This window comes from Bacillus sp. FSL H8-0534 (assembly GCF_038005885.1).
Taxonomy (GTDB): domain Bacteria; phylum Bacillota; class Bacilli; order Bacillales; family Bacillaceae_G; genus Bacillus_A; species Bacillus_A pseudomycoides.
The window spans coordinates 4,768,284-4,883,626 of record NZ_JBBOUC010000001.1; the positions used below are offsets into that span (position 1 = coordinate 4,768,284).

General features: G+C 36.2%; 112 protein-coding genes, 5 pseudogenes and 1 riboswitch (2 of these 118 cut by a window edge). Of the genes and pseudogenes, 105 read left to right on the forward strand and 12 right to left on the reverse strand.

Features of this window, described 5'->3' with window-relative positions; genetic code table 11:
- The 38 genes and pseudogenes from lepB to dpaB form a co-directional block, all read left to right on the forward strand.
- Nucleotides 1–355, forward strand: partial view of a signal peptidase I gene (gene lepB / locus MHH71_RS24420; RefSeq protein ID WP_016115968.1) — the 3' portion only. 197 nt of this gene lie to the left of the window's left edge; only the last 355 of its 552 coding nucleotides appear in the window; the start codon falls outside the window, past its left edge; its stop codon occupies nt 353–355.
- A 21-nt stretch (nt 356–376) separates the two neighbouring features.
- Entirely contained in the window at nt 377–1,249 is an 873-nt protein-coding gene (ylqF, locus tag MHH71_RS24425) for a ribosome biogenesis GTPase YlqF (RefSeq protein ID WP_003199468.1), read from the forward strand.
- A gap of 56 nt (nt 1,250–1,305) precedes the next feature.
- Nucleotides 1,306–2,079: a ribonuclease HII gene (locus tag MHH71_RS24430; protein ID WP_018780927.1), complete on the forward strand. Its 774-nt coding sequence runs from the start codon at nt 1,306–1,308 to the stop codon at nt 2,077–2,079.
- A 193-nt stretch (nt 2,080–2,272) separates the two neighbouring features.
- Nucleotides 2,273–3,433 carry an ADP-forming succinate--CoA ligase subunit beta gene (sucC, locus tag MHH71_RS24435; RefSeq protein WP_003199470.1) on the forward strand — a complete coding sequence of 387 codons (1,161 nt, stop codon included), beginning with the start codon at nt 2,273–2,275 and terminating at the stop codon, nt 3,431–3,433.
- A gap of 19 nt (nt 3,434–3,452) precedes the next feature.
- On the forward strand, nt 3,453–4,355 hold the full coding sequence (gene sucD, locus MHH71_RS24440) for a succinate--CoA ligase subunit alpha (RefSeq protein ID WP_003199472.1): 903 nt from the start codon (nt 3,453–3,455) through the stop codon (nt 4,353–4,355).
- Nucleotides 4,356–4,445: 90 nt separating this feature from the next.
- Complete coding sequence (dprA, locus tag MHH71_RS24445) at nt 4,446–5,315, forward strand: DNA-processing protein DprA (protein ID WP_018780928.1); 870 nt, start codon at nt 4,446–4,448, stop codon at nt 5,313–5,315.
- 144 nt (nt 5,316–5,459) lie between these two features.
- Complete coding sequence (gene topA / locus MHH71_RS24450; protein ID WP_018780929.1) at nt 5,460–7,538, forward strand: type I DNA topoisomerase; 2,079 nt, start codon at nt 5,460–5,462, stop codon at nt 7,536–7,538.
- Nucleotides 7,539–7,589: 51 nt separating this feature from the next.
- Nucleotides 7,590–8,894 carry an FADH(2)-oxidizing methylenetetrahydrofolate--tRNA-(uracil(54)-C(5))-methyltransferase TrmFO gene (gene trmFO, locus MHH71_RS24455; protein WP_006095738.1) on the forward strand — a complete coding sequence of 435 codons (1,305 nt, stop codon included), beginning with the start codon at nt 7,590–7,592 and terminating at the stop codon, nt 8,892–8,894.
- Nucleotides 8,895–8,959: 65 nt separating this feature from the next.
- Nucleotides 8,960–9,859, forward strand: coding sequence for a tyrosine recombinase XerC (gene xerC / locus MHH71_RS24460; RefSeq protein WP_016133222.1), 900 nt, complete (start codon nt 8,960–8,962; stop codon nt 9,857–9,859).
- A 42-nt stretch (nt 9,860–9,901) separates the two neighbouring features.
- Nucleotides 9,902–10,444, forward strand: a complete 543-nt coding sequence (gene hslV, locus MHH71_RS24465) for an ATP-dependent protease proteolytic subunit HslV (RefSeq protein WP_003199482.1) — start codon at nt 9,902–9,904, stop codon at nt 10,442–10,444.
- Between the two features lie 22 nt (nt 10,445–10,466).
- Entirely contained in the window at nt 10,467–11,858 is a 1,392-nt protein-coding gene (gene hslU / locus MHH71_RS24470; RefSeq protein WP_003199484.1) for an ATP-dependent protease ATPase subunit HslU, read from the forward strand.
- A 77-nt stretch (nt 11,859–11,935) separates the two neighbouring features.
- Entirely contained in the window at nt 11,936–12,715 is a 780-nt protein-coding gene (gene codY / locus MHH71_RS24475) for a GTP-sensing pleiotropic transcriptional regulator CodY (RefSeq protein WP_000421292.1), read from the forward strand.
- Between the two features lie 361 nt (nt 12,716–13,076).
- The gene (rpsB, locus tag MHH71_RS24480; RefSeq protein WP_018764712.1) at nt 13,077–13,778 is read left to right on the forward strand and encodes a 30S ribosomal protein S2; all 702 of its coding nucleotides are present in this window, start codon (nt 13,077–13,079) and stop codon (nt 13,776–13,778) included.
- Between the two features lie 102 nt (nt 13,779–13,880).
- Nucleotides 13,881–14,768 (forward strand): translation elongation factor Ts, encoded by an 888-nt coding sequence (tsf, locus tag MHH71_RS24485; protein ID WP_018764711.1) that lies wholly within the window; start codon nt 13,881–13,883, stop codon nt 14,766–14,768.
- A gap of 66 nt (nt 14,769–14,834) precedes the next feature.
- Nucleotides 14,835–15,557, forward strand: a complete 723-nt coding sequence (pyrH, locus tag MHH71_RS24490; RefSeq protein WP_003199491.1) for a UMP kinase — start codon at nt 14,835–14,837, stop codon at nt 15,555–15,557.
- Between the two features lie 2 nt (nt 15,558–15,559).
- Entirely contained in the window at nt 15,560–16,117 is a 558-nt protein-coding gene (gene frr / locus MHH71_RS24495) for a ribosome recycling factor (protein WP_006095736.1), read from the forward strand.
- Between the two features lie 85 nt (nt 16,118–16,202).
- Entirely contained in the window at nt 16,203–16,979 is a 777-nt protein-coding gene (uppS, locus tag MHH71_RS24500; RefSeq protein ID WP_006095735.1) for an isoprenyl transferase, read from the forward strand.
- 17 nt (nt 16,980–16,996) lie between these two features.
- Complete coding sequence (locus tag MHH71_RS24505) at nt 16,997–17,788, forward strand: phosphatidate cytidylyltransferase (RefSeq protein WP_006095734.1); 792 nt, start codon at nt 16,997–16,999, stop codon at nt 17,786–17,788.
- A 20-nt stretch (nt 17,789–17,808) separates the two neighbouring features.
- Nucleotides 17,809–18,951, forward strand: a complete 1,143-nt coding sequence (gene dxr, locus MHH71_RS24510; protein WP_006095733.1) for a 1-deoxy-D-xylulose-5-phosphate reductoisomerase — start codon at nt 17,809–17,811, stop codon at nt 18,949–18,951.
- A 17-nt stretch (nt 18,952–18,968) separates the two neighbouring features.
- Nucleotides 18,969–20,225 (forward strand): RIP metalloprotease RseP, encoded by a 1,257-nt coding sequence (gene rseP / locus MHH71_RS24515; RefSeq protein ID WP_018764708.1) that lies wholly within the window; start codon nt 18,969–18,971, stop codon nt 20,223–20,225.
- Nucleotides 20,226–20,377: 152 nt separating this feature from the next.
- A complete protein-coding gene (locus MHH71_RS24520; RefSeq protein ID WP_003208159.1) occupies nt 20,378–22,078 on the forward strand; it encodes a proline--tRNA ligase in 1,701 nt (566 codons plus the stop codon).
- A gap of 125 nt (nt 22,079–22,203) precedes the next feature.
- Complete coding sequence (locus tag MHH71_RS24525; RefSeq protein ID WP_006095731.1) at nt 22,204–26,505, forward strand: PolC-type DNA polymerase III; 4,302 nt, start codon at nt 22,204–22,206, stop codon at nt 26,503–26,505.
- Nucleotides 26,506–26,839: 334 nt separating this feature from the next.
- A complete protein-coding gene (rimP, locus tag MHH71_RS24530; protein WP_018764706.1) occupies nt 26,840–27,310 on the forward strand; it encodes a ribosome maturation factor RimP in 471 nt (156 codons plus the stop codon).
- 17 nt (nt 27,311–27,327) lie between these two features.
- Nucleotides 27,328–28,428 carry a transcription termination factor NusA gene (gene nusA / locus MHH71_RS24535; protein ID WP_003199512.1) on the forward strand — a complete coding sequence of 367 codons (1,101 nt, stop codon included), beginning with the start codon at nt 27,328–27,330 and terminating at the stop codon, nt 28,426–28,428.
- A gap of 11 nt (nt 28,429–28,439) precedes the next feature.
- Nucleotides 28,440–28,712 (forward strand): RNase P modulator RnpM, encoded by a 273-nt coding sequence (gene rnpM / locus MHH71_RS24540; protein WP_017151265.1) that lies wholly within the window; start codon nt 28,440–28,442, stop codon nt 28,710–28,712.
- Complete coding sequence (locus MHH71_RS24545; protein ID WP_006095729.1) at nt 28,713–29,024, forward strand: YlxQ family RNA-binding protein; 312 nt, start codon at nt 28,713–28,715, stop codon at nt 29,022–29,024.
- A 4-nt stretch (nt 29,025–29,028) separates the two neighbouring features.
- Nucleotides 29,029–31,095: a translation initiation factor IF-2 gene (gene infB, locus MHH71_RS24550; RefSeq protein ID WP_003199518.1), complete on the forward strand. Its 2,067-nt coding sequence runs from the start codon at nt 29,029–29,031 to the stop codon at nt 31,093–31,095.
- Nucleotides 31,092–31,373: a DUF503 domain-containing protein gene (locus MHH71_RS24555; protein WP_033799062.1), complete on the forward strand. Its 282-nt coding sequence runs from the start codon at nt 31,092–31,094 to the stop codon at nt 31,371–31,373. Before infB ends, MHH71_RS24555 begins: the two co-directional genes overlap by 4 nt.
- 15 nt (nt 31,374–31,388) lie before the next feature.
- Nucleotides 31,389–31,742 (forward strand): 30S ribosome-binding factor RbfA, encoded by a 354-nt coding sequence (gene rbfA / locus MHH71_RS24560; RefSeq protein ID WP_006095727.1) that lies wholly within the window; start codon nt 31,389–31,391, stop codon nt 31,740–31,742.
- Nucleotides 31,743–31,965: 223 nt separating this feature from the next.
- Nucleotides 31,966–32,889 (forward strand): tRNA pseudouridine(55) synthase TruB, encoded by a 924-nt coding sequence (gene truB, locus MHH71_RS24565; protein ID WP_006095726.1) that lies wholly within the window; start codon nt 31,966–31,968, stop codon nt 32,887–32,889.
- A 43-nt stretch (nt 32,890–32,932) separates the two neighbouring features.
- Nucleotides 32,933–33,904: a bifunctional riboflavin kinase/FAD synthetase gene (gene ribF / locus MHH71_RS24570; RefSeq protein ID WP_018764701.1), complete on the forward strand. Its 972-nt coding sequence runs from the start codon at nt 32,933–32,935 to the stop codon at nt 33,902–33,904.
- Between the two features lie 100 nt (nt 33,905–34,004).
- Complete coding sequence (gene rpsO / locus MHH71_RS24575) at nt 34,005–34,274, forward strand: 30S ribosomal protein S15 (RefSeq protein WP_001229392.1); 270 nt, start codon at nt 34,005–34,007, stop codon at nt 34,272–34,274.
- A gap of 160 nt (nt 34,275–34,434) precedes the next feature.
- The gene (pnp, locus tag MHH71_RS24580; RefSeq protein ID WP_003199530.1) at nt 34,435–36,588 is read left to right on the forward strand and encodes a polyribonucleotide nucleotidyltransferase; all 2,154 of its coding nucleotides are present in this window, start codon (nt 34,435–34,437) and stop codon (nt 36,586–36,588) included.
- Nucleotides 36,589–36,750: 162 nt separating this feature from the next.
- Nucleotides 36,751–37,650 (forward strand): polysaccharide deacetylase family protein, encoded by a 900-nt coding sequence (locus tag MHH71_RS24585; protein ID WP_033796363.1) that lies wholly within the window; start codon nt 36,751–36,753, stop codon nt 37,648–37,650.
- A gap of 86 nt (nt 37,651–37,736) precedes the next feature.
- Nucleotides 37,737–38,975: a M16 family metallopeptidase gene (locus MHH71_RS24590; protein ID WP_033799061.1), complete on the forward strand. Its 1,239-nt coding sequence runs from the start codon at nt 37,737–37,739 to the stop codon at nt 38,973–38,975.
- Nucleotides 38,976–39,172: 197 nt separating this feature from the next.
- A complete protein-coding gene (locus MHH71_RS24595; RefSeq protein WP_029426914.1) occupies nt 39,173–39,424 on the forward strand; it encodes a YlmC/YmxH family sporulation protein in 252 nt (83 codons plus the stop codon).
- Nucleotides 39,425–39,834: 410 nt separating this feature from the next.
- Complete coding sequence (gene dpaA / locus MHH71_RS24600; protein WP_018780935.1) at nt 39,835–40,737, forward strand: dipicolinic acid synthetase subunit A; 903 nt, start codon at nt 39,835–39,837, stop codon at nt 40,735–40,737.
- Nucleotides 40,734–41,159, forward strand: a pseudogene (gene dpaB / locus MHH71_RS24605) (dipicolinate synthase subunit B); the annotation flags it as partial. The gene dpaA and the pseudogene dpaB, both read left to right, overlap by 4 nt.
- A gap of 32 nt (nt 41,160–41,191) precedes the next feature.
- On the opposite strand, the gene MHH71_RS24610 reads toward dpaB, so the two are convergent.
- The 3 genes from MHH71_RS24610 to MHH71_RS24620 all read right to left on the reverse strand — a co-directional run bounded on the left by MHH71_RS24610 (nt 41,192) and on the right by MHH71_RS24620 (nt 43,897).
- The gene (locus tag MHH71_RS24610) at nt 41,192–42,739 is read right to left on the reverse strand and encodes a recombinase family protein (RefSeq protein ID WP_006095722.1); all 1,548 of its coding nucleotides are present in this window, start codon (nt 42,737–42,739) and stop codon (nt 41,192–41,194) included.
- Between the two features lie 94 nt (nt 42,740–42,833).
- Entirely contained in the window at nt 42,834–43,358 is a 525-nt protein-coding gene (locus MHH71_RS24615) for an ImmA/IrrE family metallo-endopeptidase (protein WP_003199544.1), read from the reverse strand.
- A gap of 167 nt (nt 43,359–43,525) precedes the next feature.
- Nucleotides 43,526–43,897: a helix-turn-helix domain-containing protein gene (locus MHH71_RS24620; RefSeq protein ID WP_003199546.1), complete on the reverse strand. Its 372-nt coding sequence runs from the start codon at nt 43,895–43,897 to the stop codon at nt 43,526–43,528.
- Nucleotides 43,898–44,059: 162 nt separating this feature from the next.
- Here MHH71_RS24620 and MHH71_RS24625 point away from each other — a divergent pair, with 162 nt between their 5' ends.
- The 10 genes from MHH71_RS24625 (at nt 44,060) to MHH71_RS24670 (ending at nt 49,284) form a co-directional block, all read left to right on the forward strand.
- On the forward strand, nt 44,060–44,275 hold the full coding sequence (locus MHH71_RS24625) for a helix-turn-helix domain-containing protein (protein WP_006095721.1): 216 nt from the start codon (nt 44,060–44,062) through the stop codon (nt 44,273–44,275).
- Nucleotides 44,276–44,340: 65 nt separating this feature from the next.
- On the forward strand, nt 44,341–44,589 hold the full coding sequence (locus MHH71_RS24630) for a hypothetical protein (protein WP_033799699.1): 249 nt from the start codon (nt 44,341–44,343) through the stop codon (nt 44,587–44,589).
- Between the two features lie 89 nt (nt 44,590–44,678).
- Nucleotides 44,679–45,266, forward strand: coding sequence for a helix-turn-helix domain-containing protein (locus tag MHH71_RS24635; protein ID WP_006095720.1), 588 nt, complete (start codon nt 44,679–44,681; stop codon nt 45,264–45,266).
- A 14-nt stretch (nt 45,267–45,280) separates the two neighbouring features.
- On the forward strand, nt 45,281–45,502 hold the full coding sequence (locus tag MHH71_RS24640; RefSeq protein WP_003199552.1) for a hypothetical protein: 222 nt from the start codon (nt 45,281–45,283) through the stop codon (nt 45,500–45,502).
- Nucleotides 45,503–45,683: 181 nt separating this feature from the next.
- Nucleotides 45,684–45,968: a hypothetical protein gene (locus tag MHH71_RS24645; RefSeq protein ID WP_033799060.1), complete on the forward strand. Its 285-nt coding sequence runs from the start codon at nt 45,684–45,686 to the stop codon at nt 45,966–45,968.
- Between the two features lie 280 nt (nt 45,969–46,248).
- On the forward strand, nt 46,249–47,169 hold the full coding sequence (locus tag MHH71_RS24650; RefSeq protein WP_078211741.1) for a DnaD domain-containing protein: 921 nt from the start codon (nt 46,249–46,251) through the stop codon (nt 47,167–47,169).
- A complete protein-coding gene (gene dnaB / locus MHH71_RS24655) occupies nt 47,169–48,491 on the forward strand; it encodes a replicative DNA helicase (RefSeq protein ID WP_006095718.1) in 1,323 nt (440 codons plus the stop codon). The genes MHH71_RS24650 and dnaB overlap by 1 nt, the downstream gene beginning before the upstream one ends.
- Nucleotides 48,491–48,679 (forward strand): hypothetical protein, encoded by a 189-nt coding sequence (locus MHH71_RS24660; protein WP_003199559.1) that lies wholly within the window; start codon nt 48,491–48,493, stop codon nt 48,677–48,679. The genes dnaB and MHH71_RS24660 overlap by 1 nt, the downstream gene beginning before the upstream one ends.
- The gene (locus MHH71_RS24665) at nt 48,654–49,016 is read left to right on the forward strand and encodes a hypothetical protein (protein WP_033799059.1); all 363 of its coding nucleotides are present in this window, start codon (nt 48,654–48,656) and stop codon (nt 49,014–49,016) included. The genes MHH71_RS24660 and MHH71_RS24665 overlap by 26 nt, the downstream gene beginning before the upstream one ends.
- Before the next feature lie 76 nt (nt 49,017–49,092).
- Nucleotides 49,093–49,284: a DUF3954 domain-containing protein gene (locus MHH71_RS24670; RefSeq protein ID WP_006095717.1), complete on the forward strand. Its 192-nt coding sequence runs from the start codon at nt 49,093–49,095 to the stop codon at nt 49,282–49,284.
- Nucleotides 49,285–49,336: 52 nt separating this feature from the next.
- On the opposite strand, the gene MHH71_RS24675 is transcribed toward MHH71_RS24670, so the two are convergent.
- Complete coding sequence (locus MHH71_RS24675) at nt 49,337–49,810, reverse strand: CDI toxin immunity protein (protein WP_003208136.1); 474 nt, start codon at nt 49,808–49,810, stop codon at nt 49,337–49,339.
- Between the two features lie 157 nt (nt 49,811–49,967).
- Nucleotides 49,968–50,162: a hypothetical protein gene (locus MHH71_RS24680; protein WP_003208133.1), complete on the reverse strand. Its 195-nt coding sequence runs from the start codon at nt 50,160–50,162 to the stop codon at nt 49,968–49,970.
- 1,324 nt (nt 50,163–51,486) lie between these two features.
- Here MHH71_RS24680 and MHH71_RS24685 point away from each other — a divergent pair.
- The 3 genes and pseudogenes from MHH71_RS24685 (at nt 51,487) to MHH71_RS24695 (ending at nt 53,357) form a co-directional block, all read left to right on the forward strand.
- Nucleotides 51,487–51,956: pseudogene (locus MHH71_RS24685) on the forward strand (ArpU family phage packaging/lysis transcriptional regulator).
- A 41-nt stretch (nt 51,957–51,997) separates the two neighbouring features.
- Entirely contained in the window at nt 51,998–52,495 is a 498-nt protein-coding gene (locus tag MHH71_RS24690) for a site-specific integrase (protein WP_240516974.1), read from the forward strand.
- Nucleotides 52,496–52,862: 367 nt separating this feature from the next.
- Nucleotides 52,863–53,357, forward strand: coding sequence for a hypothetical protein (locus MHH71_RS24695; RefSeq protein ID WP_006095714.1), 495 nt, complete (start codon nt 52,863–52,865; stop codon nt 53,355–53,357).
- A gap of 288 nt (nt 53,358–53,645) precedes the next feature.
- On the opposite strand, the gene MHH71_RS24700 is transcribed toward MHH71_RS24695, so the two are convergent.
- Entirely contained in the window at nt 53,646–53,948 is a 303-nt protein-coding gene (locus MHH71_RS24700) for a WGxxGxxG family protein (protein ID WP_033799058.1), read from the reverse strand.
- Nucleotides 53,949–54,293: 345 nt separating this feature from the next.
- On the opposite strand from MHH71_RS24700, the gene MHH71_RS24705 reads away from it, so the two are divergent.
- From MHH71_RS24705 to MHH71_RS24780, 16 genes are all read left to right on the forward strand, one after another.
- Nucleotides 54,294–54,809 (forward strand): DUF3231 family protein, encoded by a 516-nt coding sequence (locus MHH71_RS24705; RefSeq protein ID WP_018780953.1) that lies wholly within the window; start codon nt 54,294–54,296, stop codon nt 54,807–54,809.
- Between the two features lie 637 nt (nt 54,810–55,446).
- A complete protein-coding gene (locus MHH71_RS24710) occupies nt 55,447–55,635 on the forward strand; it encodes a hypothetical protein (RefSeq protein WP_231398641.1) in 189 nt (62 codons plus the stop codon).
- 208 nt (nt 55,636–55,843) lie between these two features.
- Nucleotides 55,844–56,086: a hypothetical protein gene (locus tag MHH71_RS24715; protein ID WP_033796356.1), complete on the forward strand. Its 243-nt coding sequence runs from the start codon at nt 55,844–55,846 to the stop codon at nt 56,084–56,086.
- Between the two features lie 38 nt (nt 56,087–56,124).
- On the forward strand, nt 56,125–56,394 hold the full coding sequence (locus MHH71_RS24720) for an HNH endonuclease (RefSeq protein WP_180229605.1): 270 nt from the start codon (nt 56,125–56,127) through the stop codon (nt 56,392–56,394).
- A 2-nt stretch (nt 56,395–56,396) separates the two neighbouring features.
- Entirely contained in the window at nt 56,397–56,711 is a 315-nt protein-coding gene (locus MHH71_RS24725; protein ID WP_033796355.1) for a hypothetical protein, read from the forward strand.
- Nucleotides 56,712–56,900: 189 nt separating this feature from the next.
- Nucleotides 56,901–57,428, forward strand: coding sequence for a P27 family phage terminase small subunit (locus MHH71_RS24730; RefSeq protein ID WP_006095710.1), 528 nt, complete (start codon nt 56,901–56,903; stop codon nt 57,426–57,428).
- A complete protein-coding gene (locus MHH71_RS24735; RefSeq protein WP_033799697.1) occupies nt 57,400–59,064 on the forward strand; it encodes a terminase large subunit domain-containing protein in 1,665 nt (554 codons plus the stop codon). Before MHH71_RS24730 ends, MHH71_RS24735 begins: the two co-directional genes overlap by 29 nt.
- A 16-nt stretch (nt 59,065–59,080) precedes the next feature.
- Complete coding sequence (locus tag MHH71_RS24740; protein ID WP_006095708.1) at nt 59,081–60,427, forward strand: phage portal protein; 1,347 nt, start codon at nt 59,081–59,083, stop codon at nt 60,425–60,427.
- Nucleotides 60,428–60,443: 16 nt separating this feature from the next.
- Complete coding sequence (locus tag MHH71_RS24745) at nt 60,444–61,409, forward strand: tail fiber domain-containing protein (protein ID WP_006095707.1); 966 nt, start codon at nt 60,444–60,446, stop codon at nt 61,407–61,409.
- Nucleotides 61,406–62,800 (forward strand): BppU family phage baseplate upper protein, encoded by a 1,395-nt coding sequence (locus tag MHH71_RS24750; RefSeq protein WP_033799057.1) that lies wholly within the window; start codon nt 61,406–61,408, stop codon nt 62,798–62,800. The genes MHH71_RS24745 and MHH71_RS24750 overlap by 4 nt, the downstream gene beginning before the upstream one ends.
- A 145-nt stretch (nt 62,801–62,945) precedes the next feature.
- Entirely contained in the window at nt 62,946–63,170 is a 225-nt protein-coding gene (locus MHH71_RS24755) for a hemolysin XhlA family protein (protein ID WP_003210100.1), read from the forward strand.
- Nucleotides 63,171–63,339: 169 nt separating this feature from the next.
- Nucleotides 63,340–63,828, forward strand: a complete 489-nt coding sequence (locus MHH71_RS24760; protein WP_006095704.1) for a hypothetical protein — start codon at nt 63,340–63,342, stop codon at nt 63,826–63,828.
- A gap of 35 nt (nt 63,829–63,863) precedes the next feature.
- A complete protein-coding gene (locus MHH71_RS24765; protein WP_003204293.1) occupies nt 63,864–64,133 on the forward strand; it encodes a BhlA/UviB family holin-like peptide in 270 nt (89 codons plus the stop codon).
- Nucleotide 64,134: 1 nt separating this feature from the next.
- Nucleotides 64,135–65,193 carry an N-acetylmuramoyl-L-alanine amidase gene (locus MHH71_RS24770; RefSeq protein ID WP_006095702.1) on the forward strand — a complete coding sequence of 353 codons (1,059 nt, stop codon included), beginning with the start codon at nt 64,135–64,137 and terminating at the stop codon, nt 65,191–65,193.
- A gap of 158 nt (nt 65,194–65,351) precedes the next feature.
- Nucleotides 65,352–66,446, forward strand: a complete 1,095-nt coding sequence (locus MHH71_RS24775; protein ID WP_033799056.1) for a response regulator aspartate phosphatase — start codon at nt 65,352–65,354, stop codon at nt 66,444–66,446.
- Complete coding sequence (locus tag MHH71_RS24780) at nt 66,446–66,652, forward strand: hypothetical protein (RefSeq protein WP_006095700.1); 207 nt, start codon at nt 66,446–66,448, stop codon at nt 66,650–66,652. Before MHH71_RS24775 ends, MHH71_RS24780 begins: the two co-directional genes overlap by 1 nt.
- Before the next feature lie 84 nt (nt 66,653–66,736).
- Here MHH71_RS24780 and MHH71_RS24785 read toward each other — a convergent pair whose 3' ends face one another.
- Genes MHH71_RS24785 through MHH71_RS24795 form a run of 3 tightly spaced genes read right to left on the reverse strand, consistent with a single transcriptional unit; the run spans nt 66,737 to nt 67,852 of the window.
- A complete protein-coding gene (locus tag MHH71_RS24785; protein WP_033799055.1) occupies nt 66,737–67,309 on the reverse strand; it encodes an imm11 family protein in 573 nt (190 codons plus the stop codon).
- Between the two features lie 17 nt (nt 67,310–67,326).
- Entirely contained in the window at nt 67,327–67,734 is a 408-nt protein-coding gene (locus MHH71_RS24790) for an AHH domain-containing protein (protein ID WP_240516973.1), read from the reverse strand.
- The gene (locus tag MHH71_RS24795; RefSeq protein ID WP_157753625.1) at nt 67,703–67,852 is read right to left on the reverse strand and encodes a hypothetical protein; all 150 of its coding nucleotides are present in this window, start codon (nt 67,850–67,852) and stop codon (nt 67,703–67,705) included. The genes MHH71_RS24790 and MHH71_RS24795 overlap by 32 nt, the downstream gene beginning before the upstream one ends.
- A 199-nt stretch (nt 67,853–68,051) precedes the next feature.
- Between MHH71_RS24795 and spoVFB the strand changes: the two are divergent.
- The 36 genes and pseudogenes from spoVFB to MHH71_RS24975 form a co-directional block, all read left to right on the forward strand.
- A pseudogene (gene spoVFB / locus MHH71_RS24800) lies at nt 68,052–68,240 on the forward strand (dipicolinate synthase subunit B); the annotation flags it as partial.
- 149 nt (nt 68,241–68,389) lie between these two features.
- Nucleotides 68,390–69,436 carry an aspartate-semialdehyde dehydrogenase gene (gene asd / locus MHH71_RS24805; protein WP_003203711.1) on the forward strand — a complete coding sequence of 349 codons (1,047 nt, stop codon included), beginning with the start codon at nt 68,390–68,392 and terminating at the stop codon, nt 69,434–69,436.
- A 23-nt stretch (nt 69,437–69,459) separates the two neighbouring features.
- Nucleotides 69,460–70,692 carry an aspartate kinase gene (gene dapG / locus MHH71_RS24810; RefSeq protein ID WP_018782290.1) on the forward strand — a complete coding sequence of 411 codons (1,233 nt, stop codon included), beginning with the start codon at nt 69,460–69,462 and terminating at the stop codon, nt 70,690–70,692.
- 11 nt (nt 70,693–70,703) lie between these two features.
- Nucleotides 70,704–71,582, forward strand: coding sequence for a 4-hydroxy-tetrahydrodipicolinate synthase (dapA, locus tag MHH71_RS24815; protein WP_003203717.1), 879 nt, complete (start codon nt 70,704–70,706; stop codon nt 71,580–71,582).
- Between the two features lie 444 nt (nt 71,583–72,026).
- Entirely contained in the window at nt 72,027–73,697 is a 1,671-nt protein-coding gene (locus tag MHH71_RS24820) for a ribonuclease J (protein ID WP_006095695.1), read from the forward strand.
- 101 nt (nt 73,698–73,798) lie between these two features.
- Nucleotides 73,799–74,548, forward strand: coding sequence for a ClpP family protease (locus MHH71_RS24825; protein WP_003203721.1), 750 nt, complete (start codon nt 73,799–73,801; stop codon nt 74,546–74,548).
- Complete coding sequence (locus MHH71_RS24830) at nt 74,545–74,748, forward strand: YlzJ-like family protein (RefSeq protein ID WP_018782288.1); 204 nt, start codon at nt 74,545–74,547, stop codon at nt 74,746–74,748. Before MHH71_RS24825 ends, MHH71_RS24830 begins: the two co-directional genes overlap by 4 nt.
- A gap of 213 nt (nt 74,749–74,961) precedes the next feature.
- Nucleotides 74,962–77,361, forward strand: coding sequence for a DNA translocase FtsK (locus MHH71_RS24835; protein WP_033799694.1), 2,400 nt, complete (start codon nt 74,962–74,964; stop codon nt 77,359–77,361).
- Between the two features lie 204 nt (nt 77,362–77,565).
- Nucleotides 77,566–77,667, forward strand: a riboswitch (purine riboswitch).
- 232 nt (nt 77,668–77,899) lie between these two features.
- Nucleotides 77,900–78,625: a GntR family transcriptional regulator gene (locus MHH71_RS24840; protein ID WP_000114183.1), complete on the forward strand. Its 726-nt coding sequence runs from the start codon at nt 77,900–77,902 to the stop codon at nt 78,623–78,625.
- 88 nt (nt 78,626–78,713) lie between these two features.
- Nucleotides 78,714–79,790 (forward strand): BMP family lipoprotein, encoded by a 1,077-nt coding sequence (locus tag MHH71_RS24845; RefSeq protein WP_003199386.1) that lies wholly within the window; start codon nt 78,714–78,716, stop codon nt 79,788–79,790.
- A 105-nt stretch (nt 79,791–79,895) separates the two neighbouring features.
- Nucleotides 79,896–81,428 carry an ABC transporter ATP-binding protein gene (locus MHH71_RS24850; RefSeq protein ID WP_003199388.1) on the forward strand — a complete coding sequence of 511 codons (1,533 nt, stop codon included), beginning with the start codon at nt 79,896–79,898 and terminating at the stop codon, nt 81,426–81,428.
- The gene (locus tag MHH71_RS24855; protein ID WP_018764690.1) at nt 81,421–82,479 is read left to right on the forward strand and encodes an ABC transporter permease; all 1,059 of its coding nucleotides are present in this window, start codon (nt 81,421–81,423) and stop codon (nt 82,477–82,479) included. The genes MHH71_RS24850 and MHH71_RS24855 overlap by 8 nt, the downstream gene beginning before the upstream one ends.
- Nucleotides 82,480–83,439 carry an ABC transporter permease gene (locus MHH71_RS24860; protein ID WP_006095664.1) on the forward strand — a complete coding sequence of 320 codons (960 nt, stop codon included), beginning with the start codon at nt 82,480–82,482 and terminating at the stop codon, nt 83,437–83,439.
- A gap of 202 nt (nt 83,440–83,641) precedes the next feature.
- Nucleotides 83,642–84,916, forward strand: a complete 1,275-nt coding sequence (gene yfmF / locus MHH71_RS24865) for an EF-P 5-aminopentanol modification-associated protein YfmF (protein ID WP_018782286.1) — start codon at nt 83,642–83,644, stop codon at nt 84,914–84,916.
- The gene (gene yfmH, locus MHH71_RS24870) at nt 84,917–86,203 is read left to right on the forward strand and encodes an EF-P 5-aminopentanol modification-associated protein YfmH (RefSeq protein WP_003209671.1); all 1,287 of its coding nucleotides are present in this window, start codon (nt 84,917–84,919) and stop codon (nt 86,201–86,203) included.
- A 184-nt stretch (nt 86,204–86,387) separates the two neighbouring features.
- Nucleotides 86,388–87,101 (forward strand): elongation factor P 5-aminopentanone reductase, encoded by a 714-nt coding sequence (ymfI, locus tag MHH71_RS24875; RefSeq protein WP_006095666.1) that lies wholly within the window; start codon nt 86,388–86,390, stop codon nt 87,099–87,101.
- A gap of 79 nt (nt 87,102–87,180) precedes the next feature.
- Nucleotides 87,181–87,429 carry a DUF3243 domain-containing protein gene (locus MHH71_RS24880; protein ID WP_003199403.1) on the forward strand — a complete coding sequence of 83 codons (249 nt, stop codon included), beginning with the start codon at nt 87,181–87,183 and terminating at the stop codon, nt 87,427–87,429.
- 136 nt (nt 87,430–87,565) lie between these two features.
- On the forward strand, nt 87,566–88,351 hold the full coding sequence (locus tag MHH71_RS24885) for a DUF3388 domain-containing protein (protein ID WP_016115921.1): 786 nt from the start codon (nt 87,566–87,568) through the stop codon (nt 88,349–88,351).
- A 12-nt stretch (nt 88,352–88,363) separates the two neighbouring features.
- Complete coding sequence (locus tag MHH71_RS24890) at nt 88,364–89,290, forward strand: helix-turn-helix domain-containing protein (protein ID WP_003199408.1); 927 nt, start codon at nt 88,364–88,366, stop codon at nt 89,288–89,290.
- Nucleotides 89,291–89,354: 64 nt separating this feature from the next.
- Nucleotides 89,355–89,933, forward strand: a complete 579-nt coding sequence (gene pgsA / locus MHH71_RS24895) for a CDP-diacylglycerol--glycerol-3-phosphate 3-phosphatidyltransferase (RefSeq protein WP_033799052.1) — start codon at nt 89,355–89,357, stop codon at nt 89,931–89,933.
- A gap of 20 nt (nt 89,934–89,953) precedes the next feature.
- Nucleotides 89,954–91,192 (forward strand): competence/damage-inducible protein A, encoded by a 1,239-nt coding sequence (locus MHH71_RS24900; RefSeq protein ID WP_006095668.1) that lies wholly within the window; start codon nt 89,954–89,956, stop codon nt 91,190–91,192.
- A gap of 142 nt (nt 91,193–91,334) precedes the next feature.
- A complete protein-coding gene (gene recA / locus MHH71_RS24905) occupies nt 91,335–92,360 on the forward strand; it encodes a recombinase RecA (RefSeq protein WP_006095669.1) in 1,026 nt (341 codons plus the stop codon).
- Nucleotides 92,361–92,791: 431 nt separating this feature from the next.
- The gene (gene rny, locus MHH71_RS24910) at nt 92,792–94,360 is read left to right on the forward strand and encodes a ribonuclease Y (protein WP_016115916.1); all 1,569 of its coding nucleotides are present in this window, start codon (nt 92,792–92,794) and stop codon (nt 94,358–94,360) included.
- 182 nt (nt 94,361–94,542) lie between these two features.
- Nucleotides 94,543–95,337 carry a TIGR00282 family metallophosphoesterase gene (locus MHH71_RS24915; protein ID WP_003199419.1) on the forward strand — a complete coding sequence of 265 codons (795 nt, stop codon included), beginning with the start codon at nt 94,543–94,545 and terminating at the stop codon, nt 95,335–95,337.
- Between the two features lie 149 nt (nt 95,338–95,486).
- Nucleotides 95,487–95,747 (forward strand): stage V sporulation protein SpoVS, encoded by a 261-nt coding sequence (gene spoVS / locus MHH71_RS24920; protein WP_000404341.1) that lies wholly within the window; start codon nt 95,487–95,489, stop codon nt 95,745–95,747.
- Between the two features lie 23 nt (nt 95,748–95,770).
- Nucleotides 95,771–96,733, forward strand: a complete 963-nt coding sequence (locus MHH71_RS24925) for a dipeptidase (protein ID WP_003199421.1) — start codon at nt 95,771–95,773, stop codon at nt 96,731–96,733.
- A gap of 258 nt (nt 96,734–96,991) precedes the next feature.
- A complete protein-coding gene (locus MHH71_RS24930; RefSeq protein ID WP_003199424.1) occupies nt 96,992–98,749 on the forward strand; it encodes a 2-oxoacid:acceptor oxidoreductase subunit alpha in 1,758 nt (585 codons plus the stop codon).
- The gene (locus tag MHH71_RS24935) at nt 98,736–99,602 is read left to right on the forward strand and encodes a 2-oxoacid:ferredoxin oxidoreductase subunit beta (protein ID WP_018764680.1); all 867 of its coding nucleotides are present in this window, start codon (nt 98,736–98,738) and stop codon (nt 99,600–99,602) included. The genes MHH71_RS24930 and MHH71_RS24935 overlap by 14 nt, the downstream gene beginning before the upstream one ends.
- A gap of 449 nt (nt 99,603–100,051) precedes the next feature.
- Nucleotides 100,052–101,581 (forward strand): tRNA (N6-isopentenyl adenosine(37)-C2)-methylthiotransferase MiaB, encoded by a 1,530-nt coding sequence (miaB, locus tag MHH71_RS24940; protein WP_003199427.1) that lies wholly within the window; start codon nt 100,052–100,054, stop codon nt 101,579–101,581.
- A gap of 3 nt (nt 101,582–101,584) precedes the next feature.
- On the forward strand, nt 101,585–102,016 hold the full coding sequence (locus MHH71_RS24945; RefSeq protein ID WP_006095670.1) for a RicAFT regulatory complex protein RicA family protein: 432 nt from the start codon (nt 101,585–101,587) through the stop codon (nt 102,014–102,016).
- Between the two features lie 129 nt (nt 102,017–102,145).
- Entirely contained in the window at nt 102,146–102,688 is a 543-nt protein-coding gene (cotE, locus tag MHH71_RS24950; protein ID WP_003199431.1) for an outer spore coat protein CotE, read from the forward strand.
- A gap of 178 nt (nt 102,689–102,866) precedes the next feature.
- Entirely contained in the window at nt 102,867–105,539 is a 2,673-nt protein-coding gene (mutS, locus tag MHH71_RS24955; protein WP_018764678.1) for a DNA mismatch repair protein MutS, read from the forward strand.
- Nucleotides 105,540–105,547: 8 nt separating this feature from the next.
- Nucleotides 105,548–107,479, forward strand: coding sequence for a DNA mismatch repair endonuclease MutL (gene mutL / locus MHH71_RS24960; protein ID WP_006095672.1), 1,932 nt, complete (start codon nt 105,548–105,550; stop codon nt 107,477–107,479).
- A 785-nt stretch (nt 107,480–108,264) separates the two neighbouring features.
- Nucleotides 108,265–110,880, forward strand: coding sequence for a phosphoenolpyruvate synthase (ppsA, locus tag MHH71_RS24965; protein ID WP_033799053.1), 2,616 nt, complete (start codon nt 108,265–108,267; stop codon nt 110,878–110,880).
- Between the two features lie 645 nt (nt 110,881–111,525).
- A complete protein-coding gene (locus MHH71_RS24970; RefSeq protein ID WP_006095674.1) occupies nt 111,526–111,717 on the forward strand; it encodes a DUF5105 domain-containing protein in 192 nt (63 codons plus the stop codon).
- A 391-nt stretch (nt 111,718–112,108) separates the two neighbouring features.
- Nucleotides 112,109–112,360 (forward strand): SunI/YnzG family protein, encoded by a 252-nt coding sequence (locus MHH71_RS24975; RefSeq protein ID WP_003203088.1) that lies wholly within the window; start codon nt 112,109–112,111, stop codon nt 112,358–112,360.
- Nucleotides 112,361–112,608: 248 nt separating this feature from the next.
- On the opposite strand, the gene MHH71_RS24980 is transcribed toward MHH71_RS24975, so the two are convergent.
- Nucleotides 112,609–112,806 carry an aspartyl-phosphate phosphatase Spo0E family protein gene (locus MHH71_RS24980; RefSeq protein ID WP_006095675.1) on the reverse strand — a complete coding sequence of 66 codons (198 nt, stop codon included), beginning with the start codon at nt 112,804–112,806 and terminating at the stop codon, nt 112,609–112,611.
- 293 nt (nt 112,807–113,099) lie between these two features.
- Here MHH71_RS24980 and MHH71_RS24985 point away from each other — a divergent pair.
- Nucleotides 113,100–113,297 (forward strand): annotated as a pseudogene (locus tag MHH71_RS24985) (IS6 family transposase); the annotation flags it as partial.
- Nucleotides 113,298–113,348: 51 nt separating this feature from the next.
- Here MHH71_RS24985 and MHH71_RS24990 read toward each other — a convergent pair.
- Nucleotides 113,349–113,906, reverse strand: a pseudogene (locus MHH71_RS24990) (transposase); the annotation flags it as partial.
- A gap of 210 nt (nt 113,907–114,116) precedes the next feature.
- Nucleotides 114,117–115,022, reverse strand: coding sequence for a DMT family transporter (locus MHH71_RS24995; RefSeq protein ID WP_006095678.1), 906 nt, complete (start codon nt 115,020–115,022; stop codon nt 114,117–114,119).
- Between the two features lie 110 nt (nt 115,023–115,132).
- Between MHH71_RS24995 and pdxR the strand changes: the two genes are divergently transcribed.
- Nucleotides 115,133–115,343, forward strand: partial view of a MocR-like pyridoxine biosynthesis transcription factor PdxR gene (gene pdxR, locus MHH71_RS25000; RefSeq protein ID WP_029427436.1) — the 5' end (the start) only. Its footprint extends 1,181 nt past the window's final position; only the first 211 of its 1,392 coding nucleotides appear in the window; the start codon lies at nt 115,133–115,135; its stop codon lies off the right edge, out of view.

Consider the following 115,343-nt stretch of genomic DNA (forward strand, 5'->3'; position numbering starts at 1 on the left):
CATAATCGTATTCCAAGCAACAGAAGAAAAAGATTATATTAAACGTGTTATCGGCTTGCCAGGCGATGAAATTGAGTATCGAAATGATAAACTCTATATTAACGGAAAACCTTATGAGGAACCGTATTTAGACAAGCAGAAAAAACAACTTGCTGATGGACCACTTACATATGATTTCAAGCTTGAAGAAATTACAGGTAAGAAAACAGTTCCAAAAGGTCAATTATTTGTACTAGGTGACAATCGTCGTTTTAGTAAAGATAGTCGTACTATTGGAACGATTTCGATGGACCAAGTAATTGGAGAAGCGAATATGTTATATTGGCCATTAAAAGACGCACGTATTGTGAAATAAACGAAAAAAGAAGGTGGCAACATGGTAATTCAATGGTTCCCAGGGCATATGGCAAAAGCTAGGCGCCAAGTAACAGAGAAATTAAAGTTAATTGATGTTGTAATCGAACTTGTAGATGCTCGATTACCTTTATCTTCTCGAAACCCGATGATTGATGAAATTATTACACATAAGCCGAGGCTTGTTGTTTTAAATAAAGCGGATATGGCAGATGATCGCTTAACTAAGCAATGGATCGCCTATTTTGAGGAAAAAGGGCATAAAGCAATTTCAATTAATGCGCAGGCTGGACAAGGTATGAAAGAAATTGCAGCTGCATGTAAAGTGCTTGTAAAAGAAAAATTTGACAAAATGGTTGCAAAAGGCATTCGTCCAAGAGCAATTCGCGCTTTAATTGTAGGTATTCCCAATGTCGGTAAATCTACATTGATTAATAAATTAGCAAAGAAAAATATTGCAAAAACAGGCGATCGTCCAGGTGTTACAACAGCCCAACAATGGATTAAGGTTGGTAAGGAAATGGAACTACTGGATACACCAGGTATTTTATGGCCTAAATTTGAAGATGAATTAGTTGGACTTCGCCTTGCGACAACGGGTGCAATTAAAGATTCTATTTTAAATTTACAGGATGTAGCAGTATATGCACTTCGTTTTATGGAAAAGCATTATCCAGAACGTATACAAGAACGTTATAAAATAAGTGAAATTCCAGAAGACATTGTAGAATTCTTTGATGTGATTGGAAGAAATAGAGGTTGCTTAATGGGCGGCGGAATGATTGATTATGATAAAACATCTGAGCTTATTCTTCGCGAGCTTCGCGGTGGTAAACTTGGAAAAATGACATTTGAAACACCGGAAGAATTTGCAGAGGAAGTAGAAGAAGTATAAGACGTGCGTTTGTGCGTCTTTTCTTTTTGGTTATTTTTAAAAGGGAGTGTACATTGATGCAAAAAATCACAATTCAAGAGGCAGAATGTGTATTGCAAGAAATTAAGAATGAAGAAGATGAAAGATTTCAAGTGTTATTGAAGGATGAGCGGAAAGGCGTTCAAAAGCTCATTTTAAAATGGTATAAACAAAAAGAGTTAGCGCAAAAGGAAAAAGAAAAGTTTTTAGAGATGTCAAAATATGAAAAAGCATTACGTGAAAAAGGGCTCACATATATTGCTGGTATCGATGAAGTGGGAAGGGGGCCGCTAGCTGGGCCCGTTGTTACGGCTGCTGTCGTCCTTCCAAAAGATTTCTATATCCCAGGGTTAAATGACTCTAAAAAACTAAGTGAAGCGAAACGTGAGCGTTTTTATGATGAAATTAAAGAACAGGCAATCGCGATTGGGGTTGGAATTGTATCTCCGCAAGTTATTGATGAAATAAATATTTATCAAGCGACGAAGCGAGCAATGTTAGATGCAATTGCGAATTTAGCATGTACACCAGAGCATTTATTAATTGATGCAATGAAGCTTCCTACACCAATTCCGCAAACATCTATTATTAAAGGTGATGCAAAAAGTATTTCTATTTCAGCTGCGTCTATTATTGCGAAAGTAACGAGAGATCGCATGATGAAAGAACTTGGGAAAGAATATCCAGCATATGGATTTGAGCAACATATGGGCTATGGAACGAAACAACATTTACAAGCGATTGAAATGTATGGAGTATTAGAAGAGCATAGAAAAACATTTGCGCCGATTAAGGATATGATTCAAAAATAAGCTGTGACTCACAGCTTATTTTTTTATTTTGGTATATAAACATTACTATTTTCAAAAAAGAATAAAGCGATTTCAGTTTTCTGACACTTTATTGTAGACAGCGTGCCAATCATTTTATACAATGGCAATGTAGTGTTTTTTAAACATTAAAAAACTTTTTGAGTAAAACAGGAAAACAGGGGAGGATGGGACCATGAATATCCATGAGTACCAAGGTAAAGCAGTCCTTAGAAGCTATGGGGTTAGCGTTCCGAACGGGAAGGTTGCATTTACAGTAGAAGAAGCTGTAGAAGCAGCGAAAGAATTAGGAACAGATGTATGTGTAGTGAAAGCACAAATTCACGCTGGTGGACGCGGCAAAGCTGGCGGAGTAAAAGTTGCGAAAAATTTAGATGAAGTTCGTACATATGCGGAAAGTATTTTAGGTACTACGCTTGTTACGCATCAAACAGGTCCTGAAGGTAAGGAAGTAAAACGCTTACTTATCGAAGAAGGTTGCGATATTAAAAAAGAATATTATGTTGGTTTAGTTTTAGACCGTGCGACTTCTCAAGTTGTTTTAATGGCGTCTGAAGAAGGCGGAACAGAAATTGAAGAAGTAGCAGAAAAAACACCAGAAAAAATCTTTAAAGAATATATTGATCCAGCAGTAGGTCTGCAAGGTTTCCAAGCACGCCGCATTGCATTTAACATCAATATTCCAAAAGAGCTTGTAGGACAAGCTGTGAAGTTTATGATGGGCTTATATCGTGCTTATATCGAAAAAGATTGCTCTATTGCAGAAATCAACCCACTTGTTACAACAGGTGATGGAAAAGTTATGGCATTAGATGCAAAATTAAACTTTGATTCTAATGCATTATATCGTCATAAAGACATTCTAGAACTTCGTGATCTTGAAGAAGAAGATCCGAAAGAAATTGAAGCTTCTAAATACGACTTAAACTATATTCCTTTAGATGGAAATATTGGTTGTATGGTAAATGGTGCAGGATTAGCAATGGCAACAATGGATATCATTAAACATTACCATGGCGATCCAGCTAACTTTTTAGATGTTGGTGGCGGTGCTACAGCTGAAAAAGTTACAGAAGCTTTCAAAATTATTCTTTCTGACAAAAATGTAAAAGGTATTTTCGTTAACATTTTTGGTGGCATTATGAAATGTGATGTTATTGCAGAAGGTGTTATTGAAGCGACAAAACAAGTAGGCCTTGAATTACCACTTGTTGTTCGTCTTGAAGGTACAAATGTTGAGCTAGGTAAGAAAATTTTAAATGAATCTGGTTTAAATATTGTTGCAGCAGAATCTATGGCAGACGGTGCACAAAAAATTGTTTCACTAGTGGGCTAATAGAAAGCGGGGGAGAAAAATGAGCGTATTAGTTAATAAAGATACAAAAGTTATTGTACAAGGTATTACTGGTTCACAAGGTTTATTCCATACAAAACAAATGATTGAATATGGTACGAAAATTGTCGGTGGTGTAACACCTGGTAAAGGTGGCACTGAAATTGAAGGTGTACCTGTCTTTGATACGGTAGAAGATGCTGTAAAAGCAACGGGCGCAAATGCTTCAGTTGTGTACGTTCCACCCGCTTTTGCGGCTGATGCGATTATGGAAGCGGTTGATGCAGAGATTGACTTAGTAGTATGTATTACAGAAGGAATCCCTGTATTAGATATGGTTAAAGTTAAGAAGTATATGGCAGGTAAACAGACGCGTTTACTTGGACCAAACTGCCCAGGTGTTATTACACCAGATGAATGTAAGATTGGTATTATGCCAGGATATATTCATAAAAAAGGTCATGTAGGTATTGTATCTCGATCTGGTACATTAACATACGAAGCTGTACATCAATTAACACAAGAAGGCATTGGTCAATCTACTGCTGTAGGTATCGGTGGCGACCCTGTCAATGGTACAGACTTTATTGATGCGTTAAAAGCGTTTAATGAGGACGAAGAAACACATGCTGTTATTATGATTGGTGAAATCGGTGGAACAGCAGAAGAAGAAGCTGCTGAGTGGGTAAAAGCAAATATGACAAAACCTGTTGTTGGATTTATCGGTGGTCAAACAGCGCCTGCAGGAAAACGTATGGGCCATGCTGGTGCGATTATTTCTGGCGGTAAAGGTACAGCTGCTGAAAAAATCAAAACAATGGAAGCTTGTGGTATTAAAGTTGCTGAAACACCAGCTGTTATGGGCGAAACTTTAATCGCTGTTTTAAAAGAAAAAGGATTATTTGAAACTTGTAAAAACTATTAATCTTTTTTGAAAGACACCTTCGTGCTAGAGGGTGTCTTTTTACACTTTTTCCTGTTTACATAATAAAAATTATGGGTAAGGAGAATGATCATGAAAAGGGAACGATTGCTCCATCTTCATTATGTGTTAGCGGATCATTGGAAAGCGTTAACTCGCTTATTGCATATAGATCCAGAGATAAAGAAACTGTATAAATTTAGTTCAGTGGAATTTGAAAAGTATGCTGGGCTGACTCCGAAAAAATCTGCTGAATTAGTTAGCTTCTTACAAACATCTACCCCGGCACAATGTATACATCATTTAGAAGAAAAGCATATTTTTTATGTCACAATATGGGATGATGATTATCCAGAATTATTACGTGAAATATCAGATCCGCCTTTCATTTTATATGGAAAGGGAAAGAGAGAATTATTAGGAGAAATAAATAAATTTGCAGTAGTTGGAACAAGAAAACCTTCTTTATACGGGAAGGAAAGCATACAATCTATTTTACAACCGCTAATAGACAAAGAATGGCTAATTGTAAGTGGTTTTGCAAATGGAATTGATACTATTGCTCACCAAATCGCAGTGCAACAACATAGCCCTACTATTGCTGTCTTAGGGCATGGATTACAGTATATGTATCCAAAAGAGAATTGCTACTTTTATAAAATATGGAAGAATACTGTACTGTTATTAACAGAATATCCGCCACATTACGCGCCTAGAAAATGGTATTTCCCAAAGCGAAATCGAATTATCAGTGGTCTTTGTAAAGGGGTTCTAGTAGTGGAAGCGAAATCGAAAAGTGGCTCGCTTATTACTGCAGATCTCGCTTTAGAACAAAATAGGGAGGTGTTTGCTCTTCCAGGTCCTATTTTTACAGAAAGTGCAGCAGGAACAAATCAACTTATAAAGCAAGGGGCGAAACTTGTTCAAAAAGCAGAGGATATTCTCGAGGAATTTTTAAATTAACCGTATATTTTTATGTTTTTATTAAACAATTATTGACAAATGGTAGAGTGGCACTGTATGTTATACTCATTCTTGATTGACAAAAACAAGAGAAATCAATAAGATTAATGAAGACTTGAATCCACCTCTTAAGGAGGCACTAGCATGTCAGATTACCTCGTAATCGTGGAGTCGCCTTCTAAGGCGAAAACCATTGAGAAATATTTAGGGAAAAAATACAAAGTCGTCGCGTCTATGGGACATGTTCGCGATTTGCCTAAAAGTCAAATGGGGATAGAAGTAAAAAATAATTTCACCCCGAAGTATATTACCATCCGTGGTAAAGGTCCTGTTTTAAAAGATTTAAAATCAGCAGCAAAAAAAGCAAAAAAAGTCTATCTCGCGGCCGATCCAGACCGCGAAGGAGAAGCGATCGCTTGGCATTTAGCGAATACGCTAAATGTGGATGTTGAATCAGATTGCCGGGTTGTATTTAATGAAATTACAAAAGATGCGATTAAAGAGTCATTTAAGCATCCTCGTGCAATTAATATGGATTTAGTAGATGCACAGCAAGCAAGACGGATACTTGATCGCCTTGTTGGTTATAATATTAGTCCTTTATTATGGAAGAAAGTCAAAAAGGGATTAAGTGCAGGACGTGTACAATCTGTAGCGGTTCGCTTAATTATTGATCGTGAAAAAGAAATTCAAAGTTTTATTCCGGAAGAGTTCTGGACAATTAAAACAGAATTTGTCAAAGGAAAAGACACATTTGAAGCATCTTTTTATGGTGTGAATGGAGAAAAGGTTCAATTAACAAATGAAGCGCAAGTAAAAGACATAATTGAAACAATGAAAAACAATGCGTTTTCAGTTGAAAATGTAACGAAAAAAGAGCGGAAACGTAATCCTGCATTACCATTTACAACGTCTTCTTTACAACAAGAAGCTGCACGTAAATTAAATATGCGAGCAAAGAAGACAATGATGCTTGCGCAGCAGCTATACGAAGGGATAGATATTGGTAAACAGGGAACCGTAGGTCTTATTACGTATATGAGAACAGACTCAACGCGTATATCGGAAACTGCTCAAGAGGAAGCTCGCTCTTATATTACTGAGGCGTTTGGTTCAGAATACATAGGGACAGAGAAGAAGAAGGAAACGAAAAAAGCGAATGCACAAGATGCGCATGAAGCAATTCGTCCAACTTCGGTAATGAGGAAGCCAGAGGAACTAAAAAGTTTCTTAAGTCGTGATCAACATCGTTTGTACAAATTGATTTGGGAGCGATTTGTTGCAAGTCAAATGGCATCTGCTGTAATGGATACTGTTACAGCTAGACTCATTAATAATAACGTTCAATTCCGTGCAAGTGGCTCAGTAGTGAAATTTTCAGGGTTTATGAAAGTTTACGTAGAATCGAAAGATGATGGTGCGGAAGAAAAAGATAAAATGTTGCCTCCTTTAGAAATAGGAGAAACTGTATTTTCAAAAGATATGGATCCAAAGCAGCACTTTACGCAGCCCCCACCACGTTATACAGAGGCCCGTTTAGTTAGGATGCTTGAAGAGCTTGGAATCGGGAGACCGTCTACTTACGTACCAACACTTGAAACGATTCAGAAGCGAGGATATGTTGCATTAGACAATAAACGCTTTGTTCCGACTGAACTTGGAGAAATTGTAATTGAACTTATTTTAGAGTTTTTCCCAGAAATTATTAACATTGAATTTACGGCCAATATGGAGCAAAACCTTGATGAAGTAGAAGAGGGGAAAGCAAATTGGGTGAAAATTGTTGATGATTTCTACGTAGGCTTTGAACCCCGCTTAGAAAAAGCGGAAAAGGAGATGCGTGAAGTCGAAATTAAAGATGAACCTGCTGGGGAAGATTGTGAATTATGCGGTCACCCAATGGTCTTTAAAATGGGCAAATACGGGAAGTTTATGGCTTGTTCTAATTTCCCTGATTGTCGCAATACAAAACCGATTGTGAAAGAAATCGGTGTAACTTGTCCGAAATGTGATAAAGGACAAATTATTGAACGCCGAAGTAATAAAAAGAAACGTCTTTTCTATGGATGTGGCACATATCCAGAATGTGACTTTGTATCTTGGGATAAACCGATTGGCCGGAAATGCCCGAAATGTGAAGGTATGCTCGTAGAGAAGAAGCTGAAAAAAGGCGTTCAAGTACAATGTATTTCTTGTGATTATGAAGAAGAACAACAAATGTGAGCGTAACTGCTCACATTTTTTTCGGGATAGAAAAGGAAAGGTGATAAATACATGACAACACAAGTAGTAAACGTCATTGGCGCAGGTCTTGCAGGAAGTGAAGCAGCTTATCAAATTGCAAAACGTGGTGTTCAAGTAAAATTATATGAAATGAGACCAGTAAGACAAACGCCGGCTCATCACACAGATAAATTTGCTGAGTTAGTATGCAGTAACTCACTTCGTGCAAATACATTAACAAATGCTGTTGGGGTCATTAAAGAAGAAATGCGCAAAATGGACTCTGTTATTATCCGTGCGGCAGATGAGTGTTCTGTGCCAGCAGGAGGAGCATTAGCGGTTGATCGGCATGAATTTGCAGCAAAAGTAACGGAGTATGTGAAAAATCATCCAAACGTAACTGTGGTGAACGAAGAAATGACAGAAATTCCAGAAGGACCAACTGTTATTGCGACAGGTCCACTCACATCTCCAGAACTTTCTGCACAGTTAAAAGAGTTAACGGGTGAAGATTATTTTTATTTCTATGATGCAGCTGCACCAATCGTGGAAAAAGAAAGCATTGATATGAACAAAGTATATTTAAAATCTCGTTACGATAAGGGAGAAGCGGCTTATTTAAACTGCCCAATGACAGAAGAAGAGTTCGATCGTTTTTATGATGCTTTAATTGCTGCAGAGACAGTGCCATTAAAAGAATTTGAGAAAGAAGTATTCTTTGAAGGTTGTATGCCTGTAGAAGTAATGGCAAGCCGTGGTAGACAGACATTGTTATTTGGACCGATGAAACCAGTGGGGCTGGAAGATCCGAAAACAGGTAAAACGCCATATGCTGTTGTTCAATTACGTCAAGATGATGCAGCAGGAACGTTATACAATATTGTTGGGTTCCAAACACATTTAAAGTGGGGACCTCAAAAAGAAGTATTACAATTGATTCCTGGACTTGAAAATGCAGAAATTGTACGCTATGGTGTAATGCATCGTAATACGTTTATTAATTCACCAAGATTACTTCGTCCAACATACCAATATAAACATCGTGATGATTTATTCTTTGCTGGACAAATGACAGGTGTAGAAGGATATGTAGAATCGGCTGCTTCAGGGCTGTTAGCAGGTATTAATGCAGCTCGTCTTGTAAAGGGAGAAGAGCCTGTTGTATTACCTCCTGTAACAGCAATGGGCAGTATGGCGAATTATATTACTGCAACTAATGCGAAAAACTTCCAACCGATGAACGCAAACTTTGGTTTATTTGCGCCATTAGAAAAGAAAATTAAAAAGAAACAAGAGCGAAATGAAGCATACGCAACACGCGCTTTAGAGACGATTCAAAATTTTGTAAATATTTAGTTAAATTTCTTGCAAAGGCTACTGAGTTGTGATACGATTTAGTAGCCTTTATTGAGGTGAGTTATGTGAATGTGAAGAAATTGTTACAATTATTCGTTGGATATTTACAAATTGAAAGAAATTATTCAAAATATACAATTGCAAGTTATCAAAATGATTTAGAACATTTTGTGCAATTTATGGAGCGAGAAGGCATATCCTCTTTTTTAGACGTTACATACGTAGATGTTCGTTTGTACTTAACGACATTACACGATGAAAAGCTAGCCCGTAAATCTGTCGCAAGAAAAGTATCGAGCTTACGAAGTTTATATCGTTTTCTGATGCGTGAAGGATATCGAGAAGATAATCCGTTTGCACTTGCGTCACTCCCCAAAAAAGAACTGTCAATCCCCAAGTTTTTGTATGTTGAAGAATTGGAGAAATTGTTTGAAGTTTCTGATGTAAAAACACCACTTGGTCAAAGGGATCAAGCTTTATTAGAGCTTATGTATGCAACGGGAATCCGTGTGAGTGAATGTGTAAGTTTACAACTTACTGATATTGATTTCTCGGTAGGGACAATTCTAGTGACGGGAAAAGGCAAAAAACAAAGGTACGTTCCGTTTGGAAGTTATGCCCAAGATGCTTTAATTACTTATATAGAAAACGGTAGAAAACAGTTAGCTAAAAAAACAGAGGAACATTCTCAAATGGTGTTTTTAAATGCAAAGGGTAAGCCGTTAACGGATCGCGGTGTTCGTTATATTTTAAATGAGCTCATTAAGAAAGCTTCTCTTACAATGCGAATAAGTCCGCATATGTTAAGGCATACATTTGCTACACATATGTTAGATGAAGGTGCAGATTTACGAACTGTGCAGGAGTTATTGGGTCATGAAAATCTATCAACGACACAAATTTATACGCATGTTTCAAAAGAAAGATTGCGTTCTGTTTACATGAAGCATCACCCGCGGGCATAAATTGCTTTTAAAGCTATAAAAACATATAAAGGAGTTTTTTCTATGGGAAATTTCCACGCTACAACGATATTTGCCATTCACCATAATGGAGAGTGTGCTATGGCCGGCGACGGACAAGTGACATTTGGCAATGCTGTTGTGATGAAGCACACAGCACGAAAAGTTCGAAAGCTATTTCAAGGGAAGGTGTTAGCTGGATTTGCAGGTTCCGTTGCGGATGCGTTTACTCTTTTTGAAATGTTTGAGGGGAAATTAGAAGAGTATAATGGAAATTTACAACGTGCTGCAGTTGAAATGGCGAAACAATGGCGTGGTGATAAAATGCTGCGTCAATTGGAAGCGATGTTAATCGTTATGGATCAAACAACGTTACTTCTTGTTTCAGGAACAGGAGAAGTAATTGAACCGGATGATGGCATTTTAGCAATCGGTTCAGGTGGACATTATGCGCTTGCAGCTGGTCGCGCTTTAAAGCAACATGCGAGTGAACATTTAACAGCAAAAGCAATTGCGAAAGCAAGTTTAGAAATTGCTGGTGACATTTGTGTGTATACAAATCACAACATTATTGTGGAAGAATTGTAGAATCGTAAGGGAGGCATTTTATATGCATTTACATTTTACTCCGCGTCAAATTGTAGAAAAATTGGATCAATATATTATTGGTCAAAAAGATGCGAAAAAAGCGGTTGCAGTAGCGCTTAGAAATCGATATCGTCGTAGTAAATTAGCGGAAGATTTACGCGATGAAATTGCTCCGAAGAACATTTTAATGATTGGACCGACAGGGGTCGGAAAGACAGAGGTAGCACGACGAATGGCGAAGCTCGTTGGAGCACCTTTTATTAAGGTTGAAGCGACGAAATTCACAGAAGTTGGATATGTCGGTCGAGATGTAGAATCTATGGTGCGTGACCTTGTAGAAACTTCAGTTCGCATCGTAAAAGAAGAAATGGTCGTCAAGGTTAAAGATAAGGCTGAGGAGCAAGCAAATCAACGGCTTGTTGAAATTTTGGTGCCAAGTCCGCAAAAACAATCCGGATTCAAAAATCCGTTAGAGATGTTATTTGGTGGAAATCAAAATGCGAATCAGACATCTGAAACACAAGATGACACAGAAATTGAAAAGAAGCGCAGAGAAGTTGAAAAGAAACTTGCCGCAGGTTTACTTGAAGATGAAATTGTATCGATTGAAGTGACGGAACAACAGTCTTCTATGTTTGATATGTTGCAAGGTACTGGTATGGAGCAAATGGGGATGAATTTCCAAGATGCATTAGGAAGTTTTATGCCGAAAAAAACGAAAAAACGTAAACTTTCTGTAAAAGAAGCAAGAAAAGTCTTGACAAATGAGGAAGCACAGCGCTTAATTGATATGGATGAAGTTACACAAGAGGCTGTTTATCGTGCTGAACAGCTCGGGATTATTTTTATTGATGAAATTGACAAAATTGCTGGTAAGCAGTCGAATAGCGTGGATGTATCGCGTGAAGGTGTACAGCGTGACATTTTGCCAATTGTAGAAGGATCGAACGTTGCAACGAAATATGGATCGGTGAAAACAGATTATATTTTATTTATTGCGGCTGGTGCCTTCCATATGTCCAAACCGTCTGATTTAATTCCAGAACTGCAAGGAAGATTCCCGATTCGAGTGGAATTAACAAAATTATCGGTAGATGATTTTGTTAAAATTCTTGTAGAACCTGATAATGCTTTAGTGAAGCAATATATAGCATTATTAGCAACTGAGGGTATAGAAATTGAATTTTCTGACGAAGCTATTCGTAAGATTGCTGAGATTGCTTATCAAGTTAATCAAGATACGGATAATATTGGAGCGAGAAGACTTCATACCATTATGGAGAAACTTCTTGAAGATTTATCGTTTGAAGCATCTGAGATTACGTTAGAGAAAATAACGATAACACCTCAATATGTAGAGGAAAAATTAGCAACGATTGCTAAAAATAAAGATGTGAGCCAGTTTATTTTGTAATAGTGTCATCAGGTGACTCGCCCTAGTTTCCAAGTGATGAAAAAATATGTAAGTAACATGTAGGAGGAACTTTTGAAATGGAATTATTAGCAAAAACGAGAAAATTAAATGCGTTATTACAGAGCGCAGCAGGAAAGCCTGTAAACTTTAGAGAAATGTCAGATACAATGTGTGAAGTAATTGAAGCAAACGTATTCGTTGTAAGTCGTCGCGGTAAATTATTAGGATATGCAATTCACCAACAAATCGAGAATGAGCGCATGAAACAAATGCTTGCAGAGCGTCAATTCCCAGAAGAGTATACACAAAGCCTATTCAACGTTACAGAAACATCTTCAAACTTAGATGTAAACAGTCAATTTACAGCATTCCCTGTAGAAAACAAAGAATTATTCGGTCAAGGTTTAACTACAATTGTACCGATCGTTGGTGGCGGTGAGCGTCTAGGTACACTAGTGTTAGCGCGTCTTGGTCAAGAATTTTTAGATGATGATTTAATTCTTGCTGAATACAGCTCAACTGTAGTAGGTATGGAAATCTTACGCGAAAAAGCGGAAGAAATCGAAGAAGAAGCGCGTAGTAAAGCGGTCGTTCAAATGGCAATTAGCTCGTTATCATACAGTGAGTTAGAAGCAATTGAGCACATCTTCGAAGAATTAAATGGAACAGAAGGTTTACTTGTTGCAAGTAAAATTGCTGATCGTGTAGGAATTACTCGTTCTGTAATCGTAAACGCACTTCGTAAATTAGAAAGTGCAGGCGTTATTGAATCTCGTTCTTTAGGTATGAAAGGAACATACATTAAAGTATTGAACGACAAGTTTTTACATGAACTTGCTAAATTAAAAACAAACTAATTGTTAAGGGAAGCTCTCCTCATGTGAGGAGAGCTTTTTTATTTTCTAAAATATTCATTGCGTTCTGATGGGGAAAAAGCCGTAGTTTTGCTTTATTAGGTACGGCTGCTTAAAGTAAAGGAAGAGTGGTAATACTGAAGTTAGAATTGAGAAATAGATGAGTAAAATCATAATTAAAAAGAAAGTTTTACATTGTTCGCATTTTCGACTTGATTGTAATATTTCATTATGATATAGTAAGCAGTGGTGTCAGTACAAAGTACACACGTTTACCGATTTAAGTGTTGGTGCTACGCTTGTAGTTTCGCTTAAAGATGAAGTAAACGGAGGATATCAAAAACCATTTAGGAGGAACTAAATTATGTCAGTAATTTCTATGAAGCAATTGCTTGAAGCTGGTGTTCATTTCGGACATCAAACTCGTCGTTGGAACCCAAAAATGAAACGTTACATTTTCACAGAGCGTAACGGTATCTACATCATCGACTTACAAAAAACTGTGAAAAAAGTTGAAGAAGCTTTCAACGTAATGCGTAACATCGCTGCTGAAGGTGGCGACATTTTATTCGTAGGTACAAAAAAACAAGCACAAGAAGCTATTAAAGAAGAAGCAACTCGTGCAGGTATGTACTTCGTTAACCAACGTTGGTTAGGTGGAACGTTAACAAACTTCCAAACAATCCAAAAGCGTATCAAGCGTCTTAAAGACATCGAAAGAATGCAAGAAGATGGTACATTCGATGTACTTCCTAAGAAAGAAGTTGTTCAACTTAAAAAAGAGTTAGAGCGTCTTGAAAAATTCTTAGGCGGTATTAAAGATATGAAAGGTCTTCCAAGTGCATTATTCGTAGTAGACCCTCGTAAAGAGCGTATCGCAGTTGCTGAAGCACGCAAATTACACATTCCAATCATCGGTATCGTTGATACAAACTGTGATCCAGACGAAATCGATCACGTAATTCCAGCAAACGATGATGCAATTCGTGCTGTAAAACTTCTTACATCTAAAATGGCAGACGCGATCCTTGAAGCAAAACAAGGTGAAGAAACTGTTACTGCGTAACAAATTTGAAAGGTGATAAGGGGTTCGGCCTTTTATCACCTTTTTTAAGGTATAAACACCTTTTCAAAAGGTATAAATACATATTTTAGGAGGATGAAAAATATGGCAATCACTGCACAAATGGTAAAAGAACTTCGTGAAAAAACTGGCGCGGGTATGATGGACTGCAAAAAAGCTTTAACAGAAACTAACGGCGACATGGAGAAAGCAATTGACTTCTTACGTGAAAAAGGTATTGCGAAAGCTGCTAAAAAAGCAGACCGCATCGCTGCTGAAGGTTTAACTTTCATCGAAACAAACGGTAACGAAGGTTTAATCTTAGAATTAAACTCTGAAACTGATTTCGTTGCGAAAAACGAAGGTTTCCAAACATTAATTAAAGAATTAGCTGCTCATTTATTAGCTAACAAACCTGCTAACATTGAAGAAGCTATGGCTCAAACAATTGCAAACGGCAAAACAGTAGAAGAGTACATCAACGAAGCAATCGCTAAAATTGGTGAAAAACTTACACTTCGTCGTTTCGAAATCGTATCAAAAACTGATGCAGATGCATTCGGTGCTTACCTACACATGGGTGGACGCATTGGTGTATTAACAGTTCTTGAAGGTTCTACAGATGAAGCGGCTGCTAAAGATGTAGCAATGCACATTGCAGCAGTTAACCCTAAATACATCGACCGCGATGCTGTAACAGCTGAAGAAGTTGAGCACGAGCGTCAAGTATTAACACAACAAGCTTTAAACGAAGGCAAGCCTGAAAAAATCGTTGCTAAGATGGTTGAAGGCCGTCTAGGTAAATTCTTTGAAGAGATTTGCTTACTTGACCAAGCATTCGTTAAAAACCCTGATATGAAAGTTCGTCAGTTCGTTGAGTCTAAAGGCGGAACATTAAAAGGATTCGTTCGCTACGCTGTTGGTGAAGGTATCGAAAAACGCGAAGACAACTTTGCTGAAGAAGTAATGAACCAAGTAAAAGGTAACAACTAATACAGATTAGGGAACACATTGTGTTCCCTTTTTTAAAATAAAGATGTAAGCAATTGGAGGTTCATTATGAGTAAACCGAAATATGATCGTGTCGTTTTAAAACTAAGCGGAGAAGCTTTAGCTGGTGAACAAGGATTTGGAATTAACCCAGCTGTTATTAAGTCAGTTGCAGAACAAGTGAAAGAAATTGCAGAACTTGATGTAGAGGTTGCTGTTGTTGTTGGCGGCGGTAACATTTGGCGTGGGAAAATTGGAAGTGAAATGGGCATGGACCGTGCAGGAGCGGACTACATGGGCATGTTAGCGACAGTTATGAACTCATTAGCTCTTCAAGATAGCTTGGAGAACATTGGAATTCAAACACGCGTTCAAACTTCTATTGAAATGCGTCAAGTGGCAGAACCTTACATTCGCCGCAAAGCAGTTCGTCACTTAGAGAAGAAGCGTGTTGTTATCTTTGCAGCGGGTACAGGTAACCCGTACTTCTCTACAGATACAACTGCAGCATTACGTGCAGCAGAAATCGAAGCTGATGTTATTTTAATGGCGAAAAACAATGTAGATGGCGTATATAATGCAGATCCATCTATTGACCCAACAGCTACGAAATATGAAACACTTACCTACTTAGATGTATTAAAAGAAGGTTTAGGTGTAATGGATTCTACTGCTTCTTCTTTATGTATGGATAATGATATTCCATTAATTGTATTCTCGGTTATGGAAAAAGGTAATATTAAGCGTGCCGTTTTAGGCGAAAATATTGGAACAATTGTAAGGGGGAAATAAAAATGGGACAACAAGTATTAAAAGCTACAAATGAAAAAATGGAAAAAGCAGTTGCTGCTTATTCTCGCGAATTAGCTTCAGTTCGTGCTGGTCGTGCAAGCGCGTCTGCATTAGATAAAGTACAAGTTGATTATTATGGTGCACCAACACCTGTTGTGCAATTAGCGAACATTACAGTTCCTGAAGCACGTTTGCTTGTTATTCAGCCGTATGATAAAACTTCTATCGGTGATATTGAAAAAGCAATTTTAAAAGCTGATTTAGGTCTAAATCCTTCTAACGACGGATCAGTAATTCGTATTGCATTCCCTGCATTAACAGAAGAACGTCGTAGAGACCTAGTAAAAACTGTTAAGAAATATGCTGAAGAAGCAAAAGTAGCAGTTCGTAACGTACGTCGTGATGCTAATGATGATCTTAAAAAGCTTGAAAAAGCTGGAGATATTACAGAAGACGACTTAAGAGGATATACAGAAGATATCCAAAAAGAAACAGATAAATATATTGCAAAAGTTGACGAAATCACAAAAAACAAAGAAAAAGAAATCATGGAAGTGTAATAGCGATACCTTCGCAAATATGACCCTCTTCTTAAGGGGGTCTTTTTACACTTTTAGGCATACGTCTGCTTGTTGGAGGGTATGAATGATGTTTAAAAAGTTTCCTTTTTTTAAAGGTAAAAAGGTCACATCGTTTGATCATCTCATTGAAAAAGTGAAAAAGGGACATATCCCAGAGCACATTGCGATCATTATGGATGGTAATGGAAGATGGGCAAAGAGAAGAGCAATGCCCCGCATTGCCGGACATCATGAAGGAATGCAAGTAGTAAAAAAAATTACGAAATTTGCTAGTAAACTTGATGTGAAAGTGCTGACTCTTTATGCTTTTTCTACTGAGAATTGGAAAAGACCGAAAAAGGAAGTCGATTATTTAATGAAGCTTCCAGAAGAATTTTTAGGTGCATTTTTACCAGAATTAATTGAAGAAAATGTACAAGTTCGAGTAATTGGACAAAAAGATCGTCTTCCTACGCATACGCGCAGAGCGATGGAAAAAGCCATGGAAGATACAAAAGAGAACACGGGATTAATTCTCAATTTTGCGTTAAACTATGGAAGTCGCGATGAAATCGTTTCTGCTGTGCAACATATGATGAAAGATAGCGAAGAAGGGAAAGTTCGTTCAGAAGATGTAAATGAAGAAATGCTTTCTTCATACTTAATGACAAGCTCTTTACCTGACCCAGACTTGCTTATTCGTACAAGTGGGGAGCTACGTATTAGTAATTTCATGCTATGGCAAATTGCGTATTCGGAGCTTTGGTTTACAGATGTGTATTGGCCAGATTTTACCGAGGAACATTTGCTAAATGCGATTACAGACTTTCAACATAGAGGGCGCAGATTCGGAGGCGTGTAGAAAGAGAGGGTTTGGTAGTGAAACAGAGAATTATTACTGGAGTGATTGCTGCCGCGCTGTTCATTCCCATCGTAATTTACGGTGGCGTGCCTTTTACAGTTTTAGTGTATGCACTTGCTTCTATAGGATTATATGAATTAATTCGTATGAACAAGCTTACACTTATTTCGGTGCCAACAGTTTTAGCCGCATTATTATTGTGGAGTATTTTAGTTCCAAGTAATGCATCAGGAGTGTTCAATTGGATTGGATTAAATAAACTAGAAATCACATTTGTGATTGTTTTATTACTTTTATCATATACAGTCCTTTCAAAGAATACATTTACTTTTGACAATGCTTCTTTTTTACTTATGGCAACAACGTATGTTGCAATGGGATTCTTATATTTAAATGAAACGAGAATAGCGGGAATCCATTTTGTATTTTATGCGTTATTTGTCATTTGGGCAACTGATTCAGGTGCATATTTCATAGGGAAAGCAATCGGAAAAAGAAAATTGTGGCCAGAAATTAGTCCGAATAAAACGATAGAAGGTTCACTAGGTGGTATTGTTTGTGGGATTGTCGTTGCTTTTGTATACAATATGTTTTTCCAAGTTCAAGGGAACGTTGGGATGTTAATAATTGTTACAATTGCAATCTCCATTTTTGGACAACTTGGTGATTTAGTACAATCTGCTTTTAAACGCCATTATGGTGTGAAAGATTCAGGTACAATTTTACCTGGACATGGTGGAATCTTAGATCGAACAGATAGTTGGTTGTTCGTATTACCGATTTTACACTTCTTACATTTCATTTCATAATAAAACGAGGGGTTGGAGTCATGAAAAACATTAGTTTATTAGGGGCAAGCGGATCAATAGGGACGCAAACTTTAGATGTAGTACGCTCGCACCCAGACCAATTCCGTCTCGTTGCTTTTTCTGTAGGGAAAAATATTGACTACGCAGTAAAAGTTATTCAAGAATTTTCTCCTCAGCTTGTTTCTGTACAAAGAGAGGAAGATGTTGTAAGGTTACAATCAGTTTCTGGAAATACAAAAGTAGTATATGGTGACGAAGGACTATTAGAGGTAGCTCTTCACCCAAGTGCAGAAGTTGTAATAAATGCTGTTGTAGGTAGTGTAGGGTTGTTACCAACACTCCGTGCAATTGAGGCGAAAAAAACAATTGGAATTGCAAACAAAGAAACATTAGTAACTGCGGGACATATTGTAATGGAAGCTGCACGCAAACATAATGTGCCGTTACTTCCAGTAGATAGTGAGCATTCGGCTATTTTTCAATGTTTGAATGGAGAAAATGAAAAGCGAATTTCTCGCTTAATTATCACTGCTTCAGGTGGGAGTTTCCGCGATAAAACGAGAGATGAATTACATCATGTGACTGTGGAAGATGCGCTTCGTCATCCAAACTGGTCAATGGGTTCGAAAATTACAATTGATTCTGCTACAATGATGAATAAGGGGCTGGAAGTAATTGAAGCGCATTGGCTTTTCGGCATACCTTATGAGCAAATTGATGTTGTTTTACATAAAGAAAGCATTATTCATTCTATGGTTGAATTTGAAGATCGTAGTGTAATGGCACAGCTCGGCTCACCAGATATGCGTGTACCAATTCAATATGCACTTACATATCCAGATCGATTACCTCTCTCAGATACAAAACAGTTAAATTTATGGGAAATTGGAACACTGCATTTTGAACAAATGAATCCAGATCGTTTCCGTTGCCTACGTTTTGCATATGAAGCTGGAAAGATGGGTGGGAGCATGCCAGCTGTTATGAATGCAGCAAATGAAGTAGCTGTAGCAGCCTTTCTACAAAAGAAAATTAGTTTCTTAACAGTAGAAGACCTCATTGAAAAAGCAATGCACCATCACAATGTCATTGCACGTCCGAGCTTAGAAGAAATTCAGGAAATTGATGCGGCCACAAGACGGTTTGTGATGGAACAAATTTAGCAAAGGTGGTTATGGAATTGAATACAGCGATTGCCTTTATATTAATTTTCGGTGCACTCGTATTTTTCCATGAGCTAGGGCATCTATATTTCGCAAAAAGAGCGGGTATTTTATGTCGCGAGTTTGCAATTGGTTTTGGTCCAAAAATATTTTCATTTGAAAAGAATGAAACAGTTTATACAGTTCGGCTGCTACCTCTTGGAGGCTATGTTAGAATGGCTGGTGAGGATGCAGAAACGGTTGAATTAAAACCAGGAAAAAAAGTTGGACTCGTGTTAAATGAAAACGAAGAAGTTATGAAATTAGTTTTAGACGGGCGCGAAAAGTATCCGAATGTTCGCGTGATTGAAGTAGAGCAAGCTGATTTGGAACACAATCTCACAATTGCTGGTTACGAAGAATACGAGGAGGAATTGCAAACATTCCGTGTGAGTGAAAAAGCTCGTATTGTTTCAGCAGGAGAAGAAATACAAATCGCCCCGTTTAACAGACAATTTGGTTCTAAAACGCTAGGACAGCGAGCATTAACAATCTTTGCAGGTCCTGCTATGAACTTCATTCTTGCATTTGTTATTTTTGTTATCATTGGATTGGTACAAGGTATTCCTGTTGATAAGCCAATGGTTGGGAAAGTAATGAAGGATAGTGTTGCAGAACAAGCAGGATTGAAACAAGATGATACGATTCAAGCAATCGATGGGAAAGACACGAATACATGGAAAGATGTTGTCACGATTGTACGTGAACACCCAAATAAAGAAATTACGCTTCATGTAAAACGTGACAGCGAACAATTGAATGTAAAAGTAACGCCATCAGCTGATAAAGAGGGGAAAGAAGAGGTTGGTAGAATTGGTGTATACTCTCCTGTAGAGAAATCTATTTTTGGTTCTATTAAATCAGGTTTTGAGCAGACGTATACATGGACAAAATTAATTTTTGATTCCCTTGTAAAACTAGTGACGGGTCAGTTTTCTATTAATGATTTATCAGGTCCCGTAGGAATTTATAATTTAACAGACCAAGTAGTAGATTATGGCTTTATTCGTGTTCTTAGTTTGGCGGCTGTTTTAAGCATAAACCTTGGTCTATTCAACCTATTACCGGTTCCTGCTCTTGATGGAGGACGCTTGTTCTTCTTCTTAATTGAAGCTTTGCGTGGGAAACCAATTGATCGCCAAAAAGAAGGAATGGTTCATTTTATTGGCTTTGCGTTATTGATGTTACTTATGTTAGTTGTAACGTGGAATGACATTCGGAGATTTTTCTTGTAAAATAAAGTGAAACTTGTAGTAAGTATAAAATTCACGATGTTTTTTGTGAATAGTGAATGAAATGAATAAAACTCTTAGAGTCGTAATCCCTCACCTAATTTGAGGTGGGGGGTTTTACTGCGTATTAGAGTAAATTAAAGAGGTGCGAATAGATGAAACAAAGTATGGTATTTAGTCCTACATTACGTGAAGTACCAGCCGATGCTGAGATTAAAAGTCATCAATTGCTACTTCGTGCAGGATTCATGCGTCAAAATGCTTCTGGTATTTACAGCTTTTTACCACTGGGGCTAAAAGTATTGCATAAAGTGGAACGTATTGTTCGAGAAGAGATGGAACGAGCAGGAGCTGTAGAATTATTAATGCCAGCATTACAAGCAGCTGAATTGTGGCAAGAATCAGGTCGTTGGTATTCTTACGGTTCTGAGTTAATGCGTATGAAAGATCGTAATGATCGTGAGTTTGCACTAGGAGCAACGCATGAAGAAGTTATTACAGACCTTGTACGTGATGAAATTAAATCTTATAAAAAGCTACCGTTAACATTATATCAAATCCAAACAAAATTCCGTGACGAGCAAAGACCCCGTTTTGGTTTATTACGCGGAAGAGAATTTTTAATGAAAGATGCTTATTCTTTCCATGCGACACAAGAAAGTTTGGATGAAGTTTATAGTGGCCTATACCAAGCATATTCTAATATCTTCGCTCGCTGTGGATTGAATTTCCGTGCGGTTATTGCTGATTCTGGAGCAATGGGTGGTAAAGATACACATGAATTTATGGCATTATCTGATGTAGGAGAAGATACAATTGCGTATTCTGATACATCTGATTATGCAGCAAATATTGAAATGGCACCTGTTGTTGCTTCCTATGCAAAAAGCGATGAAGCAGAAAAAGCACTTGAAAAAGTAGCAACGCCAGATCAAAAAGCAATTGAAGAGGTTTCTGCATTCTTAAATATGGAAGCGTCAAATTGCATCAAATCTATGGTCTTTAAAGTCGATGAAAAGTTTGTTGTTGTACTTGTTCGCGGGGATCATGAAGTAAATGATGTAAAAGTGAAGAATGTCTATGGTGCTTCAGTTGTTGAACTTGCTTCACATGAAGAGGTAAGAGAACTGTTAAATTGCGAAGTTGGTTCTTTAGGACCAATTGGTGTAACAGGAGACATTGAAGTCATTGCTGACCATGCTGTAGCAGCAATTGTAAATGGTTGCTGTGGTGCAAACGAAGAAGGATTCCATTATATAAATGTAAATCCAGAGCGTGATTTCAAAGTGAGTCAATATACAGATTTACGTTTCATTCAAGAAGGAGATCAATCTCCAGATGGAAATGGGACAATCCGTTTTGCTCGTGGTATCGAAGTTGGACATGTGTTTAAATTAGGTACACGTTATAGCGAAGCAATGAATGCAACGTTCTTAGATGAGAATGGAAAAACGAAGCCACTTATCATGGGATGCTATGGTATCGGGGTATCTCGCACAGTTGCGGCAGTCGCTGAGCAATTTAACGATGAAAATGGTTTGGTTTGGCCAAAAGCTGTTGCACCATTCCATGTACATGTAATTCCAGTAAACATGAAGTCTGATGCACAGCGTGAAGTAGGTGAAACGATCTACAATTCATTACAAGAACAAGGTTATGAAGTATTGTTAGATGATCGTGCAGAGCGTGCAGGTGTTAAATTTGCTGATGCAGACTTATTTGGTCTTCCAGTTCGAGTAACAGTTGGTAAAAAAGCTGATGAAGGCATTGTTGAAGTAAAAGTGCGTGCTACAAATGAATCTGCAGAAGTAAAGGTAGAAGAACTTCATGCATACATTGCTAATATTTTGAAATAAGAAGAGGTACCTCCAGGTGAGGTACCTTCTATTTCTATGTAAAATGAAAAATAATTAGTTAAAAGGAAGAAATCTTTCTTTGCGGAACGTTTCAATTTATAATAGCAGATGGAAGGAGGTTGCTTATGTCATTAACAAACGAACAACAAGAGCGATTTCAAATTTTGCTCCAACAGCTGCAAATGCCTGAAGACCTTATCAATCAATATTTACAAGGTGGCGGTATTCAAAGGCTAGTTGTTGATAAAGCAAATAAGAGTTGGCATTTTGATTTACAAGTGCCACGTATTTTGCCAACAGAATTATATGAACTGTTAGAAACACAGCTCAATCAGTCATTTTCACATATTGCAAAAACGTCATTTGCATTAGAAACAGAGAATAAACAATTTACAGAAGAAGAGGTCAAAGCATATTGGCCACTTTGTACAGATCGAATTACTTTTTCACCTATGTTTGCGTATTTAAAAAAGCAACTTCCGCATGTAAACGGAGTGAAGTTGTTACTTGATGTGAATAATGAGTTAGAATCTACTGCGCTAAAGAAAAATCTTGCGAAGTCGGTAGGGGATCAATATGAAGTTTTCGGATTTCCACGTTTTCAGCTTGAAACAAATATAAAGCAAAACGAAGAGGAAGTTCAAAAATTTCGTGAACAAACACAGCAAGAAGATCGTCAGCGTGTTATACAAGCTATGGAAGAAATGGCCAAGAAGCAAGCTGAAGAAAGTGATGTTGTACATGAAGGGCCGATTGTACTCGGTTACCTTATTAAGCCTGATGAAGAGATTACACCGCTACGCGAAATTCAAGATGAAGAAAGAAGAAAAACTGTTCAAGGTTATGTCTTCAATGTGGAAACAAAAGAGCTGCGTAGTGGACGTACGTTATTAACGTTAAAAATAACGGATTATACGGATTCTATTATGATTAAAATGTTCTCACGTGATAAAGAAGATATTCCGATGCTGCAATCCTTAAAAAAAGGAATGTGGGTAAAAGCGCGAGGTTCGGTCCAAAACGATACGTTTGTTCGTGACTTAGTAATGATTGCGAACGATATTAACGAAATAACAGGGCCTTCTCGTAAAGATAAAGCACCTGAAGGAGAAAAACGGGTAGAGCTTCATTTGCATACCCCAATGAGTCAAATGGATGCTGTTACATCGGTATCTAAGCTTGTTTCTCAAGCTGGAAAATGGGGACATGAGGCTATCGCTGTTACAGACCATGCTGTTGCACAGTCTTTCCCAGAAGCGTATTCCGCTGGTAAAAAAGCCGGTGTAAAAGTCATTTATGGTGTAGAAGCCAATTTAGTAAATGACGGTGTTCCTATTGCTTATAATGAGACTCATCGACTACTTGCAGATGAAACATACGTTGTTTTCGACGTTGAAACGACAGGGCTATCAGCTGTATATGATACGGTTATTGAATTAGCCGCTGTAAAAGTGAAAGGCGGCGAAATTATCGATCGCTTTGAATCTTTTGCAAATCCGCATCAACCATTATCAGCAACAATTATTGAATTAACAGGTATCACAGATGATATGTTGACGGATGCACCAGAAGTAGGAGAAGTATTTAAAAAGTTCGAATCATGGATGGGTGACCATACACTTGTTGCCCATAACGCAAGTTTTGATATGGGATTCTTAAATGTTGGGTTTAAGAAATGTGGCTTAGACAAGCCGAAAAATCCAGTTATTGATACATTGGAGTTAGCTAGATTTTTATTCCCAGAGATGAAGAATCATCGTTTAAATACGATGTGTAAAAAGCTTGATATTGAATTAACGCAACATCACCGTGCAATTTATGATACAGAGGCAACAGGTTATTTACTTGTGAAAATGTTAAAAGATGTCATTGAAAAAGGTTTTGAATATCACGATCAATTAAATGACAGCATGGGGCAAGGGGATGCGTATAAACGTGGACGTCCAAGTCATATGACACTACTTGCAACATCAGATGTTGGTTTAAAAAATTTATATAAGCTTGTTTCATATTCTCATTTGAATTACTTTTACCGCGTACCACGGGTACCACGTTCTTTATTAAAAAAATATCGCGAAGGTATATTAGTTGGTACTGCTTGTGATAAGGGTGAAGTATTTGAAGCGATGATGCAAAAGGCTCCTGAAGAGGTAGAAGAGATTGCGCAGTTCTATGATTACATTGAGGTTATGCCTCCGGAAGTGTTGCGTCATTTAGTAGAACGTGAACTCGTTCGAGATGAAGGACAGTTAAAAACAATTATTTCTAACTTAGTAAAACTAGGTGAAACGTTAGATAAACCTGTTGTTGCTACAGGGAATGTGCATTATCTAGATCCAGAAGATGCAATGTATCGCAAAATCTTAGTAAGTTCGCAGGGCGGGGCAAATCCATTAAATCGTCATTCATTACCGCCTGTATATTTCCGTACAACAAATGAAATGTTAGATTGCTTCTCATTCTTAGGAGAAGAGAAAGCAAAAGAAATTGTTGTGACGAATACACAAAAGGTCGCATCGTTAATTGGTGATGTTCATCCAGTAAAAGATGACCTATATACACCGAAAATTGAAGGTGCTGATGATGAAACGCGTGACATGAGTTATACAATGGCACGCAGCATCTACGGTGAAGAATTGCCAGAAATCGTAGAAGCACGTTTGGAAAAAGAATTAAAAAGTATTATTGGGCATGGATTTGCCGTTATTTATTTAATTTCACATAAGCTTGTGAAAAAATCGCTGGTTGACGGCTATCTTGTAGGTTCACGTGGATCGGTAGGGTCATCATTCGTTGCGACGATGATGGAAATTACCGAAGTAAATCCATTGCCGCCACACTATGTATGTCCGAATTGTAAGCAATCAGAGTTCTTTAATGATGGTTCTGTAGGCTCTGGTTTTGACTTACCTGATAAAGAGTGTCCAACATGTAATATCCCGTATGTAAAAGATGGACATGATATTCCGTTCGAAACATTCCTTGGTTTTAAAGGGGATAAGGTTCCCGATATTGACTTGAACTTCTCCGGAGAGTACCAACCACGTGCCCATAACTATACGAAAGTACTGTTCGGTGAGGACTATGTATACCGTGCTGGAACAATCGGTACAGTTGCGGAGAAAACAGCTTATGGTTATGTAAAAGGGTATGCATCTGATCATAACTTAACCATTCGAAATGCAGAAATTGATCGTCTTGTTGCTGGTTGTACTGGTGTAAAACGCACAACAGGGCAGCATCCAGGCGGAATTATTGTTGTGCCCGATTACATGGATATTTTTGATTTTTCACCAATTCAATTCCCAGCCGATTCAGTAGGGGCAGAATGGAGAACAACACACTTTGACTTCCATTCTATTCATGATAATTTATTAAAACTGGATATTCTGGGACACGATGATCCGACCGTTATTCGTATGCTGCAAGATTTAAGCGGCGTGGATCCAAAAACAATACCAACAGATGATCCAGAAGTAATGAAGATTTTCTCTGGACCAGAATCTTTAGGTGTAACAGAAGAACAAATTAATTGTAAAACCGGTACACTAGGTATACCGGAGTTTGGTACAAAATTCGTAAGGCAGATGTTAGAGGAAACAAAGCCAACAACATTCTCAGAACTTGTCCAAATTTCTGGACTATCCCATGGTACAGACGTATGGCTTGGTAATGCTAACGAACTCATTTATAACGGTACATGTACACTGAGTGAAGTTATCGGTTGTCGTGATGATATTATGGTCTATCTGATTTATCAAGGATTAGATCCATCCTTAGCATTTAAAATCATGGAATCGGTGCGTAAAGGTAAAGGTGTACCAGAAGAGTGGGAAGAGGAAATGCGTAATAACAATGTGCCTAGTTGGTATATTGATTCTTGTAAAAAGATTAAGTACATGTTTCCTAAGGCCCATGCGGCTGCTTATGTACTTATGGCTGTACGTATCGCTTACTTCAAAGTACACTTTGCACTCTTGTTCTACGCAGCATATTTTACAGTACGTGCAGATGATTTTGATGTAGATGCGATGGTCAAAGGTTCGGCATCAATCCGTGCAAGAATTGATGAAATTGCGCAAAAAGGATTGGATGCAGCGCCGAAAGAGAAAAGTTTACTAACAGTGTTAGAAATGACACTTGAAATGTGTGAACGTGGTTATTCATTCCAAAAGGTTGATTTATATCGTTCACATGCAACTGACTTTATTATTGATGGAGATACGTTAATTCCTCCATTTAATGCGATACCTGGTCTTGGTACAAATGCGGCCTTAAGTATTGTGGAAGCACGTGGAAATGGTGAGTTTTTATCAAAAGAAGATTTGCAACAACGTAGTAAGCTTTCTAGAACAATCATTGAGTATTTAGATAGCCAAGGTTGTTTAGGAGATCTACCGGATAAAAACCAATTATCACTGTTCTAACAGGCAGGAAAAATCTTTGCAAATCGTTATTTGCTATGGTATACTATTAACCGAGATAACCATGTCATGTATATTTTGCGAAAAGAAGAGTGGGGAAACCCACTCTTTCGTGTTACTATCTATGTTTTATCTATGGATGTAGGTGAGACATTTCTGTCGTATATACATATTTTGTTACAAGTTTTACTTCTTAAATTTGGTAATACTAAGACAGATATTCCCTGCTTAATGGCAGGGGCTTTTGTTAGCTAACAAGAAAGAATAAGATAGACCGTTTTAAATAGGGCGGATTTTTTCTTTCAAATGGTACATGGCGGCAGAAAGGAGGCTGTTTATGGATAAGAAAGTCACAGAAGTTGTTGAAGCACTTGCGCAGCCGATTGTTGAAGAGTTAAATCTTGAACTTGTAGATGTAGAATATGTGAAAGAAGGAAAAGACTGGTTCCTACGCGTATCCATCGATTCAGAGACAGGAGTAGACATTGAAGAATGCGGAGCGGTAAGTGAACGTTTAAGCGAAGCTTTAGATAAAGAGGATCCAATTCCTCATCTTTACTTTTTGGATGTATCATCTCCTGGAGCGGAACGCCCATTAAAGAAAGAAAAAGACTTCCAGCAAGCGGTAGGAAAGCAAGTGGCAATTAAAACATATGAGCCGATCGATGGTGAAAAGATGTTTGAAGGAAAGCTACTATCCTACGATGGTACAACAATTACACTACTATTAACAATTAAAACACGTAAAAAAGAAATTCAAATTCCAATGGACAAAGTTGCGAATGCGCGACTTGCTGTTACGTTTTAGTAAGAAGGGGGATCTTCATGAGCACTGAGTTGTTAGATGCTTTGCTCGTATTAGAATCAGAAAAAGGTATTAGCAAAGATATTATTATTGATGCGATTGAAGCAGCTTTAATCTCTGCTTATAAACGCAATTTTAACCAAGCACAAAACGTTCGCGTTAGCTTTAATCCAGAAGTGGGAACAATTCAAGTTTTAGCACGTAAAGACGTTGTTGATAATGTGTTTGACCCACGTCTTGAAATTTCTGTAGAAGAAGCAAGACAAATCAATCCGAACTATCAAGATGGCGATGTATTAGAAATTGAAGTAACGCCAAAAGATTTTGGTCGTATTGCAGCACAAACTGCAAAACAAGTTGTAACACAACGTGTGCGTGAAGCGGAACGCGGTGTTATTTATTCAGAATTTAGTGATCGTGAAGAAGACATCATGGTTGGTATTGTACAACGTCAAGATGCTCGTTTTATTTATGTAAGCTTAGGAAAAGTAGAAGCACTACTACCAGTAAGTGAGCAAATGCCTAACGAACAATATAAACCACATGATCGCATTCGCGTGTTCATCACAAAAGTAGAAAAAACGACAAAAGGACCACAAATTTATGTATCACGTACACATCCAGGTCTTTTAAAACGTTTATTTGAAATTGAAGTGCCGGAAATTTACGATGGAACTGTAGAAATTCGTTCGGTAGCACGTGAAGCAGGCGACCGCTCTAAAATTTCTGTATATGCAGAGAATATCGATGTTGATCCAGTAGGTTCTTGCGTAGGTCCAAAAGGTCAACGTGTACAACGCATCGTAGATGAACTAAAAGGTGAAAAGATTGATATTGTTCGCTGGTCGAATGATCCAATTGAATATGTAGCAAATGCTTTAAGCCCATCACAAGTTGTAAAAGTACTTGTGAATGAAGAGGAAAAAGCAACAACTGTTGTTGTTCCAGACCATCAGCTTTCATTAGCAATTGGTAAACGTGGACAAAACGCACGTCTTGCAGCAAAATTAACAGGCTGGAAAATTGATATTAAGAGCGAGTCTGATGCGAAGCAACTTGGCATTGTAACAGAAGAAGACAACATGATCGCATTCGATTCAGTTGAAGATGAAATCGAATAGAGGTGATGAGTATGAGCAATCGAAAAGTTCCGTTACGAAAATGTATTGCAACGCAAGAAATGAAATCAAAACGCGAGCTCGTTCGCATTGTTCGTTCCAAAGAGGGCGAAGTGTCTATTGATTTAACTGGAAAGAAATCAGGACGTGGTGCATATTTGTCAAAAGACAAGGAATGCATCATCCAAGCGCAAAAGAAAAATATTTTGGAACATCATCTAAAAGCGAAGGTCGACAGTTCTCTTTATGAAGAGCTCCTTGAGCTTGTTGAGAAGGAGTCGAAATAAGTGTCCGATTGGAAATCGTTTTTAGGACTAGCAAACCGTGCTCGAAAAATAATTTCGGGTGAAGAACTCGTTTTAAAAGAGGTACGAAGTGGCAAAGCAAAGCTTGTATTGCTTTCTGAAGATGCGTCAGTGAACACAACAAAACGTATTACTGATAAAACAACGTACTACAACGTACCAATGAAAAAAGTCGAAAATCGACAACAATTAGGGCATGCGATTGGGAGAGATGAGCGAGTCGTTGTAGCCGTGTTAGATGAGGGCTTTGCGAAAAAGCTGCGTAGCATGCTCGATACAACTTACCGGGGGTGAAGGTATGAGTAAAATTCGAGTGTATGAATATGCGAAGAAACACAATGTCTCAAGTAAAGATATTATTACAAAACTAAAAGAAATGAATATTGAGGTCTCCAATCATATGACAATGTTAGACGATGAAGTAGTAAATAATTTAGATAATCAATATAATACTGGAGCAGAAAAACCTTCTGTTGCAGATGAGTTTGAAGTAGAAGAAAAAGTTGTTCGCAGCAAAAAGAACAGCAATAAGAAGAAGAAAAAAGGCAAAGGAAATGAAGACAAACGTCAAGAAAACTTTGCTGGAAGACAACCAACACAAACAGTAGAGACACCGGATAAAGTTACTTTCACCGGTTCTCTTACAGTAAGTGAACTTGCAAAAAAACTAGGAAAAGAGCCATCTGAACTTATTAAAAAGCTCTTTATGCTAGGTATTATGGCGACAATTAACCAAGATTTAGATAAAGATACAATTGAGCTAATTGCTAGTGATTACGGTATTGAAGTAGAAGAAGAAGTGATTGTTAGCGAAACAGAATTTGAAACTTTCATGGACGAGCAAGACGATGAAGAAAACTTAAAAGAACGTCCTGCCGTTGTTACAATTATGGGACACGTTGACCATGGTAAAACAACACTGCTTGATTCTATTCGTAATTCAAAAGTAACTGCTGGCGAAGCTGGTGGAATTACACAGCATATTGGTGCATACCAAGTTGAAGTAAATGACAAAAAAATTACGTTCTTAGATACACCAGGTCACGCAGCGTTTACAACAATGCGCGCACGTGGTGCACAAGTAACAGATATTACAATTCTTGTTGTTGCAGCTGATGACGGTGTTATGCCACAAACAGTTGAAGCAATTAACCATGCGAAAGCAGCTGGAGTACCAATTATCGTTGCTGTGAATAAGATGGATAAACCATCAGCAAATCCAGACCGCGTAATGCAAGAGTTAACAGAGTACGAATTAGTTCCAGAAGCTTGGGGCGGAGATACAATTTTCGTACCAATTTCTGCAATTCAAGGCGAAGGAATTGACAACCTGTTAGAAATGATTCTTCTTGTAAGTGAAGTAGAAGAATATAAGGCAAATCCAAATCGCTATGCAGCTGGTACTGTAATCGAAGCACAGCTTGATAAAGGTAAAGGAACAATCGCAACATTACTTGTGCAAAACGGTACACTTCGAGTAGGAGATCCAATTGTTGTTGGTACATCATTCGGACGTGTTCGTGCGATGGTAAATGATATTGGTCGTCGTGTGAAAGTTGCTGGTCCGTCTACTCCTGTTGAAATTACAGGTCTAAATGAAGTACCACAAGCAGGCGATCGCTTTATGGCATTTGCTGACGAGAAGAAAGCACGCCAAATCGGTGAATCACGTGCACAACAAGCATTGCTTGCACAACGTGGTGAAAAATCTAAATTAAGCCTTGAAGATTTATTCCAACAAATTCAAGAAGGCGAAATGAAAGAAATTAACTTAATTGTGAAAGCGGACGTACAAGGTTCTGTAGAAGCAATGGCAGCATCACTTCGCAAAATTGATGTTGAAGGCGTAAAAATAAAAATCATTCACACAGGCGTAGGTGCAATTACAGAATCTGATATTATTTTAGCTTCTGCATCAAATGCAATCGTGATTGGATTTAACGTACGTCCTGATGTAAACGCGAAACGTACAGCTGAATTAGAAAATGTTGATATTCGCTTACACCGCATTATTTACAAAGTAATCGAAGAAATTGAAGCAGCAATGCAAGGTATGCTGGATCCTGAATTCGAAGAAAAAGTAATTGGTCAAGCAGAAGTTCGTCAAACATTCAAAGTTACTAAAGTTGGAACAATTGCAGGCTGTTATGTAACTGATGGTAAAATCACACGTGATAGCGGCGTACGTATCATTCGTGATGGGGTAGTTATTTTCGAAGGACAGCTTGATACGTTAAAACGTTTCAAAGATGACGTAAAAGAAGTTGCACAAAACTATGAGTGTGGTATCACAATTGAAAGATATAATGATCTTAAAGAAGGGGACATCATTGAGGCGTACATTATGGAAGAAGTGAAGCGATGATTATCGCTTCACTCTCATTTGAGTGTATGATTTATGATGTGCATTCTTTAAAAGAGAAACGAGCAATTTTACAGCGTATTTTAACTCGTGTGAAACAAAGGTACAATGTATCTGTTTCAGAAGTTGGACACCAGGATGTATGGCAACGTACAGAAATTGCAATCGTTTCCGTATCCTCAAATCGTGTTGTCTGCGAAAAAGAAATGAATCGTGTACTTGCGTATGTTGACTCGTTTCCTGAGGTTGAACGTACGATAACACAATTGGAATGGTATTGAATGAGGTGATTAGTTATGAAGCTACGTGCAAATCGCGTGGGCGAGCAAATGAAAAAAGAACTAGGCGAAATTATCAGTCGCAAAATTAAAGATCCACGTATTGGTTTTGTGACGGTAACAGATGTGCAAGTAAGTGGGGATTTACAGATTGCCAAAGTATATATTTCTGTTTTAGGAGACGAACAACAGAAAGAAAATACATTAAAAGGCTTAGCGAAGGCAAAAGGATTTATTCGTGCTGAAATTGGGCAGCGTATTCGTCTTCGTAAAACACCTGAAATTACCTTTGAATTTGATGAGTCTATCGCTTATGGACATAGAATTGATACGCTTTTACATGAAATTAATAAAGACGGTAAACGTGAATAATAATGGATAGACATTTGTCTATCCATTTTTTCAATGGAAAGTAAGTTTGTCATACAAGTGCATGTTCAAAAAGGAGGATAAAGAGAGTCCACTATTTTGAGGAACAGAAGCTAGGGGGGCCTACATCAGTACCGGTCTGGCGACGCAGGCGAAGAAATGCGATAGCTACCTTTACCGGATTTTTTGAACATCATCTACAAAAGTATAACGATGAGGTGAACATATGGAAGGTGTATTATTGTTACATAAACCAAAAGGAATGACATCACACGATTGTGTATTTAAGTTAAGAAAGATATTGCGTGAAAAGCGAATTGGCCATACAGGGACATTAGACCCAGATGTAACAGGAGTATTACCAATTTGTGTAGGGCGCGCTACAAAGATTGCGCAATTTTTAACAAGTGAAACAAAAACATATGAAGGTGAAGTTACACTAGGATTTTCGACAACGACTGAAGATGCTTCTGGTGAAGTAGTGGGAAAACAGGATGTAAATCGTGTAATTACACGTGCGGAAGTGGAAACTGTATTAGCGGAACTAACGGGTACAATTGAGCAAGTACCTCCTATGTATTCAGCTGTAAAAGTAAACGGAAAGAAACTATACGAATACGCAAGAGCGGGGCAAGAAGTTGAACGTCCAGTTCGTGTAATAACAATTCATGAATTTGTGTTACTTGATGATCGTGAGGTATTTGAAGGGAAGAATATTTCATTTCGCTTCCGCGTTACATGTAGTAAAGGAACGTATGTGAGAACATTGGCGGTTATGATTGGAGAAAAGTTAGGATTCCCAGCACATATGTCACATCTTGTGAGAACAGCTTCAGGAGAATTTTTGTTAGAAGATTGCATATCATTTGAAGAAATTGAAGAAAACATGCAAAATGGAACAGTAGAGTCTATTTTTATCTCAATCGATGAAGCGTTAAGTAAATTTCCAAAAATGGTTGTAGATGAAAAACAAGCGGAAAAAATAAAAAATGGTATGTTTTTAAAGAATGAACTGCAAGTGACAGCGCCGTTTATTACAGTATTTGATAAAAATGAACGTTGCTTAGCAATTTACGAACATCATCCAAAACACCCTGGCATGTTAAAGCCAATGAAAGTACTTGTGAATAATCAGGAACTAAAGCTATAATGAATTATTGGAAGGATTATTACAGAAAAAGGTGAATTCAAGCGTGAAACTCATTCATTTAACTCATCCACATGAACAAAATAAAATAGAATTACCACCTACTGTAATGGCATTAGGATTTTTTGATGGCATTCATTTAGGGCATCAACGTGTGATTCGCACAGCAAAAAAAATAGCGGATGAAAGAGGATGTAAAAGTGCTGTCATAACGTTTCATCCACATCCATCTGTTGTCTTAGGGAAAAAGGAAGCGCATGTGGAGTATATTACACCGCTACGTATTAAAGAAAAAGTAATTGCAAGCCTAGGGATTGATATGTTATATGTGGTGAAATTCGATGAATCATTTGCTGGATTGTTACCACAACAGTTTGTAGATGAATATATTATTGGGCTAAATGTAAAGCATGTAGTAGCAGGATTTGATTATTCATATGGACGTTTAGGAAAAGGGACGATGGAGACTTTACCATTTCATGCAAGAGGGGAGTTTACACAGACCGTGATTGAAAAAGTTGAATTTCAAGAAGAAAAAGTAAGTTCCACAGCATTACGAAAATTGATTCGAAATGGAGAAATGGAACAAATCCCATCTATTTTAGGTAGAGCTTATACAGTAGAAGGAATGGTTGTTCACGGAGATAAACGTGGACGTCAAATTGGTTTTCCAACAGCTAATGTAGCTTTAAGTGAGGAGTATCTTCTGCCGCCTGTTGGTGTGTATGCAGTAAGATTAAAAGTTCATGGTGAGTGGCATGATGGTGTATGTAATATCGGTTATAAACCAACTTTTAAAGATGATGAGCGTAATCTGTCTATTGAAGTACATCTATTCCATTTTAATGAGGATATATATGATCAGGTTGTTACTGTTGAATGGCACATGCGTATTCGAGAAGAGAAAAAGTTTAATGGCATCGATGAGTTAGTTGCTCAAATTGCCAAAGATAAAAAAACAGCACAAGAATATTTTAGCACAACAAAGAATATACTTGCTTTTTCCAATGAAAAGTAGTATTCTATGTTATGTACTTTATGACAACCATTGCTTGGCATTGCGACTCACCGACGCTTGCTAGGTAATTGGGGGTTTAATTATTAGGAGGTGAAATAGGATGGCTTTAACACAAGAGCGTAAAAATGAAATCATTGCACAATTTAGAACTCATGAGACTGATACAGGTTCTCCAGAGGTTCAAATTGCTGTCCTAACGGAGCAAATTAACACTCTAAACGAGCACTTACGTACTCACAAGAAAGATCATCATTCACGTCGTGGTCTATTAAAGATGGTTGGTAAACGTCGTAACTTACTTACTTACCTTCGTAATAGCGATATCACACGTTACCGTGAATTAATCACAAAGCTTGGCTTACGTCGATAGTCAAAGAAGCGGGAATATTCCCGCTTTTTTGTTAGGTAAAAATATATCTTTTACTCTTAATAGCTTACTTAAATTTCGGTAATACTAGAGGAAGAATATTGTGATATATTATCCATTTACATAGAAGAATTGAATATTTTAAATTGAGAGGGGTACTTAAATGAGTCAAGAAAAGCAAGTCTTCTCGATAGATTTAGCTGGTCGTCAGCTAACAATTGAAACAGGCCAGCTTGCAAAACAAGCAAACGGGGCAGTATTAGTAAGATATGGCGACACAGCGGTTCTATCTACAGCAACTGCATCAAAAGAGCCAAAAAATGTAGATTTCTTCCCACTTACAGTAAACTATGAAGAACGTTTATATGCAGTCGGAAAAATCCCAGGCGGTTTTATTAAACGTGAAGGTCGTCCAAGTGAAAAAGCAATTTTAGCAAGTCGCTTAATTGACCGACCAATTCGTCCACTTTTCGCAGATGGCTTCCGTAATGAAGTGCAAGTTGTCAGCATCGTTATGAGTGTTGACCAAGATTGTTCTTCTGAGATGGCAGCTATGCTTGGTTCTTCATTAGCGTTATCGATTTCAGATGTTCCATTTGAAGGACCAATCGCTGGTGCAACAGTTGGTCGCATCGACGGCGAATTCATTATTAACCCAACGGTAGAACAACAAGAAAAAAGTGATATTCACCTTGTTGTAGCTGGGACAAAAGATGCAATTAACATGGTAGAAGCAGGGGCTGATCAAGTACCTGAAGAAATAATGTTAGAAGCGATTATGTTTGGTCATGATGAGATTAAACGTTTAGTTGCTTTCCAAGAAGAGATTGTACAAGCAGTTGGTAAAGAAAAAACAGAAGTGAAATTATATGAAGTAGATGCTACAATCAATCAAGATGTACGTGAAATGGCAGAGAAAGATATGCATGCTGCGATTCAAGTACATGAAAAACATGCACGTGAAGATGCAATTAACGAAGTGAAAAAGCGTGTGATTGAGCACTATGAAGCAAATGAAGCTGATGGAGAAACATTAGGACAAGTAAATGAGATTTTATATAAAATTGTAAAAGAAGAAGTACGTCGTCTTATTACAGTTGAAAAAATCCGCCCGGATGGACGTAAAGGTGATGAAATCCGTCCTTTAGCATCAGAGGTAGGTATTTTATCTCGTACGCACGGTTCTGGTTTATTTACACGTGGACAAACACAAGCGCTTAGTATTTGTACGTTAGGTGCATTAGGCGATGTGCAAATTTTAGACGGTCTTGGTGTAGAGGAATCAAAACGTTTTATGCATCACTATAACTTCCCATCCTTTAGTGTTGGAGAAACAAGACCAATGCGTGGACCTGGTCGTCGTGAAATCGGTCACGGTGCATTAGGTGAACGTGCGCTTGAACCAGTTATTCCATCTGAGCAAGACTTCCCGTATACAGTTCGTCTTGTATCAGAAGTATTAGAATCAAATGGTTCTACTTCACAGGCAAGTATTTGTGGAAGTACGTTAGCTATGATGGATGCAGGTGTTCCACTTAAAGCACCAGTTGCTGGTATTGCAATGGGACTTGTGAAGTCTGGTGAGCACTACACAATTTTAACTGATATCCAAGGTATGGAAGATCACTTAGGTGATATGGACTTTAAAGTAGCAGGTACAGCTCAAGGTGTAACAGCGCTACAAATGGATATTAAAATTGCTGGTTTATCTCGTGAAATTTTAGAGGAAGCATTACAACAAGCGAAAGTTGGCCGCATGCACATTCTAGATCATATGCTATCTGCTATTGCCGAGCCTCGTAAAGAGTTATCTGCGTATGCTCCGAAAATTATTACAATGACAATTAATCCGGACAAAATCCGTGATGTTATTGGACCGAGCGGTAAGCAAATTAACAAAATTATTGAAGAAACTGGCGTGAAAATTGATATTGAGCAAGATGGTACAGTCTTTATTTCTTCTATTGATCAAGAGATGAATGAAAAGGCGAAGAAAATCATCGAAGATATTGTTCGTGAAGTACAAGTAGGCGAAATTTACTTAGGAAAAGTAAAACGCGTTGAAAAATTCGGTGCTTTCGTTGGATTATTTAGTGGTAAAGATGGACTTGTTCATATTTCTGAGCTTGCACTTGAACGTGTAGGTAAAGTAGAAGACGTTGTGAAAATCGGTGACGAGATTTCAGTAAAAGTTATCGAGATTGACAAACAAGGCCGTGTAAACTTGTCTAGAAAAGTATTGCTAAAAGAAGAGCAAGAAAAAGAAGCGGCAAAAGAAGAAGCTTCAAAACAAGAAAATATACAAGAACAGAAGTAAGTAAAAAAGCCAGGGTTCCTGGCTTTTTTTGTTAAATAAAAATACATTCGATGCATAGATTTTTATTAGTGAAAAGGTATAGTTTTCATAATAACGCTCAAATTAACAAGGATAAGAAGAAAATGGATTTTTCTTATGTGTATAGTTAATGGGAGGGTTTATATGAGAACTCGTATATTTGTATTCATATCTATATTCTTTCTTTGTATGGGTTTATGCTCATATTCAGCGCTAGCAAATGATGATCTTTATGAAGAAATTCAGAAACAAGCGAAGCAATATTCAATTGCACCGCAAAATGCGATAATTGATAAGATTTGGAAAGCGACGCCAGGGTATAATGGTAAAGAGGTTGATATTGAAGCGTCATATAATAACATGAAGAAAATAGGGAGGTTTGATGAGAAGCAACTTGTATATCGGGAAGTGTCACCAAGCACGCATTTAGAAGATTTATCGTATTCTCCCATTTATCGTGGGCATCCACATAAAAAAATGGTAGGATTAACGATAAATGTGGCGTGGGGAAATGAGTATCTTCCGCGTATATTAGAAACATTGAAAAAGCATGATGTAAAGGCAACGTTCTTTTTGGAAGGACGCTGGGTAAAAGAAAATTTAAGATTTGCAAAAATGATTGTAGATGCAAAGCAAGAAGTAGGAAATCATTCTTATACGCATCCGGATATGAAAACGCTGTCTAGAAATCAAATACAAGAACAATTACAAAAAACGAATCAAATTATTGAGGCAGCTACAAGTCAAAAAGTACGATGGTTTGCACCACCAAGTGGAAGTTTCCGCGATGAAGTTGTAGAAGTGGCGGGCGGATTGAAGATGGGGACTATTATGTGGACAGTTGATACAATTGATTGGAAACGTCCAGAGCCTGAAGTGCTTCTTCAGCGTGTGATGCGGAAAGTACACCCAGGTGCAATTGTATTAATGCATCCGACACCTCCAACAGCTGAGGCGTTAGATACGATGATTTCACAGTTGAAAAAACAAGGGTATAAAGTAGGGAATATTACAGAATTATTAGATGAAAAACGCATTGATTAAATACATTTACATGACATTCATGTTCAAACTTGTTATCATTAAATAATAGCAATTATTTAGAGAAACTGGCATTAGGAGGAAAGTTTTTGATTAAAAAATATACTTGTAAAAATGGTGTAAGAATCGTTATGGAGAATATACCAACTGTTCGTTCTGTTGCAATTGGTATATGGATTCATGCAGGTTCAAGAAATGAAAATGAAAAAAACAATGGAGTTTCGCACTTTTTAGAGCACATGTTTTTTAAGGGGACAGAGACGCGTAGTGCGAGAGAAATTGCAGAGTCATTTGATAGTATTGGTGGTCAAGTGAATGCATTTACTTCAAAAGAATACACGTGCTATTATGCAAAGGTACTTGATGAGCATGCAAAATATGCACTAGATGTGTTAGCTGACATGTTCTTCAATTCCACATTTGATGAAGAAGAATTGAAAAAAGAGAAGAACGTTGTATTTGAAGAAATTAAAATGTATGAGGATACGCCAGATGATATTGTGCATGACATGTTAACGAAAGCGACATATGAAACGCATCCGCTTGGATACCCAATTTTAGGTACAGAAGAAACGCTTGAAACATTTACAGGGGATACATTACGTCAATATATAAAAGATCATTATACACCTGAAAATGTTGTAGTTTCGATTGCTGGAAATATTGATGAAACATTTGTTCAAACAGTGGAACAATATTTTGGCAACTACGAGGGAACAACAAATCGTGAACAAGTACATAGTCCGATTTTTCATTTTAATAAAGTGACCCGTAAAAAGGAAACAGAGCAAGCTCATTTATGTTTAGGATTCCAAGGATTACAAATGGGACATGAAGATATTTATAACTTAATTGTATTAAATAATGTATTAGGTGGCAGTATGAGTAGCCGCTTATTCCAAGAAGTACGTGAGCAACGAGGATTAGCATATTCAGTGTTCTCTTATCATTCTTCATATGAAGATACAGGAATGTTAACACTTTACGGTGGTACAGGAAGCCAACAATTAGATACTTTATATGATACAATGCAAGAAACGTTAGAGACATTGAAAAATACAGGTATTACAGAGAAAGAACTTGTTAATAGTAAAGAGCAGCTTAAAGGAAATCTGATGTTAAGTTTAGAAAGTACGAATAGCCGTATGAGTCGCAATGGAAAAAATGAATTGCTCCTTAGAAAACATCGTTCGCTTGATGAAATTATTGAGAGTGTGAACAAGGTTACCAAAACAGATGTGGATCAATTGATTCGCAGTATATTTACAAATGAATTTTCCACAGCGCTAATTAGTCCGAATGGAGAGCTTCCAAAAGGAATGAAATAAGACGAAATAACCGTATCTCGTACGAGGAGATACGGTTATTTTTATGTACTAAGCTTTTTATAAGTATAACAGATTTTGAATGCTAGGGAGAGGAGTTCATTTTCTTGGTATTTTTTAGAGACGTGTAGAATACGTACTTATTATAGGCTAGGATTTGAGGATGTTGTATGGAAGATGTTCGTAAAGGGGAGAATCATATGCGTTTAAGTGAATTAAGTGGAAAAGAGATTGTGGACTTGGAGCGTGCGGAAAAAATGGGAGTTTTAGGTCATGCTGATTTAGAAATAAACGAGAAGGATGGGAAAATTCAAGCTCTCATTATACCGGTGGGAAAATGGGGTGGGTTTAAAAGGGAGCAGCAAGAAGTTCGTGTAGAATGGAACCGTATTAAAAAGGTCGGTCATGATATGATTATCTTTGACCTTGCAAGCCGCCCAAGCTCACAGTAAAAGATAACCATTTTGGTTGTCTTTTTTTTATTCCACTATTCACAGGCAAGTAATACTCCTACCTCAAGATTCAGTAAAACAAAGAAGATAGGTTGGAAGATAAACTGTCGGTAAAGGTCCAAGTGATGAAGCCTAATAATCGGTGGGAGATGTCGTTGATTATAGTTTCGCTTTATTGGAACAGGTGTAGCACGTTCAAATGAAAATGGAGTGAGGGAGTAGTAGTTAAGTAATGAGGAAGAGTGTAACTCTAATGGAAGTTTTATCTTATAGAATTTCACATATTTAGAAATATTGAATGCTTTTTGTTTTTCAATCACCTCTAACTCGTACGGTACATATTATGTGGAGGAAAAAGAAAAAGTAGGCACTTTTCTTATAAATGAAAGAAAAAGAAGGTGAAGTAGGGAATGTTGACTGAGATGCACATTGCTGTCATAGGAGGAGATGCAAGGCAGCTAGAAGTGATTCGTAAGTTGGTTGAACTTGATGCAAAACTTTCATTAGTAGGATTTGATCAACTGGATCATGGTTTTACAGGGGCAGCAAAAGAGAGTATGCAAGATCTAGATTTCACTTCTTTAGATGCAATTATTTTGCCGGTAGCAGGAACAAATGCAAAAGGAGAAGTAGATACTATTTTTTCAAATGAAAAAGTTGCGCTTACGAAAGAACAGATTGAAAAAACACCAGCAAACTTTACTATATATTCAGGAATTGGTACACCGTATTTAGAAAATATTACATCTACAACAAATCGAAAACTTGTGAAACTATTCGATCGTGATGATGTGGCGATCTATAATTCTATTCCAACGGTAGAAGGAACATTAATGATGGTTATTCAACATACAGATTATACAATTCACGGTTCGAATGTAATGGTTTTAGGATTTGGTAGAACTGGAATGAGTGTAGCGAGAGCTTTTCAATCACTAGGAGCTCATGTCAAAGTAGGAGCACGACGTTCAGAACATATCGCTCGTATTTCGGAAATGATGTTTTCTCCTTTTTATATGCAGGATATTGAGAAAGAAGTAAGTGATGTTGATATTGTCATTAATACGATTCCGCACCTCGTTGTAACGGCAAGGGCTATTTCTAGGATGCCAGCTCATACGTTGATTATTGACTTGGCTTCTAAGCCTGGTGGTACGGATTTTCGTTATGCAGAGAAACGAGGGATTAAAGCCTTGTTAGCACCCGGTCTTCCAGGAATTGTTGCACCAAAAACAGCAGGGCAAATTTTAGCGAATGTTCTTTCTCAGTTATTAACGGCAGATATGATGGCAAAGGAGGAGAATGGAAAATGAGTTTAAAAGGAAAACGAATTGGGTTTGGATTTACAGGATCACATTGTACGTATGCGGAAGTTATGCCGCATGTAGAGAAACTAATTGTAGAAGGAGCAGAAGTGCTGCCGGTTGTTTCATATACTGTACAAACAACAAATACTAGATTTGGTGAAGGAGCAGAGTGGATTGAACGGATTGAAGAGATAACAGGAAATAAGGTTATTAATTCTATTGTAGGCGCAGAACCACTCGGTCCTAAAATTCCATTAGACTGCATGGTGATTGCTCCATTAACAGGGAATTCAATGAGTAAATTTGCCAATGCAATGACAGATTCTCCTGTATTAATGGCAGCAAAGGCGACGCTTCGGAATGGAAAACCAGTTGTGTTAGCTGTTTCAACAAATGATGCTCTTGGCCTTAATGGTGTAAACCTAATTACACCAACAAGATGACGACAAAAAGCAAACGTTTATTTGTCGTCATCTTGAGGGAGCTTAGGGTAAAGCACAAGTTTAAAATCGTCGAGTCTTTGCCATTTTTCTTTCGTATAAACAGCCTTTTCTAAAACTGACTTTAGGAGGCTGTTCTTTTTTTGTGGATCATCTGTTTTGAAATATAGATCTAACACATGCTCGACTTGAGGAATTGTATCTTTCTTCACTTTTTCCTTTGTTATTTCTGTTTTAATTTCTTTTCTGAGGTTTTCTATCGTTTCAGTAATCTCATTAATACGATTGGAAACAACATTAGAACGTTCTAAAAACATATCAACAGTATAAACACCACGCTCTAATAAATCGTGTAAATTATTTTTTTGTTTTTGGACATCCACTAACTCTTTTTCAAGTTTTCGTAAAGCAGCCTCGTTCATTTGAATAATTTGTGTTTCTTTTGTGCTTTCATCCTGCTTATTTTTTTCAAAATCAGCTTTATAATTGATGTACCATTCTTTTAATGCTTCGAGTAAACGTTTTTCGATTAGTTCTGTATAACTGGATTTATTTTCACAACCACGATGTTTACAATCCATTGTATGTTTTCGATTTTTTGGATATCGTTGTACCATGCTGTATCCACATTTTCCGCATCTGATAATCCCAGCTAACGGATTCTTTAATCCATTCGTATTATAAGGAACGTGATACCTCGTATTTAATTTCTCCTGTGCTTTTTCGAATAAGCTTTCTGGGATAATCGGATCATGTTTTCCATCCGCAATAATCCATTCTGATTTATCTTGTCTAGTGCAACTACGTTTCGTTGCATCCGGACGTTTCACTTCTTTTCTTTTTTGCCATGTTACCTTTCCAATGTAAACATTATTTTTTAACATGTCTAATATACTGTATGGGTTCCAATCGTTACCTAACTTACTTTTGTAGCCAAGCTGATTTAATTTGTTCGTAATGACGGAGGCTCCCATATCCTCATTTGCATACCATTCAAATATCATTCTCACAACAGAGGCTTCCTCTGAATTAATAGTTAATGTGCGCTCACGTTTATTCAAACGGAGGATATCATATCCGTATGGTGCATGCGTACCAAGGTAATTGCCAGCCTCTACACTTGCAATACGACCACGTTGCATACGGCGAGTAATAATCTTTAACTCTTTACGTGCCATAAACGCCTCAAATTCACTGTATTCTTCGTCCCACTCATCGTTAAGGTCATAAGTCTTTCTAGGTGTCATAATCTTCGTATTGGAGCGTTTAAATGTCTCTAAGATGATTCCTTGCTCTTTCATACCGCCACGTCCTAAACGGTCCATATCCATACATAGAACAACGTCATATTTGTTATCTTCAATTTCTTCGAGTAGTGCCAACATCTCAGGACGTTTCACTAAGCTCTCCCCAGAAACGATTTCCTCACGAACGGATAAAACATCTAAATTTAGCTCTTTAGCTATTTTCAGCAGGGTAGTGCGGTGCTTTGCTAAAGTTTCACCTTCACCACGTGCTTCGGCTTCTAGATCAGCGCGTGATTTACGTAAGTAGATTGCGGTTTTCATGGCAGTACCTCCTATATTTAGTATTAATTATACGAAAAGTAAATAAGATAAATTATAAAAATTCAATGTAGTTAAGTAGAAGTTATAGTTTTTATTATGTAATTAGACATGTTTGTGAAAAAACATTTAGCAAATGACTAGCTAGCAGCTGATTTTCATAATGCAACAAGCGTTGCTCAGCAGTATGAAATGAAACATTGAAAGTTTTTGCAATGAGGTATATCGATTCTTTTCTTGTTTCGGGAAGGTTTAGTGTCCTTAACATAAAAGTAGGAATACAAAAATGTAGCTTGAAATTGTTTGCTTTTGCTTCTTGGTAGTCTAAAAATAATTTCGGTATGTATAGCTGATTTCCTACATGGAATAGAACATGGCAAAGCTCATGACCAAAGTCCTCCCATTGTTGATAAGCCATGTTTCGATTATCAATAATAATACTGGGCAAATTATTTTTACAAATAGCACGACTTCCAAATGGAGCAAAATGTAACCAAATATTTAGTTTTTGGGCAATTGTTATCATATCAATTTGTTCTGGAATAAAGATGGATAAAGAATGATACAAATTTTTAATATAATCTTCGATTTGTGTTGTGTAGTAAGGCTGTGTTTTATGCATATCATTTCACTCCATTGTTAAAAATGCAAACGTATGTTCTTATTTTGCTGTAAAAAGAAAAGCCCGTGAAGGGGGCTTTAAAAATATATAAGAATTATAGGAACAATTAACCATTCCTGTTCAAATAAATACACGCAATACAGCGTGTATTTATTTAGGTTATTTAATTAATTTTGTTTATCCCCAGGTTTACGATTTTTCTCCTTACTTTTAATAAACTCCCAAAACTGTTTAAGTTCTTCTTGTTTATCAGGAGAAGCATCTTTGATGTCTTTAAACCAAAGTCCTAGATCGGGATCTGTTAAAGGATTATAGGTATAAGTGTCTCTAGTTGTATTTTTAGTAATATCTCTACCTAAAAGATAGTCAGTTGAAACCTCAAAGAAATCAGCAAACTTATTTAACGTGTCATAATCAGGTTTTCTGTTTCCATTCTCATAACCTGATATTGTTGATTCAGCCAGATTTAATTTTTGCCCTAACTCTTTCATAGTTAGGTTATTTGTCTTTCTTAATTTTCTTAAATTCTCTCCAATCATAGGAATCCTCCTATTCATCTTCTAAGATTAATTATACTTTGCAAAGTGCAAAATTTGAAATGAATTGACAAAAACTTTGCGAAACGCGTTGATACTTTGCATAATGCGTAGTATATTTTGGATAACAACACATTATGCGTAGTTTTAGGTGGTGATAAAGAAGTGATTGGACCAAAAGAAATGCGTATGAAATTTGGAATAAGTATTGAAGAAGCTGCAAAGAATCTCGGTATTTCTGGTGGCTATTTGTCACAAATTGAAAACGGACAGCGGCAGGTCAGCGCAGAGAGAGCTGATCAAATTGCAAAGTTATATGGAAAGAAAAAAGAAGATATTTTTTTGTCTACGCGCTATTCAGTTTGCAAAGTTTTAGAGTGATAAAAAATAAAGGGGTTTGAATGCTAATGCAAATTTATGTCCGAATAACGAAAGAAGGTGAAAAAATGTCAGCACTTCCAATGGCAGTACCAACAGATCAGCAGCATACAAATGTAAAAAGCACTTCAAGAGGTGACACCATGAGCCAACAAGAAGAATATTCAGCTTCTTATGAGTTTGGAAAAACGAAAGTTTATATTGTGGCTCCTGAACCTAAACCACAAAAGGAAATTGATAAAATCCTTCGAGCATATTACGAGGCTGGTTGGGCCATCATCAAAGAAATGCAAGCAAAAGAAAGTATCGAGGATTAATTCCTCTTTTTTACATAAAAATAGACAAGTTATGTATTCTATAAACTTTATTGTAATCCTTTGACAACTTAATACGGAGGCGAACAAATATGGGAACAAGTATATATTGCAATTCGTCTATAGGTGGATTGCTACGTAATGCTAGAGAATGTTGTGAAAATGCACATTATCGAACAAAGAAAGGTCTAGCAGAGTATCTCGGCATTACTTACGAACGTTTAAAAAATATTGAATCTGGTTTTTCTAAAGTGCCTTTTGAATTAGCAATGGATTGGTGTGATGCAACAGGAGCACCATTAAATAAACAGGCAATTAAACATATTTATGGTGTAGGATTACCACCAACAGATCCTCGTTTAACGAGCGATGTAAATTTACAACTTATGAATTACATCAAGCAAGCCGAAGAGGGGATTGCGGCAACGAAGGAAATCATGAATTTACAAATTACAACACGTTCATGGAAGTTGGGCGAAAAGGAGAAACATGAATACGCAGTTCATGCAAAAGAAATCTTCGATACAATCCAAGCTACTCAATGTGTAGTACAAGCTCTTGAACAAGTACACTTTGGCATTATGGAACAAATACAAAAAAGCTGGTTGCAAAAGGCTATGTCAGAAAACGTTATTATTCAATCGGTGGATAGCTTAATGACTTTAACAAAAGTTTTGTAAAGGAGGAAATGTAAGTGACAGTAGATTACAAGAATCCAAGCTTAAGAGAATATAAGGAACTAATTCGTTATGATGCAAAGTTAACTGGTGAAATAAAAATAGCTAAAACATTTGGTGATGATAAAAAGTTAGGAGAATTACAACAAGAGAAAAAGTTAGTGGGAATTCGAATCAAAATTATTGAGGCATCATTTACTTTAAAACATAAATGGGCAAAAGAAAAAGCTACCGCCTAGACAACAGTAGCTCGCAATAAATTCTACAAAGTAATTATACCATTTTATTTATTATTTGGACAAGCCACTGTGCTTGTCGCTATGACCAGAAAGGATTGTTACCCAACCCCCTTTAAAGATATCCCTTTCTGGTTGTAACGATGCGTACAGCATCCATTTACATAGAAAAGAGGTGAAAACCATGACAACTGAATACTATTGTCTGCATGATCTTGTTCTTCTAGGAGACTTTTCGTTTACAAATGAACTTCATGATTGCATGAATACATGCATTTACAACATGTTCAACGCTAAATCTCATGAGGAAGCGAATTATTGGGAAGAAGAGCTTAATCGATGTGTAAAAGAGTTTAAGATGCTTCGTGAAGAAAAGGAGGAACATGAAGTATCTAAAAGTTATTGTGTGATTATTAAAGGATCTCGTTCTAAAGGTGTTAACGCTTCGCTGGTAAGTCGTAGGAAATAAAAAAATCTATCACTTTGCCGAGTGATAGATAAATAGTGGTTGGTAAATTTTAGTTAAGTTAATTATACCAAATCATAAACGTTATAACAATGGAGTGTATTGTATGCTTTTAGACAAAACATTACATAGAGTGTTGTTAAATCCTAAGATTGTCCAACAGGTAACGTCAGAACAGCACCTTGCTTATTTAGTACAGCAATATCTAAAAAAGGTTATAAAAATTATCGCTTATTACGTATAGAGGACGGGTTTGCGATATGTAAACGGGAGGATGAATAACATGGCAGTTTTTAGACCAGTTCAAGTTTCATTTTGGCAGGATGCAAAAGTTATTGAGGAGATGACTCCGGAAGATAAATTATTTAATCTGTATCTTCTTACAAACCCATGTACTACTCAAATTGGTGTGTACCAAATCACCAAAAAGCAAATGGATTTTGATTTAGGTTACTCCATGGAAAGTGTTAATTCACTCTTAGATCGTTTTGAAAACCATCATAAATTAGTTAAGTATAATCCAGAAACACGCGAACTAGCAATTATCAATTGGGGTAAATATAACCTTAATAGAGGCGGTAAACCAATTGAAGATTGTGTTCGCAAAGAACTTGATGGAGTAACAGATATTAGTCTTATTAGCTTAGTAACTCCAAAAGTTAAAAATGATAAAATTCGTGCTATTTTCGAAGAGTTTCTTGCTGTTCACGATACGTGCCACGATACGTCAACGATAAGTGGGGAAAAAGAAAAAGAAAAAGAAAAAGAAAAAGAAAAACAACAAGAAGAGCGCACGGACGTTGTTGAAGTTAACCCAATTTCTTTTTACGAACAAAACTTTGGATTCATGACACCTTTTATCGCAGAAGGAATTCTTGCGTGGGTAGATGATTTAAATGCAGAGCTAGTTGTTAAAGCAATGGGAATTTCTCTGGAAAAAAATACAAGAAACATGTCTTATGTAAATTCAATTTTAAGAGATTGGCATGTTAAAGGCTTTAAAACAGTAACTGATGTTGAAGTAGCCGACAAAGAGTTTCGTGCTAAACGAACAACACAAGTAAAACAACAGCCAGCATATCAATCTGTTGCTATGTCTGAATCTACTAAACAAGTATTGCAGCAACAAAAAGAGTGGAATCAAAATATCGCCACTGATGAAGAACTTGCAGCACTTAATCAACAGAATGGATGGATGCAATAATGAGTAACGACATCATTCGTAATTTGGAAGCGGAGCAAAGTGTTTTAGGCAGCATCATCATGGAAGGGGATTTGATAAAAGATTGTCAGTTAAAACCAAATCAATTTTCTCTTCCAACACATCAAGCCATTTTTAAGGCAATGAGAGAACTTGAAGACGTTGAAAGCCCTATAGATCTTGTGACTGTAGTTGAAAAATTAGATAGTTTTATAAATCAAATTGGTGACATTCAGTTTTTAGTTAATTTAGCTGAGGGCGTTTCAACAACAAAAAACTTTTCGTATCACGAGGGTCTTGTGATAGAAGCATGGAAAATGCGGCATGCTCAAGAGGTTGCTGGTGATTTATATAAGCGTCTTCAGAAAGACAAAGATATTAGTGCAATCGGCAATACAATCGATGAACTAAATGCGATAGAGGAAACGGGTTATTCAGGTGAGTTTGATTTAAAAGAAACGCTTGTTGGGCTATATAAGAAGATGCAAATCGATGTTGGCGATTTAACAGGTATAAACACTGGATATTACGATTTTAATCGAATGACCTCTGGATTACAGACAGGAGACTTAATCATTGTTGGTGCACGTCCAGCAATGGGGAAAACGGCATTTGTACTAAACGTTGCTTATCATGCAGCAAGTTCAGATACAGCAGTTGGAATCTTTTCACTAGAGATGGGAGAAGAACAATTGCTCAAGAGAATGATTTCTAGTGCCGGCAATGTTGATGCAACCAAAATGAAAAACCCTAAGAAACTTTGCAATATCAAAGACTGGGAAAACATCAGCCAAGCAATGGGATTGATTAACAATCTTCCACTGGAAATATACGATAAGGCAAATGTAACAATGCAAGAGATTTATGCAAAGACCAGAAAACTGAAACGTAAACATCCAGATAAAAAGGTATTAATAGCGATTGATTATTTACAGCTTATTGTTGGTGATCCAAAGCATAGAGGAAATCGTATGCAAGAGATTGGCGAGATTAGCCGGAAGTTGAAACTGATGGCTAGGGAACTGGATGTATGTGTAATTGCTTTATCACAGTTAAGTCGTGCTGTTGAAAGTAGACAAGATAAACGTCCTCTGTTATCTGATTTACGTGAGACAGGACAAATTGAGCAAGATGCTGATTTGATCGCATTTTTATATCGTGAAGATTATTACGATGCAGAAACAGCGAATAAAAACATAACTGAAATTATTCTGGCCAAGCAGAGAAATGGTCCTGTTGGTACAGTTGAACTTGCATTTATTAAAGAGTTTAGCAAATTCATTAATTTAGAGAGAAGATATGATAACCAACGGGAGGTACAGTGATGTTATTAAGACAGGAAGTTGAACGACGGAAATTGCTCATTATTCGTAAATTACTTAGTTTAGGGTTATCTGAAATAAACGAGAAAACATTAGATCAATTAACATTAACTCAACTTGAAGGGATTTTAACAACAGGCTTGCATGTATTGGAGGGACAGAGCGATGCCAAAGCAGCTAACAATATTTGATGTTGAGCCAGTAGTAGCATTTGATCCTAAGAAAGCGCATATTCATCGGTTGAATTCTCAAGTACGTTTTGCTGATGTGGTTGTTCAAATACCAAGCCAAGCAAGGGCAGTTGATGAGCTAAAGCTTACCACAGCTCCTAGTGAGAAATATGAAATGTTTGAGGAATATACAATTGGGATTTGGCGTTATAAGCGAGCGGAGGATAAACAATTTGAATGGGAAAAAGCCGAAGAACTTTGTAAGAAGGCAAGAGATAATAAAGAACCGATATCAATACGACTTCATCTATCCTTGGAACAATCATTTATTCCAGAAAACGTTGTGCAATATTTATAGGCAAATAAAAAAGCCGAGATTGCTCCCGACATAATTATTCGACAAAGTAATTATAACACATATAGGAGTGGTTTCGGTGGCAATTATCAAGGAAAACATTGCAGAAATGAAGGCTGAAATTTCATTAGTAGAAAATATGATTTATGTTGTGAAAGATGGACAAGTTCACCTAATAGAGCCACCCACAAGTGGTCACGGGGAACAGTCCTTTGTATATAAAAGTAGAAAAGTAACTCGTATGGATGAACGGAAGACGCAGTTGATTTAATACCAAATTTGAATTTTGTAGAAAAGCAGAATAAGGAAAGATGAGTAGATTATTAGCGAAATCCAACCCTAATCATTTCTTCATCCTCTATTTCAATTACGAATCTATATTCTTTATCTAATAACCAGTAATAAAAACTGACTGCATCAACGTCAGCTAGTGATTGGAATACATTATCAAGATTTGTACCTACTACAGGGATTTCATAGTTATCCCATAGTATAAAAATCTGTTCATTAAAATCTAGTTTGTGTGCTCTAATAAGGGAAATTAGTCGTTCTTTGTTTGGAACTACTAATTGATTGTCTATCTGTTCCCAATCTATTTTTCCAGAGACAGTTATAGGAAATGATTTTATTAAATTAGTAGCAATCTGCTGGCTTTTTCCCTGAGAGAAAATTAAAGTTTCGTCTCCTAGGGATTCAAGACATTCATTAAACAAAGGATTTGTATTATTCCTGTTTTTTGTTTTCAGTGCTCTTAACTTTTGTTGCATTTGCCATCGTCTTGAGGATCTATCATTCATTTTATCAATCCTTCTACAATTAATTAAGAATCAGTATAGCATATAGAAACAGTACTTAGGAAAGGAATTTTTTAAATTATGAACTAAACAAAAGCGTTATTTTATATTGAAAAATCCCTTGCAATTAAGGGGGATTTGGGTAAACCTTTATGGGGAGCTATTCTTTAGATAATGGGATTCTTACAGCTTCAAGTCTTTCGTATTCGATAGGACAATGAATAGGAAGTATGATGGACTCTAAAGTTTCGTTTGCTAGAGATTGTTTGAAAATTACTTCACCAGAAGGAGAGAAAAATGTAAATTGGATTTTCGTGTCAGGAGGAATTATTAATTTTGGTGATTTATTTTCCATGTTAATCAACTCCTAAAGTATTTGATTTTCTAAGAATTCCAAAGCGCATTCGATAAATATATATATGAATGCCTTTTCGAGAGCATTACTTTAGTAAATTGAGAAACTTAATAAAATAGTTATTTTGTAGCAAATAAAAAAGAGCACACATATAAATGTGCTCTTAGAAAAATAGGTTCTTATGAGAGAGGGTCTCCATACAATATCATATGCTTGTCTTATTTAAAGGTTCAAAAAATCAGCAAAAATGCTATTTGATATCTGACTTGTATATGTAAAAAGGGCATCTTTTTAAGATGCTCCTAGAAAGAGGGTTCTAATGCCTAATAGGTTTTCACTTATTTTTATATGTATACGTTGGTGTCGCTGTAAGCGTGAAAATTAAATAATTGAAATCACAATATGTATACGCAAAAAAGAGCACTGGTATGCAGTGCTCTTCAAAAGATAGGTGTCAAAGAACACTGAGCCAAAGTGCTCTTTGAATCAATGAGTAGTATAAGATATGCTAATCTCAAGAAGGTGTTAACAAAATTATAAAAAAGCCCTCTATAAAAGTAGAGCGTATGAGTGAATATGCCTCATTTCCATAAGTTACAGCTATGGTATAAACGAGATTTGAAATGTTATACAGGGATGAAAAGGATGAATAATAAAAAATTCATTTTGGTATTTAGATTTTTGTATCAGAAAAGAGCACTTTCGAATAGTGCTCTTTAAGGAGCTAGTTAACATTTGTATGTAGATTATTAATATATGTGTGTATCAGTTAAAGGTGAAAATAAAAATTGCATTTTAAATAAAAGAGCAGCTAGCAAAAGCTAACTGTTCGGCTCCAAGGTATCTCCAAAAGGGGGACGGAGAAAGAAATTTAAATGAGTTTTGGCATACAGCCTATCTACATTATTGACGGAATACTCGTTAAATAAACGTGAGGATATTTTTAATAGTAGGATTTTAAAACACTTTTAATTTAGGGCTGATTCCAAAAAAGTGAAACACTAACAAAATATAATGTTATTAAAAGAGCAGTTCCTATAAGAATTCCTATGAGAACACCTATAAAAATCTTTGTCCATAAATTCTTCATCAATAGACCTCCTTTATGAAGAATATTAACATCTATCCAGAAATTGAACAAAATAATCCTTTTAAAAATTACTAAGACGAAAGAAAATGATATAATAATAGAAATTAAATATTTAGTCCTACTGGAAGAACCAGCGGATATCAAACTATTAAGAGTAATAACAATATTGCTCTGTGGTTTGGTGTCCGCTTTTTTTATTTTCATTAATAAAATAGACAAGGAGTGTTTATATATATGACACAATTGACATTCTTACCAAAAATTGACCGTAAAGCAACACAATCTCGATTAGAAGAGGTTCTTGAAAACGTTCGTATTTATAGACAATTTGGGATGATTAGAAATGAAATGAAGGTTACAGCTTCAGGTGAGATAAGATATCATGGACCAACAAATGTAGTAGGGAAACCAGCTGAAGATGTTGCTTTAGCGAATATAGGATTAAGTATAAGAGAAGAAAGGTTAAAACGCCTATCTTTTCAGATCGACAAGGCATTAAGTAGGTTTAGTAAGAATCAAAGAGACATTATTATAAACGTTATTTAGAAGATGAAGAAGTTTTTGATTATATGGTTTATAACGAGATTGGCATGAGTGAGCGCACATATAGACGTAATAAGTCTAATGCTTTTTATAAACTAGCTTTCGCTCTGAGATTAGAAGCATATGAGGTAGAAAAGCATTATGGAGGGGGTGATCTATGAATTTTGTCCAACCTATTCGAGAGCCAGAGCAAATATAACAAATTAAAGAATATCTAAAGGAAAATAATGAACGCAATTATATTTTGTTTGTAATGGGAATTAATACAGGTTTACGTATTAGTGATATTTTAAAGCTACGAGTTGGTGATTTAAAAGGTAGTCATATTTCAATGAGAGAAAAGAAGACGGGAAAACAGAAACGTATTCAATTGACACCAGCATTAAAAAGAGAATTACGTTGGTATATCGAAGAAAGAGATGATAATGAGTACTTGATTAAGAGTCGCGAAGGAAAGAATAAACCAATCGGACGAAGTATGGCATATAAGATACTTAGAAGTACTGCAGCAGAGTTTGGGTTAGACGAAATAGGAACGCATACATTACGTAAGACATTCGGCTATCATATGTATATGCAAACGAAGAATATCGCATTGCTGATGGAGATATTTAACCATTCATCCGAAAGAGTTACATTAAGATACATAGGTGTTAACCAAGATGCAATGGATAAAGCTATGACCAGATTCAAAATATAGCAACATCCTTTTTATTTTTTTGTCTTTTATAGTTACCCATTTTTTATGTGTTGTGTAACTCAAAAAGGAAAGTGTTATGAAGCTATGGATATCAAGGGATTCAGCGATAGGGGCAGTTACACAAAATATAAGATATGGGTAAGTCATAAGGCAAAACAAAAAATACTAAGACATTTTTTTATAAATTAATATCTTCTTATTGAAGTGAATCTAGTCGGTGCTTTTAATAAGAGTATTTCCTATATTTTTAGGGGTGTCTCTCAAAGTGTATAATTTTGGTTATTTATTATGAAATTCAGTATACAATTATATTTTTATATAGTATGATTTAACGGTATTAAATTTATTAGGGAGGAAATAGATTATTATGAAAAAATTTGTAAAAGCAATGATATTATGTTTTGTTATTTTTGCTATTTATCCTACTACAAATGCTTTTGCAGCTAATACATATGTAGCTGGAACTGATGGAGAATGGAAGGAACTAGAAACAGTAGGAACGTGCCCTTCTAAAATATGGGTTTTTAACTTATATGCCGATAATGGAAACTCAATATATAATGGTTGGGTGAAATCTGGACAAGATTGGTATTATATTTCTAGACGTATTATGGTTGATCCAGGCAATAAATGCATTAATTCTACTACAAATGGATGGATGGTGATAGACCGTGGTTCTGCAGGAGAAAGATGGTATTTATTTGCTCCAGGAGGAAAATTAGTTCAAAAGTCAGGTTGGGAACAAAACGCACAAGGAAAATGGATGTATTTTATTCCAGGAGATTATGGACTTGCAACAAATGAATCATTAGTAATTGACGGGACAAAATACTATTTTGATAGCAACGGTTATATGAAATAATAGTGAAAAAGAAGAATACTTGAAGGAGTATTCTTCTTTTTTATTTTCGACAATGTCAGATATGGGTAAGTGAAGCGACGGTATAAAAAAGAAGCGTTGTTCGTTAAATGGACGTACCGCTCTATTACCATCAAGTTAAGAAATTCATTGAATAGTATCCGTTTTTATATAATTATTATTGATTTTGAAAAAATAAAAAATCGCCTTATTAAAGGCGATTCATAGTTTATTCATTTTGCATTTTTTTGATGAATAAGTATCTTTTTAAGTTAAATGCAATGTTCTACATTAACGTCTTTCTGGTTCTTTTTCTTTTCTTCTAAGACCGAATAAACCTACTAGTCCTAATAAACCAAGCCATGCCCAATTATTATTTTTACGATTATTATTCAAATCATTTGTTGTATTCACATTTCGAGTTCTAGTATCATAATTAACTCTATTCATGTTATCGTCATTAACTCGAGTTGTAATATTATTATTGTTAACTCTATCCGTATTATATCCATCGTATTCAGCATGGACGCTTGTACCAAAAACCAAAATAGTTAGTAATAGGGCACCTAAAATAGATGACAGTTTTTTCTTCATGGTTTTCCCTCCTTTCATATTTAGTAATGTCTCCAGTTCCTTTAGACAATATTCGTTTAAGAATATATAAATTCATTTGAGTTAAAATTATGATAAATATCTTTAATTTCTATTATTAAAAGTACTGATAATAATGGATTATGTTAATTGAAATATATGTGTTATTTATATGAATAATTTTTTTGTAGCAGTACATTCTATAAGGTGTAATTACTATATATGGGTAAGGTGTGCCTTATGAGTTATAAGAACTTATTTTCTTTAACCCGGAACATGGTTGGGAAAATTTTTTCTATAGTAAGAGTTGTTATTAAAAGTTTAATTTCTTTAAGGAGGAATATTTTAATGGGTGTTTTAAGTGGAAATCCACAAAATGAACCAATGCACTACGGAGAAGTCTTTGGGATTTGGAGTTATCTTGCAGCGGCACAAGGTGCAATTGCTGGATATCAAGTTCTTATTAACCACACAGGAGACGAGGATTTAAAGAAATTTTTAGAAAATCTTGTAGAGAATGATATCCAATCAGAAGTTGAAGAATTAAAAAATTTATTAAAATTAAATGGTGTTGCATTACCACCAGCACCTCCAGAAAGACCAGTTGCATCTATTGAAACGATTCCTCCAGGTGCTCGTATTAATGATGCAGAAATTGCAGCTAAAGTTTCCATGGATCTTGCTGCTGGATTAGTAGCATGTAGCCAAGCAATGGGACAATCTCTTCGAGAAGATGTAGGAATGATGTTTGGTCAATTCCATATGAAAAAAGCACAAGCTGGAGCTATATTACTTCGTCTGAATAAGAAAAAAGGTTGGATTATTCCGCCTCCATTACATGTTCAACAATCAGAACAAGCATAACACCTTAATAGAAATCCAATTTATTCTTTATGGTTGTTGCAGTGGGCTTGTCTAGGGAAATAAAGGTTATTGGCGAATTAAAATAAGTGGCAGAGTCGTGACCGCTTTTTGGCCGTAAATGTGCCGGTTGTTTTAGAATCACCATGTTATATTTGTATTGTGAGAAGTGGCGGAAAACACTTCTCACAAGGATACCTTTATAATTCTAAACGGCTTCATATTGACGGCATAATTTAAAATCCGTAACCAGCTTTAATGGTATTGATTGAATGATCTCGTTAATATAGGAGGGCTTTTTGCTCTTCTCTCAGGAACTTGATACTGTGTAGATGCAGTTGTGCAAACAACATTGGCTTCTTGAGAAAAGAATAAAACTTCATTTACCGTATTTAAATTACAAATTAATAAGTAGTGATATAGCATCCATTCGGGTGCTTTTCTTTGTTATATAGAAATTACACATTAAACTAGTGAACATTTGAATGAGACAAGCATATACTACTTGTACCTCATTAACTTTAGTAGCCTTGACTTTCGTTAATGGGATTCTCGTAATCCCTTAAAAGGAGCGCTCGCGGAAACGGGTGCTCTTTTTATTATATAAAGCGGATAGTTTTAACAGGAAGGAAGATAAATGATGGACGAAATACAACGATTTATTGCTAACAATACACATCAACTTGGATATATTATGGAAGAAGCTAGCAGGAAGTGGAAAGAGCAAGACCCTAAAGGCGCCTTGACAGTGGGACCATGTAAAGGAGTTATAGATTCTTATGGTAGTTATTATGATCTTTTAGAAAAGTTAGCATGCCTTCAAGAATGAAAGAACATTAAGCATAATGATTAAACCAATATCAATTATCCTAGGCGCTGCCGTTATCGGTTTAGCGTCTTATTTTATTGTGAGGAAGTGATGGGGTGTTTTGGTTAGGAGGTCTTATGGGATACTTCATAGGTACACTTGTTACTTTATTAGTAGTATATTTTGGTTATCGCATTGGTGAGGATAAAGAAGGTTAAGGGGTGAAGGAATGAACATTAATATTGAATCACTTAGAGAAGCCTTTAACAAGTTAGCGTATGAATTATATAAAGTAATCTCTCAGTTGTTTTCTAGCTACTGGGAACAAATTAAAGAACTTTCAGCAAAGTATATGGAGTATAAGTTGGAACGTCCAGAGCGTCCAGTATATGGATACGTTAAACATAAAGTAATAAGATCACAGGTTATGTATCGTAAGCCTATCTGTGTACGAGCAAGGATGGTGTGCTAATGATTGACTATATTAAACTCATAAGAGAAGGAAAACTTATGAAGTTCTACAAGTCTAAAGAGTGGAGAGAGCTAAGGCTTAAAGCTTTAAAGCGAGATAACTATGAATGTCAGATGTGTAAGTCAAAAGGTAAATACAAACCTGCTGAGAATGTGCATCATCTTAAAGAAGTAAAGACGCATCCACATTTAGCATTAGACTTGGATAACTTACAATGTTTATGCATTCGATGTCATAATGAAGTACATGATCGGTTAGATAAGATTGAGAAGAAAAAACCTAAGTTCTTGAATGAGGAACGGTGGTAGCTATGATTATTGTGGATGGTAGTTGGACATTCGATACTGACTTAATGATTCAATATGCTGATACTGATAAGGAAGAACGAACTTCATATGAACGTGACATGTTGAATCAGTTTAGAAAGTATTCTTACTGGCGTTACTGTCAGATAAGAGACTGTGTTAATCCAAGGAAGTGCAAACGACTTAAACTTATTGATGTAAGAGAAAGATCGCAAGATGAAGAGAAATTAAAATTTACTATAGATATTCTAAAGATTTCTAGTGAAGAAGTCTTTTTTATTTTAGATTTTATCGAAACATACTTTGAATTAGTTTCCTAAAACCCCCCCGGTCAAAAATTTTAGCTTTTTTTCTGGGGAACCATTCAACGGGGAGGGGACGTCGGAAAAAATATTTTTTGATTTTCTCACGTGAGGGGGAGGGGTGCACACAAAATACAGGGTGCATCCTTTTTAAATTCGTTTAAAACCGCCTCAAATTCGATGTATGGAAAGAGGTGGTGAATATGGATGAATAATAATGCGACACCTCAAGAAGTCGCTCACAGTGACTATTTAAGCGGTATGAAGTATAAGGACATTGCAGAAAAATATGCTGTTTCTATTAATACCGTAAAGTCATGGAAAAAGAGATATGGGTGGCAAAGAGAGGGTGCACACAAAGTTCAAAAGGTTGCACCTAAAAAAACAAGGGTGCACACAAAACCAAAGCCGAAAATAAACAAGCTAAAAGAGACTATCAAACAGGATTTAATGAACCAATTAGAAGAAAACGGAACATTTGGCGCACATTATACTGATTTAGTATCTGACTATATGGCACTTTGGGACATTAAAAACAATCTCATTCTTGATATAGAAGAAAGGGGTGTTGTTGTTGATTGGTTGAATGGAAAGCAAAGGGGCAAAAAGAAAAATGAAAGTATTAGTGAACTAAATAAAACGAATGCTCAAATGCTTAAACTTTTAGCAGAACTAGGATTGAAAGCAACAGAAGTAGATAAGGATGATGATGATGACGAAGACGAAGACGTATAATTATCACCCCTACATTGATGATTACATGAGAATGGTTGAAAATGGAGAAATTCAAGCTTGTAAAGAACAAAAACAGCTTATGGAATTTCTACGATGGAAATTAGATCAACCAAACGTTGTAATAGATGCAGAAGCAATTGAAAAATCAGTGAGTGTTCCAGCACCTTATTTTCCTTTTCAATTGTTCCCTTGGCAGAAGTTTTGCAATGCATTTATATTTGGCGTTCGTTATGATGATGGTCGATTGATGTTTGATCGCTTTTTTAATTTATTAGGGCGTGGTGCTGGTAAGAATGGTTGGATGGGTTATGATGGTTTTTTTATGCTGACATCACATCATGGAATACCAAACTACGATATTGATATTGTTGCAACATCAGAAGATCAAGCAAAAACCTCATTCGAAGATGTTTACAATGTTTTAGATGATCTAAAACATAAGAAAAAAATGAAGAAGAATTTTTATAAGTCTCAAACATTGATTCAACATAAACGTACAAAATCAAAAATGAACTACAATACATCAAATGCTAGAACAAAAGATGGTAAGCGTTCTGGTATTGTTATTTTCGATGAGATACATGAATATGACAATTACAAGAATATAAAGGTATTTACTTCTGGTCTTGGTAAAAAGAAAGATCCACGTATTTTCTATATTTCTACAGATGGTTATGTTCGTGGTGGTGTTCTTGATGATTTAAAAGAAGAAGCAAGAGCAGTATTAAATAAAGAGTTGCCAGATTCCACATTATTTCCGTTCATTTGTAAATTAGATGATCCGTCAGAAGTAGATAATGAAGAAATGTGGGAAAAAGCGAATCCATCATACCGATATAATCCATCTTTACAACAAAAAATGCGTCAAGAATACTACGATATGCAGAAAAACAGTTCATTACGTATTGAATTTATGACAAAACGAATGAATTCACCAGTTGAAGATTCTAGAAAAGAGGTTGCAACCTATGAAGATAGATTAGCAACAGATCAACCTTTTCCAGAGAATCTAAAGGGTATTGATGCAGTAGGCGGTATTGATTTTGCAGATGTTCGAGACTTTTGTTCTGTTGGTTTGTTATTTAAACATGATGGGAAAAGATATTGGATACAGCACACTTTCATTCATCATATGGCTTTAAAATTGCAAGATATCAACCCCGATATTATTGAAATTGCAAAAGAAAAAGGTTTATGTACGATTGTTTATGATAAATCCATTGATGCAGATCGTGTTGTAAATTGGTATTTAGAACAAGCAAAAATATTTAATATCAAGAAGGTCGCTTGTGATAGTTTCCGTGCTTCCATCTTAGAGGAGAAATTCAAGGAAACGGGGATTCCTTTAGAAGTTGTGAGAAGAGGCCCGATTACACATGCAAAATTAGCACCATTAATTGATGAGATGTTTATTAAACAATTAATTGTGTTTGGTGATGATCCGTTAATGCGTTTGTATGTAGGGAATGTTTATGTAGATGAAAAAGGAAATGGCAACAAAGAGTATTGCAAGATTGATAAAGAGAAACGGAAAACAGATGGTTTCTTTGCTTTTACTCATGCTTTAACACAAGATAGTGAATTAACAGAAGCAAAACCATTTTCTGTTGATGCATTTAAGGTAAGAACTTACTAGAAAGGCAGGTGAGGGAATGGGGTTAATTGATTGGATTGGTGGTTGGTTTGGAAAAAGGAGCAGGGCAGATTTAAAAAGTTGTTTTTATGAAGCTTCCATAGATTACTTCTTTAAAAAACTGGCTGTTAATACTTGTGTAGATTTAATTGCGAATACGCTTGTTCGTTGTGAATTTCAAACATTTGAAAAAGGAATAGAAGTTCGAAAGGGAAATCACTATTTATTTAATGTGCAGCCCAACCAAAACCAAAATGCTTCACAATTTATGCATAGTTTAGTCTCACATTTAATTTATGATAATGAGTGTTTAGTAATTATGCATAACGATCAACTATATATTGCAGATAGTTTTAGCAAAGAAGAATTTGCATTAAAAGAAAATATATATAAAGGCGTTACTGTTAAAAACTTCACTTTTACCGAAAAGGTATTTAAAGAGAGTGAGGTTTTTTATTTTCAATTAAATGATGAAAATATCATGAATGTAATTGATGGTTTATATAGTAGCTGGGGCAAATTAATTACTTCTGCTACAAGTATTTATAAGCGTTCTAATGCAATGCGTGTTGTGGTGAAAGGTGAATTTTTAAGAGCGCAAACACCAGAAATGCAACAACAAATGGATGCAATGTTCAATGAACAGTTTAAAGCGTTTTTTGAAGCGGATAATGCAGGTGCTGTGTTCCAATTACAAGATGGATATACATTAGAGAATTTTAGTAACACTTCCAAAGGAAACAAATTAGATAGTCGAGATATTAAAGCACTTGTTGATGACATTATTGATTTTGTTTCAATGGCTTTTCATGTACCAAAAGGAATGTTAAAAGGTGATGTTGTCGATGTCTCCAAGCAAACAGATAATTTCCTTATGTTCTGTATTAATCCGCTTGTAGAACTTATTGCAGATGAAATAAATCGTAAGTTTTATAAGAAGGAAGAGTACTTAGAACGAACATATTTAAAAGTAGATACGAGTCGTATTAAATATGTAGATATTACACAACTAGCAAGTGCTTGTGATGTGTTCTTTAGAATTGGTGCAAATTCAATTAATGATATTTTACGGATGTTAGGACGTGAACCAATTAATGAGGAATGGGCAAATAAACGGTATGTTACGAAAAACTATGAATCAGTTGAAAATGCAGCAGCATTAGGGGGAGGTGATGAGAATGACAGTAACGGAAATTCCGAAAATCAAAATCGATTTGAGGTACTTAATAGCGCTAATACTGAAGAAGCAGACTTATATATGTATGGAACTATTTCAGCGTATTCTTGGTATGAAGGTATCTCAAGTAGTAAAGTGCGAGAACAGTTAAAGAATATTACAGCCAAAACAATTTATACGTTTGTTTGAGTCAGACATTACCCGTATGTTTTTAGGATATTATATAAATTCAAGAAAAGAAATGCAGCCCACCATCTTTTTAGGTGGAAACGATGATATAACCGCTTCACAAGGGGCAGTAGCAATATATCAACAATCTGACTCATATCCCAAAGCTGGCGGTATTGGTATCACAAGAGGGTATATAAGCGGAAGTAAAACAGATTTGTACTTTCCAGCAAATATTTTCTTTGACCAAAACGGAAAGATGATTATTAAAGCGGAAGATTCTTTAAATATAGATGCATTATACTCATACATGAATTTAACTGCTGCAACAGATTTCGCAGCGAAAAGTAAAAAGAATCTCATGCTTGAAGCGACTGAAGAGAATATGCATTTTACAGCAGGAAAAGGATTCCTGTTTCATCAAAACGGAAAGAGAATCTTTTCGGTAAAAACTTCTTCTAGCGGTGATACAGACTTAGTGCTTCAGTATTCTTTGCTACGAAATTCTAATTCTGCAAATGGATACCTTCAAGTTATGTCTGGCACTGGTTCATTTTATGGTGGGATTTTAGCCGCTGATTTTAAAGTATCATCAAAGAAAAAATACAAGACAAACATTCGTGATATTGGATTTAGTGCATTAGATAAAGTAATGGATTGGGATATTAAACAATACAACCTTAAAACAGATATGGCAAAACTTTATGATATGCGTATGAATCGAAAAGAAGGAGAACCACCAATTACTACTGATGCAATTTCAACACATTATGGTTTAGTTATTCCAAATGAAGAGGAAGAAACAGGTGTAGGTTTATATGGTATGCTCTCACAATTAACAAAAGGGTTTCAAGAATACGTAACAAAAACAGATGCTAGAATTGAAAAAATAGAGCCACAACAGCCTAAAGGAAATGTAAAGCATAGAGGAAGATCAAAACGCACGAGAAGACCACCTAAACGCCTTGAAAAAGGTGCGATTGAAAGGAGCGTAACGAAATGAGAAATGAAGTAATTATAATTGATTTGGCTGATCCAGTATTCACAAAAACCATTCGTTTACGCCAAAATGATAAAAATGGTTTAAAACTAACTGTATATCTAAAAGATAATGGTAGAGTAGTTGATTTAACTGGATATGTAGCAAAGTATGAAGCAACAAATAATAAACAGTTTATTCGGGATGATGCCAAAATTATTGATGTAAATAATGGAATCATTGAATATATATTACCTGCTAAAGCGGTCTCAACTTCTAACGAATGGATGGCTTATTTTGTTATAGAAAAGGGAGATTCAGAACGTACAAGCACACCAGATATCCGAATTGTTTTAAGAAGAGATGTCAAAGAAGGAAATATCAAACTGGAAAGTTATATTTCTGATTTTGAAAAAGCCTTGGAACAAGTAGCAGGATATAGAAAAGAAATTGATGATACAAATAAACTAATCGTAGAGTTAACAAAATTAATTAATGCAAATAATGTTCAAGTGCCAAAAATCACAACAGATGTAGGTGGTGCGTTAATCTCGGTTAGTGATCCTACAAAAAATATTCTTGATGAAATTGTAGCCAGAGGACTAAGGATAAACACAATTTATTGTCATGGCAGTGTGCAAGGAAATACACCTAACGCTAAATCGTGGCGTGGTATCTCATTTATAAATTCCCCTACTTACGGATTTATTTTTGCAAAAGATTATCAAAACAAACTCTGGACTAATTATATTGATGATGCAAAAGGTTGGTTAGGATGGCAGGAACATCCATCATTTGAAGATGTGAAAAAACTGTTCTCATTATGGGGATTTGACGAAAAGAGATTGCTTTTGAATGGTAAATCAATTTTAGAAGAAGAAGCTGATGCTCTAGTCATTAGTAAAGATACGAAATATAAAAAAGTTAAAGTTGAAGCTGATCTCTTAATCCACAATAAACTTCAAGCTCCTTCTAATGCTGCTGTTTGGTTTCATAAAGAAAAACGCTACAATAGCGGAAAGTGGATTGTAGAGTTTAACGATAAACCACGTTGGGGTTTTAATAGAAGTGTAGATCGTTCTGGTGGTCTATTTCACATTAAAGAAAGTGGTATCTATGATATACATGCTTACCTGTCTGCATTAGCCCAAACAGCGGATGCTGAACATATACTTGAAATCCACATATTAGATGCAAGCAGAAAAACAATTGAAGAACATGAAATTGCAGGAGAAATTACGGGCTATGTAAGTAAATGGGTTAGGATGACAGGTAGTTTTCAGTGGTACTTTACAGCAGGGCAAAAATTCAAAGTTGTTTATAACAATAAAGACAAAGATCAGATTTATGTTTGGGAAGCAAGAACTACCGTTACCCAGTTATCAAAAGGTTTAGATGAAAATAATGCGGTTTAATAAGAAAGTGTACAGAAGTAGGCTTTTTTATTTTGGATAAAATACGGCTTTGATACGCAAACATCTGAATTACATTCACAGTGAATAGGGTTGTCTCATAATATATAAAGATTGATTTATTAAGGTGGATGAAAGGTGTGAGCGTATGGAAGACGTATATAAAAAAATTGACAGCCTAAAAACGGAACAAAAAGAAATCATGAGAGATATTCGCAATTTAGAAACTCGTACAACTATTAACGAAAAAGACATTTCTACAATTAATAGGCAGTTAGAAAAAATTAGCATGAATACCACATGGATTTTGCGAATTGTTATTAGTGCAATAGTTATGGCAGTTTTAGGATTGATAATAAAAGGTGGTATTTAAAGTATATGTTTAAATGTGATTATAAAGGGGGACAATCGTCTCTCTTTTTATTTTGCTCGAAAGGAGGTGATAACGATGTAGAAAAGATAAGACAGAATGCGGTAAAAGTAAGATTCAATTAAAGAGAATCAAAAAATCAAACAACAAAATTCAAGGGAGATGTTCAATAATGACTAACAATGAATTAAAACAAGAGGTAATTAAAGAGATTCAACAACAATTCGGATTAATTCCAGGATTCTTCAGTGAGGATAAGGAAGCACAAGCTATCTTCTTAAATAAAGGTAATTATGAAAGCAGTGTTTGGATGGATGGCGAAGGACTCTTTTATATGGATGATGTAGCTTTCGAGGAGCTTCCTGTCACTAATGCAGTACAAGACGGGGATACACCTCTAACGCTTCGCAAGCATGGGAACTGGGTGCATATCACAGGAGCTGTACGATCAGTTAAAAACCGTCAAGTAATTGCACGTATCACTCCAGATATTGCACCTCATCAGGATTCTTACTTTGCGGCAAGTGCTTTCCTGTCCTCTAACGTTAACTTACCTGTAGCAGTTACAGTGTTAGTAACTAAGGACGGAACTATCTCTATGTATCTCACAGAAGCTACGACTCACTATGTAGCATTCTCGCTATCATATCCAATTAAGTGATAACGAGCAGAAAAATATAATTAGTTAAAAAGGAGATGAGAACATTGGAAGAACAGGTTTTCAATGTAATGCTATCACAGGGCGCTTTTGGCGCTCTTTTTGTTTGGCTTTTATTCTCAACAAGGAAAGAGAGTAAAGAGTTATTAGATTCTACTCGTCAAGAAAATAAAGAGCGAGAAGATAAGTATCAACAAGTCATTGAAAAGAACCAGGAAGTCATTGAAGAACAAGCTAAATCATTTGGTTCTCTATCTAAAGATGTATCAGAAATCAAACAAATTCTTGGTACGAAAGGTGAGAAATAATATGAGAAAATCAACGAAACTAGTTTCCTCTGTATTTATGACTTCATTGCTCCTATTTAGTTTCACTACAGGGGCTTTTGCTGATAGAATGCTTATTATTCCTGATTTACCTAAGCAGCCGTATAGATATGGTGTTGGTGCATATGAGGGTGTTGTGGCACATAGTACAGCAACTTCAGAAGCTCCAGCTATTAATATTCAAAAGTATGAGTCTCGTACTTGGCGTTCGGCTTTCGTGCATTATGCAGTAGATTGGAATGAAACAATTCAAATTGCTGATACAAAGTATATCGCTTATGGGGCTGGTTCAGGTGCTAATAAGCGTTTTGTACATGTTGAACTTTGCGAAACTGCAGACTATGGAAAATTTAAGCGCTCATATGAAAAGTACGTTAAATTATTAGCTGAAATCTTAAAAGATAACAATCTATCTGTAGAAAAAGGATTGTGGACACACTATGATGTAACGAAATACCTTGGCGGCACAGACCATGAAGATCCACTTGATTACTTACGTAGTCATGGTGTATCAGAAGCGCAATTCCGTGCTGATGTAAAACGTGCATATAATAATGGTGACGTTTCTGTTCCCGAGCAACCATCTAAACCAGGCGAACCAGTGGCGAATGTGGAAGGTATTGCATATATTGAAGGTTATAATGTAAATCTTCGTAAAGGGGCAGGTGCAAGTTACTCTGTTATTCGTCAGTTAAATAAACCAGAATCATACCAAGTGTGGGGAGAAAAAGATGGTTGGTTAAATCTTGGAGGAAATCAATGGGTATATAACAATCCTTCTTACATCAAGTTTGAGAAGAAAGAGCCAGTTAATCCGATTGCAGGAAAGCGTATTGTGTCCAAAGTGGACAAACTACGTTTCTATGACTCTCCATCTTGGCAGGATAAAGACGTTGCTGGTACCTTAGATGCAGGACAAGGGTTTACAATCGATGAAAAAGTAACTGTCAATGGATCATCACAGTACAAAGTACACAATAGTAAAGGTAAAACATACTTTATTACAGCAAGTGAAGCCTATGTATATGTAAAGTCACACTAAATCCGGCTCTTATGAGTCGGTTTTTTTATTTTCACTCCCATAGAAGTATTCTGACAATTATTTTTCAAGTAGTTTAAAAGAGGGGATTCTATAAAATATCTATAAATATGTTAATATTTAGTGAATTAAAGATAAAAAAATAAGGGGGATGGCTTGTTATGAGCGCACATATAATAACTAAAGAGCAAATCAAGCAAATATTAGATGCTTGGTATCAATCAATGTTACAACAACAAGTAGAAAAAGCAAAACAATTTAAACAAGAAATTGAAGACAAACTTTCTAGTATAAAAGAAGACGAAAACCTACTACTATATTATTCATTATTAAATTTTAGATATAAAGTACTAACAGGTGGGCTTAACATTACAAAAGATAATTTTAATGAAATTAACTCCTTTGATATACCTGATAACAGCTTTCTATCCTATTATTATCACTTTTTCAAAGCAATTCACAGCACAATTCTTGCGCAATACAATGAAGCTGGGGAACATTTTGAGAAAGCGGAAAAACTATTAATGCATGTGCCGACCGAATTAGAAAAAGCAGAATTTAATTATAGGTTGGCAGCTTTCTATTACCAAATTTATAAACCCCTACCATCTATTTCATATGCTAGTAAAGCAAAAGACTTTTTCAGCAAAACTAACTCCTATGACATTAACATTGCTTTATGCGAGAACGTCCTCGGCTTAACGTGTATACAGATAAGGCAGTTTGAACAAGCTGAAGAACACTTAAATAAAGCTATTGATATTGTTAAAAAGATTGATAACACGGAACTACTGTTACGTATTAGAAATAATTTAGGCTGGTTATATGCAAATCAAAACCTTTCAGATTTAGCTATTCGTCATTTATCAGAGGTTATAGAACACCTTCCAAACCATTATAAAGCTATGTTCTTACAGGCTAGGGAACATTATAAATTGGGTGAACGCAACAAGGCTAATGCACTAATTGAAAAAGGGCTTGCAGCTTGTACTAAGATAGAAAATAAGGAATACGTGCACCGCTTTAATATCCTAAAGGCAATGAATAATGGTTCTGATTCTCTAACGTTGGAAAGTGTTGTTTTAGAAGGGATTTCCTATTTCGAAGCAGAAGGTTTAACACGTTGCGTACAAGAATACACGGAAATATTAGCAACTATGTTTTATAAGAAAGAAAACGAGAAAAAAGCAAGTAAGTATTTTTACATGAGTAATGAAGCAAGAAAGAAATATGAAGAAAAAGGGGCCTTAGTGTAATGAAAAAACTTAAAGCAGTACTACTATTAACGGTTACGTCATTTGGTTTATTATCAATGGCTGAAGGTGACACACCTGCACCACAAAGACCGGATTTGGTTTACAATATAGGGGATACACCTGCACCTGCTTATAATAGAGGTGATGGTGGTTCGCCTTCTAATGCGCATGGAAACGGTGGAGGCATTGTAGCAAAAGAAATTTAAGTGAATTTACAGTAAAAGAAGAACGTTTACCCTCACTACAAGGCGTTCTTCTTTTTTGCCATCCTTCTGTTTTAGGACTTTGTTTTACATGTTCGATTCCGAATCCCATACCTCAACAAATTCAAAACCTGTTAAATCACTTTCTAAAATTGCATTTCTGAACTTATCTGATACAAAAACTGAAATTGAATAAACATGATTATTTAAAAATACTTTGAAAATATCTTCGTTTTCTACAACATTGGATATAAAGGAATATTTTTCACAACCAACTATTAAGCCGCTTCTTAACTTTTTAAAGATTGAATTGGTATTAGCAATTGCATCTAAATGATTTAATACATGAACGGCATAGTAGGGTTCATTAGTAGCATTATGTATTAAAGGAAGAAATTCAACATCATGCCCTATTAAAGCCTCTAAAAGTTTTTTTGCCTTATTACTAATAAGTAATGTACCATTCCTTCCCCAAAAATGTGGACAATCACTTTGTTTACCTTCTTCTACACATTCAATCAGTATATCTCCCCATGAATTAGATAAACTTTTTGCTAAATCAAATTTCCCATCAAAATATTTTTCATGGTCTTGATCAAAATTTAGTAGTTGAAAAGATTCATAATCATTCACAGAGCCTCGTAATTCCCAGATCTTCATTGTATCCTCCTGAAAAGTCATTTGTTTTTTGGTGTATTTAGTTTTAATGTGCCCTTCAATAGTTGTTCTCTTATATCATGTAAGGCATCAACAGCATCAGCTTGAGTACCACCAATATCTTTAATATATTGAAGTGTTCTTTCTACTTCTCTTATATATTCTGGGCCATGGCTACCTATATGTAGCACTTCAGTAGTTACATATTTATGCCCTTCTGCCCCATACCCTGGAAGAAACACTCCATTAGCAGCAGAATCATGATGTATCTTGAAATATTCCAATAATTTTTGAGCTTGCTTCGCCCTTTTATCATTCCAAGGGGCAATATGATGTGCTGCATTAGGATATGGAGGCGGGTCAATCCCTGCGTTCTTAAGTTCTTCACGTAATACTTTAGTATGTTTGTCCTTGTAGAGCAGTATCAATTGCAAAAGCATCAATCGACTGAATGGCTTGTTCCATACCTTGAATGGTAGCGGTACATACAGCATTCATACTTTGTGTTTGGGTATGTACTTCCCCTAAATACATATTTAAACTCAAAAATCTCCCTCCTTAATAAGTGAATAATACCAATTTAAGGAGATAAATGTAAATGTTACATTCTTATAACATTACTTTAGAGGTTTTTAGCTCGTCCAAGTAAATCAATCACTTGTGTATGTTTCTCTTTTAATTCCTCATCATGTTTATATATAATAGAAGAAATTGAAAAAGTAAATATTTTTGTTGTAATCATGTTGGTGTAAACCTTATGCGTTTAATGGCGACAAAACATATTTATTTTGTGCCATTTGGGCAAGATGCACCAGAAAAAAAACCAAATTCAATGGTAGCTCGTATGGAACTTCTTGAAGATACAATTATAGAAGCAATAGAAGGGAAGCAATTACAGCCAGTTGTTGTAGAAAAATTCAGATATATGAATTAAAAAACGAAAAAAAACAGACAATTTTTTACGAAACCATCATTCTTATCGCAGAATATGATAAAATTAATGTTATTAAGATTAGAAGGAGTACTCTATACTCCTTCTAATTCTAAGTATAGAAGGATTGGTATCTAGAAAGGGGCATAGTGATGGAAAAGGAAAAATCTTTTCATGTCGCTGTAGTTGGAGCAACCGGCGCAGTTGGTGAACAAATGTTAAATACTTTAGAGAAACGAGAATTTCCAATTGGGAAGTTAACGTTACTTTCATCTAAACGTTCTGCAGGCAAGAAGCTTGTATTTAAAGGAGAAGAATTCACAGTACAAGAAGCAACTCCTGAAAGCTTTGAAGGAGTCGATATTGCACTCTTTAGTGCAGGTGGATCTGTATCGAAACAACTAGCACCAGAAGCAGCAAAACGTGGTGCAATTGTTGTTGATAATACAAGTGCATTCCGTATGACAGAAAATGTACCACTTGTTGTACCTGAAGTGAATGAAAATGACTTAAAAGAACATAGTGGTATCATTGCAAATCCAAACTGTTCTACAATTCAAATGGTAGTTGCTCTTGAACCAATTCGTCAGCAGTTTGGTTTAAAACGAGTAATCGTTTCCACATATCAAGCGGTGTCAGGTGCAGGTGCTGCTGCAATTGAAGAGCTTCATGAACAATCACAAGCAATCTTAAATGGAGAAGAAGTAAAAGCAAATGTTTTACCTGTATCAGGTGACAAAAAACATTTCCAAATTGCTTTTAATGCCATTCCACAAATTGATAAGTTTCAAGATAATGGATTTACATTTGAAGAAATGAAAATGATTAATGAAACGAAAAAAATTATGCATATGCCCGAGTTAGAAGTAGCAGCGACATGTGTACGTTTGCCAGTTGTATCAGGTCATTCTGAGTCCGTTTACATTGAAGTGGAAAAAGAAGGCGTAACTGTAGAAGAACTGAAAAACTTGCTTGCGGATGCGGAAGGAATTGTACTGCAAGATGATCCAGCAGAACAATTATATCCAATGCCATCTACTGCGGTAGGGAAAAATGAAGTATTTGTTGGGCGTATTCGTAAAGATTTAAATAATGAAAAAGGATTCCATCTTTGGGTCGTATCTGATAACTTATTAAAAGGTGCTGCATGGAACTCTGTTCAAATTGCAGAACGATTAGTAAAATTACAATTAGTGTAAACGGCTAAGAGAAGGTGCAAAAAATGAAAATTATTGTTCAAAAATTTGGTGGTACATCGGTACGTGATGAAAACGGACGTAAGCATGCGCTTCACCATATTAAAAAAGCATTAGATGCTGGTTATAAAGTAGTTACGGTTGTATCAGCTATGGGACGTAAAGGTGAACCATATGCAACGGATACATTATTAAGTCTTGTAAATCAACAGGAATCTAGCATTTCAAAACGTGAGCAAGATTTATTATTATCATGCGGAGAATTAATCTCGGCAATCGTCTTTTCAAATATGCTAAATGAAAATGGTGTGAAAGCAGCAGCACTAAATGGTGCACAAGCTGGTTTTGTAACAAATGATGATTTTACGAATGCAAAGATTATTGAAATGAATTGTGATCGTATACATGGAGAGTTACAAAACGTAGATGCTGTTGTTGTTACTGGATTCCAAGGGCGAACTAAAGAAGGCGATACGACAACACTTGGACGCGGAGGTAGTGATACTTCAGCTTCAGCACTAGGTGTTGCGCTTCAAGCTGAATATATCGATATTTTTACTGATGTAGAAGGTGTGATGACTGCTGATCCAAGGATTGTAAAGGATGCGCGTCATCTTCAAAACGTAACATATAATGAAATTTGCAACATGGCTTATCAAGGTGCAAAAGTTGTTCATCCGCGCGCCGTTGAAATTGCAATGCATGCAAAAGTACCACTTCGTGTGCGCTCCACGTACTCTGATAGTGAAGGGACACTTATTGCTGCATATGATGGTGCTACAAAAGGCCGTGACGTAGAAGAACGACCTGTTACAGGTATCGCTCACGTATCAAACGTGACGCAAATTAAAGTGCTTGCAAAAGACGGATCGTATGATTTACAAAAGCATGTTTTTAAAGAGATGGCAAATGAAGGAATTAGTGTAGACTTAATTAACATTTCGCCTACAGGTGTGGCTTATACAGTAAATGATAATGTATCAAGTCGTGCTGTTGAAGTTCTTCATAAGCTTGGATATGATCCGATCGTGACGGAGCACTGTGCAAAAGTATCTATTGTAGGAGCTGGAATGGCAGGTATTCCAGGGGTTACTGCGAAAATTGTCACAGCATTGGCAGAAAAAGGTGTTCAAATTTTACAATCGGCAGATAGTCATACGACTATTTGGGTGCTTGTAAAAGAAGTAGATTTAGTGGAAGCTGTGAATGCATTGCATAGTGCGTTTGAGCTTTCAAAAGAAAAGCAACTGGAACAATAAGGAGTGAGACCATGATAGATTTTGGGACAATTGCGACAGCGATGGTAACACCGTTTGATAAAAATGGAAACGTCGATTTTGCAAAGACAACTAAATTGGTAAATTATTTAATTGATAACGGTACAACAGCAATCGTGGTAGGAGGAACAACCGGAGAGTCTCCTACATTGTCATCAGAAGAAAAAGTAGCGTTATATCGCCATGTTGTATCTGTTGTCGATAAAAGGGTGCCCGTAATCGCTGGAACAGGTAGTAATAATACACATGCTTCTATCGAATTAACGAAGAAAGCTACAGAAGTTGGTGTCGATGCAATTATGTTAGTGGCGCCGTATTATAATAAACCGAGTCAAGAAGGCATGTATCAGCATTTTAAAACAATTGCTGAAAGTACAGAACTTCCGGTTATGCTATATAATGTTCCAGGACGATCTATTGTACAAATCTCCGTTGATACAGTTGTTCGTTTATCAGAAATACAAAACATTGTTGCAATTAAAGATGCTGGCGGCGATGTATTAACAATGACAGAAATTATTGAAAAAACAGCGGACGACTTTGCTGTATACAGCGGTGATGATGGTTTAACGTTACCAGCTATGGCAGTTGGAGCTAAAGGTATTATTTCTGTTGCATCTCATGTGATTGGAAATGAAATGCAAGAAATGATTGCGGCATTCCAAGCAGGAGATTTCAAAAAAGCACAGAAATTGCATCAGTTACTTGTCAAAGTGACAAATGCATTATTTATGGCGCCGAGCCCAACTCCAGTCAAAACAGCGTTACAAATGGTTGGATTAGACGTAGGATCTGTACGTCTTCCACTTCTTCCATTAACAGAAGAAGAACGATTAACATTACAAGAAGTAATCCAATCGATTCCTCGCTAAATAAAAAATGGCTTAGTAAAAACTAGGCCATTTTTTATTTATCATTTTAACCGAGAAGACCCCCTCCTCTAAACGAAATGAAGGTGGGGGTAGTTCAATTTATATAAAATTTCTATGCTTCTCTTCTCTTTCTCGTAAATTAACTTGTGTTCTATTTCTGGTATCAGTTATAATATGGCTAAGTAGCTTAGTACGGGTATGCTTAGCAAAATTGGAAAAAATTATGGTTTAACGGAATTTTTATATCATATCGCATAAGATATTTGATTTATATAATGAAAGAGAGGTGAAACCTGGTTTAAAAAACGAACAAGAACATGATATCGCATAACGGTAAGGACATTCGTCTTGGACGGTGAATATATGGTGATTGTAGAGCTTCCCTGGTGTCTCTACGATTTTAGTGAAATCAGTGTTTGTAAGATTTTTAAACCAGGCAACAACATGAAGAGAAAAGAGATTGATTCTGTAAAGGTATTTGCTCTTGGTGGAGTAGGTGAAATCGGGAAAAATATGTATTGTGTGGAAATTGATTCCGAAATTTTTATTGTGGATGCAGGATTGATGTTCCCGGGAGACGAAATGTTTGGAATTGATATTGTTATCCCTGACATTACATATTTAGTAGAAAATCAAGAGCGAGTAAAAGGTTTATTTATTACACATGGTCATGAAGATCATATTGGTGGAATTGTTTATGTGCTGCGCAAACTTTCCATCCCGGTGTATGCAACGAAGTTAACGGTAGGTCTTATACAAGAAAAACTCGGTGAAGCGGGGATGCTAGGCCGTGTAGACTTAAAAACAATTGATTCGAATTCGGCTGTAGAATTTAATACGACAACGGTTTCATTCTTTGGAACAACACACAGTATCCCAGATTCTGTTGGTGTGTGCTTCCATACATCACAAGGAGCCATTGTATATACAGGAGATTTTAAATTTGACCAAACACCAATTGGCAACAGTGGGGCAGACCTTGGAAAGATGGCGCAAATTGGAAATGAAGGCGTTCTTTGTCTGTTATCAGATAGTACAAATGCTGAACGTCCTGGTTACACGGGGTCTGAAAAAGAAGTTGGTATAGAAATTTCAAAAGTATTTTATAATGCAGAAGGACGTATCATCGTTGCTTCTTTCGCATCTAATGTACATCGTATTCAACAAGTATTTGATGCAGCTGCTGAAACAGGCCGTAAAGTGGCCGTTGTAGGTCGTAGTATGGTAAAAGTGGTAGATATTGCAAGGCGTCTTGGATATTTAGACGTTCCAGATGGTATGGTTATTTCATTGCAAGAGGTAGATAATTTCCCGGAGAAGAAGGTAGCGATTTTAACAACTGGTAGTCAAGGGGAACCGATGGCAGCTCTTTCAAGAATGGCAAAGCAAGCTCATAAACAAATTTCAATCCGTAAAGGAGACACAGTTATCATTGCAGCTTCTCCAATTCCGGGAAATGAAATATCAGTATCTAAAATTATTGATTTATTATTTAGGGCTGGTGCAGAAGTTGTTTATTATGGAGAAAGAAAAGTTCATGTTTCGGGTCATGGTAGTCAAGAAGAATTGAAATTGATGCTGAATTTAATGAAACCGAAATATTTTATACCCGTACACGGCGAATTTCGTATGCAAAAAGCACATGCGTATTTGGCGGAAGATGTTGGTGTCTTGAAAGAAAACATTTTTATTGTAGAAAAGGGCGATGTAATTGCTTTTGAGGGCGAAGAGGCAAAGCAAGCTGGTAAGGTACAAGCGGGTAATGTTCTTATTGATGGATTAGGTGTAGGCGATGTCGGAAATATTGTCTTGCGTGATCGTAAGATGTTATCACAAGACGGAATTTTAGTCGTTGTTGTAACGCTTGGAAAAGATGAGAAAAAGATCATCTCTGGACCAGAAATTATTTCGCGTGGTTTTGTGTATGTTCGTGAATCTGAAGCGTTAATCGAAAGGTCTACAGATATTGTACGTACAATTGTTGAACAGTCCATTAAAGAGTATTCTATTGAATGGTCCATGCTAAAACAAAATATTCGTGAATTATTAGGACAGTTTCTGTATGAGGAAACGAAGAGAAAACCGATGATTTTACCAATTATCATGGAAGTATAAGAAAAACCACCTTTATCGGTGGTTTTTTCTTTTTTATCCCTATCGCATGAAATTTACAACTTAAGAAATAATAGTTGTATAAGAGTGAAAGGGGATGCGACATGACAGAACGTGATGGTTTAACAAATGAGGAAAAAGAAGCAGAACCGAAAGAGGATTCAAAAGAGGCGTCAGTAATAGAAAAAATCCAACAACTTGGTCAAACGAATGTTCCACAAATGAATGAATCGCGTATTCACTGCTTAACGATTGTTGGACAAGTAGAAGGACATGTACAGCTTCCACCGCAAAATAAAACGACGAAATATGAACATGTAATTCCACAAATTGTGGCAATTGAGCAAAATCCAAAAATTGAAGGGTTACTTTTATTGCTAAATACTGTTGGTGGTGATGTTGAAGCTGGGTTGGCAATCTCTGAAATGGTAGCTTCATTATCGAAGCCAACTGTATCTTTGGTTTTAGGTGGAGGGCACTCGATAGGTGTGCCAATTGCAGTGTCAACAGATTATTCGTTTATTGCTGAAACTGCAACGATGACGATTCATCCAGTTCGTCTGACGGGTCTTGTTATTGGTGTGCCGCAAACATTTGAGTATTTGGATAAAATGCAAGAACGTGTAATTCGATTTGTAACAAAACACTCAAAAGTGACGGAAGATCGTTTTAAAGAGCTTATGTTTGCGAAGGGAAATTTAACACGAGATATTGGAACAAATGTAATTGGAATAGATGCAGTAAAGTATGGCCTTATAGATGATGTCGGTGGTATCGGGGATGCGATTCGAAAGTTGAATGAATTAATAGACATGCGAACAGATGGAAATCAAGACGGGAAGTTGCTGCAATGATTTTGTATACAATTATGCCAGAGCAACTTGTTTATCAGGCTGATTATTCACAGTATGAACAACAAAAAATAGTGAATGTAAATGGAGTAGAGATGATTGTATCTGAAGAGGGTAGTCAATATTATTCCGTTGTTCGTGTGCTAAGTACAAATCCATCCCACTACTTACAGTATGAACCAGGCCAGAAAATAACCTTTTAGCAAAAAGCAGGATTTTGTGTAGAAGCTATGGTATAATATAAAAAACAAGACGGTTGAGCAGCCATGATTAGGCTGCTTTCTTCTGTTTATTTGACATTTTACAAGAAGTGTAAAATGTCAAATGAACAGATCTAGAAGATGTGATGAACAACATGTAGAGAATACTTTCAATGAATGAAAGTCGTACTTAATTTTTGGACTTGGGGTGAAGAAATGGCAAAACAAAAGCAAAGAGGGACGAAATCAAAAGCAAGACGTACGATAAAGCCAACTTTGTATTACGAAATCGTCGGATTGACTCTTTTTGCACTTTCAATCATTACAATTTTACAGCTAGGTATTGTAGGGAAATCGTTTGTTTTCTTCTTTCGCTTTTTCTTTGGTGAATGGTACATAATTGGTGTGCTTGGTGTGATTGCATTATCGATTGCATTTGTTATAAAGCGCGCATGGCCAAACCTTTTAAATAAACGGTTAATCGGTGTCTATTTAATTGTATTAGCAATAGTAATGTTTAGTCATATTACATTATTTAATTTGCTTTCAAAAGAAGGAACCGTAGAAAATACATCTGTGATTGTCAGTACAAAAGATTTATTTTTTTATGAGATGAAGAAAGGTGTAGTAGAGTCCGTTCACTTAGGCGGGGGGATGGTTGGTGCCCTTATGTTTGCTACATGCTACTTTTTGTTTGATGAAGTAGGAGCCTACATTATAGGTATCATTCTTGTTATTCTTGGTATACTTTGCATTACAAACAAACACATTGGGGAAGTGTTAGCCCCGGTTGGACGAATACTCAGAAGTCAATTTCAGGGGATGCAAGGGGATTACAAGGATTGGAGATCGAAACGTACTGCTGAACAAACAGAAAAGAAAAAAACGACAAGGCGTACGCGTAGTGAACGTTTTGATAGCGAAGAAGAAATTACTGAGCCGTTAGAAGAGATAGAAATTGGACCGCCAATTATTTCGAATTTTACAGAGAACTATCCAGTTAGTGAAGAAAAAGATAAGGAAAGTGAAGATGAGATTGCAAATGAGTTGATTGCGCCGCCTTCTATGGCAGAGGAAGAGATTCCATCTGCATCAAAAGAACGAACACAAAAGAAACGAGGAGAAAAAATTGTTGAATCTCTGGAAGGAGAAACAAAAGCTCTTCCAATGCGATTTTCAAATGTGGAAAACAAAGATTACAAGCTTCCTTCTATCGATATATTGAAGTTCCCAAAAAATAAACAGGTTACAAATGAAAATGAGAAAATTTATGAAAATGCTCGTAAGTTGGAACGTACTTTTCAAAGTTTTGGTGTAAAGGCAAAAGTAACGAAAGTGCATAAAGGACCTGCAGTTACGAAATATGAAGTGTATCCTGATATGGGAGTAAAGGTAAGTAAAATTGTTAGTTTGAGTGATGATTTAGCACTCGCATTAGCTGCGAAAGATATTCGTATTGAGGCCCCTATTCCTGGGAAATCCGCGGTAGGGATTGAAGTTCCAAATTCAGAGGTTTCTATGGTAACGCTTAGAGAAGTACTTGATTCGAAAGCGAATAATCATCCGGAAGAAAAGTTATTAATTGGTCTTGGGCGTGATATTACTGGTGAAGCAGTATTAGCACGTTTAAATAAGATGCCCCATCTATTAGTAGCTGGAGCGACTGGTAGTGGAAAGAGTGTATGTATTAATGGTATTATTGTTAGTATTTTAATGCGTGCCAAACCACATGAAGTCAAATTAATGATGATTGATCCGAAAATGGTAGAGTTGAACGTATATAATGGCGTTCCGCACTTATTAACACCTGTTGTAACGGATCCGAAAAAAGCATCACAAGCTTTGAAAAAAGTTGTGAGTGAGATGGAGCGTCGCTATGAATTATTTGCTCATAGCGGAACGCGTAACATTGAAGGATATAATGAATACATTAGACATCATAATGAACAATCAGAAGCAAAACAGCCTGAACTTCCATACATTGTTGTTATCGTGGACGAGTTGGCCGATTTAATGATGGTTGCTTCTTCAGATGTAGAAGATGCAATTATGCGCCTAGCACAGATGGCACGTGCTGCTGGTATTCATTTAATTATCGCGACGCAGCGCCCATCTGTTGATGTTATTACAGGTGTTATCAAAGCAAATATTCCATCACGTATTGCGTTTGCTGTGTCTTCACAAACTGACTCTCGAACGATTCTTGATGGCGGAGGCGCTGAAAAATTATTAGGACGAGGGGATATGCTGTTCATACCAATTGGAGCATCGAAACCAGTTCGTGTACAAGGTGCATTTTTATCAGATGATGAAGTGGAAAGAGTTGTGGAATATGTTGTTGGACAACAAAAAGCGCAATATCAAGAGGACATGATTCCACAGGATGTACCAGAAACAAGACAAGAAGTAGAAGATGAATTATATGATGAAGCGGTTCAGCTTGTTGTAGAAATGCAGACGGCTTCTGTTTCTATGTTACAACGTAGATTCCGAGTGGGATATACACGTGCGGCGCGTTTAATTGATGCGATGGAGATGAATGGTGTAGTTGGACCTTATGAAGGTAGTAAGCCGAGAGAAGTTTTGATTAAAGATATACAAGAAAAAAGTTCTTAATAAAAAAGCCCAATTGTTTACAATTGGGCTTTTTTATATGGAGTTTTTGTTATATACTAGAACTATCACGGAAGAAAGGGCTTTCATTTATGATAGTTCTTTAGAATACGAATGCTTTCAATATTATTTTTGGAAAATGTTCGATATTACTTGCAAAAAAATGTTGAATTGTGTTGACACATATGGGAGCAGGTGGTACGATTACTTCGAAAAGAATCACTGCCTCATATAATCTTGGAGATAAGGTCCATAAGTTTCTACCTGGCAACCATGAATTGCTAGACTATGAGGGGAAAAGTGTGTAACAAAGGATGTAAGGGATCTTTGTATCTAACTTTTTCTCTATATGAGGAATGTTGGGGTGCAAAGTTTTTTTTATGAAATAAAGATAGAAAATTTCATTTTGAAAAATTATTAACATTTATTCGACAAATTTTATTTTATCGTATCGTTATGTAAGGTATGTCATGTATTGGTTGAAAATCGAGAACAGAAGTCTTACATCAGAGGTCGAATAATTGGAATGCGGGGGAGTCTTATGTCAGTTAAATCCGATAGTCGACACTTATATTTACGGGTGATCGATCATATTAAAGAGAAAATCAAAAGCGGGGCATATAAAGAAAAACAAAAATTGCCTTCAGAGTTTGATTTAGCAAAAGAACTTGGCGTAAGTAGAGCGACTTTACGGGAAGCATTACGTATTTTAGAAGAGGAAAATGTTGTTATTCGCAGACATGGCGTTGGTACTTTTGTGAATGCAAAACCGCTGTTTTCTTCTGGAATTGAACAACTTTCTAGTATTACAGATATGATTTCTAGTGTGGGGAAAACACCGGGAACAATCTTTTTATCATCATCTACTACGAGTCTAACAGAAGAGGAAAAAGAAAAGTTTAATAGTGATGAAGGCTTCGAGGCTGTGATGATTGAGCGTGTTCGTACAGCAGATGGGGAACCTGTTGTCTATTGCATTGACAAGTTGGCAAAAGAAGTATTACCAGATTTGTCTGATTATAATGAGGAATCGCTACTTACTGTTATTCATAATAACACGCATAAACGCATTACATACGCGGTTGCTCATATTGAACCAATTGGTTATCATCCAAAAATATCACCAATTTTACAATGCGAACCAGAAACAGCGCTGCTGATTCTAAAGCAAATGCACTATGATCAAAATGATGAGCCGATCTTATATTCTATTAATTATTTTAGAGCAGATAAATTTAGCTTCCACGTATTACGAAAACGTATGTAATTCGTTCCTTTTTAGGGAGGTGACAGCAAGAAGAAGGGGACACTAGCATATTAATAGATACATATATCATTTAGGAGGGGTTTCTAGTATGAAGAAAAAAACAGGTCTTTTATTATCATTAACGTTAGCGGCGAGTACAGTGTTAGGTGCATGTGGTAACTCGGATAAAGCAAGTGGAGATAAAAAAGATGGAAAGAGCATTAAAGTAGGTATGGTTACAGACGTTGGGGGCGTTGATGATAAATCATTTAACCAATCTTCTTGGGAAGGTTTACAAAAATTCGGTAAAGATAATGGGCTAAAAGAGAAGACGAACTATCGTTACCTTCAGTCTGAAAAAGAAGCGGATTATATTCCGAACTTAAAGAAATTTGCAAAAGATAAATATGATTTATCCTTTGGTATTGGTTATAAATTAGAAAAAGCAATTGAAGAAGTTGCGAAAGAAAATCCAAAGCAACAGTTTGCGATTGTAGATACTGTAGTAAAACAACCGAACGTAACAAGTATTACATTTAAGGATCATGAAGGATCATTCCTTGTAGGTGCAGTAGCAGCGATGTCAACAAAAACAAATAAAGTTGGGTTTGTTGGTGGAATGAAGAGTGATTTAATTAGTAAGTTTGAGAATGGATTTAAAGCTGGTGCTAAAGCTGTTAACCCAAATATTGAGATTGTATCTGAATATGCAGAAGCATTTGATAAACCTGAAAAAGGTGCTGCACTTGCATCAGCAATGTACGGACAAGGAGTAGACGTAATTTATCATGCTGCTGGTGGTACTGGTAACGGCGTGTTTACTGAAGCGAAAAACCGTAAGAAGAAAGGTGAAAATGTTTGGGTAATCGGTGTTGACCGTGACCAAAATCAAGAAGGTATGCCTGAAAACGTAACGCTAACTTCTATGGTAAAACGCGTTGATGTTGCGGTTGAAAAAGTAGCACAAGAAGCAAAAGATGGTAAGTTAAAAGGCGGAAAAGTAGAAGCGTTTGGTTTGAAAGATGAAGGTGTTGGCATTGCGAAAACAACTGATAATGTGAAAAAAGTAAATCCAGAAATTTTACCAAAAGTAGAAGAGTTTGAAAAGAAAATTACTGCTGGTGAAATTAAAGTACCTGCTACTGATAAAGAGTACAAAGAATACGAAGCTGCTCTTAAGAAATAATAGAGAAATAGCAAAGGTTAGTTCTTAGAACTAACCTTTGTATATATAAAATTACTTTTAATAGAGTGTAATTGGGGACTGTTCCCTGCTAAAAGGAGGAACAAAATGGAATACGTAATTGAGATGAATAATATTACAAAAGTATTCCCAGGCATTGTAGCGAACGATAATATTACGCTGCAAGTAAAACAGGGAGAAATACATGCTTTACTCGGAGAAAATGGTGCAGGGAAGTCAACGTTAATGAACGTTCTTTTTGGATTATATCAGCCAGAACAAGGAGAAATTAAAATTAAAGGGAATCCTGTAAAGATTACAAACCCTAATATTGCAAATGACTTCGGGATTGGTATGGTTCATCAACATTTTATGCTTGTTCATAATTTTACAGTTACAGAGAATATTATTCTTGGAAATGAACCGAAGAGAAAAGGGAAAATTGCTATTGATGAAGCTGCAAAAGAGATTCAACAATTATCAGAACAATATGGTTTAGCTGTAGATCCGTATGCGAAAATTGAAGATATTTCAGTTGGTATGCAGCAACGTGTTGAAATTTTAAAAACGCTGTATCGCGGAGCAGAGATTTTAATATTTGATGAACCGACGGCAGTATTAACTCCTCAAGAAATTCATGAGCTTATTCAAATTATGAAAAAGCTTGTGCGAGAAGGGAAATCTATCATTCTTATTACACATAAGTTAAAAGAAATTATGGAAGTTTGTGATCGTTGTACGATTATTCGTAAAGGAAAAGGAATCGGAACGGTTGACGTTGCAAATACAGATGAACATAAACTTGCAGAACTAATGGTCGGACGTCAAGTGAATTTTAAAACAGAAAAAATAGATGCCAGACCTAAGGAAGATGTACTTTCTATTGCAAATCTTGTTGTTCATGATGTGCGCCAATTGCCTGCTGTAAAAGGCCTTGACTTAACTGTTCGTGCAGGAGAAATCGTCGGTATTGCAGGGATTGATGGGAATGGACAAAGTGAATTAATAGAGGCAATTACTGGTTTACGAAAAGTTGAGTCAGGTTCTATTGCAATTAATGGAAAAGAAATCACAAACTGGCCTGTTAGACGAATTACGGAAGAAGGAGTCGGTCATATTCCAGAAGACCGTCATAAACATGGACTCGTTCTTGATTTTTCCGTTAGAGATAATATTGTTTTACAAACATATTATAAGAATCCATTTTCAAATAAAGGAATTTTAAATTTTAGTAAAATAACGAAAAAGGCAAAAGAGCTGATTGAGCAGTTTGATGTACGTACACCTAGCGAGCAAACAGTAGCTCGTGCATTATCTGGCGGGAACCAGCAAAAGGCAATTATTGCACGTGAAGTAGATCGTGATCCAGATTTATTAATCGCAGCGCAGCCGACACGTGGTTTAGATGTAGGTGCGATTGAATTTATTCATAAGAAATTAATTGAACAGAGAGATAAAGGAAAAGCGGTGCTTCTTCTTTCTTTAGAACTCGATGAAATTTTAAATGTGAGTGACCGCGTTGCTGTTATTTATGAAGGGAAAATTGTCGCGATTGTTAATGCAAAAGAAACAAATGAAAAACAATTAGGTCTTTTAATGGCTGGTGGAACAGGGGAAGCGAAGGTGAGTACAAATGGCTAAAAAGTTTTTAACGGAGCGAACGATTAATATTTTAGTTCCTGTATTATCCGTTATATTTGGGTTGCTTGTTGGTGCCATTGTTATGTTAGTTAGTGGGTATGATCCAATTGTTGGATATAGTGCACTTTGGACTGGTATGTTCGGAAGTCCCAGTGCAATTGGAGAGACGCTTCGTACAATGATTCCGCTTATTCTTGCGGGGTTATCGGTAGCTTTTGCGTTTCGTACAGGTTTATTTAATATCGGGGTAGAAGGACAATTGCTAGTTGGTTGGCTTGCTGCTGTTTGGTTTGGTTATGCAGTATCATTACCTGCCTTTCTTCATATTCCATTGTCTATTTTAGTGGCAGCTATAGTTGGTGGACTATGGGGATTTATTCCGGGATATTTGAAAGGGAAATTTAAGGTTAATGAAGTTATTGTAACGATTATGATGAACTACATTGCATTATATGTTACATATGACATCATTAAACGCTTTTTACATGAAGGCAATGACAAAACATATGATATTCAGCCGAGTGCGTCATTAGCTTCAGATTGGTTAGCTTCTTTAACAGATGGCTCTCGTCTTCACTGGGGAATTGTTGTCGCAATTCTTGTTACGATTCTTATGTGGTTCTTATTAGATAGAACAACTTTAGGTTATGAATTGAAATCAGTTGGGTTTAACCAACAAGCGTCTCAATATGCTGGTATGAAAGTGTCACGTAATGTTGTGTTATCTATGACAATTGCGGGTGCATTTGCTGGTATTGGTGGCGCGATGGAAGGGCTTGGAACATTCCAAAGTATGACAGCGATGGCTACATTTACCGGAATTGGATTTGACGGGATTGCAGTAGCGCTTCTTGGAGGGAATAATCCATTTGGTATTATACTTGCTGCGTTATTATTTGGAGGTTTAAAAAGTGCAGCGCCGCAAATGAACTTTGAAGCAGATGTACCATCTGAGTTAATTAATGTAATTATTGCATGTATTATTTTCTTTGTTGCTTGTAGTTATATTTTACGCTGGACACTTACGCGCATAAGCAAGGAGGGGAAATAAATGAGCTTTCTAGATGTTTTAGCCATTCTTGTGACGGGTACGTTATACACGGCAGCACCTCTAATCTTTACAGCGTTAGGTGGCGTATTTAGTGAGCGTTCTGGTGTTGTAAATATCGCATTGGAAGGATTAATGTTATTTGGTGCATTTGTTGGTGTTGTTACCACGCTATTAATGGGGGATACTTGGGGGGCTATGACTCCTTGGATTGCACTTATATTTGCAGCAATTGGTAGCGGATTATTTGCACTTCTTCATGCAGTTGCATCGATTACATTCCGTGCGGATCAAGTTGTTAGTGGAGTAGCAATTAACTTTTTATCTCTTGGTTTAACTGTTTTTGCGATTAAGAAAATCTTTGGTAAAGGACAAACTGATTTTATTCACTACCGTATTGAGAAAATTGATGTTCCAGGACTGTCGGATATTCCGGTTATTGGAAAAATCTTTTTCTCAAATGTACCATTAACATCGTATATTGCCATTATTTTAGCATTTGTTGTTTGGTATATTATTTATAAAACACCGTTTGGTCTTCGTCTTCGTGCGGTTGGTGAACATCCGATGGCTGCGGATACAATGGGGATTAATGTATATAAAATGCGTTATATTACTGTTTGTATTTCAGGGATGTTTGCTGGAGTAGGCGGTGCAACCTTTGCACTGTCAATCTCAAACAACTTCTCAGGTGCAACGATTACGGGACAAGGTTTCTTAGCGTTAGCTGCTATGATCTTTGGGAAATGGAACCCAATTGGTGCACTAGGAGCTGCTTTATTCTTTGGATTTGCACAATCACTAGGGGTAACTGGTGGTACAATCCCTGTATTAAAAGAAATTCCGAGTGTTTTCTTAGCGATATTACCATATGTGTTCACAATTTTAGCGCTTGTTGGTTTTGTAGGACGTTCAGAAGCTCCAAAGGCACTTGGAACACCGTATGAAAAAGGAAAAAGATAAGCGTTTTACAAGTATGGAAAAAGCTCGCACATTAGTGCGGGCTTTTTTACATAGAATATGTTTAATACAGAAAATTACTTTCTCTTTTTAATTAGTAAACTGTTTGAGGGAAAAGTATGTAAGGGAGAAAAGTTGATTTTTCGTTTCTAAAAACTGTATATTGAAGAGGAATATTCCTACATACGTAAAGGAGGGCTATAAAATGAAACTGATGGAACAGCAAATGCATGAACTAGGTGGTTTACGTGTACATATGATTCCGACAGATAAATATAAAACAAATACATTTGTATTTCGCTTTAAAGCACCTTTAAATGAAGAAACGGTGACAGAGCGTGCTTTATTACCATATGTATTGCAAAGTGCAACAGAAAAACTGCCATCTGTAATTCGTCTTCGCCAATATTTAGAGGAGTTGTACGGTTCTTCTCTGGCGGTAGATGTAAGTAAAAAAGGGGAAGATCATATCATCTCTATTTATGTGGATATTGCCAACGAAACATATTTACAAGATGCACCGCCGTTGTTTGAAAAAGCACTGTCTATGCTGTCTGATATTGTATTACACCCAGCAACTGAAGGGAGCGGTTTTTTATCATCAATTGTAGAAAGTGAAAAAAGAGCGCTCGTGCAACGAATTGAAGCTACATATGATGATAAAATGCGCTATGCGAATGAACGATTAATAGAAGAAATGTGTAAAGTAGAACCATATCGTTTAAGTGCAAATGGTCAAAAAGAGCGCGTTGCCTCCATTACAAATGAAACTTTATACCGCTATTATCAAAAGGTGTTAGCGGAAGATGAAATGGATCTATATATCATTGGTGACATAGATGAAGATGCGGTTGACTTAGTAGGTAAATACTTTTCAATCACGCCTCGTACAGCAAAAGACAAAAATGTCATTCTTCATAAGCGAAATAATGAAGAACAAGAAATTGTTGAAAAACAAGAATTAAAGCAAAGTAAATTAAATATCGGATATCGCACATATATTACGTACCGTGATGAGGATTATTTTGCGCTACAGCTGTTTAACGGGTTATTTGGTGGATTCTCACATTCGAAATTATTTGTGAATGTACGTGAAAAAAACAGTTTAGCCTATTATGCAGCGTCGCGTTTTGAAAGTCATAAAGGTCTTCTCTTTGTTATGTCGGGAATTGAAGCGAAAAATTATGAAAAAGCAGTCGAGATTATTAAAGAGCAAATGAAAGCAATGCAAAACGGTGACTTTTCTGAAGAAGAAATTCATCAAACAAAGAGTGTAATTCAAAACCAAATTTTAGAGGCAATTGATACACCGCGTGGTTTCGTAGAAATGCTTTATCATGGCGTCATTGCAGAACGTACCCGTCCAGTAGAGGAATGGTTAACTGGAATTGAACGTGTTACAAAAGAGAAAATTGTAAAGGTTGCCAATAATATTGAGCTAGATACGATTTACTTTTTACACGGAACGGAGGGAGAATAGATGGAGAAAATTTCTTATGAACAATTAAAAGAAACACTTTATTATGAAAAGCTTCCAAATGGGTTAGATGTATATATATTGCCGAAGCAAGGATTTAATAAAACTTTTGCGACGTTTACAACAAAATATGGTTCCATTGATAACACGTTTGTTCCACTTGGAAAAGAAGAAATGGTTCGAGTGCCAGATGGGATTGCTCATTTTCTTGAGCACAAATTGTTTGAAAAAGAAGATCATGATGCGTTTCAGTTGTTTAGTAAACAAGGTGCTTCTGCGAATGCGTTTACATCATTTACGAGAACAGCGTACTTGTTTTCATGTACATCAAATGTAGAACAAAATTTAAATACATTATTAAATTTTGTTCAGGAACCTTATTTCTCTGAAAAAACAGTTGAAAAGGAAAAGGGAATTATTGGTCAAGAGATTCAAATGTATCAAGATAACCCGGATTGGCGTTTGTATTTTGGCTTAATCGATAGCTTATTTGTCAAACACCCAATTAAAATTGATATTGCAGGAACAATTGAGTCTATTAGTAAAATTACAAAAGACTTATTGTATGAGTGCTACGAGACATTTTATCATCCTAGCAATATGTTGTTATTTGTTGTAGGAGCAATTGACCCAGAAAAAACAATGAACTTAGTACGTGAAAATCAGGCGAAAAAAGATTATAAAAATCAACCAGAAATCGTACGTTCGTTTGAAGATGAACCAGAATCAGTAAATGAAAAGAAAAAAATTATTTCTATGCCTGTTCAAACACCAAAATGTTTAATAGGCATAAAGGCGACTGGGCTTAAAGAAAAAGGGCAAGAGCTTTTAAAACAAGAGATCGCGCTTACATTACTTTTAGATTATTTATTTGGGAAAGGATCAGTTCATTATGAGTCTTTATATAATGAAGGACTTATTGATGACTCATTCTCTTATGATTATACAGAAGAAGGTAACTTTGGTTTTGCGATGGTTGGTGGTGATACGAAGCAACCTGATGAGCTAGCTGAACGTTTAAAAGGTGTTTTACTACAGACTAATTATAATGAATTAGATGAGAATGCGTTAGAGCGTGTAAAGAAAAAGAAAATTGGCGGCTTTTTACGATCGCTTAACTCACCTGAATATATTGCAAATCAATTCACAAGGTATGCGTTTAATGAATCTAGTTTGTTTGATGCTCTGTCCGTTTTAGAGGGATTAACTGTTCAAGATTTACAAGAAGCAGCCAAAGTATTTTTATCTGAAGAAAGAATGAGTATTTGCCAAGTCTTGCCGAAGAAATAAAATGAAACATGAATAAGTGGGGCTTAAGCCTTACGATTTAGAACTTTACGGACAGTTTATCCCCCACCTAACCTTTTGGCTATTGCTGAATTGTAAGGTGGGGGTATTATTTGTTTGTGAATACATGATAAGACTAGTGTTTTGAAAGAGTTTCTCTGTAGAGGAAAGATAAGAGAGGATACATATGACAAAGTTTGCATTAGTGACTGGAGGAAGCGGAGGAATTGGCTCTGCAATTTCGAAACAATTAGTTGAAGATGGTTATACGGTGTATGTCCATTACAACAAAAGTGAAGAGAAAATAAAAAAATTAGAACAGCAACTTGGTGCAATTATTCCAGTTCAAGCGAATTTAGCAGCGGTAGATGGCGTGCAAAAGCTCTGGGCGCAAATTCATTATCCGATTGATGTTATTGTGTATGCAGCTGGAAAAAGTATATTTGGTTTGGCGACAGATGTGACAAATGAGCAATTGAATGAGATGGTGGAATTGCAGGTGAAGAGTGTTTATAACCTTCTTTCACTTGCGCTTCCATCGATGATCCGCCTGCGAAGTGGAAATATCGTTGTTATTTCATCTATATGGGGACAAGTAGGAGCGTCTTGTGAGGTGCTGTATTCTATGGTAAAAGGTGCACAAAACTCTTATGTAAAGGCGCTCGCAAAAGAGGTTGCGCTAAGTGGTATACGTGTAAATGCAGTGGCACCAGGGGCCATAGAGACGGAAATGTTAAGTGTGTTTTCAGAAGAGGACAAGAAAGAGATCGCAGAAGAGATTCCAGCTGGAAGGATTGGATTTCCAGAGGAAGTCGCCAAAACTGTTTCTTTCCTTGTATCACCAGGGGCTTCCTATATAACAGGGCAAATTATTGGAGTAAACGGTGGCTGGCATTGTTAAAATAAAAATATGTACATAAAAAGTGAGAAATTGTACAAATTAAGTATGATTCTATTACTTAATAGTGAGGTGCTTAAACATGTCAGTATTAGAGAATTTTGACCAGTGGAAAAGCTTTTTAGGAGAACGTTTAGAACAGGCACAAGGAAAAGGGCTTGATGGTGGTGCAGTTTCAGATATGGCATTCCGTGTAGGTGATTATTTGGCAAATGAAGTAGAGGCGCGAAATGATCAAGAAAAATTATTAGCTGAGCTTTGGAAAGTGGCTGATGAACAAGAACAACACATGATTGCTAACTTAATGGTAAAGTTTGTACAACATAAGTAAAAAAGAGAGGAGAAAATCCTCTCTTTTTTTTAGGTATTGAAAATACCGTGATTCATTATACATTTATCTTCCCTATTAACGTAAAATCATATAATATAGTACGTAGGTGTAAAGTAAGCAGGGGGAGTGACATTTGATGATTGAATGGTATTTTGAATATGAAATACATAAAAACCGACCTGGCTTGCTTGGTGACGTTTCTTCGTTAATCGGTATGCTTGGTATTAATATTGTCACAATTAATGGTGTAGACAACGCTCGGCGCGGGTTGTTGCTTATGTGTGATAGCCAAGAGCAAATCTCTAGACTTGAATCAATTTTGAATACGATGGATAATATAACTGTAACGAAATATCGTCCGCCAAAGCTCAGAGATAGGTTGGCAGTTAGGCACGGTAGATACATACAGCGAGACGCAGATGATAAGAAAACATTTCGTTTTGTTCGTGATGAATTGGGTTTACTCGTTGATTTTATGGCGGAACTAATGAAAAAAGAAGGGCATAAACTCATCGGAATAAGAGGAATGCCTCGCGTTGGAAAAACGGAATCTATCGTTGCTGCAAGTGTTTGTGCAAATAAGCGTTGGCTATTTGTTTCGTCTACTCTTATTAAACAAACTGTACGCAGTCAACTGATTGAAGATGAGTATAGTGACGATAATATTTTTATATTAGATGGCATTGTTTCAACAAAGCGTGCGAATGAAAGGCATTGGCAACTCGTTCGTGAAATTATGAGATTACCCGCAACTAAAGTTGTCGAACATCCAGATGTATTTGTGAGTCAATCAGAATATACACTTGATGATTTTGATTATATTATTGAATTGCGTAACGATTATGATGAAGAAATTCAATATAATTTAGTAGATGAAATTGAGCAAGGAGCGCAAAATAATTTCTCTATGTTTGACTTTTAAAGAAATATTGAGGTGTTAGTAGTGACGGAATTAGGACAAAAGCTGAAGGAAGCAAGAGAAGCGAAAGGCTTATCTATTGATCAGCTACATGAGGTAACGAAAATTCAAAAACGGTATTTAGTAACAATTGAAGAGGGCGATTATAGTATATTGCCTGGTGCATTTTATGCACGTGCATTTATTAAACAATATGCGGACGCGGTTGGTCTGAACGGAGAAGAGTTGATTGTAGAGTATCAAAGCGTAGTACCACAATCTGAATCTCATGATGTACCGCAAATATCAAAAGGTCAAAAAACACAAGAAACTATGCAAAAAGCAGCATCGCTTCCAATAGCAGATCATATGTCTAAAATATTGATTGCATTATTGGTAATTGCAGTAGGGGTAGCTGTGTGGTTTGTTTTCCAATGGTTAATTGGAAAAGATGAAGGACAAGTAAAACAAACGAAAAGTGAACAAATAGAAGTACAGAAGGCGAAAAATTCTCCGCTTGATGAAAAGAAAGAAGAAGTAAAAGCAGAAGAACCTAAAAAAGAAGAACCTAAAAAAGAAGAGCCAAAGAAAGAAGAACCACCAGCACAACAGCCACCTGCTGGACAAGAAGAAGTGAAGCTTGTTGGAACAAGTGGTAAGGTATCTACTTTGGAAATTCATAATAATAAAGCACTGGAGTTAGAAATTACAGCGAAGGGTGCAAGTTATGTAGACATTAAAAATGAAGGTGGAAATGTCGTTTTTAATGGTACACTTCAAGAAGGTCAAACAGAAAAACATGATTTAACAACAGCAAAAGAAGTACTTCTCAACATTGGAAGTGCACCGAATGTTGAAATTAAACTGAATGGCCAAGTTGTTGCTTTCCCACTAGATCCAGAAAAGGAATATCACCAAAGATTAGTGATTAAAAATCTAGGGGTAGGACAACCTGCACAATAACAGTCATCGCTTCGATGACTTTTTTCCAATGAACAAATGTTTTTGACATGATGGAGGAATAGCTGTGAATTTACCAAATAAAATTACAATATCTCGAATCTGCTTAATTCCAATTTTTTTAGTAATTATGTTAGCTCCTTTTAACTGGGGAACATATACAGTTGGAAATGTAGAGTTACCAATTCAACATTTAGTAGGAGCGATAGTTTTCATTGTTGCTTCAGCTACAGATTGGATTGATGGACATTATGCAAGAAAGTATAATCTCGTGACGAATCTAGGTAAGTTTCTTGATCCATTAGCTGATAAGTTACTTGTTTCAGCAGCGCTTATTACATTAGTAGAAATGCAATATGTTCCATCTTGGATCGTTATTGTAATCATTAGCCGTGAGTTTGCTGTAACAGGATTACGTCTTATATTGGCTGGAACTGGTGAGGTTGTTGCGGCGAATATGTTAGGGAAAATTAAAACATGGACACAAATTATCGCGATTTCAGCATATTTATTACATGATGTACCGTTAAATTTAATCTATATTCCGGTTGCGGATATTTTCATATGGATTGCACTTATCTTTACGGTTATTTCTGGCTGGGACTATTTCTGGAAAAATAGAGCTGCTTTTGTAAATTCAAAATAACAGCTTATGGGGGAATCGGAATGAATGCCGAAATTATTGCGGTTGGAACAGAATTGTTACTCGGGCAAATTACAAATACAAATGCGAAGTTTTTATCTGAAAAGTTAGCTTCCATCGGAATTAATGTGTATTATCATACAGTTGTAGGTGATAATAATCATCGTTTACAAGAAGCAATTCAAATTGCTGAGAAGCGTGCAGATATACTTATTTTTACTGGTGGATTAGGACCGACAAAAGATGATTTAACGAAAGAAACAATTGCTTCAACCTTACAAGAAGAACTTGTTTATGATGAAGAGGCTTTAACGTCAATTGGCGAGTATTTTAAACGTACAGGACGCGAATTCACAGAAAATAATAAGAAACAAGCACTTGTTTTGAAGGGATCGACTGTATTTGCAAATGATCATGGTATGGCACCGGGTATGGGGCTAGCTAAGAACCAGAAGATTTATATTTTATTACCGGGCCCGCCAAAAGAAATGAAACCGATGTATACAAGCTACGTAGAGCCGTTTTTACGTAACCTTACAACTGAAGAGCATATATATTCCCGTGTTCTTCGTTTTTTCGGCATTGGAGAATCCCAACTGGAAGTGAAAGTTCAAGACTTAATTGATGGTCAAACGAATCCAACAATTGCTCCGCTAGCTTCAGATGGAGAAGTAACGCTTCGTTTGACTGCTAAACACCATGATGTAAAGTATGCGGAAGTGTTAATTCAACATATAGAAGATTTGATTTTAGAACGAGTAGGGGAGTTTTTCTACGGATATAATCAAGATTTTCTTCATAATAAAGCGATTGATTTATTGAAGAAAAAAGCTTTAACTTTAGCGTGTGCAGAAAGTTTAACAGGCGGTCTGTTTGGAAATCAAGTAACAGAAAATGCCGGCGTATCTTCTGTTTTTAAAGGCGGCGTGATTTGCTATCATAACGAAGTGAAACAACATGTTTTACAAGTGCCTGAAGAAACCTTACAAACAGTCGGTGCTGTTAGCGAACAATGTGCTCGTTATCTTGCTGAAAATGTAAAGACACTATTGAAGGCAGATATTGGGATTAGCTTTACTGGAGTGGCAGGACCGGGTGCTTCGGAAAATAAAGAGCCTGGTACTGTTTTTGTAGGTTTAGCGATAAAGAATGAACCAACGTTTGTTTTTCCTCTTAAATTAAGTGGAAGTCGTCAGCAAATTCGGGAACGCTCTGTGAAATATGGATTTTATCATTTATACAAAAAACTAGAAGAGATGTGAGTTTCTTCTAGTTTTTTTGTGATGAAAAATGAAACTTTTTCCATGGAAAACAAAAAAACGAATAAACGTTCGTTTTTTGTTGGCAAATTGATATGAAAATAGGTATAATAAGATTAGCAATTCAGTTAAGGAGGAATTTTGAATGAGTGATCGTCAAGCGGCATTAGATATGGCGTTAAAACAAATAGAGAAGCAATTTGGTAAAGGCTCCATTATGAAATTAGGAGAACAGGCAGAACGTAGAATTTCTACAATTCCAAGTGGTTCATTAGCACTTGATGTAGCTTTAGGTGTTGGTGGTTACCCGCGCGGACGTGTTATCGAAATCTATGGACCTGAAAGCTCAGGTAAAACAACGGTTTCCTTACATGCGATTGCAGAAGTGCAACGTCAAGGTGGACAAGCAGCATTTATTGATGCAGAACATGCGATGGATCCTGTATATGCACAAAAATTGGGTGTTAATATTGATGAGTTACTATTATCACAGCCTGATACAGGAGAACAAGGTTTAGAAATTGCAGAAGCTTTAGTACGAAGCGGTGCAATTGATATTATCGTAATTGACTCTGTAGCGGCTCTTGTACCAAAAGCGGAAATCGAAGGAGAAATGGGTGACTCTCACGTCGGTTTACAAGCACGTCTAATGTCACAAGCACTTCGTAAGCTTTCCGGTGCGATTAACAAATCAAAAACAATTGCAATCTTTATTAACCAAATTCGTGAAAAAGTTGGGGTTATGTTCGGGAACCCAGAAACAACTCCAGGTGGTCGTGCGTTGAAATTCTATTCAACAGTTCGTCTTGAAGTGCGTCGCGCTGAGCAATTAAAGCAAGGTAATGATATTGTTGGTAACAAAACAAAAATAAAAGTAGTGAAAAATAAAGTAGCACCTCCTTTCCGTGTTGCTGAAGTTGATATTATGTACGGAGAAGGGATTTCAAGAGAAGGCGAAATTTTAGATATGGCTTCTGAACTTGATATCGTTCAAAAAAGTGGTGCTTGGTATTCTTATAATGAAGAACGTTTAGGACAAGGGCGCGAAAATGCAAAACAATTCTTAAAAGAAAATCCAGAATTAAGAGATGAAATTGCATTCTTTATTCGTGAACATCATGGTATTGGTGAAGATTCTGGAAACTTAGAAGAAGGTGCTATTCTAGATTAACAAAAGACACGATTTCGTGTCTTTTATTTTTTATTTCACAATAATATGTAGCAAGGCCTTTCATTCAAGCGTTCTCTCTTGTTAAAACTGATTAGGTAAGGGGTGTCATCTTTGGTGAATATAAACTTTTTTCGTTAAAAGGAGATTTATATGACAAAGGTAAAGAAAGTAAAAGTAGACAACGCTTGACAATGAAAATTGCGATAGATACAATGAGAATGTATATTTTTTCTTATATACGATACACTCTTCTCTAGAAGAGAAGTAACATTCGGAGTAGGTTCTATACCTTTTCGAAATAATAATATGACATTTTAATTGTGAAATGAAGAAAGTCCCTTAAAAAGCGGGGCGACGGTCTTTGCTGTACGTTGCAAATTAATGTACATGCCGACAGTCTTTTTTCATTCATGGCAAGGGGAGGTGAAATCATGAGTAGTAGTACATTAATTTGGATACTCATCTCCATTTTGCTTGCAACAGTCGGTGCAGTTGTTGGCTTTTTTGTTCGAAAGTCTATTGCAGAAGCGAAGATTAATGGTGCAGCAAACGAAGCGAGACGCATTTTAGAAGATGCAAATCGTGAAGCAGAGGCACTTAAGAAGGAAGCGCTTTTAGAAGCAAAGGATGAAATTCATACACTTCGTACAGAAGCTGAATTAGAAATTCGTGATCGTAGAAGCGAATTACAAAAACAAGAAAATCGTTTAATGCAAAAAGAAGAGAACCTTGATCGTAAAGACGAGACGCTCGATAAACGTGAGCAGATGTTAGAAAAGAAAGAGGAATCTCTTGTAGCGAGACAACAACAGATTGAAGAGTTGGAAAGCAAAGTGGGAGAGTTAGTTCAAAAGCAACAAACGGAATTAGAGCGCATTTCCAATCTGACACGCGAACAAGCGAAAGCAATCATTTTAGGGAAAGTGGAAAGTGAAATTTCTCATGAAATTGCCGTTATGGTAAAAGAAAGTGAAGTTCGTGCGAAAGAAGAGGCGGATAAGAAAGCAAAAGAGATTTTATCTCTTGCAATGCAAAGATGTGCAGCTGATCATGTTGCTGAAACAACCGTTTCGGTTGTAAATCTTCCAAATGACGAAATGAAGGGACGTATTATCGGGCGTGAAGGTCGTAATATTCGTACGTTAGAAACGTTAACAGGTATTGACCTTATTATTGATGATACGCCAGAAGCGGTAATCCTATCAGGGTTCGATCCAATTCGTCGTGAAACAGCTCGTATCGCTCTTGATAAGCTCGTACAGGATGGACGTATTCACCCAGCACGTATTGAGGAAATGGTCGAAAAATCGAGACGTGAAGTGGATGAGTATATTCGCGAAGTTGGGGAACAAACAACATTTGAAGTAGGTGTCCACGGATTACATCCAGATTTAATTAAAATCTTAGGTCGTTTGAAATACCGTACAAGTTATGGACAAAATGTGTTGAAACACTCTATGGAAGTAGCGTACTTAACAGGACTTATGGCAGCGGAGCTTGGCGAGGATGAAAAACTAGCAAGACGTGCAGGTCTATTGCATGATATCGGAAAAGCAATTGACCATGAAGTAGAAGGTAGTCACGTTGAAATTGGTGTTGAACTCGCAACGAAATATAAAGAGCATCCGGTTGTTATTAATAGTATCGCATCTCACCATGGTGATACAGAACCAACTTCCATCATTGCAGTTTTAGTTGCAGCAGCGGATGCGTTATCAGCTGCAAGACCAGGAGCTCGTAGTGAAACGCTTGAAAACTATATTCGTCGTCTTGAAAAGTTAGAAGAGATTTCAGAATCCTATGAAGGAGTAGAAAAATCTTTTGCAATTCAAGCAGGACGTGAAGTTCGCATCTTGGTAAAACCGGATACAATCGATGATTTAGAAGCCCATCGTTTAGCGCGTGATATTCGAAAACGTATTGAAAATGAACTGGATTATCCAGGACATATTAAAGTAACAGTTATTCGTGAAACACGTGCAGTGGAATACGCAAAATAAAGTGGTGAAACACCACTTTATTTTTTTGTGTTGGGATTGGGAAATATAAAATAAATCGTTTGCAAATCACTTTATTCGATTTCCATTCTAGTTGGCTAGAATGGAAGAAGAGTTTTAATGAGCAGTTTGTTTTTCTTATTAGTGAGTAATAAAATAAGTAGTACATAGAAAGGGTAAGACATATGAGAATTTTATTTGTTGGAGATGTAGTAGGATCCCCTGGAAGAGGTATGATTCAACAATACGTACCGGCGTTAAAGAAAAAATATACGCCTACTGTAACAATTATTAATGGAGAAAATGCTGCAGGTGGCCGTGGTATTACAGAGAAAATTTACCGAAACTTTTTAGAGTGTGGTGCACAAGCAGTTACGCTTGGGAATCATGCTTGGGATAACCGTGAAGTGTTTGAGTTTATTGATGATGCAAAATATCTTGCAAGACCAGCCAATTTCCCAGAGGGAACACCGGGAAAAGGACTTATTTTTGTAAATTGTAACGGTACCGAAGTAGCGGTAATTAATTTACAAGGACGTACGTTCCTTCCGCCAATTGATTGCCCGTTCCGAAAAGTAGATGAATTAATTAACATTGCGAAAAAACGTACAAATATTATCTTTATTGATTTTCATGCTGAGACAACAAGTGAAAAACAGGCGCTTGGTTGGTACGTAGATGGACGTGCTACGGCAGTCGTAGGGACACATACGCATGTTCCAACAGCAGATAATCGTATTTTGCCAAGCGGAACAGCTTATATTACAGATGTTGGAATGACTGGTCCGTATGATGGGATTTTAGGTATGGATCGTGAAGCTGTACTGAAGAAATTTTTAACGAATTTACCTGTACGTTTTGAAGTAACAAATGGAAGAACGCAACTAAGTGCAGTATTAATTGATGTGGATCCAAATACAGGAAAAGCAAAAAAAATTGAACGTATTTTAATCAATGATGATCAGCCATTTTTCGAATAAGATCATTTAAAAGTTAGAAAAAACATTATATTTTAATTTTTTAGAAAAATTACAGAAATTTAGCAGGAATACATGTCTCCCCTCGTGAATATAAGTTAAAGTGAAATCAATCGCTAATACTTTTTAAAGAAACGAGGAGGAAACGAGGAATGGAAATATTAAAAGTTAAAGCAACTTCGGTCCCTAACTCTGTAGCCGGTGCACTTGCTGGAGTTATTCGCGAACGCGGAACAGCAGAAATCCAAGCTATTGGCGCAGGTGCATTAAATCAAGCTGTGAAGGCAGTAGCAATTGCAAGAGGGTTTGTAGCGCCTAGTGGTTTGGATTTGATTTGTATCCCAGCTTTTACAGACATTATGATTGATGGTGAAGAACGTACAGCAATAAAATTAATTGTAGAACCTCGTTAAGTTTGAACAACCTGTTTGCTTTTATGCAAACAGGTTGTTTTTATGGGGAAGGGGAAATGAAAGTGAAAGTGTTTGATGCGCACTGTGATGTACTATGGCAACTATGGAGTGCAAAAGGAAAGAAGAATTTTCAAAATGATCCGTCTTTACATATTACATTTGAACAATTGGAGCAAAGAAAAGGAAGCGTACAATGCTTTGCGATATATGTACCTGAAATCGTACCATATGAACAACGTTTTGAAGCTACGTTAGCTATGATAGATATATTTTATAAGCAGATTTTATCGTTACCAAACATGAAATTGATTCAGACAAAAAAAGATATAACGCAGTTAGAATCAAATGAAATTGGCGCGATTTTAACATTAGAAGGCGGCGAAGCAATTGGAAAAGAAATGATGAAATTGCGCACGCTCTATCGTTTAGGAGTCCGATCTATGGGACTCACGTGGAATCATGCGAATTTATTAGCTGATGGAGCACTGGAAACAAGAGGAGCGGGACTTACTGCGTTTGGTAAGAAGGTTGTAGAAGAGCTGAATTCGTTTCGTTTATGGACAGATGTGTCTCACTTAAATGAAAAAGGTTTTTGGGATGTGATGGAAATTGCTCAATATCCAATTGCATCACATTCAAATTGTTATGGGCTTTGTCAGCACCCGCGTAATCTGAAAGATGAACAAGTACAAGCACTTATTCAAAAAGATGGTGTAATTGGTGTAACGTTCGTTCCAGAGTTTTTAACCAACCATAGGCCTGCTTATATGGATGACATATTACGGCATGTGGAGCGCATTTGTTCGCTCGGAGGAGAGCGCAATATAGGATTTGGTTCGGATTTTGATGGTATCACAGAAATGGTTGTCGGTGTGGAAGCGTATCGGCGTTATGAATATGTAATCAATGAACTGAGTAAGCGATACAGTGAAACAAATGTTCAAAGCTTTTTATATGATAATTTCATTAATCATATTTCTTTCTAGTTTCTTATTTTTTATTGTTTTTTTATTTGAAAATAAAAAGTTAGAAAAATTAAAAAATTCTAATGAAATTCAGGCCAAATTATTGCATTTTTTTCATTGTAAGGCTAGAATTGTAGACGAATTAAGATTATGCAAAACATTCAGGGAAGTCTGAAGAGGTATAATTTGTGTCCATTGTAGTTTCTTTGCATAAAAAGTGCTACACTATTACTGTAAAAAAATACACTACAATGAATGCAGCCAAAAGGGGTGTAGGAGATGATTAGTCAACTTTCATGGAAAGTTGGAGGACAACAAGGTGAAGGAATTGAAAGTACAGGAGAAATCTTCTGTATTGCATTAAACCGCTTAGGGTATTACCTATACGGTTACCGCCACTTTTCATCACGAATTAAGGGTGGTCATACAAATAATAAAATTCGCGTAAGTACAACTGAAGTACGCGCAATATCAGATGATTTAGATATTTTAATTGCTTTTGATCAAGAAACAATTGATTTTAACTTCCACGAACTACGACCAGGTGGAATTGTTGTTGCAGATGCAAAATTTAATCCAACTATACCAGAAAGTTCAGATGTAAATCTATATGCAATACCGTTTACAGATATTGCCTCTGAATTAGGGACATCATTAATGAAAAACATGGTTGCCGTTGGGGCATCTAGTGCAGTATTAGGGTTAGATGAAACTGTATATTTAGAAGTTGTTGAAGAAATTTTCGGTCGCAAGGGAGAGCAAGTCGTTAAAAAGAATATGGAAGCAATCAAACGCGGCTCTCAATATATGAAAGAATTACTTGGTGAGAAAGTGAATATGATGCAGCTTGAAAAAGCTGATGGTCAAAAACGTATGTTTATGATCGGTAACGATGCAATTGCATTTGGCGCAGTAGCTGGTGGAGCGCGCTTTATGTCAGCATATCCAATTACACCTGCCTCTGAAATTATGGAATACTTAATTAAAAAATTGCCAAAAGTAGGCGGAACAGTCATCCAAACAGAGGATGAGATTGCTGCTTGTACAATGGCAATTGGTGCGAACTATGCGGGTGTACGTACCCTAACAGCATCAGCAGGACCTGGTTTATCTTTAATGATGGAATCAATTGGTTTAGCTGGTATTACAGAAACACCACTTGTAATCGTTGATACACAGCGTGGTGGTCCAAGTACTGGTTTACCAACAAAGCAAGAGCAATCTGATTTAATGGCGATGATTTACGGGACACACGGTGAAATTCCAAAAATCGTAATGGCGCCAAGTACTGTTGAAGAAGCGTTCTATGATATCGTAGAAGCATTTAACCTAGCGGAAGAATATCAAGTTCCTGTTATTTTCTTAACAGATTTACAGCTTTCTTTAGGAAAGCAAACAGTAGAACCATTGAAGTTAGACAGAGTAGAAATTCGCCGCGGTAAGCTTGATTTACAGGCAGAGTTACCAGATCGTGAAAATAAAGCTTACTTTAAACGTTATGAAGTGACAGAAGATGGTGTTTCACCACGTGTTTTACCTGGTATGAAAAATGGTGTTCACCATGTGACAGGTGTAGAACATGATGAAACTGGTAAACCATCTGAATCAGCACTGAATCGTAAAGCACAAATGGACAAACGTTTCCGTAAAATGGAGAATTTAAAGTTTAATACCCCTGTTTACAAAAATGCTAAGTATGATGAAGCTGATGTATTGTTAGTTGGCTTTAACTCTACTCGTGGTGCAATTGAAGAAGCAATGGAGCGTTTAGAGCAAGAAGGATTAAAAGTAAATCATGCTCATGTTCGTTTAATTCATCCGTTCCCAACTGATGAAATTCTTCCACTTGTAAAGGATGCAAAACGCGTTGTTGTAGTAGAAAACAATGCAACTGGTCAGCTTGCTAACATTATGAAAATGAATCTTGGGATTGGTGAGAAAATTTCTAGTCTGTTAAAATATGACGGGAATCCATTCCTACCAAAAGAAATTTACAACGAATGCAAAAAAGGGGTTGTATTAAATGGCAACATTTAAGGACTTTCGGAACAGTGTAAAACCAAACTGGTGTCCAGGTTGCGGAGACTTCTCGGTGCAAGCTGCGATTCAACGTGCAGCAGCTAACGTTGGTTTAAACCCAGATGAATTAGCTGTTATTTCTGGAATTGGCTGTTCAGGTCGTATTTCAGGTTATATTAATTCATATGGTGTTCATAGTATTCATGGGCGTGCACTTCCAATTGCACAAGGTGTGAAAATGGCAAACCGTGATTTAACAGTTATCGCATCTGGTGGTGATGGAGATGGCTTTGCAATCGGTATGGGACATACGATTCATTCGATTCGTCGTAACATTGACATTACGTACATCGTTATGGATAACCAAATTTACGGTTTAACAAAAGGTCAAACTTCACCACGTAGCGAAGCGGGATTTAAAACGAAAAGTACACCGCAAGGTTCAATTGAACCAGCGTTATCTGTAATGGAAATGGCGTTAACAGCTGGTGCAACTTTTGTGGCACAAAGCTTCTCTAGTGACTTAAAAGAATTAACGCAGCTTATCGAAGCTGGTATTCAGCATAAAGGATTCTCTTTAATTAATGTATTTAGCCCATGTGTAACTTATAATAAAGTAAATACGTATGACTGGTTTAAAGAGAATTTAACAAAATTAAGCACAGTCGAAGGATACGATCCATCTAATCGTATGATTGCTATGCAAACATTAATGGAAAACAAAGGTTTAGTAACAGGCTTAATTTATCAAAATACAGAGCAGCCTTCTTACCAAGAACTTGTAAAGGGATATAGTGAAAAGCCTTTAGTGCAAGCTGATTTACAAATGGATCAAAAAATGTTTGATGAACTCGTTGCTGAATTTATGTAATCATAATAAAAAAGCTGCTTAATGGCAGCTTTTTTATTTACATGGTGAGTAAACAAAATGAGTTAACTTTTTAATACATTTTGTTTACTCGGAAAATTCAGAATGATAAAATGATAGTGTATTGTCTTGTCAGAAAAAATTGGTTTGTGCGCTGTAGTACGTGGGTATGATACTGTCTCTTTGTTGTTAAATTTGGCTAAACACTTTATACTATGATAGTGTGTATAGGAATAAAATAACATGTTATTTAAAAGGACAAGGTTAAAACAACAAAAAAGGGAATGTCTATTGGTGTCGGGAAGACTCCATTCTTACGGATGGTTAGATCGATTACTCGAGTTTCAAAGGGGCAAGTTATCTCTCAAACTATCCTAATCTTTAAGATGGGTCTGATTGTCATTAGAATGGACTACAGAGTGTGTATAGTTAAGGTTGAAAGGAGATTACCTATGAACGAGCAACAACGATTAGCAAGTCAACAAGCCAATTCTTCTATGAAAAAAGGAGAAAAAGATTACAGTAAATACTTTGAAAGTGTATATCAGCCGCCTTCTTTAAAAGATGCGAAAAAACGCGGAAAAGAAGAAGTTAAAATTGAACGTGATTTTGGTTTGCCAGAAGAGTTTCGTAACTTTGGTGCCGGAAGAAAGTTTTATATCCGTACTTATGGATGTCAAATGAATGAACATGATACAGAAGTAATGGCTGGTATTTTTACAACACTTGGATATGAACCAACATTTTCGACAGAAGATGCAGATGTGATTCTATTAAATACTTGTGCCATTCGTGAAAACGCTGAGAATAAAGTATTTGGTGAACTTGGTCATTTAAAACCATTAAAACAAAGAAACCCAGATCTTTTAATTGGTGTGTGTGGTTGTATGTCTCAAGAAGAATCTGTTGTAAATAAAATTATGCAAAAAAACCAGCATGTAGATATGGTATTTGGTACACATAATATTCATCGTTTGCCGTACATTTTAAAAGATGCGATGTTCTCAAAAGCGACAGTTGTTGAAGTATGGTCTAAAGAAGGAGATGTAATTGAAAACCTTCCGAAAGTACGTCGTGGTGATATTAAAGCATGGGTAAATATTATGTATGGATGCGACAAATTCTGTACATATTGCATAGTACCATATACACGTGGTAAAGAACGTAGTCGCCGCCCAGAAGATATTATTAATGAAATTCGTCATTTAGCGGCAAATGGATATAAAGAAATTACGTTGCTTGGTCAGAACGTAAACGCATACGGTAAAGACTTTGAAGATTTAGAATATGGTCTTGGCGATTTAATGGATGAACTTCGTAAGATTGATATAGCACGTGTTCGCTTTACGACAAGTCACCCACGTGATTTCGATGATCACTTAATTGAAGTACTTGGAAAAGGCGGTAATTTAGTTGAACATATCCACTTACCGGTGCAATCTGGAAGTACAGATATGTTGAAAATTATGGCACGTAAATATTCACGGGAACACTATTTAGAACTTGTACGTAAAATTAAAGAAGCGATTCCGAATGCAGTATTAACAACTGATATTATCGTTGGTTTCCCAAATGAAACAGACGAGCAGTTTGAAGAAACGATGTCGTTATATCGCGAAGTAGGGTTTGATAGTGCATTTACATTTATTTATTCTCCACGTGAAGGTACACCTGCTGCAAAAATGAAGGATAATGTACCGATGGAAGTGAAAAAAGAGCGTTTACAACGGTTAAATGCATTGGTTAATGAATATTCTATGGAAAAGAATAAACGATATAAAGGCCAAATCGTTGAAGTACTAGTTGATGGAGAAAGTAAGAATAATCCCGACGTGCTTGCAGGCTATACGCGTACCAATAAACTTGTAAACTTCGTAGCTCCAAAATATGCAATCGGTCAGCTTGTAAAAGTAAAAGTAACGGAAGCAAAAACTTGGTCTCTAAACGGGGAATTGGTTGAGGAGCCACTCGAGGTGAAATAATAGATGAAAGTTTATACAAAAGATGAAATTGTTGAGCAAGCGAAAGAATTAGCGAAAATGATTTCTGAAACAGAAGAAGTGGATTTCTTTAAACGTGCGGAAGCGCAAATTCATAAAAATGAAAATGTAAAACGTGCAATTGATGAAATTAAAGCGCTGCAAAAACAAGCCGTAAACTTACAGCATTATGGAAAATGGGAAGCATTGAAAAAAGTAGAAGCGGAAATAGATGCTCTGCAAGATAAACTTGATAGCATTCCGGTTGTACAGGAATTTAAATCTTCACAAACATATGTAAATGATTTACTGCAGCTTGTAGCAAGTACCATTTCTAATAACGTAACGGATGAAATTTTAATTTCAACTGGTGGCAATGTGTTAAAAGGTGAAACGGGTGCTGAAGTAGAGAGTAAAAAAGGGAATTGTGATTGTTAAGGGAGATGTCTTATGGACATCTCTTTTTTGTTTTTATTTTGCTCTATAGTCTTTTGTCAAAAAAAGAATGACACATTCCGCTATTGTCACGCATATGATTAAGTGAATATTGATTGAGGAGGGTTCCGAATGTCCGAATTTAGAGAGATTATTACAAAGGCAGTAGTGGGCAAAGGACGTAAGTATACAAAGTCAACGCATACATGTGAATCAAATCATGAGCCGACAAGTATTCTCGGATGTTGGGTAATTAATCACACATATGAAGCAAGAAAGAATGGGAAGGCTGTAGAAATTGAAGGATACTACGATGTGAATACGTGGTACTCATTTGATGAAAACACAAAAACAGAAGTTGTAACAGAACGTGTTAGTTACACGGATGAAATCAATATTGGATATCGTGACAAAAATTTTTCAGGTGAAGATTTAGAAATTATTGCCCGCGTTATTCAACATCCAAATTGTTTAGAAGCAATTGTTTCACCAAATGATAACAAAATTGTTGTAACGGTAGAGCGTGAATTTGTAACAGAAGTTGTCGGTGAAACGAAAATTTGTGTAAATGTAAATCCAGATGGATGTCCAGAGGATGAGGATAGCTTTGAAGTAGATGATGATGAATTTGAAGAGTTAGATCCAAACTTTATTGTAGATGCAGAAGAAGAATAATAGAAAGCTAGGGAGAATTTCTTCCTAGCTTTTTACATAGTATTAGTCATACTGGATGGAACTATTTTGTATTGAAAATGTGCTATAATGAAGAGAGACTCCTATAAGTGGAGAGGAAATTGTCCGTGAAGTGCGGCATATAAATATAGCACATTTTTATGAAGTATGGAGGAAACAAATGGCACAGTACACCCCGATGATACAACAATATTTAAAGGTCAAGGCAGATTATCAAGATGCCTTTTTATTTTTCCGTTTAGGAGATTTTTATGAAATGTTCTTTGAGGATGCTATAAAGGCAGCGCATGAGCTTGAAATTACATTGACAAGCCGAGATGGTGGGAGTAGTGATCGTATACCGATGTGTGGTGTCCCATATCATGCAGCAAAAAACTATATTGAACAGCTTGTTGAAAAAGGATATAAGGTTGCGGTTTGTGAACAAGTAGAAGATCCCAAAACAGCAAAAGGTGTTGTAAGACGTGAAGTTGTTCAATTGATTACGCCAGGAACGATGATGGAAGGGCGCACAATTGATGAGAAAGAAAACAACTTCTTAGCGGCGTTAACTCATTTTGAAGATGGTTCTTATGCACTGGCTTGTAATGATTTAACAACAGGACAAAATACAGTGACACTATTAACGGGTACGGTAGAAGATGTTTTATTAGAGGTGTATGCAACAGGTTCAAAAGAAATTGTTGTAGATTCTACATTTTCAAAAGATGAGCTAAACAAGCTAACAGAAACATTGAAAATGACAATTTCATATGAAGATGCAACGAAGATTCCTGAAGGGTTGGAACACCTTGTTAAAAGTGTGACGCAAACGAAATTAGTTACAGCAGTAGGACGCTTATTGAATTATGTATTAAGAACGCAAAAACGTTCATTGGATCACTTGCAGCCGGTAGATATTTATTATACAAATCAATTTATGAAAATTGATGTACATTCAAAGCGTAATTTAGAGTTAACAGAAACACTTCGAACAAAAGAGAAAACAGGCTCTTTATTATGGCTATTAGATAAAACAAAAACAGCTATGGGTGGCCGTATGTTAAAACAGTGGATGGAACGTCCACTTATACAAAAAGACAACATTGAAGAACGTTTAGAAATGGTTGAAACGTTTGTGAATGACTATTTTTTACGTGAAGATTTAAAAGAAAAATTAAAAGAAGTGTATGATTTAGAGCGTTTAGCAGGAAAAGTCGCATATGGTAACGTAAATGCGCGTGATTTACTGCAATTAAGACGTTCACTTCTGCAAGTGCCAGCTATTTTAGAGGCCATTAGTTTATTAGACAATTCTTATGCAGCAAGGTTAATTCAAGGCGCTGATCCATGTGAAAGTTTAACAGAGTTACTAGGAAGAAGTATTCAAGAAAACCCACCGCTTTCTATAAAAGATGGGGATATTATAAAAGATGGCTATAATGACAAATTAGATCAATATCGCTATGTTAGTAAGAACGGAAAAACGTGGATTGCAGAGCTTGAAAAACGTGAGCGTGATATTACAGGGATTAAATCATTAAAGATTGGTTACAACCGTATTTTTGGCTATTATATTGAAGTGACAAAGGCAAATCTTTCTGCTCTTCCAGAGGGGCGCTATGAGCGTAAGCAGACACTTGCAAACGCAGAACGTTTCGTCACAGATGAATTAAAAGAAAAAGAAACATTGATTTTAGAGGCAGAAGAAAAAATTGTACAGCTAGAATATGATTTATTCACTGTACTTCGTGAAGAAGTAAAGGTGTTTATTCCTAAATTACAGCATCTAGCGAAAGTTATTAGTGAACTAGATGTACTGCAAAGCTTTGCAACAGTAAGTGAAGAAGAGCAATTTGTAAAACCAGTTTTAACAGATAAACGTGAAATCTTTATAAAAGATGGTCGCCATCCTGTTGTAGAAAAAGTATTGAACGGCAAATTGTATGTTCCAAATGACTGCATGATGCCTGAAAATATGGATGTCTTTTTAATTACGGGTCCAAATATGTCTGGTAAGAGTACGTATATGCGTCAATTAGCACTTATTACTGTTATGTCGCAAATCGGTTGTTTTGTACCAGCAACAGAAGCGGTGTTACCTGTCTTTGACCAAATTTTTACGAGAATAGGTGCAGCAGATGATTTAATTTCAGGTCAAAGTACATTTATGGTCGAAATGTTAGAAGCGAAAAATGCAATTGCGAATGCATCGGAAAGAAGTCTAATTCTATTTGATGAAATTGGACGCGGTACATCTACGTATGACGGTATGGCACTCGCACAAGCAATCATAGAACATATTCATGATCAAATTGGAGCGAAAACATTATTCTCAACACATTATCACGAACTAACTGTATTAGAAGAAAGCTTAGAGCAACTGAAAAATGTACACGTTTCAGCTATTGAAGAAAACGGAAAAGTTGTTTTCTTGCATAAGATTCAAGATGGTGCAGCAGATAAAAGTTATGGTATTCACGTTGCCCAGCTTGCTGAACTGCCAGATAGCTTAATTGCTCGTGCGAAAGAAGTGTTAGCGCAGCTAGAAGGACAAGAGGAAATCATCATTCCAAAACGAGTGGAAGTGAAAGTACAAGAAGAAATTGTCCAAGAACCAGTCGTTGTAAAAGAAAAATCAGAACCGCAGCTAGAAGAGAAAGAAGAACCTGCAGAATCACAGCTATCTTTCTTTACTACAGAACAGCCTGTGAAAAAAGAAGACAAGCCTATGTTTGATCAAAAAGAAACAGCTGTATTAACACAAATTAAAAAAATCGATTTACTTGATATGACTCCTCTAGAAGCCCTAAATGAACTGTATCGTTTGCAGAAAAAGTTAAAGAAAGGATGAGTAAGTAGATGGGGAAAATTCGCAAACTCGATGATCAACTCTCTAACTTAATTGCCGCAGGGGAAGTAGTCGAACGACCTGCTTCAGTTGTAAAAGAACTTGTCGAAAATTCCATCGATGCGAATAGTACATCTATTGAAATCCACTTAGAAGAAGCTGGATTATCAAAAATTCGCATCATTGATAATGGAGATGGCATTGCTGAAGAAGATTGTATTGTTGCTTTTGAGCGGCATGCAACAAGTAAAATTAAAGATGAAAATGATTTATTTCGCATCCGCACGCTCGGTTTCCGTGGTGAGGCATTGCCAAGTATCGCATCTGTTAGTGAATTAGAGTTAGTCACAAGTACAGGAGATGCACCAGGTACACATCTTATTATTAAGGGCGGAGACATTATAATGCAGGAAAAAACAGCGAGCCGTAAAGGGACAGATATTACGGTTCAAAATCTGTTTTTTAACACGCCAGCACGCCTTAAATATATGAAAACAATTCATACAGAGCTTGGGAATATTACAGACATTGTATATCGCATTGCTATGTCCCATCCAGAAGTATCTTTGAAATTGTTTCATAATGAGAAAAAACTGCTACACACTTCGGGGAATGGTGATGTGAGGCAAGTACTTGCTGCAATTTACAGCATTCAAGTTGCGAAAAAACTCATTCCGATTGAAGTGGAATCATTGGACTTTACCATTCGTGGATATGTAACGTTACCTGAAGTAACGAGAGCATCTCGTAATTACATATCTACGATTGTAAATGGCCGTTACGTTCGAAACTATGTCTTGATGAAAGCAATTCAGCAAGGGTATCACACATTACTTCCAGTGGGACGTTATCCAATCGGTTTTGTATCAATCGAGATGGATCCAATGTTAGTTGACGTGAACGTTCATCCAGCGAAATTAGAAGTGCGTTTTAGTAAAGAGCAGGAATTACTGCAATTGATTGAAAAAACATTGCAGGACGCGTTTAAAAAAATACAGCTCATTCCGGATGCTGGTGTTACATCAAAGAAAAAAGAAAAAGATGAAAGTGTACAAGAGCAATTTCATTTTGAACATACAAAACCGAAAGAAGTACCACTGCCAAATATCGTCTTACCGACTGGAATGGATGAGAAACAAGAAGAAATCCAAGCCAAACCACAAAACAAAAATTTACTTTGGCAACCACCGAAGCAGGAATGGCAGCCACCAGAATCTTTAGTAAAAGAAGAAAATGGTTGGCAACTTTCTAAATCAATGATTGGAAAATCTGTCCAAGACGGGAATGGATGGGATAACAGCGAGGAAGATTTTGAATTAGAAGAAGTAGCAGAAATCCAAGAAATCGAAATGAATGGAAACGACTTACCACCGCTTTATCCAATCGGGCAAATGCATGGAACCTATATTTTCGCCCAAAATGATAAAGGTTTATATATGATTGACCAGCATGCAGCGCAAGAGCGAATCAATTATGAATATTTCCGTGATAAAGTAGGACAAGTAACGAAAGAAGTACAAGAATTGCTCGTACCATATCGTATTGATTTATCTCTCACTGAATTCTTACGTGTCGAAGAGCAATTAGAGGAATTGAAAAAGGTAGGATTATTCTTAGAACAATTTGGTCATCAATCCTTTATCGTTCGTTCGCATCCAACGTGGTTCCCAAAAGGACAGGAAATAGAAATCATCGATGAAATGATGCAGCAAGTTGTCAAACTAAAAAAAGTCGATATAAAAAAACTGCGTGAAGAAGCAGCTATTATGATGAGCTGTAAAGCATCGATCAAAGCAAATCAATATTTAACGAACGATCAAATATTTGCTTTGCTAGAAGAACTGCGTACAACAACAAATCCTTACACATGTCCGCATGGTAGACCTATACTTGTGCATCATTCGACGTATGAACTGGAGAAGATGTTTAAGCGGGTGATGTAGGAGAGTTGTCCAACGGGAAAAAAGTTCGCTAATGGGAAATGAAAATTGTTTGTACTGTTTAAAGTTAGTATAAAGAATGAAAAATACCACTGAATTAATGAGTTTTTGTGTTAATATACTGAAAAAATAATAATGCACGAAAAGAATTTTTTAATAGGCAAAAAAAGCATGACAATTTTATGTCATGCTTTTTGTTAATTATCCATGTATATATTAACTCAACTTGCATATTTTCTTTGGGCAGGCAGTTTACTTCTTCTTCTCCTTGGGACATAAAAATCAATTAGGTTTTTATTCAATTATAGGGCGCTTTAATGGGGTAACGAAAAAAGCCCAATTTCTTAATATTAATACTAAGAAATTGGGCTTTTTAATATTGGAATTTCTTAACGTTGTAAATCCGTATTTTCCTGACGCTACACTAAATGATTTGATATTTGGATATCATTTTTTGTAAGTCATTTGTCTTGTAAAATGGGGTTTTTCTTCCTTTGAATTTGCAACAATTATGATCGTGTAAATACATTGATAAAAATGAGAAACTGTGGTAAATTTATATAGATACATCAGCGGTGGGTTTTTGTGTAAATTATCCCTATTTTAATTATACATCATAAAATCCTTTTCAGTCAACCCCTATTTTTATTTTTTTAAAGGAGTGTTTGATATGAACATGGAACTTCGCGAGGAGCAAGAACGAGTGGACAGCGTAATTGGTTGATCAGATGAACAATTTTTGTCATATGATTCGTCTTAGTATTGAGCGATAAATGGGAGGGAAAGAAATGAAACCATATGTACTAGAGTTTCGTGAGATCGATAAAACGAGACAAATGGTGGTCGGTGGCAAAGGGATGAATTTGGGCGAATGTTCGAGGATTGAAGGAATACTTGTACCAGAGGGATTTTGTGTTACCACTGAGGCATATAAAAGAGTCATTGGGAAAAATGAGGAGCTTCATCAATTACTGGATCAACTAGCAGTTCAAAAAGTGGACGAACGAGAAAGAATTAGTGAAATTAGCAGGAAGATTCGTGAGCTGATTGAGGGGATCGAGATCGAGAAGGGGATCGAAGAAGATATCGATCGATGTCTCTTAACTTTTGGCTTCGAGCATGCATATGCTGTTCGTTCAAGTGCTACAGCCGAGGATCTTCCATTTGCCTCCTTTGCTGGTCAACAGGACACCTATTTAAATATCATCGGAAAAGATGAAATATTGCGATATATCAGTAAATGTTGGGCTTCCCTATTTACTGATCGCGCAATAATTTACCGAATCCAAAACGGATTTGATCACAGCCAAGTTTATCTATCCGTTATCATTCAACGGATGATTTTCCCACAGGCTTCAGGAATTTTATTTACTGCTGATCCGATTACTTCCAATCGAAAGCTACTATCGATCGATGCTAGCTTTGGACTAGGAGAGGCTCTTGTCTCCGGCTTGGTATCTGCGGATTGCTATAAGGTGCAAGAAGATAAAATCGTCGATAAGATGATAGCAACCAAAAAATTGGCCATCTATGGACTAAAAGAAGGCGGAACAGAGACACAGCAGATCGATCCTGATCGGCAAAAGACGCAAACACTTACTGAACATCAAATTTTACAGCTCGCACGCATAGGCAGAGAGATTGAAGCTTATTTTGGTTGCCCACAAGATATCGAATGGTGTTTGGTTGATGATACATTTTATATTGTCCAGAGTCGTCCAATCACTACTTTATACCCCATCCCTGAAGCAAATGATCAGGAAAATCACGTTTATGTATCTGTCGGTCACCAACAAATGATGACCGACCCCATGAAACCATTGGGATTATCTTTATTCCAGTTAACATCTTTTGGACCCAGGTTTAAAGCTGGTGGAAGGTTATTTGTTGATATCACACATAATCTGGCTTCGCCTGTCAGCAGAAAAACGATAATAGATACCTTGGGACAATCAGATCCGCTCATAAAAGACGCACTCATGACTATAATAGAGCGAGAAGATTTTATAAAATCGTCACCAGATGGTAAAAAAGTACCGAGTCCCAGTAAAAGCAATAAAGGTATATCGTCTTCGGGTTTTCAAGCACAAATCGAAAACGATCCGACAATCGTTTCTGATTTGATTAAGAGTAGTCAAACATCGATAGAAGAGTTAAAACAAAACATCCAATCGAAATCAGGATCAGATTTATTTGATTTTATTCTAGAAGATATCCAGAAATTAAAGAAGATTTTATTTGACCCACAAAGTTTGGGTGTGATTATGGCTGCTATGGATGCTTCAACATGGATCAATGAAAAAATGAACAAGTGGTTAGGTGAGAAAAACGTAGCAGACACGCTTTCTCTATCTGTACCAAACAATATTACTTCGGAAATGGGTCTGGCGCTATTAGATGTCGCAGATGTGATTCGTCCTTATCCGGAAGTAATCAATTATTTACAACATGTAAAAGATGATAACTTTTTGGATGAACTGGTTAAGTTTGATGGTGGGCAGGAAACCCAAGGTACTATCTATGATTATCTCAGCAAATACGGAATGCGATGTACCAGAGAAATCGATATTACTAAAACTCGTTGGAGTGAAAAACCAACTACACTTATCCCCATGATTCTTAGTAATATCAAAAACTTTGAGCCTAATGCTAGCAATCAGAAATTTGAGCAAGGGCGACAGGCAGCTTTGAAAAAAGAACAAGAGTTATTAGATCGATTGAAGCAATTACCGGATGGTGAACAAAAAGTCAAAGAAACAAAACGAATGATCGACCTAATCCGGAATTTCATCGGTTATCGGGAATATCCAAAGTACGGCATGGTTAATCGATACTTCGTTTATAAGCAGGCTTTACTGAAAGAAGCCGAACAACTCGTACAAGCCAACGTTATTCATGAAAAAGAAGATATATACTATCTCACTTTTGAAGAACTTCACGAAGTCGTACGCACAAATAAACTAGATTACCAGATCATCAGCAAACGAAAAGACGAGTACAAATTATATGAAAAACTAACTCCCCCACGTGTTATCACGTCTGATGGTGAAATTATTGCGGGTGAATACAAACGAGAAAATCTCCCAGCCGAAGCTATTGTAGGTCTACCGGTTTCTTCCGGAGTTATAGAGGGCAGAGCACGCGTCATCTTAAAAATGGAAGATGCAGATTTAGAAGATGGAGATATACTGGTTACAACCTTCACCGATCCTAGCTGGACACCATTGTTTGTATCCATAAAAGGACTTGTCACCGAAGTTGGCGGACTGATGACCCATGGAGCAGTCATCGCACGTGAATATGGCTTACCTGCCGTTGTCGGTGTTGAAAATGCCACCAAGCTGATAAAAGATGGGCAACGAATTCGAGTAAATGGAACAGAAGGTTATATAGAAATACTATAATCCATTACATTTAAATCATAAAAGAAGAGCATTCGAATTAGGAGAATCATTGACATCATGGTGCTTTGCGGTCTATGGTAAGAACCCTGTCACTAGGACATATAAGGGGACAGTAACTGAAGATCGATATTAATGTCTGTTAAGATTATCTTGAAATCGAGTCTTCTGTTAAAGAGCGCTATTGTTGAATAAGAAAGGACATTACATATTAGTCATATAAAATATGTAATGTCCTTTAATTTATCTATCTTTTTTTATTTTAGGTCTTGATAAAAGATCTTTCAAAATGGTTTCTTTTTGTGTATTGCATAGGGATTTAGTAGGGTCATTTTAATTAAACTTTATTCCAGTGCTATAGATAACGGCGCACCTTGAAATAAAATAGGGTTTGATGTTTTTGTGGTTTTTACATTTTAATAATTGTATATAAATAAAATATGCTATAGAACACCGAGATATAATGGTGTCATATTACTGTAATTCATAATTTATACAGAAAAGAGTTGAAGTAGAATATGTTATATTCCAAAAATTTAGTAGGTATGAGTTTGATAGTATCACTTACAATAGGTGGGCTTCTATGATAAAGATATAGACAAAATGAGTAAATTAACAGGTGAAGATGGAAAATAATTTAATGAAGCGATGGCGGAAAAGGTTAGAAAAGCAGTCCTATATAATTATGAGGGCGTATCTAGTATTACAGAAGAATCAGTAGATAACTATTTTAAAAATTTTAAAGAAGTAATACGGCAAAAAGTGAAATTTGAAACGAATGTTGTATATATAGATGGAGAGGGTATAAAGGATCTCCCAAGGATTTTATGGAAACCATAATATATTATTAAACTCTTTATAAAAAAGATACTATTAATTCGATATACAGGTTTACTCAGGTGATTTTTGAATTTCCTGTATTGTAAAATGAAGGTTTACGAGTTGTTTTTGATCAAAGTTTATTTCAAAGCTACACTAAAAAGGTATGGTGGTTGTGTCCAAAGTGTACTTGAGTTTCGAAAACGTTGCAACAGAACCCTTTTTTCTATGGTCTAAAACATTTTTTTGAGACACCAGGGGTAATAATCCCTGGTTTTTTAATTAACAAATAGGAATCTTGGTGCTTTGTTTAAGAATAAAAAATTGTAGCTGTTTTTATAACTTTTTGATATAATTTCGTTACATTCATTTATAATGAAATTTAAATTTAATAGGTAGGTAATAGAGTTATATGCAAGATATTAAGGTAACAAAGACACATGAACAATTAACAATTGAATGGCAAACTGCAGAAATTAATATTCTGTTAGAGGATATTGTTGAGATTATTGAAGATAATGACTATGTTCCTGAAAAGAAAAAGTTAGTAAAGATAGGAACACAAAGTGGTGAATCAGATTGTATATTAATTAGAACTACAACTTTAGATTATGCATTATTTACACTTAATAAGATTTCATTTTTAAATAAAATTAGATTGTGAGCATCTCGTGAACTACTCACCTGCTATGCTAACGCTTAGAGAATGAACAAAAAAGAGCGGTTTCCGCTTCTTTTTTTGCTATTAGTTATGTTAATTTTTAACGAATGCAGTTCTTATTTAATGCTTGTACCTACACCTCAACCGAACCAGTTAAAAGGATCTAGAAATATATTTATTTTATAAATATTTCATGAAAAAAGTTCTGTATAGATTGATATATAAATATAAGAGGTGAAATTATAGAATTTTTATTTTTTACATGTATTACTGTTTGCTTTTGGAATAATGTCACGTATTTCACTTTGTTTCATCATATGAATAATTAATTTATCTAGATCTTGGCTAAATTTTAGCACCCTAGGATGACAAAAACCATAGTGTTTAACAAGCTCAATTAATTCTTCTTTTCTTTTTTCAATTAAATAATGTAACTTTCTCATCTCCATATTCTTGCATAAACTCCTCTATCCCCATAATATTCCTTAGAAAATTATAGACTAATTTCTTGAATAAGGAAATAGCATAATTAAACATATTAAAACATTTTTATGAACTTTTAAAGGAAAGAGTTTGAAACCTAACCTTTTAACTATAATTTGTAAAAAGAGAAAATATTGTTGGTTTGAAACATAGTTAAATTATTTGTAAAAAAGTTTCACCAAATGGCTACCAAGGGTTCTGTTGCAAAGTTTTCTAAATGAGACTACACTCTAGAAAAAAAGAGTAAGGAGAAACACAGATGCGATATTTTAAAGGAAAACAGTTCAAGAAAGATATTATTTTGGTAGCCGCCCTGTACTACTGTCGTTTTTCTTTAAGTTATCGTGATGTCTCTGAAATTTTAAAAGAACGTGGAATCTCAGTTCACCCAACAACTATCATGCGCTGGGTTCATGAATACGGAAACCTTATCTATCAAATTTGGTCGAAAGAAAATTGAGATTGATAATAGATTTATATCCGTATATCAAGAATGGAAACAGCGTAAGTCAACCATTCCTACAAAAGCATTGGATATTTCACATGTTTGTCCTGGTTGAAGAGAGTTCATTAAAACCTCCATATCTATCTGGATATACTCTGTACCTTTCTTGATTCTGCCATCTTGAAAATAATCAGGGTTAGGATTTTTTTGATAAATACGTGTATTCGATTTGATACCTGAGATATAATAAGCCTTTTTATCTTGTATATGTTGAAGATCTTTCAAGTGAAAATAACCTAAATCCCGGATGCATAAATCTCCTGGGCATAAAGTATCTAAACAATCTGTACCAAAGGTTTTATCATTATTTTCACCTGGATCCATTTGAAAATTGAGGAATTTTCCACTATGTAAATCATACTCTAGCTGAATTTTAATACCGGCTGTTTGTGCACATCCTCCTGAACTAGGATAAATAGCAGCCAAATCTCGTGCGCCATACTTACTCTTTCGTTTTACAAAACCTGTCTCTTGTGCAAGTTGTTGAAGAATATGTGGAGATAGATATCGCTGTAATTCTTTAGCGAACAAATAAAACTCATCTTGAATCGATAGATTCATACAAAAACGCCATCCTTTCTGTATATTTCTACAAAAAGAATAACGCTTTCTATGAATTATGGATACAAATTCCTCTTAGGTTGATAGTAATGTATGGTGACCCCTATAGTCTATATTCCATTTGTTTAAGTGTTCATGCATTCTTGGTCAACAACCTGAGAACCAAATAAATGAGCTCTATATTCAAGTTCACAATAGACTTATTCCTTCTTAATTAGCTCTTTTTAGAGGTAATTTCGCATTTTGCTTCCGAGTTCCAAGCCCTAATGCGATGGCAGCACCAATACAGCTAGAAAAGCAACCAGCAAACAAATACAATGATGGATCTGACTCACCGATTAAAACGGAAGCTATTCCTCCAATTACCGGGAAAAGTGCAACCATATAGCCACTTTGAGCTCCTCCAATTTTTTCTACAAGCTTCAAATAGAATAACCATGCTACAAATGAAGCAACCAGGGTTAAATATAGCAACACAGATAAGTATGAAAATGATGTTGGAAATATAAATTCTTGTCCTTGAAATAATACAATTACTCCCATCAATATACTGCCCACTGTAAATCCAATGGCATTTGCATAGATAGGATTCACCTTGTGACTTGCATTTCGTGCCGAGCTGGCATCACCTACTGCTGTAAGAAGCGTACCTAAGATCGCAACCATAATTCCTTTTATGTCATTGGACCCTTGAAAGTTGTTCAAATTCGGATAGATGAGAATACATACGCCTAATACACCCAAAATCCCCCCAAACAAAACGCGTGAATGTAACTTTTCTTTTAAAAAAATCCGGAGAGTAATCGGGGTCAAAATCACCTTTAATGAAAAAATCAATGTTACGATTGCTGCAGAACTCAAAATTGTGGCGTAATAAAGGCATAAGTAGCTTAATGCAAAGTTACATACACCAAAAACTATTACAAATGGGATATCTTTTCTTGTTGGCCTCCCTCTTGGTCGAAGGGACCAAACAAGAATCAAAAATAAAAAGGCTGTCATAACTAAACGATAAGTTAAGGATAATTCCAAGCTGACAGGAGTTCCTTGAATTTTTACTGCAATAAAGTTGAGTCCCCATACAATCAAACAAAATATGTACATAAATATTGTCATAAGTTATCTCCCAGATCAAAATTTTTTCTAAATTCATTATTCATTTATACTGTCATTTCTAAAAGGTACAGTTTACAATAAACACAAATGACAGATGAGGTATTTCAATGATGAATGAACTAATATTTAATATCAATCGAGAAAGTAACACTCCTATGTACCAACAAGTTTATCAATACATACGTACCCAGATTTTATCTGGTAAATTAGAAAGGAATACAAAGTTGCCATCGATTAGACAACTTGCTCTCCAATTAGAGGTCAGCAGAAACACAACTCAGGTAGCCTATGAACAATTGCAATCGGAAGGATATATTCGAA

Coding starts and splice junctions, on each gene's coding strand:
- MHH71_RS24555 (WP_033799062.1), top strand. CDS start 31,092: ATGATTATCGCTTCACTCTCATTTGAGTGTATGATTTATGATGTGCAT.
- hslU (WP_003199484.1), top strand. CDS start 10,467: ATGCATTTACATTTTACTCCGCGTCAAATTGTAGAAAAATTGGATCAA.
- dnaB (WP_006095718.1), top strand. CDS start 47,169: ATGAGTAACGACATCATTCGTAATTTGGAAGCGGAGCAAAGTGTTTTA.
- spoVS (WP_000404341.1), top strand. CDS start 95,487: ATGGAAATATTAAAAGTTAAAGCAACTTCGGTCCCTAACTCTGTAGCC.
- MHH71_RS24730 (WP_006095710.1), top strand. CDS start 56,901: ATGAATAATAATGCGACACCTCAAGAAGTCGCTCACAGTGACTATTTA.
- mutS (WP_018764678.1), top strand. CDS start 102,867: ATGGCACAGTACACCCCGATGATACAACAATATTTAAAGGTCAAGGCA.
- MHH71_RS24850 (WP_003199388.1), top strand. CDS start 79,896: ATGGAATACGTAATTGAGATGAATAATATTACAAAAGTATTCCCAGGC.
- MHH71_RS24995 (WP_006095678.1), bottom strand. CDS start 115,022: ATGACAATATTTATGTACATATTTTGTTTGATTGTATGGGGACTCAAC.
- MHH71_RS24930 (WP_003199424.1), top strand. CDS start 96,992: ATGATTAGTCAACTTTCATGGAAAGTTGGAGGACAACAAGGTGAAGGA.
- rimP (WP_018764706.1), top strand. CDS start 26,840: ATGGATAAGAAAGTCACAGAAGTTGTTGAAGCACTTGCGCAGCCGATT.
- nusA (WP_003199512.1), top strand. CDS start 27,328: ATGAGCACTGAGTTGTTAGATGCTTTGCTCGTATTAGAATCAGAAAAA.
- ymfI (WP_006095666.1), top strand. CDS start 86,388: ATGACAAAGTTTGCATTAGTGACTGGAGGAAGCGGAGGAATTGGCTCT.
- MHH71_RS24630 (WP_033799699.1), top strand. CDS start 44,341: ATGTCAGCACTTCCAATGGCAGTACCAACAGATCAGCAGCATACAAAT.
- MHH71_RS24980 (WP_006095675.1), bottom strand. CDS start 112,806: ATGGAGATGAGAAAGTTACATTATTTAATTGAAAAAAGAAAAGAAGAA.
- MHH71_RS24520 (WP_003208159.1), top strand. CDS start 20,378: ATGAAACAAAGTATGGTATTTAGTCCTACATTACGTGAAGTACCAGCC.
- tsf (WP_018764711.1), top strand. CDS start 13,881: ATGGCAATCACTGCACAAATGGTAAAAGAACTTCGTGAAAAAACTGGC.
- uppS (WP_006095735.1), top strand. CDS start 16,203: ATGATGTTTAAAAAGTTTCCTTTTTTTAAAGGTAAAAAGGTCACATCG.
- recA (WP_006095669.1), top strand. CDS start 91,335: ATGAGTGATCGTCAAGCGGCATTAGATATGGCGTTAAAACAAATAGAG.
- MHH71_RS24680 (WP_003208133.1), bottom strand. CDS start 50,162: ATGGAAAATAAATCACCAAAATTAATAATTCCTCCTGACACGAAAATC.
- MHH71_RS24880 (WP_003199403.1), top strand. CDS start 87,181: ATGTCAGTATTAGAGAATTTTGACCAGTGGAAAAGCTTTTTAGGAGAA.
- MHH71_RS24595 (WP_029426914.1), top strand. CDS start 39,173: ATGCGTTTAAGTGAATTAAGTGGAAAAGAGATTGTGGACTTGGAGCGT.
- MHH71_RS24855 (WP_018764690.1), top strand. CDS start 81,421: ATGGCTAAAAAGTTTTTAACGGAGCGAACGATTAATATTTTAGTTCCT.
- rpsB (WP_018764712.1), top strand. CDS start 13,077: ATGTCAGTAATTTCTATGAAGCAATTGCTTGAAGCTGGTGTTCATTTC.
- codY (WP_000421292.1), top strand. CDS start 11,936: ATGGAATTATTAGCAAAAACGAGAAAATTAAATGCGTTATTACAGAGC.
- pyrH (WP_003199491.1), top strand. CDS start 14,835: ATGAGTAAACCGAAATATGATCGTGTCGTTTTAAAACTAAGCGGAGAA.
- frr (WP_006095736.1), top strand. CDS start 15,560: ATGGGACAACAAGTATTAAAAGCTACAAATGAAAAAATGGAAAAAGCA.
- rpsO (WP_001229392.1), top strand. CDS start 34,005: ATGGCTTTAACACAAGAGCGTAAAAATGAAATCATTGCACAATTTAGA.
- dapA (WP_003203717.1), top strand. CDS start 70,704: ATGATAGATTTTGGGACAATTGCGACAGCGATGGTAACACCGTTTGAT.
- MHH71_RS24845 (WP_003199386.1), top strand. CDS start 78,714: ATGAAGAAAAAAACAGGTCTTTTATTATCATTAACGTTAGCGGCGAGT.
- dxr (WP_006095733.1), top strand. CDS start 17,809: ATGAAAAACATTAGTTTATTAGGGGCAAGCGGATCAATAGGGACGCAA.
- MHH71_RS24430 (WP_018780927.1), top strand. CDS start 1,306: ATGCAAAAAATCACAATTCAAGAGGCAGAATGTGTATTGCAAGAAATT.
- MHH71_RS24975 (WP_003203088.1), top strand. CDS start 112,109: ATGCAAGATATTAAGGTAACAAAGACACATGAACAATTAACAATTGAA.
- MHH71_RS24750 (WP_033799057.1), top strand. CDS start 61,406: ATGAGAAATGAAGTAATTATAATTGATTTGGCTGATCCAGTATTCACA.
- rnpM (WP_017151265.1), top strand. CDS start 28,440: ATGAGCAATCGAAAAGTTCCGTTACGAAAATGTATTGCAACGCAAGAA.
- MHH71_RS24830 (WP_018782288.1), top strand. CDS start 74,545: ATGATTTTGTATACAATTATGCCAGAGCAACTTGTTTATCAGGCTGAT.
- dprA (WP_018780928.1), top strand. CDS start 4,446: ATGAAAAGGGAACGATTGCTCCATCTTCATTATGTGTTAGCGGATCAT.
- MHH71_RS24615 (WP_003199544.1), bottom strand. CDS start 43,358: ATGCATAAAACACAGCCTTACTACACAACACAAATCGAAGATTATATT.
- MHH71_RS24760 (WP_006095704.1), top strand. CDS start 63,340: ATGACTAACAATGAATTAAAACAAGAGGTAATTAAAGAGATTCAACAA.
- MHH71_RS24665 (WP_033799059.1), top strand. CDS start 48,654: ATGCCAAAGCAGCTAACAATATTTGATGTTGAGCCAGTAGTAGCATTT.
- MHH71_RS24925 (WP_003199421.1), top strand. CDS start 95,771: ATGCAAACAGGTTGTTTTTATGGGGAAGGGGAAATGAAAGTGAAAGTG.
- ylqF (WP_003199468.1), top strand. CDS start 377: ATGGTAATTCAATGGTTCCCAGGGCATATGGCAAAAGCTAGGCGCCAA.
- MHH71_RS24935 (WP_018764680.1), top strand. CDS start 98,736: ATGGCAACATTTAAGGACTTTCGGAACAGTGTAAAACCAAACTGGTGT.
- asd (WP_003203711.1), top strand. CDS start 68,390: ATGGAAAAGGAAAAATCTTTTCATGTCGCTGTAGTTGGAGCAACCGGC.
- MHH71_RS24915 (WP_003199419.1), top strand. CDS start 94,543: ATGAGAATTTTATTTGTTGGAGATGTAGTAGGATCCCCTGGAAGAGGT.
- MHH71_RS24585 (WP_033796363.1), top strand. CDS start 36,751: ATGAGAACTCGTATATTTGTATTCATATCTATATTCTTTCTTTGTATG.
- mutL (WP_006095672.1), top strand. CDS start 105,548: ATGGGGAAAATTCGCAAACTCGATGATCAACTCTCTAACTTAATTGCC.
- trmFO (WP_006095738.1), top strand. CDS start 7,590: ATGACAACACAAGTAGTAAACGTCATTGGCGCAGGTCTTGCAGGAAGT.
- hslV (WP_003199482.1), top strand. CDS start 9,902: ATGGGAAATTTCCACGCTACAACGATATTTGCCATTCACCATAATGGA.
- MHH71_RS24860 (WP_006095664.1), top strand. CDS start 82,480: ATGAGCTTTCTAGATGTTTTAGCCATTCTTGTGACGGGTACGTTATAC.
- infB (WP_003199518.1), top strand. CDS start 29,029: ATGAGTAAAATTCGAGTGTATGAATATGCGAAGAAACACAATGTCTCA.
- MHH71_RS24525 (WP_006095731.1), top strand. CDS start 22,204: ATGTCATTAACAAACGAACAACAAGAGCGATTTCAAATTTTGCTCCAA.
- MHH71_RS24715 (WP_033796356.1), top strand. CDS start 55,844: ATGAACATTAATATTGAATCACTTAGAGAAGCCTTTAACAAGTTAGCG.
- MHH71_RS24745 (WP_006095707.1), top strand. CDS start 60,444: ATGTTTTTAGGATATTATATAAATTCAAGAAAAGAAATGCAGCCCACC.
- MHH71_RS24755 (WP_003210100.1), top strand. CDS start 62,946: ATGGAAGACGTATATAAAAAAATTGACAGCCTAAAAACGGAACAAAAA.
- MHH71_RS24740 (WP_006095708.1), top strand. CDS start 59,081: ATGGGGTTAATTGATTGGATTGGTGGTTGGTTTGGAAAAAGGAGCAGG.
- MHH71_RS24705 (WP_018780953.1), top strand. CDS start 54,294: ATGGGTGTTTTAAGTGGAAATCCACAAAATGAACCAATGCACTACGGA.
- MHH71_RS24835 (WP_033799694.1), top strand. CDS start 74,962: ATGGCAAAACAAAAGCAAAGAGGGACGAAATCAAAAGCAAGACGTACG.
- MHH71_RS24785 (WP_033799055.1), bottom strand. CDS start 67,309: ATGAAGATCTGGGAATTACGAGGCTCTGTGAATGATTATGAATCTTTT.
- MHH71_RS24695 (WP_006095714.1), top strand. CDS start 52,863: ATGAAAAAATTTGTAAAAGCAATGATATTATGTTTTGTTATTTTTGCT.
- MHH71_RS24675 (WP_003208136.1), bottom strand. CDS start 49,810: ATGAATGATAGATCCTCAAGACGATGGCAAATGCAACAAAAGTTAAGA.
- MHH71_RS24735 (WP_033799697.1), top strand. CDS start 57,400: ATGATGATGACGAAGACGAAGACGTATAATTATCACCCCTACATTGAT.
- MHH71_RS24780 (WP_006095700.1), top strand. CDS start 66,446: ATGAAAAAACTTAAAGCAGTACTACTATTAACGGTTACGTCATTTGGT.
- MHH71_RS24970 (WP_006095674.1), top strand. CDS start 111,526: ATGGCGGAAAAGGTTAGAAAAGCAGTCCTATATAATTATGAGGGCGTA.
- yfmH (WP_003209671.1), top strand. CDS start 84,917: ATGGAGAAAATTTCTTATGAACAATTAAAAGAAACACTTTATTATGAA.
- dpaA (WP_018780935.1), top strand. CDS start 39,835: ATGTTGACTGAGATGCACATTGCTGTCATAGGAGGAGATGCAAGGCAG.
- sucD (WP_003199472.1), top strand. CDS start 3,453: ATGAGCGTATTAGTTAATAAAGATACAAAAGTTATTGTACAAGGTATT.
- pnp (WP_003199530.1), top strand. CDS start 34,435: ATGAGTCAAGAAAAGCAAGTCTTCTCGATAGATTTAGCTGGTCGTCAG.
- cotE (WP_003199431.1), top strand. CDS start 102,146: ATGTCCGAATTTAGAGAGATTATTACAAAGGCAGTAGTGGGCAAAGGA.
- MHH71_RS24635 (WP_006095720.1), top strand. CDS start 44,679: ATGGGAACAAGTATATATTGCAATTCGTCTATAGGTGGATTGCTACGT.
- MHH71_RS24945 (WP_006095670.1), top strand. CDS start 101,585: ATGAAAGTTTATACAAAAGATGAAATTGTTGAGCAAGCGAAAGAATTA.
- MHH71_RS24725 (WP_033796355.1), top strand. CDS start 56,397: ATGATTATTGTGGATGGTAGTTGGACATTCGATACTGACTTAATGATT.
- MHH71_RS24720 (WP_180229605.1), top strand. CDS start 56,125: ATGAAGTTCTACAAGTCTAAAGAGTGGAGAGAGCTAAGGCTTAAAGCT.
- yfmF (WP_018782286.1), top strand. CDS start 83,642: ATGAAACTGATGGAACAGCAAATGCATGAACTAGGTGGTTTACGTGTA.
- sucC (WP_003199470.1), top strand. CDS start 2,273: ATGAATATCCATGAGTACCAAGGTAAAGCAGTCCTTAGAAGCTATGGG.
- MHH71_RS24825 (WP_003203721.1), top strand. CDS start 73,799: ATGACAGAACGTGATGGTTTAACAAATGAGGAAAAAGAAGCAGAACCG.
- MHH71_RS24900 (WP_006095668.1), top strand. CDS start 89,954: ATGAATGCCGAAATTATTGCGGTTGGAACAGAATTGTTACTCGGGCAA.
- MHH71_RS24610 (WP_006095722.1), bottom strand. CDS start 42,739: ATGAAAACCGCAATCTACTTACGTAAATCACGCGCTGATCTAGAAGCC.
- MHH71_RS24765 (WP_003204293.1), top strand. CDS start 63,864: ATGAGAACATTGGAAGAACAGGTTTTCAATGTAATGCTATCACAGGGC.
- dapG (WP_018782290.1), top strand. CDS start 69,460: ATGAAAATTATTGTTCAAAAATTTGGTGGTACATCGGTACGTGATGAA.
- MHH71_RS24770 (WP_006095702.1), top strand. CDS start 64,135: ATGAGAAAATCAACGAAACTAGTTTCCTCTGTATTTATGACTTCATTG.
- MHH71_RS24775 (WP_033799056.1), top strand. CDS start 65,352: ATGAGCGCACATATAATAACTAAAGAGCAAATCAAGCAAATATTAGAT.
- MHH71_RS24660 (WP_003199559.1), top strand. CDS start 48,491: ATGTTATTAAGACAGGAAGTTGAACGACGGAAATTGCTCATTATTCGT.
- MHH71_RS24620 (WP_003199546.1), bottom strand. CDS start 43,897: ATGATTGGAGAGAATTTAAGAAAATTAAGAAAGACAAATAACCTAACT.
- truB (WP_006095726.1), top strand. CDS start 31,966: ATGGAAGGTGTATTATTGTTACATAAACCAAAAGGAATGACATCACAC.
- MHH71_RS24840 (WP_000114183.1), top strand. CDS start 77,900: ATGTCAGTTAAATCCGATAGTCGACACTTATATTTACGGGTGATCGAT.
- MHH71_RS24700 (WP_033799058.1), bottom strand. CDS start 53,948: ATGAAGAAAAAACTGTCATCTATTTTAGGTGCCCTATTACTAACTATT.
- MHH71_RS24650 (WP_078211741.1), top strand. CDS start 46,249: ATGGCAGTTTTTAGACCAGTTCAAGTTTCATTTTGGCAGGATGCAAAA.
- MHH71_RS24885 (WP_016115921.1), top strand. CDS start 87,566: ATGATTGAATGGTATTTTGAATATGAAATACATAAAAACCGACCTGGC.
- MHH71_RS24820 (WP_006095695.1), top strand. CDS start 72,027: ATGAAGAGAAAAGAGATTGATTCTGTAAAGGTATTTGCTCTTGGTGGA.
- topA (WP_018780929.1), top strand. CDS start 5,460: ATGTCAGATTACCTCGTAATCGTGGAGTCGCCTTCTAAGGCGAAAACC.
- MHH71_RS24710 (WP_231398641.1), top strand. CDS start 55,447: ATGGACGAAATACAACGATTTATTGCTAACAATACACATCAACTTGGA.
- rbfA (WP_006095727.1), top strand. CDS start 31,389: ATGAAGCTACGTGCAAATCGCGTGGGCGAGCAAATGAAAAAAGAACTA.
- miaB (WP_003199427.1), top strand. CDS start 100,052: ATGAACGAGCAACAACGATTAGCAAGTCAACAAGCCAATTCTTCTATG.
- ppsA (WP_033799053.1), top strand. CDS start 108,265: ATGAAACCATATGTACTAGAGTTTCGTGAGATCGATAAAACGAGACAA.
- MHH71_RS24645 (WP_033799060.1), top strand. CDS start 45,684: ATGACAACTGAATACTATTGTCTGCATGATCTTGTTCTTCTAGGAGAC.
- rny (WP_016115916.1), top strand. CDS start 92,792: ATGAGTAGTAGTACATTAATTTGGATACTCATCTCCATTTTGCTTGCA.